Here is a 113,652-nt window from a genome sequence, read left to right as displayed (position 1 = left end):
GCGGGTAGTGCCGTGATCGGCGTTCAGAGGGACCGGGTGTGGGCGGCGCTCCAGGATCCCGCGGTGCTGGTGCGCACCATTCCGGGGTGCGAGCGCCTGGAGGAGACCGGGCCTGACACGTACCGGATGACGATCAACGCGGGCGTCGCGTCCATCAAGGGCGTCTATCAGGGGGAGGTGGCGCTGGCCGATCCGCTGGCGCCCGAGAGCTTCACGCTCAAGGCACGGGGGCAGGGGGCGCCCGGGACGGTGGACGCCACCGTCCTGGTACGGCTGAGCGAGGTCGAGGACGGGACCCGGGTGGACTACGACGCCGACGCGGTGATCGGCGGGATGATCGGCGGGGTCGGGCAGCGCATGCTCGGCTCGGTGGCCAAGCGGACGGCGGGGGAGTTCTTCTCGGCCGTCGACGACCACCTCCGCACCGGGACCGCCACCGCACCGGGTCCGGTGCCCACCCCACTCGCCCCGCCGCCCTTCGCTCCCGGTGCGGCTACGGCTCCCGGCGCGATGGCGGCCGAGCGCTTCGCCGCGAAGGCAGGCGCCGGTGCGGCGGGCGCCGTCTACGAGCGGCCCCCGAAGCGGCACACGCAGACGCGTCCGTGGGTGATGCTGGCGTCGTTCGGGATGGGGGCGGGCATCGCGCTCACGGGTGTCGCGGTGGGCTGGTTGCTCGGACGCGCCTCCCGACGCCAGAGCCCCTGACCCGGGGTGGATGTCGCCTTTGTGTGAATCGTTCCAGGCGTGAGTTTGGGCCCGCTGGGGCGCATGTCAGGTGCCGGTGCTGGACTCTCGCGGAAAAGGATCTACAGGCGTAGCGTGGCTGTATGCGGCAGGCACACGCGGAAGACGCACGGACCGAAGCCAGGCGAGTCGTTCGCAACCTGCTGGGCGACGAGCGCCCCACAGCCGAGACCCTGATCGCGGACGTGCGCCCGGTGCTCGGGGAGGAGCGGACCGCTCGGACCCTCGAGCTGGCGCTGGGCGGCCAGCTCACCCGGCGGTCGGCCGAGCTGGCCGCCATCGCCGCGCTGCTCGTCGGCACCCGCGAGCTGGGTGAGGAGTGGTGGAGCAGGCCCAGGGGCGGCAAGCTGCCGGCTCCGGACGAGGTGGTGCGCACGGCGGTCGCGATCGAGCCGTGGACCGATCTGACCGCGCTCGAGATGCTGGCCGCCTGGATCTCCGACGACGCCGCAGACCAGTTGTGGGGCCGGCCGGTCGCCGAGGTCGACCTCAACTCGTGGCAGGCCGAGGACAGGTTCGAGCTGCCGCCGGGAGTGAAACCGGGGCAGCGGCTGGTCGTCCACTTCGACGCCGGCGGACGGCTCGACGCGGTCGTCACCCGGCGGCCCGACGACGAGCTCGGGTCGAACCTCGACTTCCACTCCCTGCGTTACTCCCGGCCGGCCGAGGCCCAGTGGAGCTGGGGCGTGGCGGCCGGGCTCGGGCCGCACCGGTTGCCCGGTGAGGACCCCGACCCGTACGCCCGCGAGGTCCCTTCCGCCGCCGTGGGGGTCCTGCGTGCCTGGGCGTTGCGGCACGGCGCCACCCGCGAGCAGCTCGGCGAGCGGTGGGAGACGGTCGGCGACGTGGTGGCCGCCATCGAGCACGTGGACTGGATGTGGCGCAGCGGCGAGTGGTTCGGGTGGTGGCGCGGCGCGTCGGCGCTGGTGGACGACTCGGCGTACCTTCCTTACCGGCTGGAGGAGCTGGCCGCCGGATAGGAATCATCGGCGGTGCCCGGCGGTTGCCCATATGCGTGAAGGTTGAAATTTTCTCCGACGTCGTATGCCCCTGGTGCTATATCGGGCACGCCAGGTTCGCCAAGGCCGCCGAACGGTTCCGCGCCAAGGGCGGCACGATCGACGTGACGATGCGCCCGTACCAGCTCAACCCCGACGCCCCCGTGGAGGGTGAGCCGCTGATCCCCGCGCTGGAGCGGAAGTTCGGGCCGAACGCGCGCCAGATGGTCCAGCGGGTCACCGACGCCGCCTCCGGCGAGGGCCTCGCGATGGACTACGACCACGCGGTGAACGCCAACACGTTCGAGGCGCACCGCCTGATCGAGGTCGCCACGCGGCAGGGGCGCGGCAAGGAGATGACCGAGCGGCTGTTCCGCGCGTACTTCAGCGAGGGGCTGAACGTGGCAGACGCCGACGTCCTGGCCAAGCTGGCCGCCGAGGTCGGTGTCGAGGCCGGTGTCGATGATGGGGGCGAGGGCGCCGAGCAGGTGCGCGAGCAGCTCGGCAGGGCGCGGGCGCTCGGGATCAGCGGGGTGCCGCTGTTCCTGTTCGAGGGCAAGTACGCGGTGTCGGGGGCTCAGCCGGAGGAGGCGTTCGCGGCGGCGATCGACGAGGTGGCGGAGCTTACCGGCCAGACGCCGATCACCCAGCTGGCCGCCCCGGCCGACGGGTGCGACGACGACGGATACTGTGCCGTGTGAGAATCGTGACGTGTCGCGACGTCGGACTCTCGGTTACCTGCTCAAGCACGCCAACCTGCGCCTGGCGGAGCTGACGGGCCCGGCGCTGGAGCCGTACGAGATCGATGGGCGCGAGTTCGCGGTGCTGTCGGTGCTCCGCACGCCGGAGCCGCTCTCCCAGCTGGAGGCCGCCCAGCGGCTGGGCATCGACAGGACGACGATGGTCGCCCTGCTGGACGGGCTGGAGCGGAAGAAGCTCGTCGGGCGCCGGCCGCATCCCGGCGACCGGCGCAAGAACATGGTGGAGCTGACCGGGCAGGGCCGGGAGGCGCTCGAGGGGGCCACGCGCGCCGTGGCGGCGGCCGAGGAGGCGTTCCTCGCCGCTCTGCCGGGCGACGACGCGCGCCTACTCAGGGACCTTCTGGACCGCCTCGTCTGAGGCTCGGGGATGTCCTAGATCGCCTTGTCCGAGCCCTCGCCGAGCCGGCCGGAGCGGTGGTGGCGGCGGCAGAGCACCTGGTAGCGCACGCGCGAGGCGTCGGTGTCGCCGATCACGACCTGCTCGCCCGTACGGGCCATCATCCCGCCCACCACCCTGGCGTTCAGCTGCCCGGGACGCCCGCACCAGCACAGGACCTCGACCTGCAACCGGCACACCTCGTCCGCCAGCTCGAACAGCCGCTGCGCCGCCGGGAACATCACCGACCTGAAGTCCGAGGCAAGCCCGAACGCGTAGACGTCCACGCCGTGCTCGTCCACCAGGTCCGCGAGCTGCTCGATCTGCTGGACGGTGTAGAAGCAGGCCTCGTCGCAGATGAGATAATCGATGCGATCGTGGGAGGTGACCAGCCGCACGAGGTCGACCGAGTCCTCCACCTCGATCGCGTCGAGGCCGAGCCCGATCCGGCTGGTGACCTTGGGGCCGCCCGAGCGGTCGTGCTTGGTCAGCACCAGGCCGCGCCTGCCCTGACGTCCGTGGTTGTAGTTCATCTGGAGCGCCAGCGTGGACTTTCCGCAGTCCATGGGGCCGAAGTAGAACTTGAGTACGGCATCCCTGGCGCCAGAGGGCACGGCAGACAAGGCAGACAGTTCGGTCACGGGGGGCCAGCTTAGCGGCTTGGCTTGTTCCATGACCTCGTGGGACATTTCTCCTCTGGAGTTAGCAGGAGGAACTGTGGTCACCGGCCAACCGAGGAGCCATGCGTAGCGTCCGTATCGGAGTGGACACCGGAGGAACATTCACCGACGTGGTGGCGGTGGACGAGGCGACCGGTGAGATCCTCACGACCAAGACCCCTTCGACGCCCGCCAACCCGGCGGACGGGTTCGTGGCGGGCATCGCGAAGCTGGGCGAGCTCGACTTCGGCTCGATCGTCCACGGCACCACCGTGGCCACCAACCAGTTGCTCGAAGACCGGATCTCCAATCTCGGGTTCATCACGACCGAGGGCTTCGAGTTCGTCCTGGAGATCGCCAGGCAGAGCGTGCCCGACGGCTACGGCAACTCGTACTTCTGGGTCAAGCCGCCAAGAATCGTCCCCGCGCACCTGGTCAAGACCGTCGGCGGGCGGCTCGACCACCGGGGCGAGGAGGTGTGGCCGTTCTCGGAGGAGCAGGCCGTCGAGGCGGCCCGCTGGTTCAAGGCCAAGGGCATCACCGCGATCGGGGTCTGCTTCCTGCACTCCTACGCCAACCCCGAGCACGAGCGCCGCATGCGTGAGGTGCTCTGGCGCGAGCACCCGGAGGCGGTGATCTCGCTGTCGAGCGACGTGCTGCGCGAATACCGCGAGTACGAGCGCTCGGTCACCACCCTCGTGGACGCCGCCGTCAAGCCCGCCATGCGCGGCTACATCGCGAACCTGTCCAACCGCCTCGGCAAGCCGTTCTCGGTCATGAAGTCCAACGGCGGCATCCTGTCCGCCCGCGAGGTCGTCAACCAGCCGATCAGCACCGTCCTGTCGGGCCCCGCGGCAGGGGCGCTCGGCGCGGCGCTCATCGCCTCCACGGCGGGGCACGAGTCGGTGATCACGCTGGACGGCGGCGGCACCTCGACCGATGTGGCCGTGGTGATCGACGGCGAGCCCTCCATCACCACCGAGGGCTCCGTCGGCCGCTACCCGTGCAAGATCCCGATGATCGACATCATCACCGTCGGCGCGGGCGGCGGCTCGATCGCGTGGATCTCGCCCGAGGGCACGCTCAAGGTCGGCCCCAGGTCCGCGGGCGCCGACCCCGGGCCCATCTGCTACGGCCGGGGCGGCACGGAGGTGACGGTCACGGACGCGCACGTGTTCCTCGGCCGGATCCCGCCCCACCTGCTCGGCGGCGAGATCCCGCTGGACGCCGACGCCGCCCGCGGCGGGATCGAGGCCCTGGCGGACAAGCTCGGCCTCACTCCCGAGCGCACGGCGACCGGCATCCTGGAGATCAGCGCGTTCAACCAGAGCAACGCGATCAGGCAGCTCACCGTCAAGCGCGGGCTCGACGTGCGGGACTTCCCCCTGGTGACCTTCGGCGGCTCCGGGCCGCTGCTGGCGTGCCGGCTGATCGACATCCTCGGCCTGCCGGCCGTCGTCATCCCGCGCGACCCCGGCAACGTCTCGGCGTTCGGGCTGCTCACGGTTGACGTCAAGAACGACTACGTCCGTACGTACGTCACCCGCGAGTTGTCACTCGGCAAGGCGGTCGAGATCTTCCACGACCTGGAGCATCAGGCGGGGCAGGCCCTCGACCGCGAGGGCTTCGACGACCCGGTCTACCTGCGCAGCGCCGACCTGAGGTACTACGGCCAGGCCTACGAGGTCAGCGTGCCCGCCCCGGCGGGCGAGATCGACGACGACTGGCAGGCCGAGGTGATCGACCGCTTCCACGCCTCCCACGAGAAGCTGTACGGGTACGCGTACCGGGATGATCCCCGTCACGACGTCGAATGGGTGAACCTGCGCGTCTCCGGCATCGGCCCCATCACCCGGCCGGCCATCCGCCGTCTGGAGAAGGCCGGCGAGGGCGCCACTTCGGTACGTCCCGTGCATTTCGACGAGACCCGCGACACCCCCATCCACCAGCGCTCCGCGCTCGGCCCCGGAGCTGTGGTCAAGGGCCCCGCCGTGATCGAGGAGTACGGCTCGACGATCCCCATCCACCCAGGCTTCACCGCGAGAGTGGACGAGTACGGAAATGTGGAGGTAAGGCGTGACTGATCCGATCCTGGTGGAGATCGTCGAGGGCACGCTGGCGTCCGTCGAGAAGGAGGTCGAGACGGCCATCGCCCGCACGGCCCGCTCGCCGATGATCCGCGACGCGCACGACTTCCGCGCGGGCATCCACGACGTACGGCTGCGCAAGCTGACCGGCCGCTCCTACAGCGCGCTCGTCCAGCCGGTCGTGCGCGACTTCCCCGTCGAGACGATGAAGCCCGGCGACGTCTACTTCCACAACGACGTCTACCTCTCCGAGGGCGGCATCGGCCACCTGCCCGACCTGTGCGTGACCGTGCCCGTCTTCCACGAGGGCTCCGTCGTCGCCTTCGTGCAGGCGTTCGGCCACCACGACGACATCGGCGGGTCCGTGCCCGGCTCCATGCCCTCGCACGCCAGGTCGGTCTTCGAAGAGGGCCTGATGGTGCCGCCGATCAAGCTGTGGGACCAGGGCGTGCCGAACGAGGCGGCGCTGCGCATCATGACGCGTAACTCCCGCATGCCCGACTCGCTCGCGGGCGACCTCGACGCCGAGTGCTCGGCCTGCCTGATGGGGGCGCGGCGGCTGGGCGAGCTGTTCGAGCGGTACGGCAAGCAGGCCGTCGAGGAGTGCTTCGACGCGATCATCACCAAGACCACCGAGACGTTCCGCAGGGAACTGCTGGCCAAGATCCCCGAAGGCACGTACGTGTGGGAGGACTATGCCGAGCACGACGGTGTGGACGAGCCCCGCCTGCACACCCAGCGCATCACGCTCACCGTCGACCACGCGGTCGACGCGCCGCTCACGATCGACTTCACCGGCACGTCGCCGCAGGCCAAGGGGCCGATCAACCACGCGGGCGACTACGCCGACGGCGTCTTCCTGAAGAAGTGGCTGGCGCCGGTGCTGCGCAACCTGGCCGACACACCGGAGCGGATGGCGGAGCTGGACGTCAACGAGGGTGTCGTGCCGCTCATCAAGATGATCTTCCCGGAGAAGGGCACCCTGCTCACCCCGGTCTTCCCCGCTCCCACGAACGCCCGCACGTTCGTCATCCTGCGTCTGCTCGGCGTGCTCGCCGGCGTGCTGGCCAAGGCGACGGGCGGGCGCATGCCGGCCGACCAGGAGACCATCCGCTACACCGGCGTGTACGGCACGGACGCGGAAGGGCAGCCGTACCTGATGCGCGAGGTCCTGGGCGGCGGCTCCGGCGGGCGCTGGTACGCCGACGGCGAGGACACCATCCACGTGGTGCCCGACTCGCGCAACATACCGGTGGAGTTCGCCGAGGCGCGCTGGCCGTTCCGGGTGGAGCGGCTGGCGCTGGCCTGCGACTCCGGCGGTCCCGGGATGTTCAGGGGAGGGCTGGGCTACGACAAGCACATCAGGATGCTCAGGGACGCCTCGTACATGTCCATCGCCGACCGCTCGATCCTGTCCTGCTGGGGCGTGAACGGCGGTCTCGCCGGGCGGCCGCTCCGGGTGGAGATCGCGGGCAAGGAGATGGAGGGGCTGGTCGACGACCACCCGGTGCAGGCCGGCGAGCTGATCCGCATCCGTACGACCGGGGGCGGAGGCTGGGGCTCCCCGTACGATCGGGACCCCCGGGCGGTGGCGGCCGACGTGCGGGACGGGAAGGTGTCGATCGCGGGCGCGCTGGGGGACTACGGCGTGGTCCTGGACGGCGACCGCATCGACGAGCAGGCCACCGCCGAGCTCCGCGCCCGCCTGCGCCCACCGGCGGACCGCTTCTTCGACCGGGGACCGGGGTACGCGAAGCTCTCGGGCGGACGGGCGTTCGCCGAGGTGGACGAGCTGTAGAGGAGCCCAAATCGTGCGCATTGTCCTGGCTGGGCTGGCCACCAGCCATCCGTACACCGACGCCCGTACCCTGACCCGCCACGCCGAGCTGGTGGTGTGGGAGCCGGATCCCGAGCGGTTGCGGCGCTTCACCGACGAACACCCCGGCGCGAAGGTGGCGGACAGCCTCGGCGAGGCGCTGGCCACCGGGCCTGACGGCGTGGTGCTGACCGTGCCCAATCCGCAGGTGCCCGACGCCCTGGCGCGGGTGCTGGAGACAGGCGCGGCCTGCTTCATGAACAAGCCGGCCGCCGCCAGCAGGGCCCAGCTCGACGCGCTCGACCGGCTGGCGATCCACGAGCGGGTGCTGTCGAGCTCGGTGCTGAGGTTCGCTCCCGCGTTCGCGGGGACCCGGGTCGATGCCGGCGAGGTGCTGGCCGTGCGGGCCACCGTACGGCATGACGTGGGGCTGTGGGCGGACGGCTACAACGCCTGGCAGGACACGCCGGGCCAGGGCGGCGGGACCATGGTGACCATGGGTATCCACGGCGTGGAGCTGCTGGTCGCCCTGCTGGGGCCGGACGTGCGGCTGGTGGGAGCCGCCGGGGCCAAGCGGCACTACCAGGGCCTGCGCTCCGAGGACACCGGCGTGATGGCGCTGCGGTGGGGGAGCGGTGTCACGGGGACGGTCGAGATCCTCGGTGTCTCGGAAGGCGAGTCCTACACCGTCACCGTGCACAGGCCCGACGGCTCCGACGCGATCGTGATCGAGAGCGGCGACGATCCGGTCAAGGGGCTGGGGTACGAGGGGACCATCGACGCGTTCCTCTCCATGGTGCGCGGCGCGCCGAGCCCGGTGCCGTGGGAGCAGACGAGGGCCATCCTCGAGGTGCTGGTGGCCGCCCGCGAGGCCACCTGACCCAGTTGTCCTGTCCGTACCCGTTGACAGCCGAAGTCCGCCCCAGTTACGGTCTGGACCGTAAATAACGGACGGAGGAGATACCCGCGTGCGCACGACAGCGGAACTCGAGGAGCGGCTGGCACGGCCCAGCGCCGGGCTCGTGGACGATTTGGGCGGCCTCGACGGCGATATCCTGATCCTGGGCGCCGGCGGCAAACTGGGGCCGAGCCTGGTGCGGCTGGCGCTCAACGCCACCAACGGGAGCCGGCGGATCATCGCCGTCTCGCGCTTCTCCGAGCCGGGGCTCGCCGAGGCGCTCAGTAAGGACGGCGCGACGGTGGTGTCCGCCGACGTGGCCGACGAGCGGGCGCTGCGGGACCTGCCCGACGCGCCGAACGTCGTCTTCCTGGTCGGCGCCAAGTTCGGCACACAGGGGCGTGAGCACGCCACCTGGTTCACCAACGCGTACCTGCCCGGGCGGGTCGCCGACCGGTTCAAGGACAGCAGGATCGCCGCCCTGTCCACCGGGAACGTCTACCCGCTCGTCCCCGTCGCCGGCGGCGGCAGCACGGAGGACTCGCCGTCGGGGCCCGTGGGCGACTACGCCATGAGCTGCCTGGGCCGCGAGCGGGTGCTGACGCACTTCTCGGAGACGTACGGCACGCCGTTGTCGCTGATCCGCCTCAACTACGCGGTGGAGCTGCGCTACGGCGTGCTCGTCGACCTGGCGCAGAAGGTGCTCGCGGAAGAGCCCGTCGACCTGGCGACGGGGCAGGTGAACGTGGTCTGGCAGGGCTACGCCAACGAGGTGACGCTCCGGTCGCTGGCGCTGGCCTCCACGCCCCCATACGTCCTGAACGTGACCGGCCCCGAGGTGCTCTCGGTGCGCCAGCTCGCGCAGGCCCTCGGCGCGGCGCTGGGCAAGGAGCCGGTGTTCACCGGCGAGGAGGCGCCGACCGCGCTGCTGTCGAACGCGGGGCGCTGCCACCGCCTGTTCGGCTACCCGGAGCTCACCCCCGCCGAGCTCATCGAGCACACGGCGCGCTGGGTGGCGGACGGGGGGCCGCTGCTCGGCAAGCCCACCAAGTTCGAACGGCGCGACGGCCGCTTCTGACCGGTTTCCGGGGCGCGCGGCGTGAACCGCGCGCCATACCAATGACCAAAGGGGGACCTCACGTGCTGAGCACGGCTCCAGAGGCGCAGACGTCCGTGCGCGACCTGTTCAGGCGCGGCCTGGTGATCCCGGCGCACCCGCTCGCGCTCACCGAGGACAGGAAGCTGGACGAGCGCCGCCAGCGGGCGCTGACCCGCTACTACGTCGAGGCGGGCGCGGGTGGGCTCGCGGTGGGCGTCCACACGACGCAGTTCGCCATCCACGGCACCGGCCTGCTGCCGCCCGTGCTCGAGCTGGCCGCGAGCACCGCCGGGGAGTTCGACCGCGAGGTGGTGCTGGTGGCCGGGGCGACCGGGCCCACGTCCCAGGCGGTGGCGGAGGCGGAGCTGGCCAGGTCGCTCGGCTACCACATGGTGCTGCTCAGCCCGTACCGGGAGCTCGACGAGAACGGGCTCATCGAGCGGGCCAGGGCGGTGGGCGAGGTGCTGCCGGTGATCGGCTTCTACCTGCAGCCGGCGGTAGGCGGACGCCCCTTATCCCGAAATTTCTGGACACGTCTGGCTGCCGTGGAGTCCGTGGTGGGCGTCAAGGTCGCCCCCTTCGACCGGTACCGCACCCTGGACGTCCTGCACGGCGTCGTACGCGCGGGGCGGGCCGGGGAGGTGGCGCTCTACACGGGGAACGACGATCACATCCTGGCCGACCTCATCACCACGCACCGGGTGGTGGTGGACGGGCGCGAGGTGGACGTCGAGTTCGTCGGCGGGCTGCTCGGTCAGTGGGCGGTGTGGGTGCGGCGGGCCGTGGAACTGCTGGAGGAGGCCAAGCTCGCCCGGGGCGGTGACGACTCGGCGGTACGGCGGCTGCTCACGCTGGACGGCCACCTGACGGACGCCAACGCCGCCATCTTCGACTCGGCCAACGGGTTCCACGGGTGCATTCCCGGGATCCACGAGGTGCTGCGCCGCCAGGGGCTGCTGGCGGGGCGCTGGTGTCTGGACCCCGGCGAGGAGCTGTCTCCGGGGCAGCTCGACGAGATCGACCGGATCTGGGGCGCGTATCCGTGGCTCCGGGACGACGACTTCGTCTCGGCGGGGCTCGACCGCTGGCTCTCCTGACCCCATGCCCGCCTGCCCCATGCCCACCTGCGCCGCGCCCACCTGCCCGGCGCCCGGCTGGCCCGTGCCCGCAGGCCGGGGCGCTCTCTCCACGCTGCCCGCGGTTCGCGTGCCCGCCCGACTCGTGCACGTCGTTTGCGCGCAGTGCTTGCCTGTTGGACGGTCGCCTGCGGGATGCCCGCGCGGCCGATTGGGCGGTGTGCGCCCGGCCCCTGGACGTGGGTGCGCGTTGCGCCGGTGGCCCCCGTCCTGGCGCTCGCCGCACCGGCGCTGGGTGGCGGTGCGGGAGGTGCGGGTGTGCGTGTCCTTCGGGTGCGACTGCGTGCGCGGGTCCTTGGCGCGGCGGTGGGAGAGATGCGTGCATGGTGGCGGGGCGGCAGCCCACGTGTGGGCTCCGTGCTCGCGGTGGGCGCCGCAGGAGCGCGTCCCAAGAGCGCCGAGGACGTGCTCGCGGTGGGCGTCGCAGGAGCGCCGAGGACGTGCTCGCGGTGGGCGTCGCAGGAGGCCGTCTCGTGTGGGCGGGTGATCGCGCGGTGGGGCGTGCTGTGGGCGTGGCCGATCTCGTGGTGGGGCGTGCTGTGGCCGATCTCGCGGTGAGGCGTGCCGTGCGCGTGGGCGATGCCGCGGTGAGGCGTGCCGTGCGCGTGGGCGGTGTTGTGGTGAGGCGTGCCGTGCGCGTGGGCGGTGTTGTGGTGAGGCGTGCCGTGCGCGTGGGCGGTGTTGTGGTGTGGGGTGCCGTGTGGCGGGGCCCCGGCTCGTGGGGTGGTGGGCTTGCGGGGCGGGCCGGGGCCGGGTGGTCGCGGTCAGAGGGTGAGGCGGTAGAGGGTCAGGGGGCGGCCGCTGGAGCCGCTGGTGAGGTTGCCCGTGCGTTCGGCCAGGCCCGCCAGCTCCAGCCGGTGGAGCATGCGGCGGGCCGTGCGCTGCTGGACGCCCAGGCGGTCGGCGATCTCGCGGGTCGTCAGCGGATCTTCCCCGGCCGCCGCCCGCGCCTCCAGGAGCTTCGCCAGCGTGGACACCGACAGGCCGACGCGGCGGGCGATGACCGAGAGGTTCTGCGTGCCGGCCGGGGCCGAGGTGACCGACTCCAGGACGATGTCCGTGTCCGCGCGCAGCGACAGGACCGCGGCGACCTCGCCGATCCGGCGGGCCCTGCCCAGGGCTCGGCGGGCCAGGCTCTCGGCCTCGGCCGCGCTGCGACCCAGGCCGAAACCGACGCGTACCAGCTCGTTCTGGGCGGCGAGCCGCGCCAGCATGGGCAGCCCCGTGAAGCCGCCCGTGGCGTCGTGCAGCGGGCCGCGGGTCGTCACCAGCAGATGCGTGCCGCCGCGGAAGCCGGCCAGCGTGCCGCCGAGCGCCGTGGCCTCGCGCAGCAGCCCCTCCTCGTTGGCCACCTCGATCAGCCCGAGTGCGATCTGGGCGTCCTCCTGCGCCTGCCCCTCGGCGGTCAGCATGAGCTGGCGCAGCGCCACCCGTACCGAATGGACGGAAGGGACCAGGCGCAGGACGTGCAGCTCGTCGCGGAGGGCTTCGTGCACGGAGCTCAGGCAGGTGATCACCGCGTGCGCGGGGCCCTTCCGGTGGAAGGCGACGGCCTTCTTGGAGGTCATCTCCGGCCGGTACGGGAGCGTGCGCAGCTCGGAGGTCGGCAGCCCGGCCTCGGCGAACGTGGCGTTGACGTCGGCGGCCGAGAGCGTGTCGATCGACAGCCGGGTGACGTCCTGGCCCTGACGCTGGAGGCGTACCAGGGCGGTGAGCAGCGTCGCGCCCGAGTAGTCCACGAACGCCGCCGGACGGGTGAGCGCCTCGGCGTCGCGGGAGAGCATGTAGGGCACTATGCCGGTGAACAGCCATCCCTCGACGGCGGCGGCGTGTGCCTCGACGATCGCGGGCGCCTGCGACTCGTGGTCGTAGTCGAGGCGCAGCGTGCTGACGCCGGGCTGCTCCTCGCAGACGGCCGCGACGTCGTCGACCAGGTCGTGCGGTCCGACGACCCCGATGACGATTCCCACCCACGCCTCCCTCTCGCTATTTTCGGTCAAGACCGCAACTATAACTTGTGAGGTGCCCGGTGAAATTCCCGTCCATGGCAGAGGCGGACGGCCGTACGCTCGGCGACGAGGAGGTGGCCGCCGTCGAGCGGGTGATCCGCTCCGGCATGCTCAACTCCGTCTGGGGGACCGAGGCGCGGGCGCTGGAGCACGAGATCGCCCGCGTGTACGGCACCCGCCACGCGATCGCCTGCAGCTCCGGCACCGCGGCCCTCCATCTGTCGGTCGTGGCGGCCGCGCCCGACCCGGGGGACGAGATCATCACGACACCGATCACGGACTTCGGGACCGTGGCCCCCATCTTGGCGCAGAACGCCGTCCCTGTCTTCGCGGACGTGGATCCGTCGGACGGGAATCTCGATCCTGACGCCGTGGCCGGGCTCATCGGCCCCCGTACGAAGGCGATCATGGCGGTCCACCTGTTCGGCGCGCCCGCCAGGATCGATGAGCTGCGCGCGCTCGCCGACGAGCACGGCCTGACGCTGATCGAGGACTGCGCCCAGGCCTGGCTGGCGGAGCTGCCGGACGGCCGGCTCGCGGGTACGGCGGGCCAGGTGGGCTGCCTCAGCCTGCAGCAGTGGAAGCACATCACCTGCGGCGACGGCGGGGTGGCGATCACCGACGACGACGAGCTGGCCAGACGTATGCGGCTCTTCTCGGACAAGGGCTGGGACCGCGCGGCCGGCCGGTCGCACGCCGCCTTCGGGCTCAACTACCGCATGACCGAGCTCCAGGCCGCCGTGGCCCGTGCCCAGCTCGCCAAGCTCCCCGGCGTGGTCGCCGCCCGCCGCGGCACCGCCGTACGGCTGATGGACGCCCTGAAAGGCCTCCCAGGGGTACGGCTGCCGCGCCCGGAGGGCCACGCCTGGTGGCTCTTCCCGATCGTCTGCCCGGACGGCGACGCGCCCGAGCTGGCCGCGCACCTGGCGGCGGCCGGGATCCCCGCGCGGGCCGGATACCTGGCCGAGCCGCTGAACAGGGCGCCCGTGTGGGACACGGCCATCTACGGGACCTCCCGCTACCCGCTCGACGGCTATCGGCCGAACCCCTGCCCGCAGGCCGAGCGTATGGTGGACCGCACCCTGATGGTCATCGACTGGAACGAGAACTACACCTCCGAGCACGTCGAGCTGATCGCCCACGAAATGGCGAAATTTCGGGCTCAGCCGTAGTTACGTTCATGTATCAGGCATTGACCTCCCCAGATGCGGTCACTAGGTTTCGGTCAGGACCGGTATTAGTCGAAAGGAAGCCGCACATGAAGAAGGCAGCGGCAGTCGGCGTCGTGGCCGCCCTGAGTCTCGCGGCCGCCGGGTGCGGATCCAGCAGCGGCTCGGACAAGAGCGCCGTGACCCTGTGGATGTATCCCGTCATCGGAGACCAGGCCAAGGGCCAGGCGTTCTGGGGCAAGGTGGAGAAGGACTTCGAGGCCGCCAACCCCACGATCGACGTCAAGATCGACCAGCAGCCCTGGGAGGGCCGCCAGGAGAAGGTCACCACCGCACTGGTCTCGAAGAAGGGCTTCGACCTGGTGGTCCTCGGTCCCGACCAGATCCCCCAGTACGCCCAGCAGGGCACGATCGAGGCGGTGGACGACGTCGTCGCCCCGGCCAAGGCCTCCTACCTGCCGAACTCCCTGACCGCACTCACGGTCAACGGCAAGCTGTACGGCGTACCCATCTACCAGACGATCACCGCGCCCATCTACAACAAGAAGCTGTTCGCCGACGCGGGCGTCACGAAGGTGCCGGAGACACTGGCGGAGCTGAAGGAGGCCGCGCCCAAGCTGGCCGCCAAGAAGGTCGCCGTGCTCGACTACCCCGGCAAGCCCGACGTCAGCCTGAACCAGAGCTTCTACCCGATCCTGTGGGCCAACGGCGGCTCGGTCTTCGCCCCCGACGGCAAGACGGTCGCGTTCAACGGCCAGGAGGGCGTGGACAGCCTGCAGTTCCTGCTCGACCTCAAGGCCGCGGGCGGCCTGCCGGAGAACACCGCGAGCAAGACCAACGACATCGAGGGCGGCCCGCTGGCCGCCGGCAAGACCGCCATGTACCACGCGGCCACCGCGGGCATGGCCGACCAGCTCGCCGCCGCCATCGGCCCCGACAACGTCGGCATCGGCCTGCCGCTCGAGGGCAAGAAGCGGGTCGCGTTCGGCATCCCCGGAGCCCTGGTGCTGGCCAAGCACGCCGAGAACAAGGACGCCGCCAAGAAGCTCGCCACCTACCTGGCCTCGCCCGAGGTGACCGCCGGGCTGGCGAAGGAGTCGGGCTTCTTCCCCGCCCGCACGGACGTGACCGTGCCGGACCAGTCGGCGTCGTCCAAGGAGTTCGCCAAGTCCCTGCAGTACGCCTTCCCCGGCGACAGCCACCCCAAGGCCCGCCAGGTCATGGGCGTGCTCGGCCCGCACCTCCAGGCCGCGCTGCTCGGCAAGGAGGACGCCAAGACCGCGCTCGACGCCGCCGCCAAGGAGGCCAACCAGCTGCTCAGCAGCGGCGGCTGAGCCCCGTACGCCCACCAGAAAGGAAACACCTGGTGCGTCAACGCCTGCGTGACCCGGTCACCGGCCTGCTGTTCGTGCTGCCCGTGCTCGTGCTCTTCCTGATCTTCCGGATCTTCCCGTCGCTGGGCGCGGCGGGCATGAGCCTGACGAACTGGAACATCGGCGGCGAGTGGGACTTCATCGGCGCCGACAACTACGCCCGGCTGCTCGACGACGTGAACTTCTGGCTGAGCCTGCGGGTCACGCTCGTGTACGTGGTGATCTACGTGCCGCTCACGCTGCTCGTGGCGCTCGGCACGGCGTTGCTGCTCAACCAGGTGGTCTTCTTGCGCGGGCTGTTCCGCGGCATGCTCTTCCTGCCGTACGTGACCAGCTTCGTGCTGGCGGGCATCATCTGGCGCTGGATCTACGAGTTCGACGGGCTGATCAACGGCCTGCTGGCCAAGGCGGACCTCGGCCCGGTGGCGTTCCTGGAGCAGTCGGCCCTGGTCCTGCCCGCGCTGGCCGTGGTGTCGGTGTGGAAGGGGTTCGGCTACTCGATGCTGATCCTGCTGGCCGGGCTGAAGTCGATCCCGTCCTCGTACCTGGAGGCGGCCAGGGTGGACGGGGCGAGCGCCTGGCAGCGCTTCCGCCGGATCACCCTGCCGCTGCTCAGGCCCACGATCTTCTTCGTCGTGGTGATCGAGACGATCAGCGCGTTCCAGACCTTCGACACCGTGTACGTGATGACCGGCGGCGGCCCGGTCAGGGCCACCTACACCCTCATCTACGGCATCTACGACCACGGCTTCAGGTCGTTCGACTTCGGCTACGCCGCCACGTGGGGCATGGTGCTGTTCGTCATCGTGCTGGCCGTGTCGCTGGTCCAGCGCCGCTTCCTGGATCGGGGGAACACGTGACGATCACCGCCTCCCGGCCGGTCGCCCAGGTGGCGGCGGCCCGCGCGGCCCGCCGCCGGTGGTGGCGGAGCAGGTGGCCGCTCGCGGCCCTGCTCGCGCTGCTGTCGGTGCTGACCGTCAGCCCGTTCGTGGCGATGTTCGTGGTGGCGCTGTCGCCGGCGGGCCGGCCGACCGTGCCGACCCAGTGGCCGGACTCGCTCACGTTCGACAACATCGCGCGGGTGCTGTCGGCGTCGGGGTTCGCCACGTGGACGGTCAACTCCCTGGTGTACGCCCTGGTCTCCGTGGTGATCATCCTGCTCACCTCGTCCATGGCCGGGTACGCGTTCGCCAAGAAGCGCTTCCCCGGCCGCGAGGCCATGTTCTGGACGTTTCTCGCCACCATGATGGTGCCGTTCCAGGCGACGCTGATCCCGACGTTCGTGCTGGTCAACAGCCTGGACGGGGTGGACACGTTCTGGGGGCTCATCGTGCCGACGCTGGCCAACTCGCAGGCCGTCTTCCTGATGCGGCAGTTCATCCTCGGGCTGCCTGACGAGCTGTTCGACGCGGCCAAGGTGGACGGGGCCTCCGAATGGAGGGTCTACTGGACGATCGTGGTGCCGCTGACCAGGCCGATCCTGGCGACGCTCGGCGTGTTCGTGTTCCTGTGGCACTGGAACGACTTCCTGTGGCCGCTGGTCGTGGGGCAGAGCGACGCCACCCGTACGCTCACCGTGGGGCTGACCACGCTGCGGACCGAGGAGCTGCAACTGTCGGTGCTCATGGCCTCCGCGGCCGTGTCGGTGGTGCCGTGCCTGCTGGTGTTCTTCCTGCTGCAGAGGTACCTGGTCAACAGCATCGCGATGACCGGCCTGAAATAAGGTCTTGCGGGTGGACATTGCTGCACGAAACCTTCGAGACCGGCTCCGGGGCGCGCTGATCGCCGCCGCGGCCACCCCCATGACGGCGTCCGGCGAGGTGGACCTCGACGTGGTCTCCCGCTACCTCGCCGGCCTGGTGGCCGACGGCGCCACCGGCCTGGCGGTGCTCGCCCACACGGGCCGCGGCCCGTACCTCGCCCCGGACGTCCGCGCCGCCGTCATCGAACGCGCGGTGGCCCTGGGCGTGCCGGTGCTGGCCGGGGTGGGCGGAGGACCGTCCGATACGGCGGAGCAGGCGAGCGTCGCGGCCGAGCTGGGGGCGGACGGCGTGCTCGTGTTCCCGTCGGAGGGCGACCGGGTGGCGCTGCACGAGGAGGTGTGGCAGGCGGCCCGCCTGCCGATGATCGCCTTCGACCTCTACACCCGCCCGTGCCCTGCCGGCACGATGCGCGAGCTCCTGCGGCACCCTGGTGTGGCGGGGCTCAAGACGGCCCTGCTGTCGGATGCGATGGGCTGTCAGCTCGCCATCGCGCTCACCAGAGAGGCGGGCAGGCTGGCGATCACGGGGGAGGACCGCATGTTCGGCCCGTCCCTGCTGTGGGGCGCCGAGGCGGCCCTGGTCGGCATCGCGGCGGCGAGCGTCGGCGTGACCGCCGCCGTCCTGGAGGCGTTCAGGGGCAAGGACCTGCGCGTGTTCGAGGATGCGTCCGGGCGGCTGGACCGGCTGGCGCTGGCCACGTTCACCGAGCCCATGGAGGGCTACGTGCAGCGCATGCTCTGGCTGGCCGCCGCCGAGGGCCGCGTACCCGAGTCGCACGCCCACGACCCCTACGGCCCGCCCCTGCCGGAGCAGGAGCGGGCCGGGGTCGTCACTGCTTCCCGGTGAAGCTCGCGTAGTAGTTGGCGGCCATGTCCTCGTCGCCGTGGCCCTGCGCCGCGGCGCGGCGCAGGCGCTCGCCCGTCGCCGCCACCACGTCGAGCCGGACACCGGCCGACTCGCCCGTCTGGGTGATCAGCCTGGTGTCCTTCTCGGCGTTGCTGACGGTGAAGCTGGGCTCGAAGTCGCCCTCCAGGATGGCCTTGGACTTGGCCTGGAAGTACGCGTTGTCCATCGGGCCGCCGGTCACGACCTGGCGCACCAGGTCGGGGTCCAGCCCCAGCCCCTTGGCCAGCGCCAGGGCCTCGGCCACGGCGGCGGTCATCGAGATGCCGTAGCTGACCGTGGCCATCTTGAGCTTGGTCGCGGCGCCGCTCGCGCCGTCGTCGCCGAGCCAGAGCGTGCGCTGCCCGAGCACGTCGAAGAGCGGATCGAGCTTCTGCCTGGCGGCCTGCGGGCCGGCGGCCAGGATGATCAGCTTGCCCTGCTCGGCCGGCTGCCTGGTGCCCTGGACGGGAGCGTCCACGAAGGTCAGGCCGTGCTCGGCGGCCAGCGCGGCCAGCGGCTCGATCGCCGCCACGCCGACCGTGCTCATCTGCGCCCACACCTGCCCCTCCCGCAGGCCCGGAGCGGCGGCGGTGATCACGGCGCGTACGGCGTCGGCATCGAGCAGCATCGTGATAACCACGTCGGCGCCCTCGACTGCCTCTTCGGGCGAACCCACGACGGTCGCGCCGTCGGCCGCCAAGGGCTCGGCCTTCTCCTTCGTACGGTTCCAGACCCTGACATTGATGCCGGATTTGGCCAGGTTGCGGGCCATGGGCGCGCCCATGAGCCCGGTCCCCAGCACTGCGACTTTAGCCATGAACACCAGCCTACGGGCGCGTCATCGGCCCGCGATGGCCACCCGGACGAGGTCTCGGCCGCGCACCGCGTACAGGGCCCGGCGGGAGGGGTCGAGCGCCAGCTTGGGTTCGCCGCCGAACCACTGCCCGGCCAGCCCTTCCACGATGGGCTTCGCCGTGAACGCGACCAGGTCGATCTTGTAGATCGTGTCGCCGTCCGTGCAGTACGCCACCCGGCCGGTGACGAACAGCTCGCCGCCCTTCGTCCCGGCCTTGACCGTCCTGGTGACCTTCCTGCGCCGCAGGTCGAACTCGAACACCTCGCCCGTGCTCGCCATGCCGTACAGGGTGCTCGTCCTGCCGAAGGAGAGCGAGGAGATCTGGCGGGCGCCGGGTACCGGCTCCATCTCCCAGAGCGGCTTCCGCGTGACGAGGTCGAAGGCGGCCAGGCGGGCGGTCGTCGTGACCGGCGGCAGGCCGAGGCCCTCCTGGATCAGGGTGCCCAGGTAGGCGACGCCGCGCCGGGCGGCGACCGAATAGACGGTCTGGCGCTCCACCACCGGCCGGTAGGTCTCGAACGTGCCGGTGCGGGGCGAGTAGAGGGAGAGCGCGCCGTTCATGTGGCCGGGCTCCGGCTGGGTGGGCATGACGATCAGGCCCGTCGCGGCGTCGTAGGCGAGGTCGCGCGGACGGTCCTGCTGGTTGCCCGTGCGGGCGATCAGCTTGGCCTCTGTCTCGCCGGGGTGGTGCGCGTACAGGGCCGCCTGGGTGTAGACGCCCAGGTACGTGGTGTCCCCGACGGTGAGCAGCGTCTTCGGCTCGCCCGCGATGCCCAGCCGGGTCACCTTGCCGGTCGCGACGTCGTGGATGTCGGCGCCGCCCTTGCCGCCGACGTAGACGCGCCGGCCGTCGGAGTGCACGGACATCGGCTCCTCGGGCGCCGACTTGAAGCCGCGCTGCACGAGGTTGACGTAGTCGAGGGAGCCGGTCGCCGGATCGTAGACGAAGACCGCGCTGTCCTGGATGCCGTAGATCCGGCCCTCGTGGGCCAGCAGACGGCAGGTGGCCGCCTCGAAGTACGGGACGCCGAGCACCTCCAGTTGCTCCGTGGCCAGGCTGTAGCGGTAGAACGTGCCGGAGGGGCGGCCCGCGAAGTAGACGTAACCCTCGTGGATCAGGACCGAGACGATGTACTTCTCGCCGGCGGCGGTGGCCTTGACGACCTTGTAGTTCTGCGGCGCGGCCTTCTCCAGGACGAGCAGCTCGGCCAGCGAGTTCATGCCGCCGGCCAGGTGGGTGTCCGACATCGCCATGCTGGAGACCCAGTCGCGGTCGGCCACGGCGGACGGCAGCAGCTCGCGCTTCTCGCCGGTCGCGCGGTCGATCGCGATCAGGTGGGCGTGGGTGCCGATCCCGGCGTAGACGTAGGTGTCGTCGGCCTGGATGCTGCGGACGTACGCCTCGCCCGGCGCGGGCTGGCCCAGGTCGCGGCTCGTGCCCGTGGCCGGGTCGTACTCCCAGACGCGGCCCGGCTCCGACGTGCCCATGTAGACCTTGCCGTCGGGGGAGGAGGCCATGGTCCAGATGTAGTGGTCGGGGTACTCGGCGACCTTGGTGACCTGGTTCGCGACGGTGTCGATCTTGTACAGGTCGGATCTCGCGTGGGTGCCGACGTAGACGTCGGTGCCGACCTTGCACATCGCCCAGATGCCCACGCCCGTCGGGATGTCGAAATGGGTCGTGACCGAATCCTTCGCGAGGTCGTACGCGCCGACCACGTTGGGCGACAGGCCGCGCGAGCCCGCGTAGAGCACGCCGCCGACGAACTCGCCGTTGCCGAGCGGGCTGGCCACGCTCGCCGGGCCCATGCCGGTGAGGGTGCCCTCCGGTTGCTCGCGGGTGGCGGCGCGGGCGGGTGTGGCCGTGAGGGTGGCGGCCGCCGTGGTCGCGGCGGCCGCCTGAAGGAAACGACGGCGGGGGATCATGCGCGGCTCCCTTGATGAGTTTCGCCGCACGCTATAACGGACCTGGCCGTAATGTCTAGATTTGGAAGAGGACGGCGGCGTTGCGCCAGGCGATCCGCTCGGCGGTCTCGCCGGTGAGCCGCGCCGCCGCGACCGCTCCGAACGCCGACGACGGGTCGATCAGCGTCGCGTCGGTGCCGAACAGCAGCTGCGCCGGGTCAACGGCCGCCACCACCTCCGCGATGCGGCCGGCGGGGGCGTGCGACCAGCAGGGCTCCAGGTAGAGGCGGTCGCAGGCGTTCGCGGCCTCGATGGCGTACCGGAATCCGTCGGCGCCCATGTGCCCGGCGATCACCCGCAGGCCCGGGATGTCCAGGCAGACCTCCGCCAGGGCGAGCACCGACGTGCCCCAGGTGTGCACGAGCGCGGGCCGGCCGGTCGCGGCCACCAGCGTGAGCGCGTCGCGGAGCTGCGAAGAGGCGACGGGCGAGCCCGTGTAGTCGGTGTGGATCTTGACGCCGACGAACCGGCCGCCCGGCAGGTACGCCGCCAGATCCTCCTCCGCCTCGCGCAGGCGGCGCGGGTTGACCGTGACGTAGCCGAGCAGGCGGTCCTGCGTCTCCAGGTACGCGGAGAGGGCGCGGTTGCCGGCGGGGGCGTCGTAGATGACCGCCTCGGTGGCCGAGACGATCGCCCGGTCGATGCCGTAGCGGTCCATGGTGGCGAGGTTGGCCTCGGCCACGTCCATGGTGAAGAACCACGGGCCCCAGTGGGCGTGCACGTCGATGATCATGACTGCGGCCTCCTCAGGAGCCTTTTCGCGTTGCCGCCGGCCACGGCGGCGATCTCCTCCGGCTTCAGCCCGCTGGTGGCCAGGCGGAGGAGGGGAACGAGCGGCTCGTAGTGGGGGGTGCGCGAGCCGTACAGGAGGCGGTCGGCGCAGAGTTCGGCGGCGGCGAGTTCCAGCGCGTCGGGGGAGTTGAGCAGGCGGGTGGAGGTGTGGAAGCCGGGCTCGTCCGCGGCCGCCACCAGGAAGTCGCCCAGGTGGTAGAAGTGCGTGTCGAGGAAGACCACGCAGGCCCCGAGCCCGGCGAAGGGCTGCCAGAACCTGCGCACGTCGCCTCCGGTGAGCACCACCAGGCCGAGCCGCGCCGCCTGCCGGGCGACGTGCCTGACGGACGGGAACCCCGCCTCGACGCCCTGCTCATCCGGGAACAACCGGACGGCCCGGACGCCCTCGGAGGCCAGCCGGTCCAGCTCACGCGCCGCGCCGATCGGGTCGCGCAGGTCCACCGCCCCGACGGGGACGACCTCCGGGGACGCCTGCGCGAGCAGCTCGTCGTTGCCCGAGCGCACGTCGAACAGCGCGGCCCGCAGGCTCGCCACCGCCGCCGCCCTGATCCGGTGCTCGCCCAGCAGTCCGCGCACCGAGGCGGGCGTCCCGGGTGGGCCGTCGCGGTCCGGGTACGCCCCGAACAGCACGTCCACGTCGAGCGCCACCTCCAGCTCGCCGACCAGCCGCCACGCGTCGAACGGCATACCGGTCCCATCCTCAATTGCCATGCCGCACATCATGCCATTGACGAACCGTGCTTATAAAGTTACGGTCTGGCCCATAATTGCTCAGCAATGAACGCGAGGTGCGCCCATGCTCCGGTCCATCCTGGTCATCCTGTCGGCGCTCTTACCCGCGCTCCTCACCGGCCCGGTCGCCCGGGCGGCGTCCTGCGACGCCCCGGCGGTGGAGCGGTTCGGCCCGGCGTCGGTCACCGGCGCCATCGTGGGCGCGGCCGTGCAGGACGGGCACGCCTACGTGGTCACCCGCGGCCTGAAGCCGCCGGTGCTCGCCGACATCGACCTCGCCACCCGGAAGGTCGTCAGGAGCGTCACCCTGCCCGACGGCCCGGCCACCGGTGAGCCGGAGGGCGCGTGGGCCACGGCCGTGTCCGGCGGCAAGATCTACGTCGGTACGTATCCGGTGCCCGACCTCTACCGCTTCGACCCGGCCACGGGCACGGTGGAGCGTCTGGCATCGTTCGGGAAGAACGGCGGCTTCGTCTGGAGTCTCGCCGCCGCGCCCGACGGCACGCTCTATGTGGGCACCTACCCGGACGGCCGGGTCCGGGAGTACGTGCCGGCCACGGGCGCGGTGCGCGACTTCGGCGTGCTGGCCCAGGGCGAGCGGTACGTGCGGGCGGTGGCCGCCGACGACACCTACGTGTACGCGGGACTGCTCGACAAGGGCAAGCTCGTCCGGATCACCCGGGCGGACGGCACGGTGAAGGAACTGGCGAGCGCCCCGACCGGCGTCGGCGCCGTGGCCGTGCACGGCGACCGGGTGCTGGCCGCCGCCGGTGACGTGCTGATCGACGTGCGCGCCGACGGCACGGACGAGCGCCGCGCGACCCTCGAGGGCGGCACGATCGACATGCTGACCGTGGCCGCCGACGACACCGTCTACGCCACCTCCCGGCCCGACGGCGCCGTCCACCGCTACCGCACGGGCGACACCGCCTTGACGAAGGTCGCCGACCCGCCCTCGCCGGGCGACGAGACCAGGCGGCTGCAGCTGCTCGACGACAACACCCTGCTCGGCTTCGCGGGCAGTGGCGGCATGTGGTGGCTCGACCTGCGCACGGGGCAGTCGTCCTTCGTCGATCTGATCGACGCCGGCCTGCCCAGCGGCCCGGAGCGGCCGCAGAGCATGCTCGTCGTGCCGAACCGCGCCGTCTACATCGGCGGCCACTTCTCGATGGAGGTACGCGACCTGCGCACAGGCGACAGGCGCAGGTTCCGGATGCCCGGCGAGCCGAAGGACCTCGTGCGGCGCGGCGACAAGATCTACGCCGCCATCTACCCGAGCGGGCAGATCGTCTCCGTCGACCTGCGTACCGACCAGGTGCGCAGCGTCGGCTACCTGGGACACGGCCAGCAGCGCCCCTGGGACATCGAGTACGACCCCACCACCGACAAGCTCGTGGTCGCCAGCGCCCCGCTCGGCGCGAATCTGAACGGCGCCCTGTCCGTGGTCGACCCCGGCACCGGCCGCATCGACGTCTACGAGGGCGTCATCCCTGACGAGAGCCTCATGAGCCTCTCGCTCGACCCCCGTGGCGGCGTCGTCTACCTGGGTGGCGACGTGCTCGGCGGAGGCGGGACCCCGCCGGTCAAGACGTCGGCGTCGGTCGCCGCCTTCGACCTCCGCACCCGCAAGGTGCTCTGGCAGGTGGACCCGATCCCGGGACACCGCACGTTCCAGGACATCAAGGCGCACGACGGGCTGCTGTACGGCGTCTACAAGCGCGACTCGGGCACCTGGATCGCCATGGACCTGGCCACCAAGCAGGTGGTGCGGCAGGGCAAGCTCTCCGGGTACGGCGAGCTGACCGTGCACCGGGGCAGGGTGTTCGCGTCCACGTTCTTCGGCGGCGGGAACGCGTACGAGCTGGGCACCGAGGCGAAGCTCCTGGCCACCGGGCTCGGCGACGAGTGGTACACGAACCCGCAACTGCACTTCGAGCCCGGCTCCTGGCGGGCGTGGGCGCTCGTGGGCAGGGACCTGGCCAGGATCACGCTCGATCCGCGCTGCCCGGCCTTGACCGTCAATCAGTGACTCCATTAGGTTTCGGTCTGTGCCGAAATATGTGATCGACGCCTACCGGCTCATCGGTCCCGTGCCGTTCGACGACCTGCCGAGCGACCCACGGGACGAGATGGGCCGGCTGGGCATCGACCGGGCCTGCGTCACCCACACGCTCAGCCTCTACTCCGACCCGCGGGCGGGAAACGAGGCGCTGCTCGCGCTGGACGACCCCCGGCTCATCCCCGTGCCCGTGGTGGTGCCGGGGGCGGGCGGCGAGCCGGCGGGGCCGGACGAGGTGGCGGCGTGGGGCGTACGGATGATCAGGCTCTGCCCCGAGCGCCACCGCTTCGACCTGACGGGACCGACCGCCGTGCGGTGGCTGGCCGAGATCGGCCTGCCCGTGGCGATCGACCTGGACGAGACCTCGCCCGCCCAGCTCCGCCACCTCGCCGAGCGCCTGCCCGGCCTGCCCGTCCTCGTGCTCAACCCCGGCTACCGCCGGCTCCGCGCGCTGGCCGAGCTGATGACCGAGGCGCCGGACGTGCGGGCCGAGATCGGCACCGTCAACACACAGGGAGGCGTCGAGTGGCTGGCGGCGCGGTTCGGGGCGGGGCGGCTGGTGTTCGGCACGGGCGCGCCGGTGTCCGACGACTGCGGCCCGCGTTTCCTGCTCGACCACCTCGACCTGCCCCAGGAGGACGTCGAACGGATCGCCGCCGGGACCCTGGAGGAGCTGCTGTGATCCTCGACGCCCACGGCCACGTCGGGACCTGGCCCGACTTCCTCATCCCGCACCCCACCGCCGAGCACCTCGTGGCCGCGATGGACCGCGTCGGCGTCACCGCGATGGGCATCAGCCACCTGCTCGCCGTCGGCCCGGACGCCGCGCGCGGCAACGAGCTGGCCATGGAGATCGCCGGACGTTTCCCCGGCAGGTTCGGGGTGTGGCAGGTCTACAACCCGCACCACCGCACCCCGCTGGCCCGCGACGGCGTGTGGGGGGTCAAGCTCCACCCCGACGTGCACCAGTGCCGCCTGGACGACCCCCTGTACGAGCCGGTCTGGCAGCTCGGCCTGCCGGTCCTCGCGCACGGCCAGACGGACTCGCCGTGGAGCGACCCCGCCCAGTTCGCCGCCGTCGCCGCCCGGCACCCGCACGTACGGCTGATCATGGGGCACACGGGGCTCTGGGCGTACGGGTTCGGCCGCGCGGCCCGGCTCGTGGCCGAGCATCCGAACGTGTTCCTGGAGACGTGCGGCTCGAAGATGACCGGCCGCTGGATCGCCCGGCTGGCCGCGCTGGCGGGCGCCGAGCGGGTGCTGTTCGGCTCGGACGCGTGCTTCCTCGACCTGCGCACCGGGTACGGCCGCGTCGCCCTGGCCCCGCTCACCGACGCCGACCGCGCCCTCATCCAGGGCGCCAACCTGGCCCGCCTCCTCGGCCTCCCCACGTCGGGCCCACTCACGAAGGGACGACTCTCGTGACGCTCGCCATCCACGGCGGCACCCCCGTCCGCTCGGCCCCCTGGCCCGCCTGGCCGCCGCCCCTCGACCCGGCGCAGCGCGAGCTCGTCACCAAGGTGCTCGAGAGCGGCCTCTGGGGCGCCACGCAGGGCGGTTCCGTGGTCGCGGACCTGACGGCCGCGTTCGCCCGCCGCTCCGGCGTCCGGTACGGCGTCGCCGTCGGCAACGCCACGCTGGGCCTGTTCGCCGCGCTCCGCGGCCTCGGCGTGGGCAGGGGCGACGAAGTGATCGTCCCGGCGTACACGTTCGTGGCGTCGGCCACCGCGGTGCTGCTGGCCGGCGCCACGCCCGTCATCGTGGACGTGGATCCGGCGGACCTGCACCTGTCACCGCGCGCCGTACAGGACGCCCTGACCGGCAGGACGGCGGCGATCATGCCCGTGCACCTGGCCGGCAGCCCGGCCGCCATGGACCCACTGAACGACCTGGCCGCCCGCCACGGCCTCGCGGTCGTCGAGGACACCGCCCAGGCGCACGGCGCCACGTACCGCGACCGCCCCGTCGGCGGCCTGGGCGACGCGGGGGTCTACAGCTTCCAGGCGAGCAAGGCGATGACCGCGGGCGAGGGCGGGCTGATCGTCTGCCGCGACGAGGCCGTGCACAGTCGCATCTGGTCGGCCTGCAACGTCGGCCGCGAGCTCGGCGGTCGCTGGTACGGCCACCCGTCCGTCGGCTGGAACCTGCGCCTCACCGAGATCCAGGCGGCACTCCTGCTTCCCTGGCTGGACCGCCTCGACGGGGAGATCGACCGCAGGAACGCCTTCTGCGCCGTCCTGGAACGCGAGCTGGCCGCCATTCCCGAGGTGAGCGTGGTGCCGCGGCCCGAGGGCACGACACGCGACTCGCGCCACCTCCTCATGATGCGCCTCGACGCCGGCGTGGACCGGGAGTTCGTGCTGGCCGCCATGGCCGCGGAGGGGGTGCCGCTCGACGCCGGCTACCCGCCGCTCGGCACCATGGCGGCCCTCACCGCGGAGGGCGCCCGCGTGGAGCCCTGCCCGGCCGCCGAGGAGGCCGCAAGGACCGTCGTGTGGGTACGCCAGGCGATGCTCATGGACGCACCGGAGGCGGCCGCCGGCGTCGCCGAGGCCCTCGCGAAGGTCCTGTCTAATTAGTTTCTTAGCCGTAATTTGATATTGACGGCAAAACAGACCGCAGCCTAGGTTTCGGTCATGACCTTAATTAAGCGCATGCTGGCGTGCGGCATGGTGGCCGCCCTCGCCGCGTTCGGCGCCGCCGGCCCGGCGGTCGCGGCGCCGAACGTGGAGGATCTCGGCGTCCCCCTGGAGGACGTGCTGCTGATCGGCGGCGTGGTGGCGCCGGGCCCCGGTGGCCGGACCGTGCTGTGGGGCGCCTCCTCGGGCACCCCCGCCCACCTCAACGCCGTCGATCCCGCCACCGGCGCCGAGGTGGCCAGGTACGACCTGCCGGGCGCCGGCGGCTCCTGGGCCCTGGACGCCACCCCGGACGGCGGCGTGTACGCCGGCACGTACGGCGACGGACGCCTCTACCGCTGGACGGACCAGGGCGGTGTCCAGGACCTCGGCAGGCCCCTGCCCTCGGAGGACTTCATCTGGTCCGTGGCCGCGGGCGAGGGCGCCACCGTCTACGGCGGGACCTCCCCGGGCGGCCGCCTGTTCGCCTACGACCCCGCCACCGGCGTGCGCGACTACGGCAGGCTCTCGCCCTCCCACGCCTACGTACGCAGTGTCTCCTACGCCGGCGGGAAGATCTACGCCGGCACCGAGGCACCCGCCGCCGTCTTCGAGATCGACGCCGCCTCGGGCGCGAGCAGGCAGCTCCCCACGCCCGACGGCCTCGACCCTGCCGGCAAGTGGGCTTACGACGTGAACGCCGCGGGCGGCTTCCTCTACGTCCGCTACGGCGGCGCCGGCCCCGGCCCGCTGCACGTCTGGGACATCGCCGCCGGCCGGTGGACCGGCACGATCGACCCCGCGCACGGCCTGGACGTCTCGCCCCCGGACGACGAGGGCGCCGTCTACCTGGTCAAGAGCGGTGAGCTGGTCCGCTACGACCCCCGGACCAAGGCCACCACGCCGACCGGCGTGCCCATCACGGGCCGGGTCGCCAACACGCGCGGCATCGGCTGGGCCGAGCTGGGCCTGCCGGACTATCCGGGGAAGAGCGTCGTCGGCCTGCTCTGGCGCGGGCTGATGTTCCGCTACAACCCTCAGACCGGCGCGAAGTCGTTCGTGCAGACGGCGGTCAGGGGCGAGCCCATCGACGTGACGGCGCTCGCGGAGGGCCCCGACGGCCGCATGTACGCCGGCGGCTTCCTCAACGGCGGCTTCGCCGCCCTGGACCCGAAGACGGGCACGAAAACAGAGTTCCACACGTTCTCGCAGAGCGAGGACATGATCGCCCACGATGGCAAGCTCTACATCGGCGCCTATCCCGAGGCCAGGGTCTACGCCTACGACCCGGCGCTGCCGTGGAACAGCACCGAGTACTCACCCAGCCCCGAACCAGGCCCGGCGGCGAACCCGGCACGGCTGTTCGACTTCGCCGCCGACAAGCAGATCAGGCCGCGGGCGCTGGTGTCGGCGGGCCGATACCTCGCCGCCGGCACCATGCCCGACCTCGGCGAGCTGGGCGGCGTGCTGGCCGTGTGGGACCCGCGGACAGGGACGCTCAAGCACGCCCAGCGCAACGTGGTCCAGGACCAGAGCATCGTCTCGCTCGCCTACCGCGACGGCGTGCTCTACGGCGGCACGTCCATCTACAGCGGCCAGACGGCCACGCAGCCGACCCAGCCGGAGGCCAAGCTGTTCGCGTGGTCGGTGAAGGAGAACCGGCTGCTGTGGCAGATCGTCCCCGCCCCGGGCAAGCCCGCCGTCCCCGCCCTGACGTTCGACGACCGGGGACGGTTGTGGGGGATCGCGGGCGGCGAGGTGTTCGCGGTCAGCACGGCCGCCCGCAAGGTGATCGAGCGCGTCACGCTGTCGGACAGCAAGAGCACGAGCGGGCAGCTCGCCTTCAACCGGCGCGACCAGACCCTGTACGGCGCGCACGCCGGCCAGTACGTCTTCTCGCTCGACCCGCGGACCGGGCGGCACGACGTGCTGAGGCAGGGACCCGTGCAGCAGCTCGCCGTGCACGGGTCCGGGGACGTCTACTTCGCCGAGGGGCCGCGCCTGTTCAGGCTGGCCCGTCAGCAGGCACGGTAGGTGGAGAAGTTCTCGAAGCGTGACAGGTGGAGGTGGCCGTCGGGGCCGAGGACCAGGTTCGAGACCTCCGAGTTCTGTATAGCGGCCTTGACCGTAATCTGCCGAGCTGGTACGTGACAAGATGTCGGAATGGCCCCCGAGCGGATCATCGCGGTACGACACGGACAGAGCCAGGCGAACCTGGCCCACCAGCAGGCCGGCGACCGGCCGCTGTTCTACGAGCCGGGCGACCACGAGGTGACGCTGACCGAGTTGGGCAGGAAGCAGGCGGCGGCGCTCGGGCGGTTACTGGCGGGCATGCCCGCCGCCGAGACGCCCGAGGTCGTGTGGTGCTCGCCCTATCTGCGGGCGCTCGACACGTGGCGGGTGGCCCTGCAGTCGTGGGGCGCCGGCCCGCTCCCGGTCACCGTGGACGAGCGGCTCAGGGACCAGGAGGCGGGCGCGTTCGCGCACTACAACCTGGCCGCGATCAGGGATCGCTTCCCCGATGAGCTGGCGCGGCGGGAGGCCCAGGGCGCGTACGCCTTCAGGCCGCCCGGCGGCGAGTCCCTGGCCGACGTCGTGGTCAGGCTCCGTGAGCTCCTCGCCGACCTACGCGAACACGCGGCAGGGCGGCGGGTGCTGATCGTCGCCCACGACTCGGTGGTGCTGGGCCTGCGCCACGTCATCGCGGGCGGTCCTGACGCGGATCTGGCGGCCGTCCTGGAGTTCGCGCCGGTGCTGAACGGCTCCGTGTCCGTCTGGGACCGTTCCGGGCTCGTCCGGTTCAACGACGTCGCGCATCTCTAGCCGGTGGAGACGATCAGCTCGGCCCGCTCCCGGGTCCGGTCCTCGGCGAACCACTCCTCCTCCGCCGCGAACCACTCCCGCCACCGAAGCTCCAGCTCGGCCCCGTCCCGCTCCATGACCCGCGCGAACCGCACCGGCCGCGGAGCCTCCAGCCACACGGTGAACGCCAGCAAATGGGCGACGGAGGAGCGAGCCGTGCCCACGCCCTCGATGACCAGGACCGGCGCCACCGGCACCGACACCTGCTCGGCGTACTCTCCGCGCACCCAGTCGTACCTGCGGAAACCCCCGGGCAGACCGTCCCGCAGCGGGACGAGCACCTGCGACTCCAGCGCGTGGAACCAACCGCCCGGTCCGCCCTCCCACGGCACGGGGAAGTGGTCGCTGTGGATCACCTGGCAGCCGAGCGCCGCCCCCAGCCGGACCGCGAAGGTCGTCTTGCCCGCGCCCGCCGGCCCGTCCACCGCCACCAGCCGGACGGGGCCGCACGACGGCCGCAGGCTCATGATGCGCTCGGCCAGGTGATTCACCGACCCAGGGTAGATGACCCGGTACGTGCAACTGAGAGAATGTTCTTTCGCCCCGAACGCAAGTAGGAGGTTGATCTTGCTCGGACCCCTCGGCGACATTGTCGTGCTCGACTTGTCCAGGGCCCTTGCCGGGCCGCACGCAGCGCAGATGCTGGGTGACCTGGGCGCTCGGGTGATCAAGGTGGAGCATCCGGACGGGGGCGACGAGTCGCGCGGCTGGGGACCGCCGTTCGTCGGGCCGGATCACGAAATTTCGACCTATTTCCTGGCGGCCAACCGCAACAAGCAGTCCATCGCCGTCGACCTCAAGTCCGCCGAGGGCAAACGGCTCATCGAGCGCCTCGTGCGCCAGAGCGACGTCCTCATCGAGAACTTCCGCACCGGCGTGCTCGACCGCCTGGGCTTCTCCGCCGAGCGCCTCCACGAGCTCAACCCCCGCCTGGTCATCCTGTCGATCACCGGTTTCGGCCACGACGGCCCCGAAGGCGGACGTCCCGGCTACGACCAGATCGCCCAGGGCGAGGCGGGCCTGATGTCGCTGACCGGCCCGTCGCCCGATGAGCCGTACCGCGTGGGCGCGTCCATCGCCGACCTGCTCGCCGGCATCCACGGCGCGTACGGCGTCGTCAGCGCCCTCTACGAGCGCGAGCGCACCGGCGAGGGCCGTGTCGTACGCACCTCGCTGCTGGCCGCGATCACCGGCGTCCACTCCTACCACGGCACCGCCTGGACGGTCGGCGGCAAGGTGCCGGCCGCCGGCGGCAACCACCACGCCTCCATCGCCCCCTACGGCGCCTTCCGCTGCGCCGACGGCATGCTGCAGATCGCCGCGGCCAACGACGGGCAGTGGAAGAAGGTCGCCACGCTGCTCGGCATCGACCCCGGAGAGCCGAAATACGCCACGAACAGGGACAGGTTCGCGCACCGGGACGAGCTGATCGCCGACATGGAGAAGGCACTGGCCGCCCACGACCGCGCCTACTGGCTGGCCAGGCTGGGCGACGAGGGTGTGCCGGCGGGCGCGATCAGGTCGCTCGACGAGGTCTACGCCTGGGAGCAGACCCGCTCGCAGGGCCTGGTCGTCGAGGTGGAGCATCCTGTGCTGGGGAAGATCGAGCTGCCCGGGCCGCCGCTGCGCTTCGACGGGCTGACCGGCTTCGAGCACACCGCGCCGCCCGCGCTCGGACAGGACGGCGACGCGGTGCTCGCCTGGCTGGAGGAGCGCGAACGATGATCCGCATTCCGCGGCACCGGACGGCGTCTTCGTGCGTCAACATTGCAACGCTGGCTGACATCTAGGGAGCGATAGTGAGCCGTCCGGACGCGCGCACACTGATCGAAACGATCCTCGACCGGGGGTCGTGGAAATCGTGGGACGCGCCGCCCGCCGACCCCGCGCAGCCAGGCTCCTCCTACGCCGACGAGCTGGCCGCGGCCCGGGTCAAGTCCGGCTACGACGAGGCCGTCGTCACCGGCGAAGGGCTGCTCGGCGGCCGCAGGGTGGCCATCGCGGTCTGCGAGTTCTCGTTCATGGCGGGCTCGATCGGGGTGGCGGCGGCCGAGCGGTTCACGGCCGCCGTCGAGCGGGCCACCCGAGAGCGGCTGCCGCTGCTGGCCGCGCCCGCGTCGGGCGGCACGCGCATGCAGGAGGGCGCGCTCGCGTTCGTCCAGATGGTGAAGATCACCGCTGCGATCCAGGCGCACCGGGCGGAGGGCCTGCCGTACCTGGTCTACCTGCGGCATCCGACGACGGGCGGGGTGTTCGCGTCGTGGGGGTCGCTCGGGCACGTCACGTTGGCCGAGCCGGGGGCGCTGATCGGGTTCCTGGGGCCGCGGGTGTTCGAGTCGCTGCACGGCTACCCGTTCCCCGAGGGCGTGCAGGTCTCCGAGAACCTGCACCGCAAGGGGCTGCTCGACGCGGTGGTGCCGGCCGAGGAGGCGCGGGAGCTCGCGATCAAGGCGCTCGGCGTGCTCGCCGACGACAGATCAGGCGTCGTGGCCGGCGCCCCTCCGGAGGAGGACCTGCGGCCCGTCGAGGCGTGGGAGGCGATCACCCGCTCGCGCCGCGACGACCGGCCAGGCGTGCGCGCGCTGCTCAAGCTCGCCGCCACCGACGTGACCCCGCTCAGCGGCAGCGGAGAGGGCGAGCACGAGCCGGGGCTGCTGCTCGCGCTGGCCAGGTTCGGCTCGGCGCCGGCGGTGGTGCTCGGCCAGGACCGGCGGGTCCAGCGGGCCAACTCGCCGCTCGGCCCGGCCGGGCTCAGGGTGGCCAGGCGCGGCATGCGGCTGGCGGCCGAGCTGGGCCTGCCGCTGATCACGGTGATCGACACGGCAGGGGCCGACCTGTCCAAGGCGGCCGAAGAGGGCGGGCTGGCCGCCAAGATCGCTCGCTGCCTGGCCGAGCTGGTCATGCTCGACGCGCCGACCGTGTGCCTGCTGCTCGGCGAGGGCGCCGGCGGCGCGGCGCTCGCGTTGCTGCCCGCCGACCGGGTGCTGTGCGCACAGCACGCCTGGCTGTCGCCGCTGCCGCCGGAGGGCGCCTCGGCCATCCTCTACCGCTCGGTCGACTTCGCGCCCGAGATCGCCCAGGCACAGCGCATCCGCGCCACCGATCTGCGGCAGGACGGCATCGTGGACCGGGTCATTCCGGAAATGCCGGACGCCGCGTACGAGCCGCGGCAGTTCTGCGAGCGGGTGGGGCGGGCACTGGAGTACGAAATCGCGAGGCTCCTGGAGCTGAGCCCGGCGGACCGTTTCGCGGCCCGCCAGGCCCGCTTCCGCAACCTCCGCTAGGAACGCGGGGCCGGTGTCACCGTCGCCACGGCGCGCGGTCTGGGGACCTCGTACCGCCACAGCTCCTTGCCACCGGCGTCGTAGCCCGTGAGGGCGCTGGTCTCGAAGTCGCCTCCATGGGGGGTGGGGGCCGCGAACAGCGTCACGCCCTGCCCCCATGAATCCGGGACGGTCTCGGCCGTTGCAGTCGCGCCGCCCTTCATGCGGATCTCCACCTTGGCCGTGCCCGCGGGCGCGTAGCCGTACCAGGCCGTTTTGCCGCTGATCCAGCGGACCGGCAGCTCGGCGTCCAGCAGATCGCTCAGCCGCGCGCCGGGCAGCGGACCAGGCAGAGCCGGCATCGCCTCGCCGTTCTCCCAGAAGGCCGCGCAGGCCGGCACGACGAGAGCGGTGATGCCCGCCGGCAAGGTCTGGGGGGCGATCTCGGATCTCGCGGCCTGCTTGGCGCAGCCCTTGTAGTAATTCGGGACCTGCTTGTCCGGCTTGCCCTTCACCTTCACGATGAAGCCCCCGACCTCGGTGCCGCGCGGGACGCTGACGTGCCAGACCGGATGCGGGGCGCCCGTGCCGCGCAGGAATGAGGCGCGGACCCGCTGCCCGTCGTGGAGCACCGCGTCGATCGACTCCCAGTCCTCAAGGGCCGGGCCGAAGTAGGTGTCGGCGCCGGGGTCCGGCAGGTAGGTGGTCGACTGATGGAAGGGGTAGGCGCCGTGCAGGTACTCGATGAAGCAGCCGGTCATACCCCAGTCGTTCGGTTCGGGGCCGCCGGTGAAGCAGAACTCGTTCCCCTCACTGGACCGCTGGGTGAACCAGATGCGTACCGGCCGGCCGGAGCCCTCGGTGCCCGGGAGGGTCATCACCTCGCCGACGACCTTGTCGGCCTTGTCCGGCGACGTCCTGGCCGGCTCGTCGTACCGCCCGACCTGCTTGCCCGAGGCGTCATAGGCGGTGATGCGGCGGCCCTCGGCCGGGTCGTCGGACGGGCTCGTGGCACCGAACAGCGTGATGCCCAGGTTCCAGGGATCGGGCCTGGTCTCGACGCTCGCCGAGCGCCCGCTGTCGAACGAGACCTCGACCCTGGCGACGTCCTTGCGGGCGAAGCCGACGATCACGTCCCGCTGGGGGCTCATCACCACCGGGCTCGCCGCGAGGGGCACCTGCGAGCTGAGCTCGGCGCCGTGCCGCGACCACGTCAGCTGCGTCCCGTCCTTCGTCCGGTACGGCCGGACGGAGATGCCCTGGGACAGCTCCATGGGCGCGCTCATGGGCTGCCCGGTCGTCGCCGCCAGGCCGTCGCGGGACCACCACCCGAGGTCCTTGCCTTTGACGTCCGAGATCCGGATCTTGGACATGGGCTCCTGGGACGGATACGTCACGGTCCACAGCCGGTACGGCGCGCCGTCCAGGCTCCGCACCGTGCCGGGGAACTCCTGCCCGCCCTTCGTGACCCCGGCCACCGCGCCCACGTCCTGGAGCGCCAGCCCCCAGTCCATCGCGGTCGCCGCACCGTCCCGCAGCGTGCTGCCCACGTACCAGGCATCCGCGTACTTCCACCCGACGGCGTCGACGCAGGCCCCGTACGGCTCGCCGGCGGCCCGCTCGACCACGTAGCAGACCTGGGGATAGCCCAGCTTCGCCTTGGCGAACCAGATCCGCAGCGGCTTGCCCTCGGAGGGGTTGCCGACGGTCACCTGCTCGCCGAGGGGCGTCCGCTCCTTCATGAGCTGCTGGTAGATCCCGGTCGGGTCGGTCGCGGTGTTCCTGCCCAGGCCCCCGTTGACCAGGACGGGAACGAACACGGCCAGCAGCGCCACCGGCAGCGCGGCCAGCAGCCACCGGGCCGGGTGGCGCCGCGGCGCGCGGCTCTGCAGGCGCGTCCAGGCGTGCGGGCTGGCCTCGAAGGTCCGGGCGCGGGCGTCGAACGCGGCCCGCAGGCGCTCTTCCAGGTCGTTCACGCGTCCTCCTCCTTCAGCGCCTTGCCCAGGGTCGCCAGCGCTCTGCTCGCGTGGGTCTTCACCGATCCGGGCGAGACGCCCATGGCCTCGGCGATCTCGCGTTCCGACAGGTCCAGCCAGTAACGCATGACGAGGGCCTCGCGCTGGCGGCGTGGCAGGCGGTCCACGGCGGCCAGCAGCTCGCGGTGCTCCTCGGAGACGATGACCGTGTGCTCGCTGCTGCGGGCCGGTTCAGGGGGGTCGGGGCGGCGCAGCCGTACGAGCCTGAGATGTCGCAGGCGGTTACGGGTGAGGTTGCAGACGGTCGCGCGCAGGTAGGCCAGGGCGGCCCGGTCGTCGCGCAGGCGCCTGGTGTGCAGCCGGGCGAACGCCTCCTGGGCGATGTCCTCGGGGTCGTCCGCGCCGAGCAGCCCGGCCAGGCGTACCAGTGAGTGGTACTGGGCCGCGAACAGGTCGGCGAACGACGGCTGCGCCGTGGTCGCTGTTTCGGTCACGCCATACAAGACACCCGGAGCGGCCGCCGGTTGACTACGGGACCGGAATCCGTTCGACGCGGATCGAGAAGACCTCCTCGCGGGGCACCACGACCTCGTAGGCGCCGTGATCGACCATCCAGTAGCCCAGCGCCTCGGCCTTCATCCCGCTGTGGCCCGTGTAGGCGATGTGCAGCCCGTCGTCGTCCTCGTCCAGCACGATGCAGGGCTCGCCGCCGAACGCCCCCACCGTGCGGATCAGCACCAGCCACTCGACCTGCGGCCTGGCCACCACCCGCCGCCAGTAGCCCGACGCGGGCTCGAAGCCTTCCAGCTCGACCTCGCTGAACAGCACCACCTGGTCGCTGTCGGGGCCCAGGGCGGCGGGCAGCGTGCGATCCCCGAAGCGGGCCACGAAGCCGGACGCGACCGGCATGATTTCTTCGCTCATGCCGCACGCCGCCAGGTCAGTCCGTCGTACTCGGCGAAGGGCCGCTCGCCGTCGGCTGTCACGTGGACGATCTCCGCCCCGGCCGGGATCGGCATCGGAACGGTGTGGAACTGCGGCACCACGTGATCCGACGACGTCGTGAACCCGTTGCCCGCGAACGGAGGCGCGTCGCTCCAGTCGCCACCCATGTGAGGCCCGTACGGCACCGCGTACGTGTCGACGTCGCGGGCGTGCCAGCGCATGAGGTAGAGCTCGGGCACCTCGGCGAACAGCTCAGACCCGTCGAACGACAGGTCGAGCCCGTAATAGAGCGACTCAGGCGTGGTCAGCCTGACGCAGTCCTGCACGCGGTAGACGTAACCTGAGATGACCGTGCGTTTGCCCGACAGGTATGGCACGAGCAGACGCGGCGGGACAACCTTCTGCATCTGCGTTCCGCTCACGGTACTACTTTACGATCTGCTGAACCTCAGAGGACCCGGTGTTCGAGGCACGGCAGGGTGGTTCTGGCCGCGGCCGTCCATTCGTGGTCGACTCGCACGACCTGCACGCCGGGTGCCGTGCCGAGGTCGGCGCGGATCACGCCCAGCGGATCGACCAGCATGCTGCGGCCCACGCCGAAGCCGTCGGACGACTCGGCCGGGTTCGGCGCCTGGCCGACGGCCGCGGTCCACATCGTGTTCTCCAGCGCCCGGGCCCTGACCAGGGTGACCCAGTGATCCTCCTTGAGTGGCCCCGAGCCCCAGGCGGCGATCACCGCGAACAGCTCGGCGCCCTTGTCCACCAGCGCCCTGGCGAGTTCGGGGAAGCGTACGTCGTAGCAGGTGATGAGGCCGACCTTGAGCCCCGCGAGCTCGACCACGGTCGGCTCCGCGCCGGGCGCGACCAGGTCGGACTCCTTCGCGCCGAACGAGTCGAACAGGTGGATCTTCCGGTACGCCGCCTTCACCGCGCCCTGGGCGTCGATGGCCACGGCCGTGTTGTGCACCCGGCCGTCGCCCGGCTCGAAGACCCCGGCGATCACCGACAGCCCGTGCTCCTTGGCGGACTCGGCCAGGGCGGACACGAACGGGCCGTCCAGCGGCTCGGCCAGGTCCGTGATGCGCCGGCCGTAGCGGGTGAGCGTGGCCTCGGGGAAGATCGCCAGGTCGGCCCCCTCGGCCTTGGCGAGCGCCTCCTGGGCCCGTTTGAGGTTCGTGGACGGGTCAGGAGACACGGGGATCTGGCAGAGGGCGATTGTGGTCACGGCCCGACTCTAACCGGTTAGGCACCGGTCGAAACCAGGTCAGGCACCGCCAAATCCACTCAAGGGGCCCGTACCTGAACCTGCTCAGCCACCACCTGCTGAGCAGCACCTGCGCGGCCATGGTCACCGCCGCCAGCGCCACCACCGACCAGCGGGTGGGGTCGGCGTTCAGCAGCGGCGCGGCCAGGACGATCACCGCGGTGCCCGAGACGTAGTTGGTCAGCGCCATCCTGCCCAGCGGCTCCAGCACCGCCGACAACCACGGCCGCAGGACGAGCAGCAACCCCAGCGAGTACGCCGCCGCGCCCGCCAGTGCGGCCACGCTGTAGACGCTCCAGGCGTGCGTGCTCGCCCAGGCGGCCGTCAGAAGCGCGGTGGCCAGCGCCGTGACCGCGAACGAGGGCAGCAGAAGCCATCTCGGCGGTCCCAGCCGATACAGCCCCATGCCCAGCAGGAACAGGCCGGGGATCAGGAACGGCCCGCCGCCCACCATGAGCCCCCAGGCCAGCACCGCCAGCCCCAGCAGCAGCACCGGCAGGCCGCCCGCCAGGAAGGAGGCGGGCAGCAGCACCGCGGCGCCGTAGACGGCGTAGTCGGTCAGCACCTCGCCCTGGTAGAACAGGTGCTGCGCCATCCCGAGGCAGAACAGCCAGAAGAGTCTGCTCAACAGCGCCCAGCGGCTGTTGCCACGCAGGAACAGCACGAAGCTGATGCCGAACAGCAGCGAGAAGATCGGGTAGAACCGGCTCTGGAACAGGGCGTCGATGGTCCAGTCGACCCCGTTGCGGGCTCCTTTGTCGGTGTGCTGCCAGGTGTTGACCAGCATGATCCCGCCCACCGCGAAACCGCGGAGGGCGTCGAGCTCACGGATGCGCGTCAAAGGAACCAGGTGAACCACCATACGAGGAATCCGGCGCCGATGACGGCCGCCGTGCTCTGCGGCCATCGGCGGTCGCGAAGGAGTGCCGCGGCGGTCAGTACGGCCGAGGCGGCGGCGATCCAGGTGTAGACGGCGACCGTGCCGGGCACGCCGACGGCCAGGGCGGTCTCGTTCCTGCCGGCCAGGGCGTAGACGGACTGGCCGACCAGCCCGGCGAACGCCACGCCGGTCAGCCCGCCGAAGGCCGCCAGTGCCCTGCCCTTCAGCGCGCCCGCGACGAGCTGGATCAGGGAGACGAGCGCGAACAGGGCGAAGGGCGCGGCCAGCCACGGGGACTTCGAGATCTGGTACGGGGCTCCGGTCACGTGCAGGTCGCCCGGCCGGATGGCGGTGTCGTCGTCGTCCGGGCAGGGGGAGGCCGTGTTCTTCGCCGGGTCGGTGACGAACTCGAGGATCTTGCGCCGGGCGCAGGCGCTGGTCAGGAAGACGGCGTGGGAGGCCCGGGGGAACTCCTCGAAACGGGCGTTGGGGAGGGCCTCCGCCGCGGGCTTGGTGGTCCTGGTGGGGGTGGTCGGGTCGTACTGGCCGCCCACCACGTACACGGGGGCCTGGGTGGTGGCGTTGACGGGCTTGGCCTTGGGGAGCTGCCAGGCATCACACACCGCCTTGTCCCCATTTACGGTGAAAAGTCGGGATTTGGGAGTGAATGTGTTGAACGGGATCTCGTCCTGGCACTGCACCGCGTGATAAAGCCCGAACTCGTGCGACACCAGCCCCTCGCCCACGGCGTCGGCCAGCGGCTGCAGCAACTCGTCGTGGCCCTTGGCGAGTGCGCCGATCATCGCGGGTGCGACCGCCGCCACGTCCGCCTCGTGCAGCGCCTCGGCCATGATCGTGGCCAGGTCGTCGCCGCTGACACGCGCCGAGAACGCCTTGCCGAGGATCGGGTCGGTCGTGCTCACCTGGGCGGGTTTCGCGTTCAGCCGGGCCGTCGCGGCGTCGAACGCTTCCTTCATGCCGAGCGCGGCCGCCGTGTCCGCCAGGTTCCTGCCGGCGTCGTCGTACCAGTTGACGCTCTCCGGCAGGTACGAGTCCAGCACCACCGACCGCACCCCTTTGGGGTCGGCGGCGGCCACGTCCATCATGACCCTGGTGGAGTAGCTGACGCCGAACAGGTTCCAGGACTCGTACCCGAGTTGCCGGCGTAACGCGACGACGTCGGCCGCGATCTCCTTCGTGTTGTATCCGCGCAGGTCGACGCCCTGCTCCCGGAGTCTTGCCCGGCACCGGCCGGCGGCGGCCGCGATGTCGGCGGGCGGCCGTCTGAGCTGCCCCAGCAGCGCCTCGGCCGTCTCGGGGCAGCCCAGGACCGGCTCGGAGTACTTGCTGCCGCGCTGCTCGACCGTCACCACGTCACGATCGGGGAACATCTGGCTCAGAAATCCGGTGAGCTGCATGGACGCCGACGCGGGTCCGCCGCTCATGTACACGACAGGGTCCGGTTTGCGGTCCTTGGCGGTCGAGACGTGGACCGCGTACCCCACCTTGATCTTCCTCTCGGGGGCGTCCCTGCGCTCGGGAACCTCGAGGAAAGCGCAGGTCGTGCCCGCCGGGACGGAAACCGGGCACGGGGGCGTGCCGCCTCCGTCCGGGGTCATGACGGGGGGAGCGGTCAGGGCGAGGGCGAGCACGACCCGGGTGATCACGACAAGAGACTAATAGTGTGGGGTTGTGACCGAACCACTTGTTGCCAGGATGCGCGCCTTCGGCACGACGATTTTCGCGGAGATGAGCGCGCTCGCCGTCGAGACCGGATCGATCAACCTCGGGCAGGGCTTTCCCGACACCGACGGGCCCGCGGCGATGCTCGACCGCGCGGTCCAGGCGATCACGTCGGGCGTGAACCAGTACCCGCCGGGGCCGGGCATGCCGGAACTGCGCCGGGCGGTCTCGGAGCACCGCGCCGCTCACTACGGCCTCTCGTACGATCCGGTGGGCGAGATCCTGATCACGGTGGGGGCCACGGAGGCCATCGCGGCGACCGTGCTCGCCCTGTGCGAGCCGGGGGACGAGGTGATCGCCTTCGAGCCGTACTACGACTCCTACGCGGCGTCGATCGCGCTCGCCCAGGCGCGGCTGGTGGCCGTGACGATGCGCCCGGTGGACGGCCGCTTCACCTTCGACCCGGACGAGCTGCGCGCCGCGGTCACGCCCCGCACTCGCGCCATCCTCGTGAACTCGCCGCACAACCCCACGGGGACCGTGTTCACCCGCGCCGAGCTGGAGGTCATCGCCACGCTCTGCCAGGAGCACGGGCTGATCGCGGTGACGGACGAGGTGTACGAGCACCTGACGTTCGACGGGGTCGAGCACATCCCGCTGGCCACGCTGCCCGGCATGCGCGAGCGCACCGTGATGATCTCCTCCGCGGGCAAGACGTTCTCGGTCACCGGCTGGAAGACCGGCTGGGTGTGCGCCCCTCCCGCCCTGGTAACGGCGGTGCAGACGGTCAAGCAGTTCCTCACGTTCACGGCGAGCGCGCCGTGGCAGCTGGCGGTGGCGTACGGGCTGCGGCACGAGCTGGAGTGGGTGTCCGCCCTTCGCGCGGGACTCCAGGACAAGCGCGACCGCCTCATGGAGGGCCTCGCGGCCGCCGGTTTCTCGGTCTTGAGACCTTCGGGCACGTACTTCGTCCAGACGGACATCCGCCCCCTGGGCTTCTCGGACGGCCTCGAGCTCACCCGCCGCCTCCCGGACCTCGCCGGGGTGGTGGCCATCCCGACCCAGGTCTTTTACGACCACGCCGAACGCGGCCGCCACTTCGTCCGGTTCGCCTTCTGCAAGAAGGACGAGGTCATCGACGAGGCGGTGACCCGGCTCAAGCGCCTGTCCACCTGACCCCCGCACCGGCCGGACGGCTCTACGCCGACGGGCGGAGGCCGTCGAAGACGATGGCGAGGGTCCTGGTACGCAGGCTCTCGTCCCACCCGTTGTGCTGCGCCGCCAAGCACGCGGCACTCAGCAGGGCGAGCAACTCCGCCATCCCCACATCCCCCCGGACCGCCCCCGCCTCCTGGGCCCGCACCAGCAGCGTCTCGATGGATCCCCGGATGTCGGGCGTGCCGGCCTTGGCATCGATCCCCGCGACCGCCAAGGCATCCACCAGCACCTTCTTGACGGTCGAGTCCTCCACGATCGTGGTGAAGTACTCGAAAAAGGCCGCCCCGGGATCAGATGCGGACGCCAGCTCGTCGGCCAGCGCGGCCAGCCGCCGCATCCGGTCGACGACGATGGCCTGGTAGAGGTCCTCCTTGGCGGGGAACTGGCGGTAGATCGTACCGACGCCCACCCCGGCCAGTGCGGCGATCTCGCGCATCGAGGCGGACAGCCCGTCCCTGGCCAGCACCACCTCGGCGGCCTCCAGCACCCGGGCGCGGTTGCGTTGCGCGTCGGCACGCATCAATGAGAGCCCCTTCGTTGACAACCGGAACGAGTGTTCCGTATGGTCGGAAAGGCATCCGGAACACTCATTCCGATTCTAGGGGACTCCCGTTGGACCATCTGAACCTGGGCCACTCCGGCCTGCGCGTCTCCAGGGCATGCCTGGGCACCATGAACTTCGGCACCGAGTACGGCCTGGCCGCCAGCGACGAGGCCGAGGCGGGCCGGATCATCGAGGCCTTCCTCGAAGCGGGCGGCAACTTCATCGACACCGCCGACCTGTACCACCGGGGTGAGACCGAGGAGATCGTCGGCCGCGCTCTGAAGGGCAGGCGCGAGCGGGTCGTACTGGCCACCAAGGGCGCCATGCCGGTGGGCACGGAGGGGCGCGGCCTGTCGCGGCGCCACCTCACGAGGGCCCTCGACGCCAGCCTGCGCCGCCTCGGCACCGACTACATCGACCTCTACCAGTGCCATCAGTGGGACCCGGCGACGCCGATCGAGGAGACGATGGCCACGCTGGACGGGTTCGTCAAGGCGGGCAAGGTCCGCTACCTCGGCTGCTCCAACTTCACCGCGACCCAGCTCGTCGAGTCGCAGTGGGCCGCCGCCCGCGTCGGTGGCACCCCGTTCGTGAGCCTGCAGCCGCAGTACTCGCTGATCCAGCGGGTGATCGAGGCGGAGATCCTGCCGGCGTGCGAGCGGCACGGCATCGGCACCGTCGTGTACGGGACGCTCGGCGGCGGCGTCCTGACCGGCCGCTACAAGCACGGCGAGGCCCCCGACCCGGACAGCCGTATGGGCAGGCTGCTCGGCCACTCCCTGCCCGGCGCGAACCGCTGGGCCCGCTCGCTGCTCAACGACCGCAACCTGGACATCGCCGAAGAGCTGGTCAAGGTGGCGGCCGGGCTCGGAGCCGCACCGGCCGAGGTGGCCCTGGCCTGGGCGGCACGGCGCCCCGGGGTGACCTCGGTGCTGATCGGCCCGCGATCGGTGCAGCAGCTGCGGGAGAACCTGGCGGCGTTCGACCTGGACCTCTCCGGGGAAGCGGTGGCCAGGCTCGACGAGATCTCTCACGTCGACCTCGGCCCGATGGACGGCTCGTTCTTCCACCTCGTCCCACGCTGACATCCGCATACGTACGGGTGCTGCCCGACAAATCGTGGTATCCCTGGCTGAGTGAAGCGCCGGCATGTCGCGATGGTTCTCGTGCTCGGGCTCGCCGCGGCATGCCAGGTCCCAGCGCGGGACCACGGGCGCCCGACGCTGCTCCAGCCGCCCGCCGTACCGACGACCACGCAGGCCGCCCCCACACCCACGACGGGCGGCAGCCCCGTCATCCCGCCCGCGGCGCCCGGCGGCTGGCGTTACACCTACGTCGGCGAGGAGCTCGGCGGCGAGCTGTGGGACGTGGTCGCCACCGGCCCCGGTGACGCGTGGGCGGTCGGCGCGCGGGACGGCCAGGCGTTCCTGCTCGGCTACGACGGCCGCACGTGGCGGCCGGCCCAGCTGCCCGACGGCCTCGGCGACATCGACGTGATCGGGGACCTCCGCCTCGGGGCGTCGGGCCCCGGCGACCTGTGGCTGTTCCGCCCGGACGACCAGGGCACGCGCGTGTTCCGCCGGGACGGCACCGGCTGGCGCCGGCTGCCGCCGTACCAGTGGCAGGTGATCGACGCGCAGGTGTTCTCACCCACCGACGTCTGGGTCCTCGCCGACGAGCGCAGGGCGGGCCACTGGGACGGTACGCGCTGGCGAACCGTCACGCTCCCCGCCCAGGCGAGCGCCCTCGCCGCCACCGCGCCGGACGACATGTGGGCGGTCGGCCACCGCAACTTGGGCACGACGCCGGGGCCGCTCACCCAGCCGGCCGCCATGCACTGGAACGGCCGCGGCTGGCGCCTGGTCCCCACCCCCGCCTACCGTTTCGCCGATCCCGCGCCGCCCGAGGAGGACGCCTTCCTCAGCGACGTCGTGGCCCTGTCGGCGAAGGAGGCGTGGGCGGTGGGGGAGCACACGTTCAACCACGGAGAGGGCGGCCCCGACCCCGCCGACCCACCGCCGATCGTGTTGCGCTGGAACGGCTCCGCCTGGACCCGGCACCCGGTGCCCACCCCCTCGATCTGCTGCCCGAAGCTCGCCCCGGACGGCTCCGGCGGCGTCCTGCTCAGCTCGGACGGCGCGGGCCTCGGCAACACCTGGCGCCTCGCCCCCGGCGGCACCGCGACCCGCCTGCCGCGGATGAAGGTGGAATCGAAGGCGTCACGCAAGCAGTACGGCGCCATCGAGGCCATGGCCCACATCCCCGGCACCCGCACGGTCCTCGGGGTGGGCAGGCTGAGCGCGCGCAGCTGGTCCCGGGTCGCCATCGCCGAATTCAATGCCAACGGAGAGTAATGAAGGTTAAACTGGCGGTGGTGGTATCGCGGTGATACCGCCTCCGACCTACGATGGGGGGTATGGCTATGACCCTTCGCTTGACCGACGAGCAGACCGAGGCCCTCCGTAAGCGCGCCGAGTTCGAGGGGCGCAGCATGCAGCAGGTGGCTCTGCACGCGATCGATTATTACCTTGAGCACGTTTCCGACGACGAAGTCACCGACGCGCTCGCTGAGAAGGGCGCCCAGCGCTTCGCCGACCTGTTGCGGAGGCTAGGCGAGTGACCCGTTATGTCACCCTCGAGCAGGGCCTGCGCATCGCGCGTGCCGCTGTGGGCGGCCCCGTCCAGGTGCGCGATCTCGGGCTTCTCGAGGCGGCGCTCCTGCGGCCGCAGACGTCCCTGTTCGGCCACGACGCTTATCGTGACCTGTTCGTGAAAGCCGCGGCGCTACTGCATTCGATCGTCACCAATCACCCTCTCGTGGACGGCAACAAACGGGCGGGCTGGCTGACGACGTATGTCTTTCTCGCGAAGAACGGGATCGAGCTCGATCCGGACGATGACGAGGCCTACGACTTCGTCATCGCCATCGCGGCCGGCAAGCTCACCGAGGTGAACGAGATCGCGGACGTCCTGCGTACCTTCACGACATCATCCTGACCGGCGACCGCGCCTCAGCTCCGGGTGCTCTCGTTGCTCGGCTCGTCCAGCGGCGTCAACGTGTCCGTGGCGGCCGCGTGCTCCATCCCCGTCGCCTGCAGCAGGTCGACGACCACCGAACGCAGTTGCGCGATGATCACGTGTGCCGAGAAGCCGAGCCCGTCGGGCCGCTCGCGGGCCGCGACGGCCAGCAGCGCCTGGCGTGCCAGCGTCGGTTCGCGGCCCGCCCCGAGCTCCAGCTGCAGCAGCAGCGCCGCCTCCGAGACCTCGCGCAGCGCCTCCGCCAGGGCGGGGGGCGGCGGGCTGGCCTCTCCGAGCGCGGCCAGGGTGCGCCTGGCCAGCACCCGCGCGTTCCGCAGGGCCAGGTCCACCGGCACGGCCGCGGTCTCGTAACGCGCCAGGCTGGCCTTGCGGTGCCAGTGCAGCGGCGAGATCAGCGTGATCTCCTTGGCGGTCTCCAGCGCGTGCCCGTACTCCTCCACCGCCTCCTGCGTGGTGCGCGCCTCCTCCAACGCCTCGGCCGCGAGGTCCACGTCCCGCTTCTCGATCGCCTCGGCGGCCCGCTCCAGCACCGTGGACAGCGCGTCGAGCACCCCGGACAGGTGCTTGGCCGCGATCGTGAACGGGCTGGCGGGCAGTAAGGCGGCCGCCATGATCCCGATGATGCCCCCGGTGAGCGCGTCAGCCATCCGGTCCAGGCCCCCGGCCCCGTCGCCCGGCACGAGGGCGGCCACCAGCACGGCCGACGACCCCGCCTGCGCGACGAACAGCGCCCCGCTGTTCAGCAGCACCGCCACGGTCATCGCCAGCGCCACCACGAGCGCGATCTGCCAAGCGCCCGAGCCGATCCAGGACACCAGCAGGTCGCCGATGCCCACCCCGAGGCTCACGCCGATCACCAGCTCGGCGACCCTGCGCAGCCGCTGGCCGAGCCCGACGCCCACGCAGATCAGCACGGAGATCGGGGCGAAGAAGGGGCGTGGGTGGCCGAGCAGCTCGATGGCGATGAGCCAGGCTATTGCGGCACCGACCGCGCACTGCGCGATGGACGGTGCCGTGAGGCCGAACGTGCCCAGTCGTTCCTTCACATGATCGCTGAGCCTGGTTCGCACCTTTCCACCATGGCGGATCTTTATGACATTGAGGTCACGTTTGCCCTATCTAAGTCCTTTTCGTCGGAGGTTGTGCGTTTTTGTGGCGGCGGGGGAGAGGTGCTCGCCTTCTCGGTCTGCTCCTTTTGGTCACGCGGCGTGTGCCCGTCGGCGGCGCTCTCTTCGGCGAAGGACGTGTCCGGCCCGTCGGCGTGGACGTCCAGCGACGGCAGGGCCGCCAGCGCTTCCGCCCGCTCGGTGCCGGTCGCCAGGAGCAGGTCCACGATGATGGACCGCAGCTGGGCGATCATCACGTCCGCCGAGAAGCCCCACCGCTCGCGCCCCTGCTGGGAGGCCACAGCCAGGAGCGCCTCGGTGACCTTTTCCGGCGAGCGTTCGGCGGCAAGCTCGTCTCGCAGCATGAGCGTCGCGTCTGCCAGGTCGCGCAGCGCGCCGGGCAGCCAGGGCGGGAGCGGGCTGGAGCCGTCGAGAGCCACGATGGCCCGTCTGGCCAGCACCCTGGCGTTTCTGAGCGCGTGATCGAGCGGCACGGCCGCTTTCTCGTATCCCTCCAGGCTGGGGCGGCGGTGGCGGTGCAGCGGCGAGATGGTGGCGATCTCCCTGCTCGTCTGCAGCGCCTGCAGGAACTCCTCCACCTTCGTCTGGCTGCCCCGCGCCTCCTCCAGCGCGTCGGCGGCCAGGCGCGTGTCGCGCTTCTCGATGGCCTCGGCGATCTGCCGCAGCGCGTCGGCCAGCGCGCCGAACATCCCCTTCGCGTGCCGCCTCGCGAGCGCGGACGGGCTGGCGGGCAGCAGGGCCACCGCCGCGAGCCCGACGAGGCCGCCGACCAGGGCGTCGACCATCCTGGCGAACCCGCCGGCGCCGCTCGGCGGCAGGAGGGTCGCGACGAGCACGGCCGACGAGCCCGCCTGGAGGACGATCATCGAGCCGCTGTCCAGCAGCACCGCCGCGGCCATCGCCATCGCCACCACGAGCGCGATCTGCCACGCTCCCGAGCCGATCCGGGACACCAGCAGGTCACCGACGCCGACGCCGACGCTGACCCCCGCGACCAGCTCCACCACCCGCCGCAGCCGCTGGCCCAGCCCTACGCCGATGCAGACCACGACGGCGATGGGCGCGAAGAAAGGGCGGCTGTGGCCGAGCAGGTCCTTGGCCACGAGCCAGGCGATCGCGGCGCCGACGGCGCACTGGCCGATGGAGGGGGCCATCAGCCTCAGCCTGCTCAGGCGCTGGTGCACGTGCATGTCAAACACGCATCTACCCTGACCTGGAGACGTGACACCGGGGTTACGACCCGATGAGATCGGGCGGCTCAGCCGTTCAGGAAGGCGTCCACGGCCTCCAGGAACGGGCCGCGGGCGTTCACGTGGATGAGGTGGCCGGCCTCGATCGTGACCAGCCGCGCCCCCGGGATCCGCGCGGCCACCGCTTCCGTGCCGACGTGGCTCAGCTTCCCGCCCGACAACACCAGCGTCGGCGCTGTGATCTTCCCGAGCCCTACCATCCAGGCGGGATCGGGGTCGATCAGCTGGCGCTCGATCTGGTGCATCATGCGCCAGTCGAAGCCGGTGGAGTCGTCCTCCACGATCGGCGGGCGGTTCTTGAAGGGGTGCGGGGGCGGCGCGTCCTCGAGCACCAGCCGCTCGACGCGTTCCGGATGGTTCATGGCCACCTGGTACGCCACTACGCCGCCCAGCGAGTGCCCGATCAGCGTGGCCCGCTCGATGCCGAGGTGGTCGAGCAGCGCGACGACGTCCTCGGCCATCTCCGTCACCGCGTACGAGCCTGGGTAGTCGCTCGCCCCGTGCCCGCGCAGGTCGAGGGCGAGCACGCGGTAGCGGGCCGCGAAGTGCTGGGTGATGCCGTTCCAGTCGTTGTGGTTGGCGGTCCGGCCGTGGATCAGCAGGAGCGGGGGAGAGGCGGGGTCACCCTCCTCCCGATAGACGAGCTTGATCCCATTGACGTGTGCTTCGCGAATCACGTCCGCACCCTATCGCCGCTGGGGTCTGCCCAGGCGCTGGTCGTGCTGACGTGGGTAAGTGGGGTGAGCACCTGCCGGCCTTGACGCGTCGTTCAAGTGTTCTACTCGGCGGGTCAAGTCGCCGGCCTCGCACTGGATGCCCGCGCTGGGCGCAGGTCCTGACCCGGGTGCTCGCCGAGGCCCGGGTGGGCCCGCGGCCCCGACCGCTCCCGGACGCGCCGCAGACGCTGTATGTCCAGCGCCGGCTCCACGTGCTTCCCCGCTACCGGACGCGGACACCGCGCGAGGTCGACGTCGAGGTCACGCGCTGGCCAACCGGATCCACCAGGTGGGCGCGCCCTGATGTATGGCCAGGGCGCCGGTGCCGTCGTACATTCTGGAGAGCGACTCGTGGCGGGATCAGGGCGGTGATCTTTGGAACGGGGAGGTCAGGAAGGCCCGGGGGAACCCGTGGTGGTGGTGGGAGCCGGGCTGACGGGGCTGGCCGCCGCGATGCGGTTGGAGCGCGAACGCGTCGTGGTGGTGGAGCGGGACGAGGCGGTCGGCGGGAAGGCACGGAGCCGCGGACGTGACGGCTTCACTTTCGACGTGACAGGGCACTGGTTGCACCTGCGCGAGGAACCGCTCAAGGAGCTGGTTCTCGGGTTGCTGGGCGAGGACAACCTGGCCCGCCTCGAGCGCAGGGCCACGGTATGGCTCGACGGCAGGATGATCACGTACCCGTTCCAGGCGAATATCCATGGGCTGCCATGGCCGAGCCGGCTGCGTTGCCTGGCCGATTTCGCGGTGGCGCACATGCGAAGGCGGCGGGGAGCGCCGGCGGAGATGAGTTTCGAGGACTTCGTCGTCGAACGCTTCGGGCGGGGCATGGCGCGGCATTTCTTCGTGCCGTACTACTCCAAGAAGTTCCGCGGAATCGCGCTGGACGAGCTGCGTACGGAATGGCTGAAGGACTACTTCCCGATGCCGAGCGCCGCGAAGGTGCTCGGCGGGGCGCTCGGGATCCGGAATGATCGATTCGGATACAACGCCCGCTTCCTTTATCCCGCTGAGGGCGGCATCGGCGTCCTGCCGGAGGCGATGCTGGCGGCCTGCAGAGGCCGTGACGGTTTCGACATCCAGATGTCGGCCTCGCTGGAGGAGGTCGATCTCGCCGGGCGGCGGGTCCGGCTCAGCGGGTCGGCGCAATGGCTGAGCTGGCGGGCGCTCGTCTCCACGATCCCGCTATCCGACCTGCTCGACCGGATTCCCGGGCTGCCCGGGCACATCAGGGACGCCCGCCGCACCCTGCGATCCACTGCGATGCGCTACGCGAACATTGCCCTGCGGGCGCCGTCCCCGATGCGGGAACACTGGGTCTACACCCCGGAGCCGGACATCCCCTTCTATCGGATGGGCGTGTACACGAACGCCGCACCAAGGATGGCGCCACCGGGTGGCGCCGGCCTATGGGTGGAGATCGCCGACCAGATGGGCCCGGTGCCGGACTCGGACATCGTCGACGCGCTGCTGAAGATCGGCGCGATCGGGTCGGCCGCCGATGTGCTGTTCATGGAGCACCACAAAGTGGATCATGCCTACATCGTGTTCGACGACGCCAGGGAGAAGGCCATCGACACGATCCTTCCGTGGCTCGCGGAAGCGGGAGTCCACTCGTGCGGCCGGTACGGGAGGTGGACCTACGGCTCGATGGGAGACGCCATCCTCGACGGGTTCTCCGTCGCAGCACTGGTAGCCGGAGCAGCAGAGAACACCTGACGGAGGAACCGATGTTCTTCGACATTCCCGAGCACGAACTGGCCTCCTACCGGCCGACGCTGCCAGTGCCGGAGGACTTGGCGGACTTCTGGCAAAAGACCCTCGCGGAGACCGCCCAGTTTCCGCTCGCCGTGACGGCGGTACCGGTGACGGACACCCCGCTGCGGACGGTGTCGGTGTATGACGTGACGTTCGCCGGCTTCGGCGGTCATCCGATCAAGGCGTGGTACCTGGTCCCACGCGAGCCGGTGCCCGGCGCTGCGACGATCATCGAGTTCATCGGCTACGGGGGCGGTCGCGGCCTGCCGCACGAGCTGTTGTTCTGGTCCGCCTCGGGCCATCCACACCTGATCATGGACACCCGCGGCCAGGGTAGCTCCTGGCGGGTCGGCGACACCGGCGATCCGGGCTCACCCGGTAGGCCCCACGTGCCGGGCTTTCTCACCGATGGCGTGACGGCGCGAGAGGACTATTACTATCGCAGGCTCTACACCGATGCGGTCCGCGCCGTGGACGCCGCCGCCGAACTCCCCCACAGTGACCCCGCCAAGCTGGTCACCACAGGCACCAGCCAGGGCGGCGCGCTGTCCCTCGTCACGGCGTCCTTGCACCCCGGGGTCGCAGCGACCATGCCGAACGTCCCCTTCCTGTGCGATATCCGGAACTCCGCCCGCGCCGCGGTAACGGGTCCCTACCCCGAGCTCGTCAAGTGGTGCCGCACCCACCGAGGCCTGGCCGACCAGGCGTTCGCCACACTCGGCTACTTCGACGTGGTGAACCTGGTTCGCGCGGCCCGCTGCCCTGCTCATTTCGGCGTCGCCCTCCTAGACGAGACCTGCCCGCCGCTGGGGGTCTACGGATGTTTCAACGTCTATGGCGGCCGGAAGGAGATCACCGTGTACGCCTGGAACGGCCACGAGGGCGGAGAAGCCCACCATCTGGCCGACCAGCACCGGTGGTTGTCCCAGGAGGCGGGAATTGGCTGAGTTCGAAGAGGAGGAGGTCGTCGCGGAGCGCGAGGTGTTCCGTGGCCGCCGACTCACCGTCGTCGAGCGGGACATCAGGATCGCCGCCGGCCGCGTCGTCACCTGGGAGATCATCAAGAAGGACGACAGCGTCGCGATCGTCGCCCTCGACATCGAGCACAGGGTGCATCTGGTGGAGGAGTATTTCGGAGCGACCGGCGAACGTGCGCTCTGCCTGCCCAAGGGGAGGATCGACGCGGGAGAGACCGCGGCCGAGGCCGCGGGCCGGGAACTGCGTGAGGAGCTCGGGCTCCGCGGCGATCTCGGACATCTCTGCACCCTCAGTGTCAGCCCCGGCTACCTGTCCCAGCGGACCGAGGTGTTCCTGGCGAAGGGGCTGTCGCCCGATCCGCTCGAGGGCGATGAGGAGCACAGCATCAAGCCGGTGACCCTTCACCTGGACGACGCCGTGCGCATGTGTCTCAACGGCGAGATCCACGAAGCGCGGACCGTCGCGGCGTTGCTCTTGGTCGCCCGCTCCCATCCGACGCCATGACCGGCGGCTTACGGGCGGTCGTCCTCCCTGACAAGTTCCGAGGATCGCTGACCGGGGAAGAAGTGGCGTCCGCGGTCTCACGGGCCATGTGCCGGCTGGATCCTTCCCTGGACGTCCTCGCGATGCCGCTGACCGACGGAGGACAGGGGACGCTGAGGATCCTGGCGGAACATCGGGGCGCGGTGCTCCACCGCGCGGAGGTCACCGGCCCTTATGGCGATCCGGTGCAGGCAGGATGGGCGACGCTGCCCGATGGAACCGCGGTCATCGAGGCCGCCGATGTGTGCGGCTGGTCGCGAGCCGGAACGCGGCTCCGTCCGCTGCTGTCCACCACCCGAGGGGTGGGCGAGCTCATCGGCATCGCCCGTCATCTGGGCCATGAGCGGATCATCGTCACGATCGGCGACACCGTCACCGTGGACGGAGGGCTAGGGGCGATCGAGGCACTGTCCTGGTCACCCGTTCGGGTGGATGTCCGCGTCGCAGGCGACGTGGACATCCTGTTCACCGACGCGGTCCGGCACTTCGCCCGGCAGAAGGGCGCGACCGATGAGGAGATCCCTCGGCTCAGTGCTCAGCTGGGACGGCTGCGGGAACGTTACCGTGACGTCACTGGCCGGGACGCCGACGCGGTGCGGTGCGGTGGTTCCGGCGGCGGACTGGCCGGGGCACTGGCCGTGTTCGGGGCACGTTGCGCGCCCGGATTCACGGTGATGAGCGAACTGTTAGGACTGGCCGATCCGCTCTCCCACGCGGACATCGTCGTCACGGGCGAAGGCCGCTTCGACCGGACGAGCCTGCTCGGCAAGGGGACCTACCGGCTGCTGACCGGCCGCGGCGAGAAGGTCCGAGGCGGACTGATCGCCGGTTCCGTGGACCGGCACGCGGCCGGCGCGCTCCGTCCCGGCACTGTTGTCATCCCCTTCACCGACTACCGGCCGAGGACCGCCGAGGCGATCCGTGACGCCGGTTCGATCCTCGACGAGGCCGCCGCTGACCTGGCCATGGCCCTTCTCGACGGCCCTCCGGCCCGAACCCCATGAGCATTCCCCAGCTCCTGGTCGGTCCAGGCAAGGCGGCCGTTCTCAGGTCGGTCCTCGCCCGGTATCGCACCCGCAGGCCGCTCGTGGTCGCGACGGATCGCGCGCTCCGGTCGATCGACGCCGAGCGTGCCCTGGCAGGCCACGACTGGCAGGCGTTCTCGGACTTCACCTCGAATCCGCGGCTCGACCAGGTCATCGAGGGTTGCCGGACGAGGGAGATCCGGCAACCCGATCTGATTCTGGGGGTCGGCGGCGGCAGTGCGATGGACGTCGCCAAGGTCGTCCGGTTGTTGCCGGCGGATCCGGCGGCAGCGCTCGCCGGCCTGCTTGGGGACGACGTCCATTTCGTGGCGGAGAACCTGCCGCTGCTCCTTGTCTCCACCACAGCGGGCAGTGGCAGCGAGGTGACCAGCTTCGCCACGATTTATGATGCAGACCGCAAGTACTCTCTGGATCATCCGAGGGTTGCCGCCGAGACAGCGATCGTGGATCCGTACCTGATGGCGTCGTGCCCGCACGACGTAACGACCAGCGGCCTCTTTGACGCGGTGAGCCATGCCGTGGAGTCGTACTGGAGCCGGCGGGCCACCGACGTGTCCCGAGCCCTGGCCCGTGAGGCCCTGACGCTGTTGGCGCCGCTGCTCGGCGAATCCCTGGAAGACCCGTCTACGGAACTTCGCGAACGCCTCGTCGCCGGGGCCGTGGCCGCCGGCCGGGCCATCGGGATCACCCGGACGACCGCCGCCCACGCCTTCGCTTACGCGCTGACCATCCGCTACGGAATCCCGCATGGAGTGGCTTGTATGCTCAACCTGCGCTGGCTTCTTGACTACAACCGGGAGAGGTCGGACGGCCCGTCACGCGCCGTCATCGACGAGACGGTCCGCCTGCTGGGCCCGGCAGAGTGGCGGATGACGGGTGTGATCGCCGGCCATCTGCACCGGCACGGGTGGTCCGCCGAGCTCAGCGGCTACGGGGTCGGCCCGGCGGACCTGGCCGATCTGGTCGCGGCCGGGATGAGTGTGCGCGGCCGCGCCGGGAACAACCCGGTGGACCTTGACCGGGACTCGGTCCGCCAGGCTCTGGCGGCCGTCCTATGAGCGGCGACGCACCAGTGGACGAGGAGGGATTCCGTCTCCGTGGCGCGGCGCTGCTCCGGAGCGCGGCCAACGATCTCAAGCGTGACGACGCGGCGGCGGCCGACGATCTCGGGGTGTCCGTGGCGGATTTCGCCGCCTACGCCGAGGGCCGGCGAGCCGTCCCCGCGGAGCTGGTCCGCCGGGCGGCCGCCGTCTGGCCGGTCAACGAGGGCGATCTCCTGCCCTGGCGCGACGACTGTCCGGACGGCGTGGCCATCCACCGCCTGGCGGACTCCATCGCTTCGTCGAGGGTGCTGACGCGCGGGGGGATCGACTACTACGAGTACCGCGACACGGCCATGTCGCGGGTGGCGGCGTTCCGGCCCGAGTGGATCAAAATGCTCTCGGTGGTCGACAACGATGATCCCGCTCACCCGGGAGTCAGATGGAACAAGGGCCATCTTCTCTACCAGTTCACCTATTTCGTCGGGCCGGTGAACTACTACGTCCGTGAGCCCGAGGGCGACCGGGTCCTGCGCATGAACACCGGTGATTCGGTGTGGGGCCTTCCGTACTCCCCGCACACTTTCACCTCGCGCAGCGCCGATGAAGAGGCGTACATCCTGGCGCTCACCTATGGCGGGGAACTGGTGGGCGATCCTCAGCGTGAGCTCGCCGCGCTCGGCGCCCCGACGGCCGCGCACTTCGCGCGCCCGCCTGGCGGTCTCGCTTTTCCGGCCATTCTTCGGGACTTCCTCAACGCCCTCGCGCTTCCCGCCGACCGGCTCGCGGTGCTCTCGGGACTCCCGGAGCAACACGTCGCCGGCCTGCTCGCCGGGGCCGTCCCGCCCACGCCCGAGGAGATCGAGCGGCTGGCGTCGGCTCTGCGGGTCTCTCCCCGCGATCTGATGCCGATCGACGCGGACGTCGTCGGCTCGATCCGGTACTGCCCCGCCGACGCGGCCAGGGAGTGGCACTATCCGTCATCACCGCAGGCCGCCTATCGGATCAGGGAGCTCGCGGGGAGCAGTCTCCACCCGCATACCCGGGCATTGGAGATCATTCCGCTGGCCGATGCCGGCTCGTCGTCTTTTTCTTCTTCTCTACGGACGTACCAGCATCAGTACGTCTACAACGTGAGCTCCGCCGCCGCCGACCTGACCTGGCGGTTCCAGGGGCGGTCACATCGCGACCGGCTGGGTCCCGGAGATTCGGCCTACCTCAAACCCTTCGTGGAGGTCGCGTTCGCGTCGGGGCGGCCCGGCGAATGCCGGCTACTGAGCCTGCGCATCGGCGGCCGGGTCACACCCGAGACCCGGACCGCACTGGGGACGATCTATCCGGGGAGCCTGACCCGCTACCTTCGTGAAAACGGCCGGTGGTACTGAACCGGCCGCGCCGTCGACCTCTGTGAGTTCCCGGCCGAGGGCCTCGAACCGTTCCTGCCGTTCGGCCATCTGCTGGACCCCCTGCAGGTCGAACACCTCCTTCAGGGAGGCGATGGTCGATTCGACGTTCTCGCTGGTGCCGTCCCGCATGATCCTGGCGAAGGTCTGTCGCATGGCCATGATCGAGCTGCGCAGGGCATGGTTGGCGTAAATGACCATGCTGAAGCCGCGTCTGGCCAACTCGGCGGTCGTGACGTGGTGGTAGGTGGTCGGCACCACGATGACGGGAAGCTCACCGCGATACCTCTCCCGAAAGGCGAAGACCTCGTCCGGGTCCTGCTGCTTCGAGTGGATCAGGAGCGCGTCGGCGCCCGCACGCTCATACACCCGGGCCCGGTAGAGGGCTTCGTCCAGGCCTCGGCCCGAGATCAGCGCCTCGATCCTGGCCACGACGACCAGTTCACTGCTCCGGCGGCACTCCACCGCGGCCCGGATCTTGGCGGCGAAATCCGCGGGCGCGGCGAGTTCGTGGGCTCCGTCCAGGAAACTGTTCAGTTTGGGAAACAGTTTGTCCTCGATGCAGACGCCCGCCACGCCGCGGGCCTCGTAGCCGCGAACCATATGCGCGACATTGCTGGCGTTGCCGAATCCTGAGTCGCAGTCCGCGAGCACCGGTATCGACACCGCGCCGGCCATCGCAGCGGCGACCTCAAGGCATTCTGACATGGTCAGGATATTGGCGTCCGGGACACCTGCCGTCGCGGAGATCTCCAATCCGCTCGACCAGACGAGATCGAAACCGGCTTCTTCCACGAGCCGGGCGCTCAGCGCATTGTGCCCGCCGACGGCGCGAAGGAGCTTACCGCTGCGTAGCGCGGTGCGTAGGCTCACGGTCAAAAGACACTCCGATCTCCGACCTGAATCTTGCCACGATCTCCTGCGGAGAGTGGGTGACCCGGGGCCCTGGCTTGTGGGTTCGCGGCAGGCACCGGAAATGGACAAGGGCCGGGGTGTCGTGTAACTCCAGGTTGTGGAAGCGCTCTTCGGAATCGACCGTATGTGAACTCGCGTAACCGCATCCGACGGCTGTCGCCGACATGTCGTGCGGTCGAACCGTCCGCTGGCCGCCCGTGCTTTCGTGCAGCGAATTGTCCAGGACGACGTGCACAATGTCCGGTGCGAGCTCACCTATCATGGGGAGACAGCCGAGATTCATCGCCAACGAGCCGTCTCCGTCCAGGATCACGACCTTACGTTCGGGCCTGGCCAGGGCCACACCCAGTGCCAGCGGCGCGGCCATCCCCATCGAGCCCACCATGTAGAAGTTCGCCGGCCGATCCGAGAGACCGAACAGGTCGCGTGTGATGAAACCGCATGTGGAGACGTAGAGCGCCGCCGGGAACCGGCCGATGACGAGTTCCATCGCTTTGCGGATCTCGAGCACGGCTAGACTTCGTCCCGCACGATGAGCACCGACGTGTGTTCGTCCAGGTACCCCAGCCATCTGTCGACTGACTGCTCGATCTCCGAACCATCAAGAATGGTCCAGGGCAGACCGAGGACATCCAGTAAGGTGATGAGCTCCCTGCCGATCACCTCGTGTTCGACCGCGTCGTTCTCATCGAATCCGCGCCAGCTGACGACAAGTGGTAAGTGCACTCCGTAGATGAGATTGAACGACGTCAGGACATTCAACCCGTAGCCCAGCCCTGAATTCTGCATGAGCACCACGGACCTGCGTCCCGCAATCGTCAATCCCGACGCCACGCCGAGCGCGGTGTCCTCGCGCGGTGCTGGAAAGTAACGAACCCGCCCGTCGAGCGCGGAGCTCTCCAGGACCTCGAATATTCCTTTCAACATCGAGCAGGGAACGCCGCTGAATTCGGTATATCCGCGATCGGCGAGTGTACGAACCAGTCTCGCTGCCACCATGCGGCACCTCGTTTTCGACGATGCGGGCGGAGATGCCCATCGGCTTCCTCCATATGATCACCCGCGCCGTCGAGCGCATCAAGCGCACGGAGCCGCGGCGCGCTGGCCGCGGGCGGTGGCCCGCTCGCGCACCTGGGGTCAGGGATCTCGGGATCCCGGGTGTCATCCCATGCCTGGGCAGCCGCGCAGGACAGTTGATCGGGATGGCCTGGAACAGGTTCATCCGCACGAACCGAGTCCCTTCGCAATCTGCCCGCCCGGCCCAGGCCTTTCGCCTGGCGGGTCGTCGCCGGTTCCTGCCTTGTTCCATACGGTCTATTTCCTGTGCGGACTGAAGGCTGGAGTATCCACGGAGGTTCACCATGACCGGCGGGATTATGGGCATACATTGCCCATGAGCCACGCCGACCGGCTCGGCTAGCGTCGCCAGCGGGGCGGGTAGACGAGAAGGGGCTTCGGCATGCCGGAACCGATTGAAGTGCGCAAGGTGCCGATCGAGAGCGTCACCGACGCCTCCGGCCTTTCACGGCTCATCCGCGACGGGGTGATCGAGGCACGCCGGGTGGTCGCGATCATCGGCAAGACCGAGGGCAACGGCGGCGTGAACGACTACACGCGCATCCTCGCCGACCGGGCCTTCCGCGAGGTGCTGGCACTGTACGGGCATCCGTCGCCGGGAAGCGTGCCCTTGGTGTGGTCGGGCGGCACCGACGGCGTGCTCAGCCCGCACGCCACCGTCTTCGCCACCACGGCCGACGCGCCCCCCTCCGAGGAGCCGCGGCTGTCGGTGGGCGTGGCGATGAGCGACGTGATCCTGCCCGAGGACATCGGCAGGCCCGCCATGGTGGAGAAGGTCGCGGCAGGCGTACGCGAGGCCATGAAGATCGCGGGCATCGACGACCCGCGCGACGTCCACTACGTACAGACCAAGACCCCGCTGCTCACCCTGGCCACCATCACCGACGCCAAGAACCGCGGCCAGGACACCGCCATCGAGGAGACCGGCCCCTCCATGGACCTGTCCAACTCCACCACCGCCCTCGGCATCGCCGTCGCGCTCGGCGAGATCGACATGCCGAGCGCCGACCAGATCCACAAGGACCTGTCGCTGTACTCGTCCGTGGCCTCGTGCTCGTCGGGGGTCGAGCTGGACCGGGCGCAGATCGTGCTGGTGGGGAACGTACGCGGCATCGGCGGTCGCTACCGCATCGGCCACGGCGTCATGAAGGACGCCCTCGACGCCGACGGCATCTGGGAGGCCATCAGGGACTCGGGGCTGTCGCTGCCGGAGCGCCCGCACCCCTCGGACCTCGGTGGCCGGCTGGTGAACGTGTTCATGAAGTGCGAGGCCGACCCGTCGGGACGGGTGCGGGGACGGCGCAACATCATGCTGGACGACTCCGACGTGCACTGGCACCGCCAGATCAAGGCCGCGGTCGGCGGGGTGGCGGCCTCGGTCACGGGCGACCCGGCGGTCTTCGTCTCGGTGGCCGCCGTCCACCAGGGCCCTTCGGGCGGCGGCCCGGTGGCGGCCATCTCCGACGTGGGATAGCCGGGGCGATGGCCTCAGGGCCCGGGAGGGCGGTGAGCTCGGACCAGTCCCCGGTCCACCGCGCCACCCTGGCCTCGTACACGTGGCGGGGTGCCTGTCCGCTGCCCGCCGAAGGGAAGGCGTGCGATCCGCATCGCAACTGCCTCCCAGCCAGGCGGGGTACGACCATGTCGCCGAAAGGGGAGAGGCGAGCTTGTACTAGCTATGTAGAGTACGAGATATGAAGAGAAGCCTTCGGATGACCATGCCGACCCAGGCCGTCCTCCGAGCCCTGCTCCACGATCCCGGGCGCGACCGCTATGGGCTCGAGGTGTGCGAGCTTGCGGAGCTGCCGAGCGGCACGGTCTACCCGATCCTGGCCAGACTGGAGCAGATCGGCTGGGTGAAGAGCCGGTGGGAGGATCCGGAGACCCACGTGGCGGAGGGACGTCCGCGCCGCCGCTACTACCGGATCACCGCGGACGGCGCGGAGCAGGCGCGTGACGCGGTCGCGCGGGCGTACCGGTCGCGCAGGCAGCAGACGCCCGGCTGGCTGAACCGCCCGGACCCGGCCGGGGGCGGGTTATGAACGGCTCGCTCCAGCCGCTGCTGGAGGTCGTCGGCGACAGCCTGAACGGCGAGCGGCTGCGGATGGTCGAGCGTGCCTACCGGACGGCCGCCCGCTGGCATCGCGGCCAGCGGCGGCGCAGCGGCGAGCCCTACATCACCCACCCGGTCGCCGTCGCCACGATCCTGGCCGAGATGGGCATGGATCACGAGATGCTGTGCGCGGCCCTGCTGCACGATGTGCTGGAGGGCACCGAATGCCCGGAGTCGGAGCTGACGGGCGAGTTCGGCGAGCCGATCGTGGGCTTGGTGCGCGACATGGCCGCGTTGCGGGATCCCCTCCAGGTGCCCTCGGTCTGGGCGAGCGAGACGGGCGAGCGTGTGCTGATGCTCAAACTGGCGGACCGGCTCCACAACCTGCGGACGCTGCGCTGGCTGCCCGAGGACAGGCGCCGGCGGACAGCGCGCCAAACGCTGGAGATCTTCATGCCGGTCGCCGGACGGCTCGGCCTGAACCGCATCGAACAAGAGCTGGAACGACTGTCCATCGCCAATCTCCCGAGCCAGGCAGGCATCCAGGCCTCCTTCGGCGTCATCACCGCGGGCGCACTGCTGCTCCCAGGCGAATCGCGTGCCCGCTGGTTGGAGGAGTGGCTGGGAGAGCTGCATACCCTCCAGGGGAGGTGGCCGAGGATCCGGTTCACCGTACGGCTGGTCAGCGGGATGCCGCGGCTGGCGATGACGTTGCGGCAGTGGGGCAGCAGGGGCGGCCCCGCCCATCGGCCAGGCGCGGGCGCTGTGGAGAGCTGCGTGCGGTGGGTGCTGGCATCGGACGTGCGGACCTGGAGCCTGCTCATGCCGCTGGTCGCCTGGCTGGTGCTCGATACGGCGGAGGAGCGGCTCGGTGACGCGGTGACCATCCTGATCACCGTGCCTCCGGTCCTCGCCGCCGGGGTGCGGGCGCTGCGGGCCAGGCTCGGAGACAGGGACAGGCGCGGGTAGTCTCGGGGGCTGTGCCGAGCATCCCACGACCTCTCGATCCCCGCGACGACGGCAGCGCCGCGCCCGCCGTGGCGGCCGCGCTCGCCTCCTACCAGGCGGGCACGGCCGACGCCTCCGACGTGCTGAACGCGCTCAGCGGGGCCAGGCTGCTGGTGCCCGTGGTGGCGCTGCTGACCGAGAGCGAGGTCGGCGCGCACGGGCTGCGGCAGGAGAAGGAGAGCGAGATGGCGCTGCCCAAGCTCGTCGGCGCGGACGGCAGGCAGGCGGTGCTCGCCTTCACCGGCGCGGACGCGCTGGCCAGGTGGCGGCCCGACGCCCGGCCGATCCAGGCCACGGCGCTGCAGGTGTGCCAGGCGGCCGTGCAGGAGAAGGCGGCGGCGGTCGTGGTGGACGTGGCGGGGCCGGTGCAGTTCGTGATCGAGGGATCGGTGCTGGAGGCGCTCGCGGCCGTCGAGTCGGGGACCGCCGATCGGCTCGCCGGCGTCACCGTGGCCCGGGTGGAGCCCGCCCGCCGCCGCTGGTTCTCCAAGAAGGCCCGCTGACATCCTCAATGCGGCGCCGCTCGCGGGAGGGGCGCATTAGGGTCGGGCCGTGGTCGCACTCATGGCGCTCGCCGGGCTGATCTGCGGACGCTACGCCAGGGCGCTGGCCGACTCCTACGACGAGGGTCCGGCGCGCCTCCCCGGGGGGTTTCCGGCCGTGGAGCTGGTGACGGCCGCCGTGGCCGCGCTCGTGGCCTGGCGCCTCGGCCTCCCGTACGTGCCGTTCGCCCTGATCGGCACTGCCTTGGCGGTCGTCGACTGGCGTACCAGCCTGCTGCCCGACGCGATCACGCTCCCGGCGTACCCGATCATGGCTCTGGCCCTGGCACCCACCGGAGAGCTGCCCAGGGCGCTGGCCGGCGGGGCGGCGCTGACGCTGGTGTACGCGGTCCTCTGGTTCGTCAGGCCGGAGGCGATGGGACTGGGCGACGTCAAGCTGGCCGGGCTCATCGGGATGGCCGCCGGAGCGCTGGGCTGGCAGGCCTGGGTCGTCGCGGCCTTCTGCGGGCAGCTGCTCGGCGCCCTCTACGGCGTGGCGATCCTCGTGACCAGGCGCGGGAACAGGCACACCCAGTTCCCTTTCGGGCCGTTCATGCTGCTCGGCGCTTTCACCACACTCTGTCTCGGCTGGTGAACGCGGGACATCTCACTAGGCAGCACATGGAAGACTTGTACGCATGTTGCGCTGGTTGACCGCCGGAGAGTCCCACGGCCCCGAACTCGTCGCCATCCTCGAAGGCCTCCCGGCCGGGGCGGAGGTGACCACGGCCGCCATCGACGAGGCCCTGCGCCGCCGCAGGCTCGGTTATGGGCGTGGCGCCCGGATGAAGTTCGAGCAGGACCAGGTCACGATCGTGGGCGGCGTCCGCCACGGCCGCACGATGGGCAGCCCCGTCGCGATCCGCATCGGCAACACCGAATGGCCCAAGTGGGAGAAGGTCATGGCGGCCGACCCGATCGACCCGGCCGAGCTCGAGGGACTCGCGCGCAACGCGCCCAGATCCCGCCCGCGCCCGGGCCACGCCGACCTGGCGGGCATGCAGAAGTACGGGTTCGACGACGCCAGGCAGGTGCTCGACCGGGCCAGCGCCCGCGAGACGGCCGCCCGCGTCGCGCTAGGCGAGGTCGCCAGGCGCTTCCTCAAGCAGGCGCTGGGCGTCGACATCGTCAGCCACGTCACCGAGATCGGCGGCGCGAAGAGCCCCGCCGGCACCCTGCCGGGGCCCGGCGACCTGGCCAGGATCGACGAGGACCCGGTGCGGTGCTCCGACCCCGAGGGCAGCGCCGCGATGATCGCCGTGATCGACAAGGCCCACAAGGACGGCGACACGCTCGGCGGCGTCGTCGAGGTCCTCGCGTACGGCCTGCCGCCCGGCCTGGGCAGCTACACCCACTGGGACCGCAGGCTCGACTCCCGGCTCGCCGCGGCGCTCATGGGCATCCAGGCGATCAAGGGCGTCGCGGTCGGCGACGGCTTCGAGACCGCGCGCAGGCCGGGTTCCCAGGCCCACGACGAGATCGAATACACCACGGAAGACGGCGTGCGACGCATCACCAACCGCGCCGGCGGCGTCGAAGGTGGCATGACGAACGGCGAGATCCTGCGCGTCAGCGCCGCCATGAAGCCGATCTCCACCGTGCCCAGGGCGCTGGCCACCATCGACGTCAAGACCGGCGAGGCGGCCAAGGCCCACCACGAGCGCTCCGACGTGTGCGCCGTGCCTGCCGCCGGTGTCGTGGCCGAGGCGATGGTCGCGCTGGTGCTGGCCGACGCGGCGCTCGAGAAGTTCGGCGGCGACTCCGTCGAGGAAGTCGCCCGCAACCTGTCCGGCTACCTGTCTTCGATGGTGATCAAATGAGTCTCGCTGTCCTGATCGGCCCTCCTGGGTCCGGTAAGACCACGCTCGGGGAGTTGCTCGCCGAGCGGCTCGGCGTCGGGTTCCGCGACACCGACGCCGACGTGGAGGCCGTGGCGGGCAAGCCCGTCTCCGACATCTTCGTCGAGGACGGCGAGGCCCGCTTCCGCGAGCTGGAGCACGAGGCCGTGCGCCGGGCCCTGGCCGAGCACGACGGGATCCTGTCGCTGGGCGGCGGCGCCGTTCTCAACGAGGAGACCCAGGCTCTGCTGGAGGGCCACCACGTCGTCTACCTGCAGGTGGGGCTGTCGGACGCCGTTCAGCGGGTGGGCCTCGCCTCCGCCAGGCCGCTGCTCGTGCTCAACCCGCGCAGCCAGCTGAAGAAGCTGATGGAGGAGCGGCGGCCGGTCTACGAGCGGCTCGCGGTGGCGACCGTGGTGACCGACAAGCGAGAGCCCGAGGAGCTCGCCGACGAGATCATCCAGGGGCTGCCCTCATGAGGCGGCGACCGACCGGACACGGCCGCGTCGCGCTCCCGCGGCCGACGGAGGAGGGCGCATGAGCGTGACCAGGATCGCCGTACGCGGAGACAGCCCGTACGACGTGGTGGTCGGCACCGGCGTGCTGGCCGAGCTGACCACGCTGCTCAAGCCCGGCGTGCGCACCGTCGCCGTCATCCACCCCGAGTCCCTGCCCGAGATCTCCGGCCCGGTCGGAGAGGCGCTGCGCGAGGCCGGCTACGAGGTGGTCGAGCTGCCCGTGCCCGATGGCGAGCAGGCCAAGACCGTCGAGGTGGCCGCCGGGCTCTGGTCGGCGCTCGGCCGCCACGGCCTGACCCGCTCCGATGCCGTGGTGGGCGTGGGCGGGGGCGCGACGACTGACCTGGCCGGGTTCGTGGCGGCCACGTGGCTGCGCGGCGTGCAGGTCGTGCTCGTGCCGACGACGCTGCTGGCCATGGTCGACGCGGCGGTCGGCGGCAAGAACGGCATCGACACGCCCGAGGGCAAAAACCTCGTGGGCACGTTCCTGCCGCCCGCCGGAGTGCTGTGCGAGCTCTCCACGCTGGCCTCCATGCCGAAGAGGGACTACGTGGCCGGCCTGGCCGAGGTCATCAAGGGCGGCTTCATCGCCGACCCGGAGATCCTCAGGCTCGTCGAGGCCGACCCGGAGGCCGCCACCAGGCCCGACGGCCCACACACCCGCGAGCTGATCGAGCGCAAGATCCAGGTCAAGGCCGACGTCGTGGGCGCCGACCTGCGCGAGGCGGGCCTGCGCGAGATCCTCAACTACGGCCACACCCTCGCCCACGCCATCGAACGCGAGGAGCACTACGCCATCCGCCACGGCGAGGCCGTCGCCATCGGCATGGTCTACGCCGCCGAGCTCTCCAGGCTCTCCGGCCGCGCCGACCTCGTCGAGCGCACCCGGTCCATCCTCACGAGCGTCGGCCTGCCCATCACGTACCGGGCCGACGCCTGGCAGTCCCTGCGCGACCACATGAGGCTGGACAAGAAGAACCGCGGCGCCAAGCAGCGGTTCGTCGTGCTCGACGGCCTGGCCAAGCCGGGCCGGCTCGAAGACCCCGCAGAAGAGCTGCTCGAAGCCGCCTACAAGGAGATCTCCGCATGATCCTGGTGCTCAACGGGCCCAACCTGCGCCGGCTCGGCACCCGCGAGCCCGACGTCTACGGGGCGGAGACGTTCGACGACCTGGCCGCGCTCTGCCGCGACACCGGCAGGAAGCTCGGCGAGCACGTCGAGGTGCGCCAGACCGACGACGAGGCCGAGCTGATCAGCTGGATCCACGAGGCCGCCGACGGCCGCATCCCGGTCGTGCTCAACCCGGCCGCGTTCACCCACTACTCCTACGCCCTGCGCGACGCCATCGCCCAGCGCACGGCCCCGCTCGTCGAGGTGCACATCAGCAACCCCGCCGCGAGGGAAGAGTTTCGCCATAACTCCGTCGTCGCCGGGGTGGCGACGGGCACGATCGCAGGCTTCGGACTACAGTCATACGTCCTTGCGCTGCACGCTATCGCGGAGTTGAACACCACCTCATGAGGCACTACAAGTCCTTCGTCGCCGTCGGCGACAGTTTCACGGAGGGACTGAACGACCCCGGCCAGAACGGTCACTACCGTGGCTGGGCGGACCGGGTGGCCGAACGGCTCGCCGCCGACGAACCCGGCTTCCGCTACGCCAACCTGGCCGTGCGCGGCAAGCTCCTCGACCAGATCGTCACCGAGCAGGTGCCGCTGGCCGTCGACATGGCACCCGACCTGGTCAGCCTCTGCGCCGGGGGCAACGACCTGCTCAGACCGGGCAGCGACCCCGACGTGATGGCGAAGCAGCTCGCCCGCGCCGTCCGCGACCTGCGGGCCGGGGGCGCCGACGTGCTGCTGTTCACGGGGGTGGACCCGCGCGACACGCCGCTGATGCGCCGGCTGCGCGGCCGCTTCGCCGTGTTCTACCTGCACGTGCGCTCCATCGCCGACCTGTACGGGTGCCGGCTGGTGGACCAGTGGTCGATGCAGGGGCTGCGCGACTGGCGGGCGTGGAGCGCGGACCGGCTGCACATGAACGAGGACGGGCATCGGCTGGTGGCGGCGCGGGTGCTGGACGTGCTGGGAGTGCCGTTCGAGGACTGGCGCAAGGACTGGCCGGCGCAGACCGCCGATCCCCGGGCTCGGCGGCGCGAGGACGCCCAATGGATCCGCGAGCACCTGGTCCCCTGGATGTCCCGCCGCCTCCGCGGCACCTCCTCCGGCGACGGCCTTTCCCCCAAGCGCCCCGACCTCACTCCGTTTCTGCCGCACTTCGACTGACGGCTCTCCATGCGTTACGGCTGCGCACGGGCCATCCGCCGCCCTTCGGCTGATGGTCCTCCCATACGTTACGGCTGCGCACGGGAAAACCACCCGCCGCACTTCGGCTGACGGCCCTCCAGGAAACGGCCTCTGACAGAGATGATGTAGGTGAGCACCTCCCGCCAGGGTCTGACCCAGCCTCTGACTGACTTCGAGTCTTCAACGGGATCTGTCGGCTTGGGGCGGGAGGTGCTCGCCGGCACTCACTGGACGTGGCGTTGTGACCTCATAGGAGCCTGGCCAGAGGCCCCTTCTCTGTCTTGTCCGCGTTGCCCGGCTGGTGCGTGCCGCCCTGCCCACCGGTCAAGAGCACAGGACGACGATGCCCTCCATTACACCCCAGGCCGTGACGAGTAGCGAAGTCGCCGGCGGCGTCGACACCCATCAAGACACCCACACCGCAGCCGTGATCGACATGGTCGGCCGGGTCCTGGGCAGCGAGCAGTTCCCCACCGGCACCGCCGGATACGCCGCGCTGCTGACCTGGCTGCAATCGTTCGGCACCGTGAAAATCATCGGAGTCGAGGGAACCGGCGCCTACGGTGCCGGACTGACCCGTTACCTGCGTGAGCAGGGGATGGAGCTGGCCGAAGTCGACCGGCCCGATCGCAAGACCCGCCGTTTCCAGGGCAAGTCCGACCCGATCGACGCGATCCAGGCGGCCAAGGCGGCGCTCGCCGCAGACCACACCGGCACCCCCAAACAGCGCGACGGCCGCGTAGAAGCCCTGCGCTGCCTGCGCATCGCCCGCCGCTCGGCCGTCGACCAGCGCGCCGACGCACAGCGCCAGATGAAGGCCCTGATCGTCACCGCCCCCGACGACCTGCGCGCCCAGCTCCGCGCCCTGCCCGTCAAGAAACTCATCACGACCTGCGCCGCCCTACGCCCCGACCACGCCCACGCCCACGACCCGGCCACCGCGACGACGATCGCGCTGCGTTCCCTGGCCCGCCGCCACCAGCAGCTCACCGCCGAGATCAACGACCTCGACGAACTCCTGCACCCCCTCGTGGCCGCCATCAACCCCGCCCTACTCGCCGTCCACGGCCTCGGACCCGACACCGCCGGCCAACTCCTGGTCACCGCCGGGGAAAACCACGACCGGCTCGGCTCCGAAGCCGCCTTCGCCATGCTCTGCGGGGTCGCCCCAATCCCCGCATCATCCGGCAAAACCCACCGGCACCGCCTCAACCGCGGCGGCGACCGCCAAGCCAACGCAGCCCTCTGGCGCATCGCCCTCGTCCGCCTGCGCTGGGACCCCCGCACCCGCGACTACATGGAACGACGCACCCAAGACGGCCTGTCCAAGAAAGAGATCATCCGCTGCCTCAAACGCTACATCGCCCGCGAGCTCTACCAGATCATCACCAAAAACGATCATGATCCCACCGCTTGACATCAATAGGAGCATCCCTTCACCGGCTGAGCGCCGTTACGGAGCGCACACTTGACCGGCTGGGTGGTGCGCCCCCCTGCTCGCCGCACGCGTTGCGCCGAGCTCCGCCGCACGGCTTCTCGCCGCACCGGCGCCCAAGAACGCCCTCACCCGTGACGCGCCCCCTCGCAGCGCGCACGCCCCGTGACCGCCCGCCCGCAGCGCGCACGCCCCGTGACGCGCGCGCTCGCAGCGCGCACGCCCCGCGACGTGCCCGTGCCCGCTGCGCTGACCGCAGCGCAAACTCCCGTGTCACAACGACGGGCGGCCAGGGTGGTCAGTCAGTCGATTCCGTTGCCAGGCGCTTCAAGGCGGCCCTGGGGATCGCCGGATCCGTGGTGCGCCAGAACGGGGGGAGGGAGCCCAGGAGGAAGCCGCTGTAGCGGGCCGTGGCGAGGCGGGGGTCCAGGACCGCGATCACGCCCTTGTCGTTCTGCGCCCGCAGCAGCCGGCCCGTGCCCTGGGCCAGCAGCAGGGCGGCGTGGTTGGCGGCGACCGCCATGAAGCCGTTGCCGCCCTTGGCCGCCACGTGGCGCTGTCTGGCCGACGTCAGCGGGTCGTCGGGGCGGGGGAACGGCACCCGGTCGATGATGACCAGACGCAGCGAGGGCCCGGGCACGTCCACGCCCTGCCACAGCGACAGGGTGCCGAACAGGCATGTCGGCTCGTCCTCGGCGAACTGCTTGACCAGCAGCATCGTCGAGTCGTCCCCCTGGCACAGGAGCGGCACGTCCAGGCGCTCGCGAAGCGCCTCCGTGGCCGCCTTGGCCGCTCGCATCGATGAGAACAGCCCCAGGGTGCGCCCCCCGGCCGCCTCGATCAGCTCGACGATCTCGTCCAGGTACTGCTGCGGCAGCCCGTCACGCCCGGGCTGCGGCAGGTGCTTGGCGACGTACAGGATGCCCGCGCGCGGGTGGTCGAACGGGGAGCCCACGTCGATGCCCTGCCAGCCCTTGCCCTCGCCCAGCCCCCACTGCGCGGCGAGCCCGTCGAACGTGCCGCCGAGCGCGAGCGTGGCGGAGGTGAGGATCACCGTGCGCTCCCCGAACAGCTTGTCGCGCAGCATCCCGCTCACCGACAGGGGCGCGACGCGCAGCATGGGCGGGCGGCGGTCGGTGCCGGCGTCGAGCCAGACCACCTCGGCGCGGTCGGTCTCCGAGGCGTGGCCGTACGCCTCGAGCATGCGCACGGCCGTGTCGTGCACCTCGTCCAGCGCCGAGAACGCGGCCTTGCGCTGCCCCGCCTTGTCGGGGTCGTCCTTGTCGGCGCCGCGCGGCCCCAGCGCCGTGATGCACCGCCAGGCGGTGTCGCGCACCAGCGCCAGCGTCAGGCCGAGCACCTGCGGCAGCTCGTCGATGCGCCCGGGCGGCGCGGCGGCCAGCAGTGCCTTGAGGTCCTCGCCCGCCTCCTGGAGCTGGTCGGCGATCGTCTGCTCGATCAGCCGGCCCACCCGGCGCACGGCCAGCGACACGGTCAGCTCCGACAGCTCGCCGGTCACCACCGACGTCACCCGGTCGACCAGCTCGTGGGCCTCGTCCACGACCACGACCTCGTGCTCCGGCAGCACCGGCAGGTCGCCCATGGCGTCGATGGCCATCAGCGCGTGGTTGGTCACCACGACGTCCACCTCGCCCGCCCGGGCACGGGCCAGCTCGGCGAAGCACTCGGCGCCGCTCGGGCAGCGCTGGGCGCCCAGGCACTCCTGCGCGCTCACCGAGAACTGCCGCCACGCCTGTTCGCTCACCCCCGGCACCAGCTCGTCGCGGTCGCCGGTCTCGGTCTCGTCGGCCCACTCCTGGATGCGCTGCACCATGCGGCCGGTCGCGCTCACCTCGCGCGGGTCGAAGAGCTGGTCCTGCTCGTCCTCCTCGGGCCAGCCCGCCGTCGCCTTGTAGCGGCACAGGTAGTTGCGACGGCCCTTCAGGATCGCGAACGTCGGCTCGTGCGGCAGCTCCTTGCCCAGCGCCTCGGCCAGCCGGGGCAGGTCGCGGTCGACGAGCTGGCGCTGCAGCGCGATCGTGGCCGTGGAGACCACGACGGGCGAGTCGCTGTCCATCGCGTGGCGGATCGACGGCACGAGGTACGCCAGCGACTTCCCGGTGCCCGTGCCGGCCTGGACCGCCAGATGCTCCTCGTCGTCGATGGCCCGCTGCACGGCCTGGACCATGGTGATCTGGCCCTGCCGTTCGCTCCCTCCGAGAGCGTTTACCGCGACCTTGAGCAGTTCGTCCACTGACGGGAGATGGGAGTCCGGCACGGCAGTAAACGCTACCCGCATTCCGGGGTCGCCGTGCCGAACGCGGTGTGATCGGCCAGACGCATCCCGGCGTTCCCCGGACGCTCGCGGCGGCTCCCATGGCACACTGGGCGACCGGGAATCCAGCCGGGCGAAGAAGGTCTTCACTCGGTGTGACCAAAGGGGTTCCCGGTGTAGGTGGGAAGTCCGGTTTCCAGAGGGTTTTCCGGGGTTGAGTGGACGGATAAAGGCTGGTTAAAGCAGTATGTCTGCCATGTCGGAAGTTGTCCCGTTGCCGTCGTTCGGCGAAGTGTTCTTCGATGCACGAGGTCAGGAGCGGTGCCTCCGTGTCACGTGGCATGAGGGCACGCTGGTCCTCAGCCTCTGGCGCGGCGAGATGTGCACAGCGAGCTTCCGCATGCCGATGGAGGACGTCGGCCGCCTGCTCGACACGCTCGACGAGGGCTATGCCGAGGCCACGGGTGAGCAGCCCGCCGTGCCCGCGCACGATCCGGGCACCGAGGTCATCCCGGGCACCGGTCAGTACCATCGGCCGCCTCAGCACGCTCAGCAACCGCCGCAGCACCAGCCCGACGACCGGCCCACGGCCGCTCTGTCGCCCAACGACGTCCTCGTGGCCAGGGGCGCCCCTGCCGCCCACCAGGACAAGCTGGTGGCCTCGTACGGCGAGACCACGGCGCCGCGGGACAGCAGCATGCCCCCGGCCTACGGCGAACCTCCCAGGGAGGCGGCTCCGGCCTACGGCGAGCCTGCCAGGGAGACCCCCGCCTATGGCGACCCGGCCTACGGCGAGCGCAGCCCGTTCACGGGGCCGCAATACGTGGACACGACCGCCCCTCAGCAGCGATACACCGGCGACCCCTTCAGCGGCCCCCAGTACACCGTCGAGTCGCCCCAGTACTCCGGCCACGCTCAGCCCGAGCCCTTCACCGGCCCCCAGTACTCCGACGTCGCGCCCGTCTACCAGATGCCCGGCGACCAGCGCGGCCAGTCGCCGCTGAGCACCGACCCGCTCGGCTTCCCCTCCCAGGCGGCCGCGCCCCACCAGCAGTCCCCGCACCGCGCCGACCAGTTCCCGAGCGACCCGTACCCCTCGGACCCCTACGCCAGGCGGCCTGAGGCGTACCAGCAGCCCCAGCAGCCCCAGCAGAGCCAGGGCGCCGCTGGGCTGGGCACGCCTATGCACGGCATCCCGGGCGCGGGCAGGCGCCGGTCCGCGCCCCAGCCCGTTCACGACGAGTACGCTTCCTACCAGCAGAGCCAGCCGAACCCCGTGGACCCGCTGCTGGCCCTGGGGCGGCAGGAGCCCCCGCAGCCGGAGCAGTTGTCCCGTCCCTACGTCGGGGATCCCATGTTCTCCACAGGCGAGCGCCTGCGCCCGGAGCAGCAGCCGGACTACCACGAGCGGAGCGACCGCCGGGAGTGGTGAGGCGCTCCTGAGAGCCGGCAGGTACGCTCCTGGCGAGGCGATCGGGCCGAGGCGGAAGGAGTGCCGGTGAATCCGACCTTGGGCCTGCAACTGCTGCTGGTGGCCGGTGGCGCGATCGGCGTCGCGGCCGTCGCGCGGCACAGGGGCTGGCCGGCCCCGCTGCTGCTGGTCGCGGCGGGACTGCTGGTCTCGCCGCTGGTGCCGGCGGTGCCGCTGCAGCCGGAGCTGGTGCTGTACGTGTTCCTGCCCCCGCTGCTCTACTCCGCCGCGCTCGACAGCTCCTACCTGAGCCTGCGTGAGGTCAAGCGGGCCGTGGCCCTGCTGTCGATCGGGCTCGTGCTGTTCACCACGGTCGTCGTCGGGCTGGTCGTCCACCTGCTGCTGCCCGCCCTGCCGCTCGCGCTGGCGTTCGCGCTGGGCGCCATCATCGCGCCGCCCGACGCCGTCGCCGCCGTCGCGGTCGGCCGCCGGCTGGGCCTGCCGCGCAGGACGCTGACGATCCTGGTGGGGGAGAGCCTGTTCAACGACGCCACGGCGCTGACGGCGTACCGGGTGGCGCTCGGGGCCGCCGTCGGCGGGGCCGTGGACCTGTGGCACAGCCTCGGCCAGTTCCTGTACTCCGCGGCGGTCGGCGTGGCGATCGGGCTGGTGCTGGCGTTCGCGCTGGCCTGGCTGTTCCGGCACACGCGCGACTCGCTGGTCGAGAACACGCTGATGCTGCTGATCCCGTTCGCCGCCTATCTGGCGGCGGAGACGGTGCACGCCTCCGGCGTGATCGCCGTGGTGATCGTGGGCCTCTACCTGGGCAACCGCATGCACCTGCAGGGGTTCGGGACGCGGCTGGTGTCGGACGCGGTGTGGAAGGTCACCGACTTCTTCCTCGAGACGATCGTGTTCGCCCTGATCGGGCTGCAGCTCTCGACCGTGGTCCAGGGCATCTCCGGCTACAGCCCGTGGGCCGTCGCGGGTTACGCCGCCGCCGTGCTGGGGGTGACGATCGCCAGCAGGTTCGTGTGGGTGTTCGCGGTGTCGTACCTGACCAAATTGCTGGGCAGGGGCCACGCGCGGCCGACCGTGCAGCAGACGGTGATACTCGGCTGGGCAGGCATGCGGGGCGTGGTGTCGCTGGCGGCGGCGTTCGCCATCTATCCGGCGGTCCCCGCGCGGGACCGCGCGATGCTGCTCTTCCTGACGTTCACGACCGTGATCGGCACCCTGCTCATCCAAGGCACCACGTTCCCCGCGCTGATCAAGCGGCTGGGCGTGTCGAGCGAGCGGGAGCAGTACGAGGACCGCCTGGCCGAGGCGGCGGCCCAGCAGGCCGCGCTGGAGGCGGGCCTGGCGGAGCTCGACCGGCTGGTGCGAGAGCACGGCGAGCCCGACGAGATCCAGAAGCAGGTCATCGACCAGCTCAGGGAGAAGTCGTGGCGCCGCTCACTGACCGCCTGGGAGCGCCTGGGCGGCGGCAGCGGGCCGGGCGGCGCGGAGACCCCCAGCACGCTCTATCGCCGCCTGCGCCGCGACATGCTCCAGGCCGAGCGGCAGGTCTTCGTACGTCTGCGCGACGAGCGCCGCCTCGACGACGAGGTGCTGCGCGAGGTGATGGCCGAGCTCGACTTCGAAGAGGCGATACTGGAGCGCTAGCCCATCTGGCTGTCGACGAAGCACCACCGCCAGTCCTCGCCGCGTTCGAACGACTGGATCACCGGATGGCTCGTGTCGTGGAAGTGCTTGGTGGCGTGCTTGCCCGGCGAGGAGTCGCAGCAGCCGATGTGGCCGCACTCCAGGCAGCGCCGCAGGTGCACCCAGCGGCCGCCGACCGCCAGGCACTCCTCGCAGCCCTCAGGCGTCTTCGCCACCGGGTCGTCCGCCTTGGAAAGATGCTCACAAGTTGCCATACAAGAAATCCTATGACTATTGCCGCGAGCCGCATCCGGGGACCGGTTGTGCCGGAGATTCGGTTGCCCGCGTGCCGGAATTTGCCCGCGCCACCGTCGTGTGGGACGGCAAGGCAGGCGACGGGCACGGCGGCCCCACTGTCTTGATCCCGCGCCACTCCTAGCCGGGCCGGTGGCGTCGGACGTGCGGCGGACAGGGCTCAACCACCCAGCCGGTCAAGTGTGCGCTCCGTAACGGCGCTCAGCCGGTGAAGGGTCAGAGGCCGGTTCCTGGAGGGCCATCAGCCGAAGTGCGGTGGGTGGCCTGCCCGTGCGCAGCCGTAACGTATGGGGAGTCGTCAGCCGAAGTGCGGCGGGCCGTGCGCGGCCGTAACCCAGGGAGAGCTCAGAGTTTGCCGAGGGCGCGGGCGAGGATGGTGGCGGTGCGGGCGAGCGCTGTGTCGTCAACCGCCTCGCCAGGGGCCCGGTTGGTGTAGATCACCATGATGATGGGGGCGGCGTCCTTGGCGGGCCAGACGACCGCGATGTCGTTCGCGCCGCCGAACGCCGAGTTCGTGCCGGTCTTGTCCCCGACCGTCCAGGTCTTGGGCAGCCCGGCGCGGATGCGGGTGCCGCCCGTCTTGGTCGCGAGCAGCCAGGTGTTGAGCTGCTGCCGGTCCTTGGCGTCGAGCGCGTTCCCGGTCGTGACCGCGCGCAGGTCGCGGGCGATGGAGGCGGGAGTGGTGGTGTCGCGCTTGTCCTTGGCCGTCCAGTCGTTCAGCTCGGTCTCCCAGCGGTCCAGGCGGGAGATCGGGTCCTTCAGCGTCCTGAAGTACCGGGTCAGGCCGGCCGGTCCGCCGAGCTGCTTGAGCACCATGTTGCCCGCGGTGTTGTCGCTCAGGGTGATGGCCGCCTCGCACAGCCGGCTGACGGTCAGACCGTCCTTCACGTGCTGCTCGGTGGTGGGGGAGTTCGGTTTGACCTCGTCGGCCGTCCAGTGCACGACCTTGTCCATCAGCCCCGGGTCGGAGGTGCGGGCCTTGTGCAGCGCGGCCGCGCAGGCCATCGCCTTGAACGTGGACAGCAGCGGGAAACGTTCGCCCGACCGGTAGGCGACCGTCTTCCCGGTGGCGGTGTCGATCGCGTACGCGCCGATGCGGCCCTTGAAGGACGCCTCCAGCGCGCGCAGCTCCTTGCGGGCCTGTGCCTCGCCCGAGACCACCTGCACCGAGGTCGCGGCGGACGCCGTGCTCGCCGGGACGGCGCCGCCCGCCAGGAGGGAGATCGTCAACGTGGTCATTGCCGTGAAGCGGCGGTTTCGCATGCTTGGTCCTTGCTGTCGTCCGTCAATGGGCAAGGAGCAAAGCAGATGTGATCACTGCATGTCTAATAGCGATATCGCGAAGGGGTCGATATCGGCTCAGTCATGAGACCAGGTCAGAGCCAGTATGCCGGCCGTGATGAGCCCGGCGGCGTGCAGGCACAACGCGGGCACGACGCCGACCGCCCCGCCGAGCACCCCGGCCAGCACCATGCCGGCCAGCGCCGTGGCCGCCTGGGCGCTGCCCAGGATGCCGAACACGCTTCCCCGGTGGTCGTCGGCCGTGACGCTCTGGGCCAGCGTGGTGAACCCCGCCATCGCGGCCGCCGCGGGCACCCCGGCCAGGCCGATCAGCACGAGCGCCGGCCACAGTGCGGGCACCGCCAGCGGGTACGTGAACAGCGCCAGATCCATCACCCCGAAGACGACCGTCGCACAGCCCAGCAGCACCCGCGGCGCGGCGCGGCCCGGATGGAGGGCGACCACGAGCCCGCCTGCGATCCCGCCCACCGCCTGCACGGACAGGAACAGCCCGTACGCGTCGCCGTCGCCCCCGAGCACGTCAGAGACGAAGGGCGCCGCGAGCGTGGCGAAGATCCCCTCGCCCAGCCCTGTGATCACCATGTACGCCACCAGCAGGCGAATGCCCGCCTCGCGCGCGGCCAGGCGCAGCCCGGCGACCCACTGCCCGCTCATCGTGGCCGCTTTCGCGGGGCGCCCTGGCGTCCGGAGCGTGGCCTGCAGGATCGCGGAGATCAGGAAGCTGCCCACGTCGATCAGGACGACCGCGGCCGGCCCTCCGGCGCTGACGGCGATCCCGCCCAGCATCGCACCCAGCAGGCGGGCGACCTGGCCGGTCTGACTGTGCAGGGCATTGGCCCGTACGAGGTGGGACTCCGCCACGATCTGCGGCACGAGCGCCCGCTGCGCGGGTGTGAGCACCGTGCTCAGGACGCCGGTCCACAGGGCGACGGCGTACACGATCCACACCTGGGCCGGCTCCCGTACGGCGAGCAGCGGCAGCAGCCCGAGCGCGAGCAGCACGTCGGTGGCGACCAGCAGCCGGCGGCGGTCCCACCGGTCGGCCAGCATCCCGGCCACGGACCCGAGCACGACGTCGGGCAGCCGCGAGACCAGCAGCATGATCGCGGTGGACAGCGTCGAGCCGGTCAGCCGGTAGACGTAGAAGGCCAGGCCGGTGCCGACCACCCAGTCGCCGGTCTGCGAGATCAGCCCGGCGAGGAGCAACCGCCGGTAATCCCGGTTGCCGCCCACCAGCGCCCAGACCCCTTCGGCGGGCCGGGTCTCAGTCACCGGAGCCGGTGGGAGGCAGGGGGACCACGACCTGGGTCAGCAGCACCGGGCGGGCGTCCCCGGGACGCGCCGACGGGTCGTCGACGCGCGCCATCAGCGGCCCGAGCAGCTCGGCGATGGCGGCGCTCACCGCCGTCACCTCGTCCGGCGTGGCGTAGAGGTACGTGTTGCCCACGCCGCCGATCCGCCGCCACGCCCCGGGCTCGTCCTGCCGGTGCTGCTGCCATTCGACCAGCCGCGACAGGGCCCGCTCGGCGATGACCTGCTCCAGCAGGCTCCGGGCGGCCGCCTGCTCCGCCGTCGCGCCGTCGTCCCAGTCCTGGACGGTCTCGGTCACCTTCCACGGCCGCTCGCGCTCGTCCCTGGCCTCCGCCTGCTCCACGAAGCCGTACTTGGCCAGCTGCCGCAGGTGGTACGAGGCCAGCGCCTGGCTGATGCCGACCTCCCGCCCGGCGTCGGCGGCGGTCATGGCGCCCGCCCTCAGCAGCAGCTCGTGCAGCGCCAGCCGCACCGGATGCGCGAACGCCCGCATCGCCGCCGCGTCGTCGAGCAGCCGTCGCCGTGAAGACTCCAAAGACATGCTTGGAATCTTGGTCCGCGCGCCCGGCAGGTGTCAAGGAATCCTTTGGAATGCGTTGGGTAGGGTCGAAGCATGCGACTCCTCAAGAGCCGGTTCGTCCCTCTGGCAGCCTTCGCCGTGTGTGTCTTCGCCGCGGGATGTGGCGAGGTCAACAACACCATCGACAAGGCCCAGGCGTGCATCGAAGCCCCGAAGATCGTCACGGAGCTGGGCGCCCAGGTCACCAAGCTCACCGATGACCCCAAGGCCATGGACAAGGCCCTCGACGACGCCGCGGCCAAGCTCAACGACGTCGCCGACAAAGCCGCCAACACCACGATCAAGCAGGCCTCCGATGACCTGGCCAAGACGCTGAGCGGCATCAGCGTCAAGAACGTCAACGACGCCGTGGACGCGGCCCAGAAGGTCGCCACCGAGAGCGCGGCCTACGTGGAGAAGGTGACCAAGGCCTGCACTGGCTGAATCCCGGCTTCTCTAGGGGTAATAGGGACGAACTACCGTTTTTCCTATGGAACCCGACCCGCGTTTTACCTTGGCCAACGAACGCACCTTCCTCACCTGGCTGAGCACGGCGCTGGCGCTCAGCGCGGGCGGGGTGGCCATGGCGGCCGTGCCGCCGCACGTGTTCGTGCCGTGGATCCGTACCGCGCTGGCCATCGTGCTCGTGACGCTCTCCGCGCTGGCGGCGGGCATGGCCTACCCGCGCTGGCGTCACATCCAGCGCGCCCTGCGCCAGCAGGCGCCGCTGCCGCCGCCCGCGCTCGCGGCCGTCTTCGGGTACGGGGTGGCGGCGGTGGCGGTGATCGCCCTGATCCTGATCATCCTGGCGGCCTGAGCGGCGTCGAGATGGCACCGGAGAAGGAGATCTGGGACAGCGGGCTGCAGAGCGAGCGCACCCGCCTGGCCTGGGTGCGTACGGCCGTGGCGCTGTGCACCGGCGGCCTCGGCGCGGCCGGGCTGTCGCTGAGGCAGGGCCTGCCCCTGCCCGCCGTCGCGGCCTTCGCGCTGGCCGCGCTCTGCGGCAGCGTGCTGCTCATCAGGACGGGGGTACGGTGGCGCCGCGTGCAGGAGGCCCTGCACGGCGGCAGGCCCCTGGAACCCGGGATCGACGTGTTCTTCGCCTGGCTCGGCACGTTGAGCGTGGTGGCGGGCGCTTTGACCTTTGTGTTCGTGGTTCGGTGACCCAGGTTGCGAGATCCGGAGGAGGAGGCACACACTCAAAGGTGAGGGGGTGACCTCGTTGGAAGAAGAACGAAGGAACGTGCCTTTCGAGTGCCGCGGTTGCTGGCACGTCTGGGAAGAGGAATACGTCGTCAGGCACGCCGTTGATGGTCACGGAAACGAATGTCGGATCTGGCTGCGCGGCGGGCTGCCCGTGCTACCGCCGTCGCCGGGCGCCGTCATCTGCCCCCGTTGCGGGAGCCAGCAGGCCACGACGTTCCCGGAGGGCTATCTCTCACGCCATCCGGAGCTGATCCCGCCGGCCAGCCCCCCGAAACCCGACGAGTCGAAGCTGCGCAGCCCGGTCAAGTATCCGCTGTTTTACGAACGTATAACCTGACACTTGGTGAGCATTCCATAACGCCAAGTGTCACAAAGCGCGTCTTGCGGAGGTGGCGGACCCGGCGGACACTCAGGGGCGAACGGCGATCCGGAAGCCGGGGGTGGTCCTGATGCCAGACGGGTTCGAGGCCCGCGAGAAGTGGCCCTTCGAATGCCTTCGTTGCCTGTACGTCTGGGAAGAGGATTTCGTCGTCAGACACCTCACCGACGTCCACGGCAACGAGGTCGAGATCTGGCTCAGCTCGGGAGTGTCTGTGCAGCCGCCCTGGTCGGGCACGTGCTGCCCGCACTGCGGCGCTTACCACGTAACCTCCTTCCCCTCGGGGTATTTAGCACGGCATCCCGAGTTGGTGCCCGATCCCGCGCCGGAGCCCGCGCCGGTCTTCGCGCCGGCCGCAGGGCAGCCGGGCAGGATGTCCGCGCCGCGGACGCACCTGCCCGGCAGGCTTTTAGTCGCACTCGGGGTGCCGCTGGCGATGTTCGTCGGCTACGAGCTGTACGCGAACACCGTGGCCGTGGCACACCACCACTAGGGCTAGCTGAGGCTCTCCAGCCACGCCTGGTGCAGCCCGGCGAACCGGCCAGAGGCGGCGATCAGCCGGTCCGGCGGCCCGTCCTCGACGATCTCGCCCCGATCCATCACCAGCACCCGGTCGGCGATCTCCACCGTCGAGAGCCGGTGCGCGATGATCAGCGCCGTCCGGTCGGCCAGGATCGTCCGCAGCGCGCGCTGCACCAGCCGCTCACTCGGCACGTCGAGGCTGGAGGTGGCCTCGTCCAGGATCAGCACGGCCGGATCGGCGAGGAACGCCCTGGCGAAGGCGACGAGCTGGCGCTGCCCGGCCGACATGCGGCCGCCGCGCTTGCCCACCTCGGTCTCGTAGCCGTCCGGCAGGCCCGAGATGAAGTCGTGCGCGCCGATCGCCTTGGCCGCCTCGCGTACCTCCCGGTCACTGGCGTCGGGCCGGCCGAACCTGATGTTGTCGGCGACCGTACCGCTGAACAGGAAGTTCTCCTGCGTCACCATGACCACGGCCTGGCGTAGTGTCGGCTCGTCCAGCGTGCGAAGATCGACGCCGTCGAGCAGCACGCGGCCGTCGGTGGGGTCGTAGAAGCGGGAGATCAGCTTGGCCAGCGTCGTCTTGCCCGCGCCCGTCGCCCCGACCAGCGCCACGCTCTGCCCGCCCGGGATCGTGAGGTCGAGACGGGGCAGGATCGGCATCTCCTCGACGTAGGCGAACCTGACGCCCTCGAAGCGCACCTTGCCCCGCGCCCTGCCCTGCGGCAGCGCCGCGGGCTTGCGCGGCTCCGGCACGGAGGGCTCCTCCTCCAGCACGCCCGACAGCTTCTCCAGTGCCGCGCCCGCGGACTGGAGCGTGTTGTAGAACTGGCTGATCTCCTGCATCGGCTCGTAGAACTGCCGCAGGTACAGCAGGAACGCGGCCAGCACGCCGACCGTGACCTCCTGGTTGAAGGCCAGGTAACCGCCGTAGATCAGCACGCCGCCGACCGTCATGTTGCCGATCAGCTTGATCCCGGGCATGAAGACCGCGATGAGCTGCATGCTGCGGGCGTTGGCGTCGCGGTAGTCGTCGTTGAGCTGTTCGAAGATCTCCTGGTTACGCGGCTCCCTGCGGAAGGCCTGCACCGCGCGGATGCCGGTCATCGACTCCACGAAGTGCACGATCACCAGGGCCACCGTCTCCCGGGTGCGCCGGTACACGATCGCCGACTGCCGTCTGAACCACTTGGTGAACAGCAGCAGCAGCGGCAGCGGGATCAATGCCACCAGGCCGAGGTGGACGTCCAGCACCAGCAGCAGCGCCGCCGTGCCGAACATCGTCAGCACCGCCGTCACCAGCCCGTCGAACCCCGACTGGAGCAGCTCGGCGATGGCCTCGATGTCGGAGGTGAGCCGGGAGATGACCCGGCCGGAGGTGTACTTCTCGTGGAAGCTCAGCGACAGCCGCTGGAAGTGGTCGAACACCCTCCTGCGCAACTCCAGCAGGATGCTCTGGCCGATCCTCCCCGACAGCCGCAGGAACGCCTGCCTGGTCAGCGCCTGCGTCACCGCGGCGGCCAGGATGACCCCGACCACGGTCAGCAGCGTGGCAGGACCGCTGCCGCGCAGCATCGGCGGGATGCCCGCGTCGATGCCCACCTTGACCAGGTAGGGGATCGCGAGTCCCGCCAGGTTGGAGACGATGATGATCGCCGTCAGCAGCGCGATCTGCTTCCGGTACGGCGTGAGCAGGTCGCCCAGCAACCTCCGGGAACGGTCCCGCAGTAGGACGGAGACCTTCTCCGGCAGCTCGTCCTGATCCTCGGAGGCGACGCCGCGCCAGGTCGTCGTCGTGGTGGCGGTCAACGCAGCGCTCCTTCCGTGGGGTCGAAGTCGGCGTCCTGAGCCAGCAGCTCCCGGTATTCGGGCACCTCGGTCAGCAGTTCGTTGTGGTGACCGACGTGCGTGATGGTGCCGTCGCGCAGCAGCGCCACCTTGTCGGCGAGCAGCACGGTGGAGGCCCGATGGGCCACCACGATGCCGGTGGCGTCGCGCAGCACGTGGCGCAGCGCCTCCTCCACCAGTGCCTCGGTCTCCACGTCGAGCGCGGACAAGGTGTCGTCGAGCACGAGGATCCGCGGCTTGCTCAGCACGGCCCTGGCCAGGGCGAGCCGCTGCCGCTGGCCGCCGGAGAGTGACAGGCCCTGCTCGCCGATGCGGGTGTCGAGGCCCCACGGCAGGTCGTACACGAACATCGCCTGCGCGGTCTGGATGGCCGAGGCCAGCTCCTCCTCGGTGGCGTCGAGCCGGCCGAGAGTGAGGTTCTCCCGCACGCTCATCGAGAACAGCGTGGGCTCCTCGAACGCGGTGGCCACCACCGAGCGCAGGGCGGGCAGGGTCAGGTCGCGCACGTCATGACCGTCGATCGTGACGCGCCCCTCGGTGGGGTCGATCAGCCGGGGCACCAGCGCGGTCATCGTGGTCTTGCCCGAGCCGGTCGCGCCCACGATGGCGACCGTCTCACCGGGGCGTACGTCCAGCCAGACATCGCGCAGCACCGGCTGGTCGGAGCCGGGGAAGTGGAACCCGACGCCCTCGAAGCGCAGGTGGCCGCGCGGCCTGTCGATGGACTCGGCGCCGCCCTCGATGGACGGCACGGTGTCCATGACCTCCATGACCCGGTCGGCGGAGGTCACGGCCTCCTGGGCCATGGCCAGGATGTAGCCGAGACTCGCGATGGGCCAGACCAGCTGCAGCATCAGCGTCGTGAACGCGACCAGCCCGCCCAGCGTGAGCTCCCCGGACCCGACGGCCAGCGCGCCGAGCAGGAGCACCAGGGCGAGCGTGATGTTGGGGATCACCTCGAGGAAGGCGAAGAACTTCGCCGACAGGCGCACCTTGTCCATGGAGGTGCCGTAGACCTTGAGCGCGGCGTCGTCGTAGGTGTCGTAGACGTGGTGGCGGCGGCCGAACGCCTTGATCGTCCGGATGCCGATGGCCGACTCCTCGACGAGCGTGGCGAGGTCGCCCTGCTCGTCCTGGACCTGGCGGGAGATCTTGATGTAGCGCTTCTCGAAGCGGAGGGAGACCCACACGATCGGCACGGCGGAGGCCGCGACGAGCAGGCCCAGCGGCCAGTACTTGTTCAGCAGCAGCACGGTCACCGTGATCAGCTGGAGCACGTTCATGACCAGGAAGAGCATGCCGAAGCCGAGGAAACGGCGGATGGTGGACAGGTCGGTCGTGGCCCGCGACAGCAACTGGCCGGACTGCCAGTCGCCGTGGAATCCCATCGGCAGGCGCTGCAGGTGCTTGTAGAGGTCGTCTCGGATGCGGGTCTCGAGCCCCAGCACGGGCGTGATCTGCGTCCAGCGCCTGAAGAAGATCAGGAACGCTTCGACGGCACCCACGCCGAGTGCCAGGAGCCCCAGCGGGAGTAACGCTCCGTGATCGCCATGGAGGATGGGGCCATCGATGACCTTCTCACTGATGAGGGGCATGGAGATGCCGGCTGCGATGCCGACGACCGCTGTCAGCCAGATGAGGATCAGCCTGACGGCGTACGGGCGGAGGTAGGACTTCATCCGCCACAGGGAGTTGGAGGAGAGCAGGGGACGGCGAGGTATGTGCGTATCGGGAGGCATCCCTTCTAGGCTAATACGTGGGATCAACCGATTTTCAGTAGCCTCCGCGAGAGGTTTCCTGTCCGTGACATGCGGAAACAGTGAGAAATCATGAATTTTCGGAGGACCGTTACCTTTATCGTGATGTGCGCGGGAATCTTCTTCGTCCTGCTCGACGTCACGATCGTGAACGTGGCCCTGCCCTCCATCGGGCGCGGCACTGGCGCACCGCATCTAGCCGACCTGCAGTGGGTGGTCGACGCCTACCAGCTCACCCTCGCCGGCCTGCTGCTGGCCGGGGGCACGCTCGGCGACCGGTACGGGCATAAGCGCATCGTCACCGCCGGTTTCATCGTCTTCGGCCTGGCCTCGGCGGCCTGCGCGCTCTCGCCCGGAATCGGGCCGCTCGTGGCGGCCCGCGTGGCGCAGGGCATGGGCGCCGCCCTCCTCCTGCCGGGCACGCTGGCCGTGATCACCCGCCTTTACGCTGATCGCGAACAGCAGGCCCGGGCCATCGGGGCGTGGGCCGCGATCGGCAGTCTGGCGCTGCCCGCCGGGCCGGTGCTCGGCGGCCTTCTGGTCGAACTGCTCGGCTGGCCGTGGGTCTTCTGGATCAACGTGCCGGTCATCGCCGTGGTGGTCGCTGTGATCCTGCGCATGGTGGAGGAGGCCGAGCCCGCGCCACGCCGGCTCGACGTGCCCGGCGTGGTGCTCGGTACGGCGATGCTCGCGCTGGTCACGTTCACCGTCATCGAGGCGGGCCGGGCCGGGCCCGGCTCCTGGGCGGTGATCGTGGCGGCTGCCGCGGCGCTGATCGCGGGCGTGGCGTTCGTCCTGGTCGAGCATCACCGCGAGGATCCCGTGCTGCCCCTGCCCCTCCTTCGCAGGAGGCCCATCGCGGTCAGCACGGTCGTGGCCGCGACCATGAACTTCGGCATCAACGGCGTCATGCTCCTGTTCACCCTCTACCTGCAGACCATTCGCGACCGCACCCCGATCCAGGCGGGACTGTCGCTGCTGCCCCTCTTCCTCCCGCTGGTCCTGCTGCCCGCCCTGGCGGGCAAGGTGGCCGGCAGACGCGGGCCGGCCCCGGTCATGCTCGCGGGCCTGACCCTGCTGGTGGCGGGCTTCGTACTGCTGCTGCCGCTCCGCACAAATTCCGGATATATCCCGCTACTGGTGGCCATGGTGGTGATCGGCGTGGGGGCGGCCCTGCTCACCCCCAGCGTGGTGGCCCTGGCCATGGGCGCCGCGCCCGACGGCAGGGAAGGGCTGACCAGCGCGCTCAACAACACCGCCAGGCAGGCGGGCGGCGCGGTCGGCGTCGCCGCGCTCGGCGCCATCGCGGGCGATCCGTCGCGGGCCCCGGCGTTCGTGGCGGGGATCCACCACGCGGCGGTCGTGGCGGCGGTGGCCTACTGTTGCGCGGCCGTGCTCACCTTCGCCGGCTCTAGGATGGGGTCCTCGTGATCGCGGAATCGGAAATGCCGCACCTGCGGCGCTGTGTCGAACTGGCCACCCGGGCGCTGGAGGTGGGCGACGAGCCGTTCGGCTCGGTGCTGGTCTCGGGCGACGGCGTCGTCCTGGCCGAGGACCACAACCGAGTGGCCTCCGGTGACAACACCCAGCACCCGGAGTTCGCCCTGGCCCGCTGGTCGGCGGCGCACCTGACGCCCGCCGAGCGGGCGGCCGCCACCGTCTACACCTCCGGCGAGCACTGCCCGATGTGCGCCGCCGCGCACGCCTGGGTGGGGCTGGGCCGCATCGTGTACGTGTCGTCGTCGGAGCAGCTCGCCTCGTGGCTGTCGGAGCTCGGCGTCCCGCAGCCGCCCGTACGCACGCTCCCGATCCACGAGGTCGCCCCCGGCGTGGTGGTCGAGGGCCCGGTGCCGGAGCTGGCCGAGGAGGTCCGCGAGCTGCACCGGCGGCGCGTCCGCAACTGACGGTGTACACCGTTTTACCTGCGGTTTGTACGGTCCGTGACACAGTATGACCATGGTGTTCGGCCGCTCCATCAGGGCCCGGATGACCATCGCGACGGTGGTGGTGTTCGGCGCCATCGTCTTCGCCGGGGTTCTGGCGATCTTGCTGACGTATCCTGTGAAGGCGCGGTCCGACCTGGTGGATCAGGCCGGCGACGCCAGCCGCCACCTCGCCATGGTCATCGGCAGGCAGCGGTTCACCGGCCCGATCCCGCCCAGGAATGGCGTGTTCATCATGCAGGTCGTGGACCGCGGCGGGCACGTCGTGGCCGCCAACACGACACTCGCCGGCCGGCCGCCCATCACCCGGGCCCGGCCAACCGGCGTCGACTCGCAGGTCCAGGACCGGGTGTGCCTGCCCGGCGGGTGCATGGTCGTGGTGGGAACGAGCAACCCCGCCAGCGTGTACGGGCCCGCCGTCGCCTACGCGGCCCTGCGCGAGCCGTTCCTGCTGAGATCGCCGTTCCTGCCCCTGCTCCTGTCCGGCTCGGCGGCGGTGCTGGTGGCGCTGATGGGATGGGGCGCCTGGTACGGGGTCGGCCGGGTTCTGGCCCCCGTGGAGCGGATCCGGTCGGGGCTGGAACGCATCAGTGCCCAGGACCTGAGCCGGCGCATCGACGTGCCCGGCACGCGGGACGAGGTCGCCGAGCTGGCCGCCACGGTCAACGACACCCTGGCACGGCTGGAGGACGCCGCGGAACGGAACCGGCGCTTCGTCTCCGACGCCTCCCACGAGCTGCGCTCGCCGATCACCGGGCTCATGGTGCGGCTGGAGGAAGGCCTCGCGAACCTGGACGAGGCGAACTGGCGGGCGGCGCTCAAGGACGTCCAGCGGCTGTCGGACATCGTGCACGACCTGCTGCTGATGGCCCGGCTGGACGCCGGGTCGGAGGCGGCGAAGGAGCGGATCGACCTGGGGCGGCTGGTCGAGGAGGAGATCGCGCGGCGGCCCTGCCGGCTGCCTCTGGCCGTGGACGCGGAGCCGGGGCTCTTCGTCCGGGGGAACCGGTTGCGGCTCGCCCGGGTGCTGACGAACCTGCTGTCCAACGCCGACCACTACGGGGACTCCCGGGTGTGGGTTTCCGCGCGGGGCCAGGCGGACCAGGTCGTGGTGGAGGTGCTGGACGACGGGCCGGGCATTCCCGTGGAGATGCGGGAGCGGGTGTTCGAGCGGTTCACCAGGCTCGACCAGGCCCGGGCACGGGACAGTGGGGGCACCGGGCTGGGGCTCCCGATCGCCCGCGACATCGCCAGAGCCCACGGCGGGACGCTGGAAGTGGGGGACGGGGGGCCGCACACCCGGATGGTCCTGCGGCTGCCTCGCGATTAGGGCTCGCGGCGCCCGCCGGTGATCGCCGCCCGGCCACCGGCGGGCCGCCGGGATTCAGGACCCGCCGAGCTCGATGGTCTCCGCCACTTCGGCGTGCCGCTCGGCCTCCTCCTGCGCGAACCGCTCCTCGTCGAGCTTGTCGGCGATCTCCTCGTCCTGTCGCATCAGTGCCTCCAGAGACTGGCCGGCCATCTCCAGCACGCCCATCTCCGCGTACGCCTGCTGCAACCGCGGGCTCCACAGCCCGATGTCCTTGACGCACGGCACGATCCGGCTGAACAGCAGCGACCTGAACAGCTTCAGGTAGTCCGACTGGTCCGTGGCCTCCATGGCCTCCTCGACCTCGGACTTCGACAGGCCCAGGTTCTCCCACGTCTCGCGGCCGCGCAGCCGGTCGCGCATGAGGTAGCAGCCCTCGATGACGAAGTCCTCGCGCTCGCGCAGCTCGGTCTCCGACAGGTTCCGGTAGTAGTCGCGCAGCGCCATCCGGCCGAAGGCCACGTGCCTGGCCTCGTCCTGCATCACGTACGCGAGGATCTGCTTGGGCAGCGGCTTGGTCGTGATGTCGCGCATCACCCCGAACGCCGCCAGCGCCAGCCCTTCGATCAACACCTGCATGCCGAGATAGGGCATGTCCCAGCGCGAGTCGCTCAGCGTGCTGTCCAGCAGGGCCTTGAGGTGCTCGTTGATCGGGTACGCCAGGCCCACCTTCTCCTGGAGGAAGCGCGCGTACGTCTCGGCGTGGCGGGCCTCGTCCATCGTCTGCGTGGCCGCGTAGAACTTCGAGTCGAGATCCGGGACCGACTCCACGATCTTGGCCGAGCAGATCATCGCGCCCTGCTCGCCGTGCAGGAACTGGGAGAACTGCCACGCCGCGCCGTGCAGGCGTACGTCGTTACGGGTCTTCTCGCTCATCCGCTCCCAGAGCGGGGTGCCGTAGATGGCGATGGTCTGGTCGGGGATGCCGAGGACGTTGTACGGATCGACCTCGAGGTCCCAGTCAATGCGCTTGGTCGAGTCCCACTGCTTGTCCTTGCCCTTCTGGTACAACGACAACATTCGATCCCTGCCGTCGTCGTACTCCCAGGTGAACCGGCTCGCGCCGGACATTTCGACGTCCCAGGTGGAGAGCTCTGTGGGGATGGTGTAGAGATCGTGCGTCGACATCGGACCTCCGAGGGGGGCTTACGTACACCGTACGTCCACGTTGCGAGACTTGCACGTACGCCGTACGTGAGTCAATAGAATGAGCTATGCCCACGGAGCCACTGTCGCGGGGCCGCATCGTCGCGGCGGCCATCGACCTCATCGAGCGCGAGGGCGCCGACGCGGTCTCCATGCGGCGCATAGCGGCCGAGCTCGGCGTCGGCGTGATGTCCCTCTACAACCACGTGCCCAACAAGGACGCCCTGCTCAACGGGGTGGCCGAGGCGGTGCTGAGCGAGATCGAGTTCACCGACGCCCCCGACGCCCACTGGACCGATCGGGTGCGCATGCAGGCGCGGGCGTTCCGGCAGATCGCGCACGACCACCCTCGCTCGACCATGCTCGTGGTCAGTCGCCAGCTCCACTCCACGGCCGGGCTGCTGCCGGTCGAGCGGGCGCTGGCGACGCTGCGCAGCGCCGGGTTCGACGGGGCGGACGCGGTGCGGATGTTGCGGATCTTCATCGCGTACGTCGTGGGCTCGCTGCTGCGGGAGGTCGGGGTGACGCCCACGTTCGCGCCACTCCACAACCGCATGGTCAAGGCCGAGAGTGTCGATCCGGCGCTGTTCCCCGAGGTCAGCTCGCTGGCGCCGCTGCTGGACCAGTGCGACCACGAGGCGGAGTTCGAGTTCGGGCTGGAGCTGCTGATCCAGGCGATCGCGGTGCACGCGGGGCGCCGCGAGGGCACGCGCTAGCCGTTCTGTCCTGACAGGTTGATGACGCGGCCGGCCCGGGACTCCAGGTAGCGTTGCTCGGCGATGCTGGCGGTGGACTTCGCGGCGCGCCGGTAGTGCTCGTACGCCCCGGCGGTGTCGCCGGTCTTCTCCAGCAGATGCGCCCGTACGGACAGCAGCCGGTGATGCCCGGCCATCCGCTCATCGCTGTCCAGCGTGGCCAGCAGGGCCAGCCCGGCCTGCGGGCCCTCGGTCTCGGCGAGCGCGATCGCCCGGTTGAGGGTGACCATCGGGTTGGGCGCGATCCGTTCCAGGATCAGGTAGAGCGCGTGCACCTGCGGCCAGTTGGTCTCCTTGGCCGTGGCCGCGTCGGCGTGCGTGGCGGCGATGGCGGCCTGCAGTTGGTAGGGCCCCAGCGCCGGGCCGGCCAGCGACGTCTTGACCAGCTCTGTGCCCTCGTCGATCAGCGCGTGGTCCCACTTCTCACGGTCCTGCTCGTCCAGCGGCACCAGGTCGCCGGCCGCCGTCGTCCGTGCCTCCCGGCGGGCGTGGGTCAGCAGCATCAGCGCGAGCAGCCCGGCCACCTCGCCGTCCTCGGGCAGCTGCGCGTGCACCATCCTGGCCAGCCGGATCGCCTCGTGCGCGAGGTCGGCGCGGTGCAACTCGCTGCCCGAGGAGGCGGTGTAGCCCTCGTTGAAGATCAGGTAGAGCACGTGCAGGACGACCCGCAGCCGCTCCTCTCGCTCCGCGCCGCCCGGCAGGCTGAACGAGCTGCCGGCGGCCTTGATGCGCTGCTTGGCCCGGCTGATCCTGGCCGCCATCGTGGCCTCCGGCACCAGGAACGCGCGGGCGATCTCGGCAGTGGTCAGGCCGCCGACCGCGCGCAGCGTCAGGGCGGTCTGGGAGGCCGCGGTCAGCGTCGGATGGCAGCACAGGAACAGCAGGACGAGCGTGTCGTCGGTGTCCGGTACGTCCTCAGGCACGACCTCGGTGGCCGTGGCCGACTCCCGCTCGCGGCGCGCATGGTCGCTGCGCATCTGGTCGATGAGCCGTCGGGACGCGACAGTCACCAGCCAGCCGCGCGGGTTGTCCGGCACTCCCTCGGCCGGCCACTGCACGGTGGCGGCGAGGACGGCCTCCTGTACGGCGTCCTCGCACCCTTCGAACTGTCCGTGCCGGCGTACCAACGTGCCGAGGACCTGCGGCGTGAGCTCACGCAGCAGGTCCTCGATGACTGATGCTGTCATGCCTCCAATTGTCCGTCAGCGAACATCACCTGCCGCACCTCGACCCCCAGCCCCTCGATCGCGGTGTCCGGGATCTGCGCTGCGAGCTCGATCGCCCGCTCCTTGTCCTCGCAGTCGATCAGGTAGAAGCCGCCCAGATACTCCTTCGCCTCCAGGAAAGGGCCGTCGGTCACCACCGGCTGGCCGTTGCGTACGGACACCACGGCGGCCTGTGACGGGTCGACCAGCGCCTGCGTGGTGATCAGCTCGCCGGACTCCTTCAGCGTCTCGATGAACTTGGCGTGGCCGTCGCCGATCGCCGCCTTCTCCTCGTCGGTCAGCGCGTCCAGCACGGCCGGGTTGACGTGCAGGCTGATCAGGAACTTCATCTCGTGCTCCTCGTGGTTCGCGAGCCCCGGCGGGGCCCTTCCACCGGTTGGTCGGAGCCGCCGCCGTCGTCTTGACATCCCCCGCCCGAACGTTCGCACGAGTCTTTTCGCCCGTGGCAGACGCTTGAGATTTCCGTCCGAACCGATGTCAAGAAGTTCCCGACGGCTCCGACCAACCGGCGAAACGTCGAGAGAACAGGAAGTTTCGGATATGCGAGTCAACCGGGCATGGCTGGGACTGGGCGTCCTCATGCTGCCGACTTTGCTCGTCGCGATGGACATGACGGCGCTGCTCCTCGCGCTCCCACGGCTGAGCGCCGACCTGGGGGCCACCAACGTCCAGCAGCTGTGGATCAGTGACGGCTACGGATTCATGGTGGCCGGCCTGGTCATCACAATGGGCACGCTCGGCGATCGAATCGGCCGCCGCCGGCTGCTGATGATCGGCGGAGCGGCGTTCGCGGTGCTGTCGGTCGTGGCCGCCTTCGCGGTCAGCCCGCTGATGCTGATCGTCGCGCGTGCGCTGCTGGGCGTCGCCGGCGCGACCCTGGCACCGTCCACACTCGCCTTGATCACCAACATGTTCCGCGACGAACGGCAGCGCGGGCAGGCCATCGCGATCTGGGCGACCTGCCAGTTCACCGGCGGCGCGCTCGGGCCCGTACTCGCCGGATCCCTGCTCCAGCACTTCTGGTGGGGATCGGTGTTCCTGGTCGCCGTGCCGGCGATGGCGTTGCTGCTGCTCGCCGGACCGTTCCTGCTGCCGGAGTTCCGCAGCGACCAGGCCGGCCGGCTGGACCTGGCCAGCGTCGGGCTGTCGCTCGTGGCGGTGCTGTCGATGGTCTACGGCATCAAGCAGCTGACCGTCGAGAGCATGCCGGTCGTGCCGGCGGTGGCCCTCGTCGTCGGCGCAGCCATCGGATCGCTGTTCGTACGCCGGCAACTGCGGCTGCGGACGCCGCTGCTGGACCTGCGGCTGTTCCGCAACCGCCCGTTCACGGCCGTACTCATCGGGCTGGTCTTCGCAGGCATCGCCATGGCCGGTACGGGCCTGCTGGTGACCCAGTACCTGCAGAGCGTGCTGGGCTTCTCACCGGTCGCGTCGGCGGTGCTGTTCGCACCAATGGGCCTGGGCGTGGCGGTCGGCACCATGGCCGCGCCGGCGCTGGCCCGGCGGATGAAGCAGACGACCGCGATCGCCGGCGGGCTGGCGGGGTCGGCGCTGGGCAGCCTGCTGCTGGTCGGCGTCGACGGTGCGGGCGCCCTGCCGCTGGTGATGATCGGCATCGCCGTACTGGCGCTGGGCACCGGCCCGCTGTTCGCGCTGGGCACCGGGCTGGTCGTCGGGTCCGTGCCGCCGGAGCGCGCCGGCTCGGCGGCGTCGATGTCGGAGACCGGTAACTACTTCGGCGGTTCGCTCGGCTTCGCGCTGCTCGGCGTGGTGGCCGCGGTGGTCTACCGCAGCCGGATGGACGGCACGTCCGACTCGCTCGCCGGCGCGGTCGCCGCCAGCCGGCACCTGCCCGCCGGCCAGGGCGCGGAACTGCTGCACACCGCGCGGGAGGCGTTCACCGCCAGTCTGCACGTCACCGCCGTCGTCGCCGCGGTCATCTTCGCCGGGCTGGCCGTACTGGTCCTGACCATGCGGCCGGCAACCCGAACCATCCCGGCCGCGCTCCCCGACTACGAGGCGACTCGCTCATAGAGCCCTGACGGGCCGCCCATCAGTACACGAACGGGAGAAGCCGGGCGGTGCGGCGCTGGTAGGCGGTGTACTCGTCGCCGAAGGCGTCGATCAGCAGCCGCTCCTCCGAGCGGATCCGCCAGCCGTACGCGGCGAGCATCAGTGCGGCGACGACCAGGAGGGCGATCCAGTTGCCGCTGCCCACGCAGTAGCCCGTCCAGACCAGCAGGCTCCCGGCGTACCCGGGGTGGCGGATCAGCCGGTACGGCCCGGCGGTGACCACCTGCTGGTCGCCGGTCACGTGCAGGGTGCGGGTGTAGTACGTGCCGAGCGTGGTCATGCCCCAGGCGCGCAGCCCGAGTCCGGCGGCCATCATCGCGACGCCTATCCAGCGCGCGCCGACGGGCAGACGTCCCACTCCCGCCAGACCCAGAACGATGATCAGCACGATGGCCAGGGTGTACGCGGCGACCAGCAGCAGGGTGCTGCCCCGATCGGTGTCGCCGCCGCTCGAACTCGCGGCGTCGGTGTCGGTACGGCGGCGGAGCACGATCTCATATCCCAGCCAGAGGAGGAGGCCGGCGATGGCGAGCCAGTTGGTGATCGGCACAGCGCCATCCTCGCCTGGGGCTCCGGGTCGTCGTCAACCCCTCGACCATGACGAATCCGTGGCGGGCGTGCTGCTCAACCGGTCGGCGTCAGGGATGTCCGGGGGAGTAGGGAGGGCAACCGGCGGGCGTGGGCCCCGGTTGCCCTCCGTTTGTTGCGCTCAGTACCAGTTGTGTGATCTCCAATGTCCCCAGGCGCCACAAGGCCTGCCGTACCTCCCCTTGATGTAGGCGAGTCCCCACCGGATCTGCGTCTCCGGGTTGGACTTCCAGTCGCTGCCGGCGCCTCGCATCTTGCCCCCGGGCAGCGCCTGCGGGATGCCGTACGCACCGGATGAGCGGTTGAATGCCCGGTGGTTCCAGTTGCTCTCCCTGGTCCACAGGTTGTCCAGGCAGCGGAACTCCTGAAGGTTCCACGATCGCTGGACCACCTGGCCCAGAGCGATCCTCTTGTTCGTGTCCGGCATGGCCGCCGGGATCCGGGGCTTCGCCGATGTCGTCCACGTCTTGGTCCTGACCGCGGGCGGGCGCTCGGCCTCGGCTGCCGGGGTGTCGACCGCGTTGATCGCGGTGAACGTGGTGACGAAGATGATTGTGCCGCTGAGGGCGCGTTTGCTGTCCAATTCGATCCTAGCCATAGGGTCGCGTGCGGACAGGCCCATTCATATGGCGCCCATGCCGGTCCGCGTCCGTGGCTCGGACGCGGAGGGTCCGCGCGGCCCTCCGGGAATCCTTGTACCGCCCGATCGCGCTGGACGGCCCGGAGGGCACCGCGACGTGTCCTCTAGCACGATTCCTATTACGTGCGGTCACCGTGGGTCATACATCTCGACACGCGGTGGAGAGGTGTTTGCATGATCGTTGCGCACAAAAAGCCCTCTCGCTGCCCCGCCCTTGCCCGCCCCGCCCGACGCCTGGGGCTCGCTTGCCGAAAGGCGCGACAAAGTATGGGGTTTGCCCGAGGGCGCAGGGCGGGTACCGGCCCCACCCGGCTCGGCTACCTGCTGGTGACCGACCACAGCCACCGGCGGGCCGCATGTTACGGCCGCTTCTGTAAGGTCGATGCATGAGCCTCAGTGACATCCAGCTCCGCACCCTCGACGACACCCCCACCACCCTCGGGGAACTGGCGCCCGGCAAGGCCGTGCTCGTCGTCAACGTGGCCTCGCGATGCGGCCTCACCCCGCAGTACGGCGCGCTGGTCCAGCTTCAGGAGCAGTACGGCCCGCGCGGCTTCACGGTGATCGGCATGCCGTGCAACCAGTTCGCCGGGCAGGAGCCGGGCACGGCGGAGGAGATCCAGGAGTTCTGCTCGGCCACGTACGGAGTGGACTTCCCGCTGCTGGAGAAGGCCGACGTCAACGGCCCGGACCGGCACCCGCTCTACACCGAGCTGACGCAGACCCCCGACGAGCAGGGCGAGACGGGCGACGTCCAGTGGAACTTCGAGAAGTTCCTCGTGGACCGGGAGGGCAAGGCCGTGGCGCGCTTCCGCCCCCGCACGGCCCCGGACGACCCGTCGATCACCTCGGCCATCGAGAAGCTGCTCTGAGGGTTTCCACGTAGTTTCGAGCCGCCCGGTGCCTCTCCGCCGGGCGGCGACTCGCGAGACCTTCCGCCACCAACAGGCGATCTACGAAGATGGCCGGATGACTTCTGAGACGAGGGTCGCGCTCGTAACCGGGGTGAGCAGGCGGATCGGCATCGGGTACGCCATCGCGCAGGAGCTGCTCGCGACCGGCGCCGAAGTGCTGGTGCAGTCGTGGACCCCGCACGACTCCGAGCAGCCGTGGGGCAGCGATCCCGCGGGCATGGAAGGCGTGCTGGAGTCGCTGGGCGGCGTCGGCGAGCACCTGCACCACGTCGAGGCCGACTTCGCCGATCCGGCGGCGCCCGCGTGGGTGATGGAGCAGGCGGTCGCCAGGTTCGGGCACGTGGACGTGCTGGTCGCCAACCACGCGCGCAGCTGCAAGCAGTCGCTGGAGGAGGTGACGGCCGCCGAGCTGGACCTGTCGTGGGCGGTGAACGCCCGGGCCGGCGTGCTGCTGACGCAGGCGTTCGCGGCCCAGCACGACGACCGGCGCCCGGGCGGCAGGGTGATCCTGTTCACCTCCGGTCAGCATCTGGCCCCGATGCCGGGCGAGCTGCCGTACGCGATCAGCAAGGGCGCGATCCAGCAGATGACGGCCACCCTGGCTGACGCGCTCGTGGACCGGGGCATCACGGTCAACACCGTCAACCCGGGACCGGTCGACACCGGCTGGGCCGACCCCGAGGTCACCCGGCACGTCGGCCGGGCCCTGCCGGCGGGGCGCTGGGGGCGGCCGGAGGAGGTGGCCCGGCTGGTCCGCTGGCTGGCCTCGGACGAGGCGGCCTGGATCACCGGGCAGGTGATCAACTCCGAGGGAGGGTTCCGCCGCTGGGTTCCGTAATCGTGTGATTTCTCTGCGTGATGGGTACCGATCCAGGCATTGGCCTGACATCCCGCAGGGGGCGCGCGATGATGATCAATCCGTACGCAGGATCGCCGTTCAGCTACGTCGCCGAGCCGGCCACGGGGCCGTACTCGATCGTGGAGTTGATGCCCGGCGTCCGGAACCTGCTGGAGTACGTGCGGTTGGCGGCGGGCGAGCGTGTGCTGCTGCTCATGGAGCACACCGTCGACCCGGTCGTCGTGCAGGCCATCGCGGCCGCGGCGGCGCTCAGGGACGCCGACGTCCGGATCCTGTCGGTGCCGCCGTTCAGCCCCGGGGGCTGGGACAGGGAGGCGTCGCTCCAGATCGAGGCCGCCGCGTTCCATGAGGCCGACGTCGTGATCAGTGGCACCTGGTGGGGTGAGGTGCACACGGCGCCGTTCTTCTTCGACCAGATCAAGTCGCGTTCCACCCGGTTCCTGTCCCTGCACATGACCGCCACGGCCGGGGCGCTGATCACCGGAGGGCGGCTGCCCGCCGAGGTCTTCTACGCGCTGCTGCGCCGCGCGCTGCGGCAGCTGTCGGGTGCCCAGGCGATCCGGGTCACGACCGGGAGCGGGACCGACGTGACGTTCTCGGGGCCGGCGTTCGACCCGGATCCCGGCGCGATGCGGCCCGGCGACTGGCGGCCCTTCCCGTACGGCGGCGCCAACTTCTGGCCGGACGACACCGAGGGCGTCATCATGATCGAGGACTGCACGGTCACCGGCGTGCCCGAGGAGCCCCTGCGCGTCACCCTCGAGGGCAACCTCGTCCGCAAGATCGAAGGGGGAGCGGCGGCCGAGCAGCTACGGCGGTACGCCCCCGAGGGCTACTACATGCGGCACGCCCTGATCGGGCTGAACCCGAAGGTGCGGGTGTCCGGGGGGACCCAGTTCGAGCGGGAGAAGCACGCGGGGGCCTTCTACTGCGGCCTGGACGGCCTGACCGGCGGGCTGCCGGTCAAGACGGGCCCGGGGTTCGCGCACTGCGACTGCCAGATCGATCGGCCGACCATGCTGGTGGACGGGGAGCTCTTCATCGAGAAGGGGCGGCTGCTGATGCTCGACGACCCGGAGATCAGGGAGGTGGCGGCGCGGTTCGGCCCGCCGGACGTGGTCCTCGACGACAACCCGATCATGATCCTGCCGCGCCGCTACACCGGAACCCGGGCGACGGCCCCATGATCTACCGGTGGGGGCCGCAGCTGCCCCTGATGATGAGCTCCGTCGGCAGGACCACGCTCCGCGGCTTCCTGGTCCCCGCCCGCAGCACGAGCTCCGCCGCCCGGTAACCCATGTCCCTCCCCGGCTGCGCGATCACCGTCAGAGGCGGGGCACACAGCTCGGCCCAGGGGACGTCGTCGTACATCACCAGCGACACGTCCCTTGGCACCCTCAGGTCCAGCTCCCTGGCAGCCAGCACCGCCGCCTCCCCCAGCACGTTGCCCCCGGCGACCACGGCCGACAGGTCGGGGCGGCTCTGGAAGAGGCCCGAGGCGGCGGCGTAGGCGGAGTCGCGGCTGCCGGTGCCGAACACGACCAGCTCCTCGTCCACGGGCGCCCCCACCGCCTCCCTGAACGCGGCCACCCGGCGGTCGTGGCCGGGCCCGCCGAGGAACGCGATGCGCTTGTGGCCCAGGCCGCGCAGGTAGCGTACGGCCGTGCGGATGCCGGCCCGGTCGTCCGCCACCACGGCGGGCACGTCCAGCGCGCGTGTCTGCGGGGCGTGGGGGAGGCCATCGAGGGCCATGAGGTCGGCGACGGCCGCCGCCCTGACGTCCTCGTGGGACGACTGGACCGGGAGGCGGTCGGCGAAGACCACCGTCATGCCCGCGCGGATCGCGGGGGCCCAGGTTTCCGCGTCTCCTGACGGCACGGCTATCAGGCGGTCCACGCTCTGCTCCAGGAGCATGCCGATCAGGTCGGCCTCCTGCTCCGGGTCGCCGCCCGTGGAGCCGAGCACGACGGGCTCGCCGGCCGACCGGGCGCAGGCGAGCACGCCCTCCGACAGCTGGCCGTAGAAGGTGTCGGTCAGGTCGGGGACGAGCAGGCCCATGCCGCCCGTGCGGCGTTGACGCAGGTTACGGCCCAGGGCGCTGGGACGGTAGTCGAGCTGGGCGGCGACGGCCAGGACGCGCTCTCTGGTCGCCGGGCTGGCCGAGCCGCCCGACAGCACCCGGGACACGGTCGCGACGCCCACACCCGCCGCCTCGGCCACGTCCTTTATGGTCGCGCGCTTGTCCATGGAAACGATTCCATCATGGTTTCCGGAAAACCGGAAGACTCACCAATCGACAACGGCTGGTCACACGGTAACCCTTGACACCGATGTCCGTTTCGGGTGAGATGCTTGAAAACGTATCCACGTGAGTGGGTCACGGTAACAACGTCCGGGCCTCCCCGCCCTGGAGCGCGAAGGAATGTCATGGCATCCATCGTTCTGACGAACGTCGACAAGGTCTACGCCGGTGGCGTAAAGGCCGTGAACGGGCTCAACCTTGAGATCAAGGATGGCGAGTTCATGGTACTCGTCGGGCCTTCCGGTTGCGGTAAGTCGACCGCTCTCCGGATGATCGCGGGCCTCGAGGACATCAGCGGTGGCGAGATCGCCATCGGCGACAAGGTGGTCAACCACCTGCCGCCCAAGGACCGCGACATCGCGATGGTCTTCCAGAACTACGCGCTCTACCCGCACATGACGGTCGAGGAGAACCTCGCCTTCGGCCTCAAGCTCCGCAAGATGCCCAAGCCGGAGATCCAGAAGCGGGTCAACGAGGCCGCCAAGATGCTCGGCCTGGAGACGTACCTCAAGCGCAAGCCGGCCGCCCTCTCCGGTGGTCAGCGCCAGCGTGTCGCCATGGGCCGCGCCATCGTGCGTGAGCCGCAGGCCTTCCTCATGGACGAGCCGCTGTCCAACCTCGACGCCAAGCTCCGCGTCTCCATGCGCGCCTCGCTCAACACCCTGCACGAGCGCCTCGGCGTCACCACCGTGTACGTCACCCACGACCAGGTCGAGGCCATGACCCTCGGCGACCGCGTCTGCGTGCTGCGCGACGGTCTGCTGCAGCAGGTCGACACCCCGCAGAACCTGTTCGACAAGCCGGTCAACCTGTTCGTGGCCGGGTTCATGGGCTCGCCCTCGATGAACTTCGTCACCGCCGAGCTCGTCCGCGACGGCGGCGCCGCCGTCACCTTCGCCGACGTCAAGCTGCCGATCCCCGACTCGACCTTCACCGACAAGCCCGGCCTCGACCAGTACGTCGGCAAGAAGATCATCCTCGGCATCCGCCCGTCGGACTTCGAGGACGCCACCTCCGCCGGCAACCACGCCAACGGCTGGGCCACGCTGCCGGTCAAGGCGGAGGTCACCGAGGAGCTGGGCTCCGAGATCAACGTGCTGTTCCTGATCGACGCCCCGCCGGTCGAGCACGCCGACACCACGGCCGCTCAGGACAACGACGACGACGAGGCGGCGCTGCCGCTGGTGGGCGACAAGTCCCTGTGGACCGCCCGCGTCAACGCCCGCAGCCACGTCCGTCCCGGCCAGGGCATCGACCTGGTCGTCGACACGCACAACCTGCACTTCTTCGACCCGACCAGCGGCCTGGCGATCGGCCACGAGGCCAACCGCTAGACGTCACCGTCTCCTGGTTCCCGGCCGTGAGCCCAGCTCACGGCCGCCAGGGCCCCCACCGCGACCCCCTCCCGCGGCGGGGGCCCGTTCTTCTGTGTGCCTCCTTCGGCCGCCCGCCCTGCGCAGCTCAGCGGCCGATGCTCGCAGACACGCGAGATTGCAGGCTGCGCGGCACGAACTTGCCGATCGCGACGATGGCCTTGTAGCGCAGGTCGGGCACCGACACCCGTTTGCCCAGCGCCAGGTCGCGCATCGCCTCCCGGACCACGTCGTCGGCCTTCAGCCACAGGAACCCGGGGATCCCCGAGGTGTCCATCGAGGCCCGCTGGTGGAACTCGGTCCGCACGAAGCCGGGGCAGAGCGCCATGATCCTGATGCGCGGGTTCCCCAGCTCGTTGGCGGCGGACTCGCTGAAGTTCACCACCCACGCCTTGGACGCGCTGTAGGTGCCCCGCGTGAAGAACGCCGCCACGGACGCCACGTTGATGATCCCGCCCCGGTCGCGCTCCCTCATACCGGGCAGCGCGGCCAGCGTCAGCCTGAGCACGGCCTCACAGTGCACCTTGAGCATGCGCGCCTCGTCCTCGACAGGCACCTCGGGGAAGCGGTCCGCGTGCCCGAACCCGGCGTTGTTCACCAGCAGGTCGACGCCGTCGCCGACCCTGGACTCGACCCTGGCCAGCCCCTCTTCGGTGGCGAGGTCGGCGGGCAGCACCTCGGCGGCGACCCCGTACCTGAGCTTGAGCTGGTCGGCGCTCTCGGCGAGCCGGTGCTCGTCGCGGGACACCAGGACGAGCGAGAAGCCGTCGGCGGCCAGGCGCCGGGCGAAGGCGGCGCCGATGCCGGCGGTGGCGCCGGTGATCAATGCGGTAGGCATGCCTGAACCCTAACGCCGTGCGAGGATGGGCGTCGTGCGACCCGTCGCGGCCATGCTCCTCGTCCTCGCGGCCCTCACCGCCTGCGCCGGCGAGCGGCCCCCGCCCGGCCGGCCCGCCACGTACAGCCCGGAGGCGAGCGTCACCGTGACGGGGGAGCCGGCGGAGACGAAGCCGCCGGGGCGCGGCGAGCTGCGGTTCGAGGAGATCGCCAGGCTGGAGCAGCCGGTGGCGTTCGCCGTGCGCAAGGGCGACGACCGCCTGTACGTCGCCGAGCAGACCGGCAGGCTGCGCACCTCCGGCGGCGACACGGTGATCGACCTGTCCCGAGAGGTGAGCGGCGGCAACGAGCAGGGCCTGCTCGGTGTGGCCTTCCACCCCTCAGGCCGCTGGGTCTACCTCGACTGGACCGACGCGCAGGGCGACACCCACGTCACCGAGTGGGCCTTCGACGGCGCGCGGGCCACGGGCAGGCGCGACGTGCTGACCCAGGACCAGCCGTACGCCAACCACAATGGCGGTCAGCTCGCGTTCGGCCCCGACGGCCACCTCTACATCGCCCTCGGTGACGGCGGCAGCGCCGGCGACCCGCACGGCAACGGTCAGAGCCTGAAGACCTGGCTCGGCAAGATCCTGCGCATCGACCCGCGCGGCGGCCGGCCGTACAAGGTGCCCGAGGACAATCCGTTCACCGGCAAGGAGGGCGCGAAGCCGGAAATATGGGCTTACGGGCTACGCAACCCCTGGCGGTTCAGCTTCGACCGCGACACCGGCGATCTGTGGATCGGCGACGTCGGGCAGAACGCGTGGGAGGAGGTCGACCACCAGCCGGCGGGATCGCGGGGCGGCGAGAACTACGGCTGGAACGCCCGTGAGGGCAAGGCCCGCCACCGGGGCGCGAAGAGCCGCGAGATGGTCGATCCGGCGATCGTCTACTCGCTGGACGAGGGCGGCAACTGCTCGGTCATCGCCGGATACGTCTACCGCGGCAAGAAGATCCCGTGGCTGCGGGGCCGGTTCCTCTACGGCGACTTCTGCGCCGGATGGATCAAGGCCGCGCCCGCGGACCGGCTGCCGGACGCGACCGAGGTCGGAAAGGTGGAGCAGCTCTCGTCGTTCGGGGAGGGCCCCGACGGCGAGCTGTACGCGCTCAGCCTGCAGGGCCGTCTCTATCGGATCGAGCCTGGTTGACCCGCTCGATCAGCCCTTCGACCTGGTCGTTCAGCTTGCTGCCCCGGGCCCAGCCCGCGTAGTGCGTGAGGAAGACGACCACCTCGCGCAGCTCGGTCTCGGTGAGTTCGCCGGAACGCAGCGCGGCGTCGAGCTGGACGTCCGTCTGCTCGTGCAATCCCTGGCCGACGAGCAGCCCGAGAAGGATCAGGAGACGTTCCCTCACCGACAGGGCCGGCCTCGACCACACGTCGGCGAACTGCCGCTCCGCAATCATGCCGAAGGAATCGACGGTCTCCATCGCGGGCTCTGTCATCGTGGCTCCCGGGGCGGTCGGAAGGGATCCTCATATCTTTCGCTACTTCCTGAGTTGAACCAATGGGGGTTGCATGAACGTTGTAAGCGCACGACCCGCCCCTCGTAGAGCGCGAGGGTGACGCCCCCTGTGCGCAGCCGTTAATTGATCTGTAACAAGTAAAGCCAATGCTCGGCCAAGATTTGGTCAAGATTTTTAGTCGTACGTCGGGCTCATTCCGCCTGAAAGCGGGCACAACAACTGCGTTGGTCCGTAAAGCGGAGGTAAGCCCTGGTGAAAAAAGCACGGGGTTTGATCGCGGTCACGGTCGCGATCCTGATGCTGTCCGCGTGCGCAGGACAGCCCGATTTCCACTACGTACGTGACAGGGCCGGCACCACCTACTTCAAGGTGCCATCCTCGTTCACGCAGCTCAACGCCGATCCGATCGAGCTGTATCTGTCCGGCGACCACCCGAACTCGGCGGCGGCGCTGGTCCGGGCCCAGCGGGTCTGGTCGACGGCCTTCGACCAGTCCGCGGAACCGTCGGTCAACCACCTGCTCGGCTCGACGGAACCGTTCGTCTACGCCACCGTGCACCAGCTCACGGAAGAGCAGCGGGACGCGATCTCGCTGAACAGGCTGCGCGACTTCGTGCTGCCGGTGACGGATCAGGTGCGCGAGCTCTACGCGCAGCAGGCCTTGGCGGCGGGACAGCCGCCGATGTTCCAGAACTTCGAGCTCCTCAACGACGAGGTCCTGGCCCTGGACAACGGCGCCAGGGGAGTCCGGGTCCGCTTCAACTACCAGATCGGCAACGACGTCCAGACGTTCGACCACACCGCCATCCTCGACGAGAAGGGCGCCACGGTCTCCGTCATGCTCATCGGCTGCCAGTCCGTCTGCTTCAGCAAGCGCGCCGCCGAGTTCGACAAGATCGAGAGCACCTTCAAGCTGCTCAGGCTGCCTGGATGAGGGAGCACCATTGACCACGACCATTCACCATGAAGGGCTGCGTGCCCCCGGCAGCGGGCCCTCCGACCCCGAAGCCGTGACCAGAAAGAAAATGCAGCTCTGGGATCGGAGCAAATTCCTCATCGTCCTGGTGCTGGCCTACTGCATCCTCACGTGGAAGGTGATGGCCGACTTCCAGGGCGTCGTCACCCTCGCCGAGGCCGCGCAGGCCATCGCGCGGGCGTATCAGTGGATCTTCTGGCTGCTCGGCGTGGAGGTCGTGCGGCAACTGCACTTCTTCGTGAGCGAGCACTGGTCGGCCTACCACCGCTTCTGGAGCCAGCGGGTCTTCGGCGGCTTCGAGCGCTGGACGCACCGCCGCTTCGACGACTGGACGAGGTACCGCCTCTCGCGGGCGCTGAAGATCGCCTTCTTCGTCGTGCTGACGGCGCTGGTGCTGGGCGCGGTGCTGGACGTCAGCCCGTTCGTGGCGGTGATGCAGGCGCCCGCGCTGCTCTGGCAGGCGATGCCGTTCCTGATCCAGATCGTCTTCCTGTTCTTCGTGGTCATCATCCAGTTCGTGGGGCTGTTCTGGTTCCTGTCCAGGGGCGGCGTGGAGACGTACTTCCCCGACGACATCAAGACCCGCTTCCACGACGTGTGGGGGCAGGACCACGTGGTCGAGCGCGTCCGCGAGAACATCGTCTTCCTGGAGCGGCCCGACGAGATCGAGCGGCGCGGCGGGTACGTCCCCAGCGGCCTGCTGCTGTGGGGGCCGCCGGGCACCGGCAAGACCCTCATGGCCGAGGCCGTGGCCGGGGAGACGGGCAAGCCGTACGTGTTCGTGGATCCGGGCGCGTTCACGAACATGTTCATGGGCATCGGCATCCTGAAGGTCAAGGCGCTGTTCAGGAAGCTGCGCAAGCTGGCGCTCAGGTACGGCGGCGTGATCGTCTTCTTCGACGAGGCCGACTCCCTCGGCAAGCGCGGCCGGCTCGCGCAGCAGGGCCCGCCCGGGCAGGGCGGCTTCTCCGGGTTGTCGGGCTTCAACGGCTGCCACGGGCTCAACTACCTGTCCGAGGAGACCCGGCAGGTGCTGGCCTTCCGCGGGGCTCGCGACGCCGGTGAGGAGCCGGGCCGGCGCAACCGCTTCGTCATGGGCGGCGGCATGATGAACAGCGGCGACCCCGGCACGCTCCAGGCCCTGCTCACCGAGCTGTCCGGGCTCAAGAAACCGCGCGGGTTCTTCAACCGGCTCGTACGGCGGCTGCTCGGCATGCGGCCCAAGCCGCCGCCCAAGTACCGCATCCTCGTGATGATGGCCACGAACCGGCCCGACGCTCTCGATGAGGCGCTGCTGCGGCCCGGCCGCATCGACCGCATCTACAAGGTCGGCTACCCGTCCAAGGCGGGCCGGGTGCGCACGTACCAGGGCTATTTCGACAAGGTGTGGCACGAGCTGACCCCAGACCAGATCGACAAGCTCGCCACGATCACCCCGTACGCCACCGGCGCCACGATCAAGGACCTGGTCAACGAGTCCCTGATCACCGCCATCAGGGACGGCCGCGAGATCATCACCTGGTCGGACGTGCTGCGGGCCAAGCGGCTCAAGCAGCTCGGCCCGCCCGAGGACGTCGAGTACATCGAGCGCGAGCGGCACGCCGTGGCCGTTCACGAGGCATGTCACGCCGTCGTGGCGTACGTGACGCGCTTCCACCTCGAGATCGACATCGCCACCATCGAGAAGGGCGCCGACTACCTGGGCATGGTCGCCTCGATCAAGCCCGAGGACCAGTTCACCAGGTGGAAGTCCGAGCACGAGGCCGACATCATGGTCTCCCTGGCCTCGCTGGCCGGCGAGCGGATGTTCTTCGGCGAGGACAACTCCTCCGGCGTCTCCGGCGACCTGTACTCGGCCACGTACCTGACCGCCATGATGGAGTCGTACTGGGGGATGGGCTCCGGCGTCACCTCGCTGCCCGCGCTCCAGGAGCTGGAGATCATGGGCGGTAAGGCGATGCGCAAGTCCCGCCCCGGCGGCTCCATCGGCATCACCGAGAGGGAGCCGGCCAGGCGCGACCCCGACCTGACCCCCGACGTGCTGGGGGAGCGGATCGAGTTCAACCTGGTGCGGCTGCTGGACAAGACCGAGCAGCTGCTGCAGGAGCACCGCAGGGAGGTGCTCTGCGTGGCACACGCGCTGGAGACGCACAAGACGCTCAACGGCGACGACGTGGTGGCGATCATCCGCGGGGAGCCCGGTCCGCTCATCGACGGCACGATCTACGCCTCCGACGAGCTCTACCAGGAGCTTGAGGAGTACCACCACGACGCGGCCAGGGCGCACAAGGAGCACAGCCACATCGAGCGGGACCTCCCCGGGCCGGCGGAGGAGCCGATCGAGCTGCAGCCGGTCTCCTACGGCGGTCCCGGCGTGAACGCCGTCCAGCTGACGACGACGCCGCCTCCGGTGATCCGGTCGTCGCCCGTCGTTCCCGTGGCGGCCGCCACCCCTGCCGTCCACGACGGGCACGCCGAGCCGGCCGACCGGCCCGAGTTCGTGCCGTGGGCGGCGGCGTCTCCGCCCCCGAAGGTACCCGTCATGGTGGGGACGCCCACCACGTCTCCCGCCCCGCCTCCCGTGAGGCCCCGGGGCGCGGGCCGGGTCTGGCTGGTCGTCGCGAGCCTGCTGGGGCTGGTGGCGCTGTCCATCATCGCGGCGCTCGCGGTGACGGGCACGGTCGCGGGCGGCGGCGGCATGAGCTCGGCGGCCTCGGCCGTGGCCTCGCCCGGGCTGCTGCTCCTGCTGTTCGTCGTGGTCGTCGCGGTGATCGTGGGTGCCGGGCTCGCGCTGGTCGCGATCAAGGGCGTACGCGCCGCGCAGACCAAGGCCGAGCGCGAACGCGACCAGGCCCACGCCCGTGCCCAGCTCCTGGCCGCGGCGATGGACCCCGACACGGCCATGCGGCTGCTCGGCTACGACGGCAACGGAACGGAGGGACGTACCTGACAGAACGGCCCTGACAGAATGGTGTGGTGTCAGTGTCACAGCACCACGTCATCGTCGTCGGCGGCGGGATAGCCGGTGCGAGCACCGCGTTCGCGCTGGCCCGCCGCGGCGCGGCCGTCACGGTCGTCGACTCGGGGCTCGCCGGGCAGGCCACGGCCGCCAGCGCGGGCATCATCGCGCCGTGGGCCTCCACCATCGAAGGACCCTTCTACGACCTGTACGCGGCGGGCGCGGCCTACTACCCGCGCGTCATCGAGCTGCTGGCCGAGGCCGGCGTCCACCGTACCGACCACCGCCGCACCGGCGCTCTGCTGGTCAGCGCGGATCCGGACCGGCTCGCCGAGGCCCAGGCCCGCGTCGAGGCGCGCGCCCGCACGGCCGGAGGGATAATGGGGGACGTCCAGCGCGTCGATGACGTACGTGCGTTGATCCCCGTGCTGGCCCCCGACCTGGAGGGTGTGTTCGTCTCGGGCGGCGCCCGGGTGGACGGGCGCACCATGCGCGACGCGCTGCTCCAGGGCGCGATCCACCACGGCGCGGTCATCGTGCACGGCCGGGCCCGCCTGCTTCCCGACCTGCGCGTCCAGGTGGACGCCGACGTGCTGGCGGGCGACGACGTCGTGGTGGCGTCCGGCGCCTGGGCCAACGAGCTCCTCACGCCCCTCGGCACCCGCGTGCCGGTCGAGCCGCAGCGCGGCCAGATCACGCATCTCCGGCTCGAGGGGGTGGACACCGGCGGCTGGCCGTCGGTGAACCCGCTGTCGCACCACTACATGGTGGGGTTCGACGACTCGCGGGTGGCGGTCGGGGCGACCCGTGAGACGGGCAGCGGCTTCGACTCCCGCGTCACTGCCAAGGGGCAGTGGCAGGTCCTGTCGGACGCGCTGAGGATCGCTCCGGGGCTGGGCGACGCGACGCTCATCGAGACCCGGGTGGGGCTGCGGCCGCTCCCGGAGGGGGAGCTGCCGATCGTCGGGACGCTGCCGGGCGTGTCCGGGCTGCACGTGGTGACGGGGTTCGGGGCGGCGGGGCTGACGGTGGCGCCGCTCACCGGCGACGCGCTGGCCGTGCTGATCCTCGAGGGGAAGACGCCGGAGGAGATCGCCCCCTTCGCGCCGTAACCACGCCACACCCGCCTCGTCCGAGAGCCGCGAACCGAACGGCCCGAGCATTCTGCTCACCGTGGTAGGCCACGGGACGGTGCACCAGCGTTAACACAGACCTGGCCTACTTAACACGGCGTTCACATATGGGCAAAAATCGGGAAACGGCTGTCCGTAAGACTCGGCGTGGCTGTGTAACACCCCGAGAAAAGGACCGCCGTGAGCTACAAGGCTGAGTACATCTGGATCGACGGCACCGAGCCGACCGCTCTGCTGCGCTCGAAGACGAAGATCCTCGCCGACGGGGCCGAGCCGCCGGTCTGGGGCTTCGACGGCTCCAGCACCAACCAGGCCGAGGGTCACTCGTCGGACCGCGTGCTCCGTCCGGTGTTCGTCTGCCCCGACCCGATCCGCGGCGGTGACAACGTCCTCGTCCTCTCCGAGGTCGAGGAGATCAACGGCGACGCGCACGCCAGCAACACCCGCGCCCTGCTCCGCCCGATCGCCGAGCAGTACGCCGACCAGGAGTCCTGGTTCGGCATCGAGCAGGAGTACACGTTCTTCAAGGGCAGCCGCCCGCTCGGCTTCCCCGAGGGCGGCTTCCCCGCCCCGCAGGGCCCGTACTACTGCGGCGTCGGCGCCGACGCCATCTTCGGCCGCGACATCGTCGAGCTCCACCTCGACCGCTGCCTCGCCGCCGGTCTGGCGATCTCCGGCATCAACGCCGAGGTCATGCCCGGCCAGTGGGAGTTCCAGGTTGGCCCGGCCGGCCCGCTCGAGGTCGCCGACCACCTGTGGGTGGCCCGCTGGCTGCTCTACCGCACGGCCGAGGAGTTCGGCGTGGAGGCCACCCTCGACGCCAAGCCCGCCCGCGGCGACTGGAACGGCGCCGGCGCGCACACCAACTTCTCGACCAAGGCCATGCGCGAGGGCTACGACGCCATCATCACCGCCTGCGAGGCGCTCGGTGAGGGCGACAAGCCGATGGAGCACATCACGCAGTACGGCGCGGGCGTCGAGAGCCGCCTGACCGGCGCCCACGAGACCGCCCCGTGGAACAAGTACAGCTACGGTGTGTCCAACCGCGGCGCGTCCGTGCGTATCCCGTGGCAGGTCGAGGTGGAGAAGAAGGGCTACATCGAGGACCGCCGCCCGAACGCCAACGTCGACCCGTACGTGGTCACCCGCCTGCTGGTGAGCACCTGCTGCGCGGCTCTGGAGAAGGCCGGCCAGGTCTGACCCTCGCTCTGAGAAACGAACGGGCCCCTCGTCGCCGAGGGGCCCGTTCTTGCATCGAGACGAGATGATTATGGCAGGCGGAAGTCCAGATCCGGCGCGATTTCGGCGACATCCATCTGGGCTTTCTGCAGACGGCCCGAATGATCCCAGTTCATCGCCTGCCAGCGGGTGAACTGGTCGAGCACCCACATGCCAGACTGGCGGCTGCCGTTGCCGGACTTGCCGTTGCCGCCGAACGGCAGGTGGGCCTCGGCGCCCGAGGTGGAGTTGTTGACGCTGACCATGCCCGCCGAGATGCCCTCGCGGAAGCGGAAGGCGTGCTGCGGGTCGGTGGTGTAGATGGAGCTCGACAGGCCGTAGCCGGGCAGGTTGGCCAGCTCGATGGCCTCGTCGAGGGTGCCGAACGTGGTCACGCCGACGATCGGGCCGAACGTCTCCTCCAGGAACAGGCGGTCGGTGGGCTGGACGCCGTCCACGACGACCGGGTGGTAGTAGAGGCCCTGCTCGCCGTCGAAGTCTCGGTGCGGGTTGTCCTTAGTGATTTTCCCGATATTTCCTGACACGACCTTGTGGTGGGGCTGGATCCAGGTCAGGAACTCCTCGTACCGGTCGGCGAACTTCTGGTCGAGCAGCGGACCCGCCAGCACGTCCTCTTCGGGGTGGCCGATCCTCGACTCGCGCACGGCCCGCGCGAACCGCTCGACGAACTCGTCGTGCACGCTCTCGTGCACGATCACCGTGCCCAGGCTCGTGCAGCGCTGGCCGGCCGTGCCGAAGCCGGAGAACAGCGCGCCCTCGACGGCCAGGTCGAGGTCGGCGTCCGGCATGATCACCATCGGGTTCTTGCCGCCCAGCTCCAGACAGGCCGACTGCAGGTGCCGCCCGGTCAGCTCGCCGATCTTCCTGCCCACCTCGCTGGAGCCGGTGAACCCGACCTTCTGCACGCTGCCCTCGTCGAGGGCCTGGTCCAGGCCCTTGAACGTCTCGGCGCCGTCGGCGAAGACGATGTTCAGCACGCCGTCGGGCAGCCCGGCGGCCACGAAGAGCTGGAACATGGCGTGCGCCGAGGCGGCGGCGTACTCGGCGGGCTTCCAGACGACGGCGTTGCCGCAGAGCAGCGCCGGGACGAGGTACCACGAGGGGACGGCGACAGGGAAGTTGCCCGCGGTGACGACCGCCGCCACGCCGACGGGGTTCCGGAACGTGAACAGGTTCTTGTCCGGCATCTCCGACGGGACCGTCTGCCCGTACAACCTGCGGCCCTCGCCGAGGAAGAAGTCGCACGTGTCCACGATCTCCCGCACCTCGCCCAGGGCCTCGGCGTACGGCTTGCCGATCTCCTCGGTCACCAGGTGGGCCAGTCGTTCGGCGTTGGCCTCGACCAGCCGCCCGATGGAGGCGATCACCCGTCCGCGCACGGGGGCGGGCACCTTGGCCCACTCGCGCTGGGCCTCCTTGGCCGTGCGGCAGGCGGCGGCGAACGTGCCGGCGTCGGCCAGGCCGACGTGGGCCACCACCTCGCTGATGCGCGCGGGGTTGGCCGACTCGTACGTGGCGACGGCCTCCGCCTCTTTGCCACCCACTATGGAAACGATTTGACGGCTCACCGGTGCCCTCCTCATAGTTCCTTCGCTCAGACAATCATCTCGCCGGAAAAATCCCAAGGCGTCAGCCGCTCTCCAGAGCGAGTTCGCGCAGCTCCGGCCCGAACCTTGGATGCGCCAGCGCGGCGGCGAACTGGGCCTTGAGGTAGTTGAGCGGCGAACCCGTGTCGTACCAGGTGCCGTCGATGACCTGGCCGTAGACCGGGTGGTTCGCGGCGTGCCTGTGCAGCGCGTCGGTGAGGTAGATCTCGCCCTGCGGGTTCTGGTGCCACCTGCGCGTCTGCTCCTGGAGCTCCTCGACGACGCCCGGGGTGACGACGTACCCGCCGATGGCGGCGTAGCGCGAGGGCGCCTGCTCGGGGGACGGCTTCTCCACCAGCCCGGAGATCAGCAGGCGGCCGCCGCCGACGTCCTCCTTGACGATCGGCACGCCGTACCGCGACGCGTCCTCGACCGCCATCGGCATCAGGGCCAGCACGGGCGCCCGGGTAGCCTCGTACGCGGCCTTGAGCTGCTTGGCCCTGGGCACCTCGGCCACGAACACGTCGTCGGCCCACAGCACCATGAACGGCTCGTCGCCGATGACGCGGGCGGCGTTGAGGATCGGGGTGCCGTTGCCGTACGGGCCGTTCTGGTACAGGTACGTGATGTGGGCCAGCGACGACAGCTCCGCGACCGCGTCGGCCAGGCCGTCCTTGCCGGCGGCGCGGAGCTGGAGCTCGAGGTCGGCGTCGGGGGCGAAGTGCCGCTGGATGAGGTCCTTGCGGGGCGAGGTGACGATGGTGATCTCGTCGATGCCGGAATCCACGAGCTCGCGGATGGTGTGCTCGATGACGGGCTTGTCGCCGATCGGCAGCATCTCCTTGGGCAGCGCCCTGGTCAGCGGCAGCAGCCGCGTGCCCAGACCGGCCACCGGGATGACGGCTTTGTGGACCATGCGTCTCTCCTTGATCGAGCGGCTTGATCGTGCGAGGAGAGAGCCGACGTTACCTCAGCCGTTTTCCGGCGACCGGTCAGGGGCTTCGGCGGGAGTGGTCAGCGGGGCACGAAGCCGCGGTAGACGACGCGCCGCCGCCGGAGCACCGGCCACTGGCGGTCCCTGATGCCGCTCAGCACAGCGGCGGCCACCGCGCCGGTGAGAAGGCTGCCGACGATGACGCTCATGACGAGCATGAAGGCGATTTCCATGATGGATCCCTTCGCCAGAAGTTCGAATCTGAACTTGCCGGCGTGAACAGCATCCCCCCGCGCCCTATTCCGATGAGTTCGCGACGTCGCCGACCGGCCCTATGCCGTGAAGTCGGCGTAGTCGAAGCCCGGTGACACGATGCAGCTCACCAGCACCGGCTCGCCGGAGGCCGGGCGGGCCGACTGCCACACGCCGCCGGGCACGACCGCCTGGGGGACCTGGCCGTCCTCCACGTGCGGTCCCAGCGTGATCGTGGTGTCGCCGATCGTCAGGCTCAGCGGGCCGCCTCGGTGCCACAGCCAGACCTCGTCCGACCTGACCATGTGGGGCACGGACTCCTCGCCCGGCTGCAGCAGGAAGTAGATGCCGGTGGCGGTGGCCCGTGGCCCCGGGTACCCGTCCGGCTGGAAGGTCACGGCCGTCTTCCACGTCTCCCTGAACCAGCCGCCTTCGGGGTGGGGGAGCAGGTCGAGGGCCTCGGCGACGGGCGGGCGCTCGACGAACGCCACAGGGGCGCCCTTGACGTCCCTGCGCAGGAAGCGGTTGCCGTCCAGGACGAGTTGCCCGTCGAGCGGGCTGGTGAGGGCCGCTGCCTCGTCGGGCACTTCGATGGACGGGCCGTCGGGGTAGGTGCAGAGCTCCACTTGGCACAGTTTATGCCAATAAATCAGGGCAAGGTGGGTGACACGTGCCCGGTCGCTGGGCATCTCGCGGACCTGACACGAAATGTCGGTCGAGGTGGCTAGTCTGCGGCAGGTGGTCGAACGGTGGAGCCGTGATCAGGTGCTCGCCCTTGCCCCCGACGCGTCCTCTCAGAAGGCGGCTCAAGGGGTGGCGGCGCCCGGGAAATGGTCGTTGCGCGGCACGACAGGCACGATCTTGTACGGCGAGTGCAAGGGCAGCGGGGCGAGGCCCTACCTGGCCTGCGTCGATTTGACCGAGCCCGCGTACCGGTGCAGTTGCCCGAGCCGGAAGTTCCCGTGCAAGCACGCCCTCGGGCTTCTCCTCATGTGGTCCGCTGACGGGCTTCCTGTCGAGGAGGGCGCGCCGCAGTGGGTGACCGAGTGGGTGGAGGGGCGCGCTGAGCGGGCCGCCAAGGCGGCGGCCAAGATCGAGGCTGCCCGCGCCAAGAAGGCCGCGGAGGGGACGGATGCGGATGAGTCCGGCCGGGTCGCCTCGGACAGCGGGGCTTCCGGGGGCGGGCGGTCGCGGGCCGGTGGGGAGGCCGCGTCCGAGGGGCGTCCTGAGTCCGTACGGCACGGTCGCGTCGCCGCCGGGCTGAGCGAGCTGGAGCGGTGGCTCGATGACCAGGTGCGGCAGGGGCTGGCGGGGGTCGCCGAGCACGAATGGGAAGGGCTGGCCAAGCGGCTCATCGACGCTCAGGCGCCCGGTGTGGCGGGGATCGTGTCCAGGCTGGCCTGGGTTCGGGCGGACGACGACTGGCCGGGGCGGCTGCTGGAGGAGTACGCACTGATCCACCTGCTCGCCGTCGCCTACCGGCGGCGGGCGGAGCTGCCCGCGGCGCTGGCCGAGACCGTGCTGAGCCGGGTCGGGTTTCCCGTCACCCGGGAAGAGGTGCTGGCCGGGCCCGGGGTGCGCGATCAGTGGGACGTGCTGGGGAGGCGGGACGAAGTGCAGGACCGGCTGACCTCCCGGCGGGTGTGGCTGCGGGGGCGCCACACCCGCAGGCCGGCGCTGGTGCTCTCGTTCGCCCCGCAGGGGCAGCCGCTCGACGCCTCTCTGGTCACCGGGACGACGATCGATGCCGAGCTCGCCTTCTATCCGGGTGCCGCCCCCTTGAGGGCGCTCGTCGCCGGACGTCACGACGTGGACCGGGACGATCTGACCGGGGGGAGACCCCCCGGGGTGTCGCCGGACGAGGCGCTCGACGAGGTGGCCCGGGCACTGGCCGAGGACCCGTGGACCGAGTCGTGGCCGCTCGTGCTGGCCGGGGTGGTGCCCGGGCGCACCTCACTCGGCGGCCTCCCGCTGCGTCCCGCGGCGCGAGATCCGTGGCGGCTGATCGCGGTTTCCGGGGGTCGTCCGCTCACCGTGGCCGCCGAATGGACGCCACTGGGCTTGCGGCCCCTGACCACCTGGGACGACGAAGGAACGGCGGTGATCCTGTGACCGGCTGGGAGGAGCTGACGTCGACGGCGCTCGTGGGCACCGATCGCAGGCCGTACCAGGGGGATCTGCTCGAAGCCGCGGCCGTGGAAGTGGCGCGGCGCAGAGCCGGGCACACGGTCGGCGAGGCCGAGCGGCAGGAGCCCGCGCCCCACGAGGAGCGGGCGGCCGTGGGCAGGCGGGCGGCCGAGCGGCTGGCGCGGATCATGGGTGGCGAGCACGAGAGGCTGCTCCCCGAATGGCTGGCCGCGGCCGCCGGCGCGGGCAGGAGGGTGCCGCCGTACGTGCTGCCGGAGCTCCTGGAGCGAGGGCGGCGGGACCGGTCGATCCGGGTTCATCTCGGGGTCCTGGCCGGGCAGCGGGGGCGATGGCTGGCCGGGCTCAACCCCGCCTGGGACTACCTCCTCGAAGAGCCGACCGGGGAGACGTGGGAGCTGGGCGGCGCCGCGGACCGGCGGGCGCACCTGCGCGCCCTCAGGGGGGCTGATCCCGCCCAGGCCAGGCAGTTGCTCGAGAGCACGTGGGAGCGGGAGACGCCCGACGATCGGGCCGAGTTCGTGGAGTTGCTGGCCGACGGGCTGAGCATGGCCGACGAGCCGTTCCTGGAGAGCGCGCTCGACGACCGCCGCAGAGAGGTGCGCCAGGCCGCCGCCAACCTCCTCACCCGTCTCCCCGAGTCGCGCATGTCCCAGCGCATGGCCGGACGGGCGCGCGCCTGCGTGGCCATCGAGGGAAACGTCATCGCCGTCGAAGCCCCCAAGGACTGCGACAAGGCGATGGAGCGCGACGGCATCCGCCCCAAGCCGCCCAGAGGCATCGGAGAGCGGGCCTGGTGGCTGCAGCAGGTCCTCGCCCGTGCTCCGCTGGCGATCTGGGGCCGCCCGCCCGCGCGGCTGCTCGAGATGAGGATCCGTGACTGGGACGCCGAGGTGAAGGCCGCCTGGGTGCGTGCCGCGATACTGCAGAAGGACCCTGAGTGGGCGCGGGCGATGTTCGGGTGGGACCCGATCGCGGATCTTCTGGATTCCCTGCCGCCCGACGAACAGCAGGAACTCGCCGCCGATTTCGTGAAAAAGCATGACTTGGACAGCCAGTTGATCATGGTGCTGGGCGGAGTGTCCTCCTACTGGCGCGAGGGCCTGGCCACGGCGGTCCTCCGCAAGATCGTGAAGGTGGCCACCACGCAGCCCTGGAACCTCGGGGAACTGGTCAAACTCGCGGGCGAGCGCATCGACCCGGACCTGTTCCCCCTGGTCCTGAGCTACTCGCCCATGGAGTCCATCCAGCAGGTGGCCGCCCTGCTGCGTTTCCGTGCCGACATGTACAAGGAGCTTCGCCCATGACCGTTCTGCGTCCGCACGCGGAAGACCAGTACGCCGAGGAGCTTGCCGTCCTGGCCAAGGACGACGACCGGCCCAGGCCGCCCGGCTGGAAGCTGTCGCCGTGGGCCGTGACCACGTACATCCTGGGTGACGGCGACCGCATCACCCCCAAATACGTGGGCGCCCGCCGCATCGTCGAGGTCGCCGTCGCCACGCTGGCCACCGACCGCGCGCTGCTGCTGCTCGGCGTGCCCGGCACGGCGAAGACGTGGCTGTCCGAGCACCTGGCCGCCGCCATCAGCGGCGACTCCACGCTGCTCGTGCAGGGCACCGCCGGCACCGCCGAGGAGGCCATCCGGTACGGCTGGAACTACGCCAGGCTGCTGGCCGAGGGCCCCTCGATCGAGGCGCTGACCCCGTCGCCCGTGATGCGCGCCATGGCCGAGGGCCGGGTCGCCCGGGTCGAGGAGCTCACCCGCATGCCGTCCGACGTACAGGACGCCCTGATCACCGTGCTGTCCGAGAAGACGCTGCCGATCCCCGAGCTCAACCGCGAGGTCCAGGCCGAGCGCGGCTTCAACGTCATCGCCACGGCCAACGACCGCGACCGGGGCGTCAACGAGCTGTCCAGCGCGCTGCGCCGCCGCTTCAACACGGTCGTGCTGCCGGTCCCGGCCACGGCCGAGGAGGAGGTGGAGATCGTCTCGCGCCGCGTCACCGAGCTGGGGCACGCGCTGCAGCTGCCCGAGACCACGACGGGGCCGGCGGAGATCCGGCGGGTGGTGACGGTCTTCCGCGAGCTGCGCACGGGCATCACCGAGGACGGGCGTACCAAGGTCAAGTCGCCCAGCGGCACCATGTCCACGGCCGAGGCCATCTCGGTGCTCACCAACGGCATCGCCCTCGCGGCCCACTTCGGCGACGGGGTGCTTCGCCCCTCCGACGTGGCCGCCGGGATCGTGGGGGCGGTGGTGCAGGAGCCGGTGTCGGATCGGGTGGTGTGGCGCGAATACCTGGAGACGGTGGTTCGCGAGCGTCCCGACTGGCGCGACTTCTACCGCGCCTGCCGCGAGGTCTCATGAGCACCGCCCCGACACCTGGCGTCTCGGCCGCCGATGCCCCGGCGAGTGTGCTGGTCGTGGGCGGTGCCGGCGTTTCCGTGCTGGGGGTGCGGCATCACGGACCGGGGTCGGCCCGGGCCGTGCGGCGGGAGCTCGAACGCCTGCGGCCCGACGCCATCCTCGTAGAAGGGCCACCCGAGGCCGACGCGCTCGTGGCGCTCGCTCCCGAGCTGGAGCCGCCCGTCGCGCTGCTCGCCCACGTGCCCGGAGCGCCGTCGCGGGCCGCGTTCTGGCCGTTCGCCGCCTTCTCGCCCGAGTGGCAGGCCATCCTGTACGGCACCTCCACCGGCGTCCCGGTGACCTTCTGCGACCTCCCCGCGGCCCATTCGCTGGCAGCGGAGGACGAGGAGCGCGAGGACCGCGAAGACGGCATGCGGGCGGACCCCATCGGGAGTCTCGCCGCGGCGGCCGGATACGACGATCCCGAGCGCTGGTGGGAGGACGTCGTCGAACACCGAGGGGACACTCTGTTCAGCCCACCCCACCAGACCCCCTGGTTCGGAGTGATCGCCGAGGCCATGGCCGCCGTACGCGAGGGCTACGAGCCGGGCGGGCGGGAGGCCAGGCGCGAGGCGTACATGCGCAGGACACTCCGCGCGGCCGTCAAGCAGGGCTACGGCCGGATCGCGGTGATCTGCGGCGCCTGGCACGTCCCGGCGCTGACGGGCAGGCTCCCGACCGCCGCGCAGGACAACGCGATCCTGCGCGGACTCCCCAAGGTCAAGGCCGAGCTGACGTGGGTGCCGTGGACGTACGGACGGCTGGCATCGTGGAGCGGCTACGGCGCGGGGATCACCTCGCCCGGCTGGTACCACCACCTGTTCGGCGCGCCCGACCGGCCCGTGGAGCGGTGGCTCGCCGAGGCCGCCGCGGTGCTGCGCGACGAGGGGCTGGCCGTGTCGTCCGCCCACGTCATCGAGTCCGTACGCCTCGCGCACGGCCTGGCCGCGCTGCGCGGCAGGCCGCTGGCCGGGCTCGGCGAGGTCACCGAGGCGGCCAGGGCCGTGCTGTGCGAGGGCGACGACCTGGCCGTCGAGCTGATCCAGCGGCGCATGGTCGTCGGTGACAGGCTCGGCCACGTCTCCGACGGCACGCCGATGGTGCCGCTTCAGCGGGACCTGCGCGACCAGCAGCGACGGCTCAGGCTCAAGCCCGAGGCGCTCGACCGCGAGATCGACCTCGACCTGCGCAAGCCGCTCGACCTCGACCGCAGCCACCTGCTGCACCGGCTCAGGCTGCTCGGCGTCGGCTGGGGGACACCGGGCGAGTCGCGGGGGAAGGGCACCTTCAGGGAGACCTGGACGCTGCAGTGGCGGCCGGAGCACGACCTGGCGCTCATCGAGCAGGCCGCCCTGGGCACCACGGTGGCCGGGGCGGCGGCGCAGCGGGCCAGGGACCTGGCCGCGACGGACAAGGCGGCTCTGGCGGACCTGACGTCGCTGGTCGAGCAGTGCCTGCTGGCCGACCTGCCGGAGGCGCTGCCCGAGGTGCTGGCCGCGCTGTCGGCCAAGGCGGCGCTCGACACCGACGTGACGCACCTGATGGCGGCGCTGCCCGCGATGGTACGCGCCCACCGGTACGGCGACGTGCGCGGCACCTCGGCCGAAGGGCTCGCGGTGATCGTACGCTCGATGCTGGACCGCATCCGCGTCGGCCTGCCGGTCGCGGTGACGGGGCTGGACGACGACGCGGCGGCCGATCTGCTCAAACACGTCGACGCGGTGCACGCGGCCGTGGCCCTCCTGAGCGACGTCAGAGACAGCGACGGCGACACGTCGCCGCGCGGCCGGTGGCTGGCGACCCTGCGCGGCGTCAGCGACCGGCAGGACCTGCACGGCCTCATCGAAGGGCGGCTCACCAGGATCCTGCTGGACTCAGGTGAGCTCGACGACGCGGGCGACCGCATGGCCAGGGCCATGTCCAGGGGGCAGGTCCCGGCCAGG

The 113,652-nt window shown here is 70.7% G+C and carries 110 protein-coding genes (2 of these 110 running past the window's edge); 70 read left to right on the top strand and 40 right to left on the bottom strand.

The window, feature by feature from the left end:
• The 4 genes from ACQPWU_RS40945 to ACQPWU_RS40930 all read left to right on the top strand — a co-directional run.
• Positions 1-705: the 3' portion of an SRPBCC family protein gene (locus ACQPWU_RS40945; RefSeq protein ID WP_433431055.1), read on the top strand. 9 nt of this gene lie to the left of the window's left edge; 705 of the gene's 714 nt are visible here — the last part of the coding sequence; its start codon lies beyond the left edge, outside the window; the stop codon is at positions 703-705.
• Between the two features lie 122 nt (positions 706-827).
• Positions 828-1,724 carry a hypothetical protein gene (locus ACQPWU_RS40940; RefSeq protein ID WP_433431054.1) on the top strand — a complete coding sequence of 299 codons (897 nt, stop codon included), beginning with the start codon at positions 828-830 and terminating at the stop codon, positions 1,722-1,724.
• A gap of 35 nt (positions 1,725-1,759) precedes the next feature.
• Positions 1,760-2,443, top strand: coding sequence for a DsbA family oxidoreductase (locus ACQPWU_RS40935; protein ID WP_433431053.1), 684 nt, complete (start codon positions 1,760-1,762; stop codon positions 2,441-2,443).
• A 10-nt stretch (positions 2,444-2,453) separates the two neighbouring features.
• Positions 2,454-2,861, top strand: a complete 408-nt coding sequence (locus ACQPWU_RS40930; RefSeq protein ID WP_433431052.1) for a MarR family winged helix-turn-helix transcriptional regulator — start codon at positions 2,454-2,456, stop codon at positions 2,859-2,861.
• Between the two features lie 14 nt (positions 2,862-2,875).
• Here the strand turns inward: ACQPWU_RS40930 and ACQPWU_RS40925 are convergent, their stop codons facing one another.
• Entirely contained in the window at positions 2,876-3,520 is a 645-nt protein-coding gene (locus tag ACQPWU_RS40925; RefSeq protein WP_433431051.1) for a thymidine kinase, read from the bottom strand.
• Positions 3,521-3,621: 101 nt separating this feature from the next.
• Between ACQPWU_RS40925 and ACQPWU_RS40920 the strand changes: the two genes are divergently transcribed.
• The 6 genes from ACQPWU_RS40920 to ACQPWU_RS40895 all read left to right on the top strand — a co-directional run bounded on the left by ACQPWU_RS40920 (position 3,622) and on the right by ACQPWU_RS40895 (position 11,132).
• The gene (locus tag ACQPWU_RS40920) at positions 3,622-5,622 is read left to right on the top strand and encodes a hydantoinase/oxoprolinase family protein (RefSeq protein ID WP_433431050.1); all 2,001 of its coding nucleotides are present in this window, start codon (positions 3,622-3,624) and stop codon (positions 5,620-5,622) included.
• Positions 5,615-7,423, top strand: coding sequence for a hydantoinase B/oxoprolinase family protein (locus tag ACQPWU_RS40915; RefSeq protein ID WP_433431049.1), 1,809 nt, complete (start codon positions 5,615-5,617; stop codon positions 7,421-7,423). Before ACQPWU_RS40920 ends, ACQPWU_RS40915 begins: the two co-directional genes overlap by 8 nt.
• A 13-nt stretch (positions 7,424-7,436) precedes the next feature.
• Positions 7,437-8,321 carry a Gfo/Idh/MocA family protein gene (locus ACQPWU_RS40910; RefSeq protein WP_433431048.1) on the top strand — a complete coding sequence of 295 codons (885 nt, stop codon included), beginning with the start codon at positions 7,437-7,439 and terminating at the stop codon, positions 8,319-8,321.
• An 88-nt stretch (positions 8,322-8,409) separates the two neighbouring features.
• The gene (locus ACQPWU_RS40905) at positions 8,410-9,417 is read left to right on the top strand and encodes an NAD-dependent epimerase/dehydratase family protein (RefSeq protein ID WP_433431047.1); all 1,008 of its coding nucleotides are present in this window, start codon (positions 8,410-8,412) and stop codon (positions 9,415-9,417) included.
• A 62-nt stretch (positions 9,418-9,479) separates the two neighbouring features.
• Positions 9,480-10,535 (top strand): dihydrodipicolinate synthase family protein, encoded by a 1,056-nt coding sequence (locus ACQPWU_RS40900; RefSeq protein WP_433431046.1) that lies wholly within the window; start codon positions 9,480-9,482, stop codon positions 10,533-10,535.
• A 297-nt stretch (positions 10,536-10,832) separates the two neighbouring features.
• Positions 10,833-11,132, top strand: a complete 300-nt coding sequence (locus tag ACQPWU_RS40895; RefSeq protein ID WP_433431045.1) for a hypothetical protein — start codon at positions 10,833-10,835, stop codon at positions 11,130-11,132.
• A 206-nt stretch (positions 11,133-11,338) separates the two neighbouring features.
• Here the strand turns inward: ACQPWU_RS40895 and ACQPWU_RS40890 are convergent, their stop codons facing one another.
• A complete protein-coding gene (locus ACQPWU_RS40890; RefSeq protein WP_433431044.1) occupies positions 11,339-12,574 on the bottom strand; it encodes a hypothetical protein in 1,236 nt (411 codons plus the stop codon).
• Between the two features lie 44 nt (positions 12,575-12,618).
• On the opposite strand from ACQPWU_RS40890, the gene ACQPWU_RS40885 reads away from it, so the two are divergent.
• From ACQPWU_RS40885 to ACQPWU_RS40865, 5 genes are all read left to right on the top strand, one after another.
• On the top strand, positions 12,619-13,755 hold the full coding sequence (locus tag ACQPWU_RS40885; protein ID WP_433431043.1) for a DegT/DnrJ/EryC1/StrS family aminotransferase: 1,137 nt from the start codon (positions 12,619-12,621) through the stop codon (positions 13,753-13,755).
• An 86-nt stretch (positions 13,756-13,841) separates the two neighbouring features.
• Positions 13,842-15,086 (top strand): ABC transporter substrate-binding protein, encoded by a 1,245-nt coding sequence (locus ACQPWU_RS40880; RefSeq protein WP_433431042.1) that lies wholly within the window; start codon positions 13,842-13,844, stop codon positions 15,084-15,086.
• 32 nt (positions 15,087-15,118) lie between these two features.
• Positions 15,119-15,985, top strand: coding sequence for a carbohydrate ABC transporter permease (locus tag ACQPWU_RS40875; RefSeq protein ID WP_433431041.1), 867 nt, complete (start codon positions 15,119-15,121; stop codon positions 15,983-15,985).
• Entirely contained in the window at positions 15,982-16,848 is an 867-nt protein-coding gene (locus ACQPWU_RS40870) for a carbohydrate ABC transporter permease (RefSeq protein ID WP_433431040.1), read from the top strand. The genes ACQPWU_RS40875 and ACQPWU_RS40870 overlap by 4 nt, the downstream gene beginning before the upstream one ends.
• Before the next feature lie 10 nt (positions 16,849-16,858).
• The gene (locus ACQPWU_RS40865) at positions 16,859-17,734 is read left to right on the top strand and encodes a dihydrodipicolinate synthase family protein (protein ID WP_433431039.1); all 876 of its coding nucleotides are present in this window, start codon (positions 16,859-16,861) and stop codon (positions 17,732-17,734) included.
• Here the strand turns inward: ACQPWU_RS40865 and ACQPWU_RS40860 are convergent.
• From ACQPWU_RS40860 to ACQPWU_RS40845, 4 genes are read right to left on the bottom strand one after another with little or no spacing between them, the layout of a single operon-like run.
• Complete coding sequence (locus tag ACQPWU_RS40860; protein WP_433431038.1) at positions 17,718-18,590, bottom strand: NAD(P)-dependent oxidoreductase; 873 nt, start codon at positions 18,588-18,590, stop codon at positions 17,718-17,720. The two genes, ACQPWU_RS40865 and ACQPWU_RS40860, sit on opposite strands and share 17 nt — an antisense overlap.
• A 21-nt stretch (positions 18,591-18,611) precedes the next feature.
• Complete coding sequence (locus ACQPWU_RS40855) at positions 18,612-20,555, bottom strand: PQQ-binding-like beta-propeller repeat protein (RefSeq protein WP_433431037.1); 1,944 nt, start codon at positions 20,553-20,555, stop codon at positions 18,612-18,614.
• Positions 20,556-20,610: 55 nt separating this feature from the next.
• Complete coding sequence (locus ACQPWU_RS40850) at positions 20,611-21,327, bottom strand: amidohydrolase family protein (protein WP_433431036.1); 717 nt, start codon at positions 21,325-21,327, stop codon at positions 20,611-20,613.
• Positions 21,324-22,097 carry an amidohydrolase family protein gene (locus tag ACQPWU_RS40845; RefSeq protein ID WP_433431035.1) on the bottom strand — a complete coding sequence of 258 codons (774 nt, stop codon included), beginning with the start codon at positions 22,095-22,097 and terminating at the stop codon, positions 21,324-21,326. Before ACQPWU_RS40845 ends, ACQPWU_RS40850 begins: the two co-directional genes overlap by 4 nt.
• An 85-nt stretch (positions 22,098-22,182) precedes the next feature.
• Here ACQPWU_RS40845 and ACQPWU_RS40840 point away from each other — a divergent pair, with 85 nt between their 5' ends.
• The 6 genes from ACQPWU_RS40840 to ACQPWU_RS40815 all read left to right on the top strand — a co-directional run bounded on the left by ACQPWU_RS40840 (position 22,183) and on the right by ACQPWU_RS40815 (position 29,618).
• Complete coding sequence (locus ACQPWU_RS40840) at positions 22,183-24,147, top strand: PQQ-binding-like beta-propeller repeat protein (protein WP_433431034.1); 1,965 nt, start codon at positions 22,183-22,185, stop codon at positions 24,145-24,147.
• A 19-nt stretch (positions 24,148-24,166) separates the two neighbouring features.
• Positions 24,167-24,859, top strand: coding sequence for an amidohydrolase family protein (locus ACQPWU_RS40835; RefSeq protein WP_433431033.1), 693 nt, complete (start codon positions 24,167-24,169; stop codon positions 24,857-24,859).
• Positions 24,856-25,602: an amidohydrolase family protein gene (locus tag ACQPWU_RS40830; RefSeq protein ID WP_433431032.1), complete on the top strand. Its 747-nt coding sequence runs from the start codon at positions 24,856-24,858 to the stop codon at positions 25,600-25,602. Before ACQPWU_RS40835 ends, ACQPWU_RS40830 begins: the two co-directional genes overlap by 4 nt.
• On the top strand, positions 25,599-26,756 hold the full coding sequence (locus ACQPWU_RS40825) for a DegT/DnrJ/EryC1/StrS family aminotransferase (protein ID WP_433431031.1): 1,158 nt from the start codon (positions 25,599-25,601) through the stop codon (positions 26,754-26,756). The genes ACQPWU_RS40830 and ACQPWU_RS40825 overlap by 4 nt, the downstream gene beginning before the upstream one ends.
• A gap of 57 nt (positions 26,757-26,813) precedes the next feature.
• On the top strand, positions 26,814-28,829 hold the full coding sequence (locus ACQPWU_RS40820; protein WP_433431030.1) for a hypothetical protein: 2,016 nt from the start codon (positions 26,814-26,816) through the stop codon (positions 28,827-28,829).
• Positions 28,830-28,958: 129 nt separating this feature from the next.
• Entirely contained in the window at positions 28,959-29,618 is a 660-nt protein-coding gene (locus ACQPWU_RS40815) for a histidine phosphatase family protein (RefSeq protein ID WP_433431029.1), read from the top strand.
• Here the strand turns inward: ACQPWU_RS40815 and ACQPWU_RS40810 are convergent.
• Entirely contained in the window at positions 29,615-30,148 is a 534-nt protein-coding gene (locus ACQPWU_RS40810; protein WP_433431028.1) for a uridine kinase family protein, read from the bottom strand. The two genes, ACQPWU_RS40815 and ACQPWU_RS40810, sit on opposite strands and share 4 nt — an antisense overlap.
• Before the next feature lie 76 nt (positions 30,149-30,224).
• On the opposite strand from ACQPWU_RS40810, the gene ACQPWU_RS40805 reads away from it, so the two are divergent.
• Together ACQPWU_RS40805 and ACQPWU_RS40800 are read left to right on the top strand one after the other, a co-directional pair.
• The gene (locus tag ACQPWU_RS40805) at positions 30,225-31,382 is read left to right on the top strand and encodes a CaiB/BaiF CoA transferase family protein (RefSeq protein ID WP_433431027.1); all 1,158 of its coding nucleotides are present in this window, start codon (positions 30,225-30,227) and stop codon (positions 31,380-31,382) included.
• Between the two features lie 74 nt (positions 31,383-31,456).
• Positions 31,457-32,941 carry a carboxyl transferase domain-containing protein gene (locus ACQPWU_RS40800; protein WP_433431026.1) on the top strand — a complete coding sequence of 495 codons (1,485 nt, stop codon included), beginning with the start codon at positions 31,457-31,459 and terminating at the stop codon, positions 32,939-32,941.
• On the opposite strand, the gene ACQPWU_RS40795 is transcribed toward ACQPWU_RS40800, so the two are convergent.
• The 7 genes from ACQPWU_RS40795 to ACQPWU_RS40765 are packed head-to-tail and all read right to left on the bottom strand — an operon-like array spanning position 32,938 to position 39,652.
• Complete coding sequence (locus ACQPWU_RS40795) at positions 32,938-34,896, bottom strand: hypothetical protein (protein WP_433431025.1); 1,959 nt, start codon at positions 34,894-34,896, stop codon at positions 32,938-32,940. The genes ACQPWU_RS40800 and ACQPWU_RS40795 overlap by 4 nt on opposite strands.
• Complete coding sequence (locus ACQPWU_RS40790) at positions 34,893-35,390, bottom strand: sigma-70 family RNA polymerase sigma factor (RefSeq protein WP_433431024.1); 498 nt, start codon at positions 35,388-35,390, stop codon at positions 34,893-34,895. Before ACQPWU_RS40790 ends, ACQPWU_RS40795 begins: the two co-directional genes overlap by 4 nt.
• Before the next feature lie 34 nt (positions 35,391-35,424).
• Entirely contained in the window at positions 35,425-35,820 is a 396-nt protein-coding gene (locus tag ACQPWU_RS40785) for a hypothetical protein (protein WP_433431023.1), read from the bottom strand.
• Positions 35,817-36,263, bottom strand: a complete 447-nt coding sequence (locus tag ACQPWU_RS40780) for a hypothetical protein (protein WP_433431022.1) — start codon at positions 36,261-36,263, stop codon at positions 35,817-35,819. The genes ACQPWU_RS40785 and ACQPWU_RS40780 overlap by 4 nt, the downstream gene beginning before the upstream one ends.
• 26 nt (positions 36,264-36,289) lie before the next feature.
• Complete coding sequence (locus ACQPWU_RS40775) at positions 36,290-37,066, bottom strand: carbon-nitrogen hydrolase family protein (RefSeq protein ID WP_433431021.1); 777 nt, start codon at positions 37,064-37,066, stop codon at positions 36,290-36,292.
• On the bottom strand, positions 37,026-37,946 hold the full coding sequence (locus ACQPWU_RS40770) for a DUF418 domain-containing protein (RefSeq protein ID WP_433431020.1): 921 nt from the start codon (positions 37,944-37,946) through the stop codon (positions 37,026-37,028). Before ACQPWU_RS40770 ends, ACQPWU_RS40775 begins: the two co-directional genes overlap by 41 nt.
• Positions 37,943-39,652, bottom strand: coding sequence for an alpha/beta fold hydrolase (locus tag ACQPWU_RS40765; protein ID WP_433431019.1), 1,710 nt, complete (start codon positions 39,650-39,652; stop codon positions 37,943-37,945). Before ACQPWU_RS40765 ends, ACQPWU_RS40770 begins: the two co-directional genes overlap by 4 nt.
• Positions 39,653-39,677: 25 nt before the next feature.
• Here ACQPWU_RS40765 and ACQPWU_RS40760 point away from each other — a divergent pair, with 25 nt between their 5' ends.
• On the top strand, positions 39,678-40,844 hold the full coding sequence (locus ACQPWU_RS40760; protein ID WP_433431018.1) for a pyridoxal phosphate-dependent aminotransferase: 1,167 nt from the start codon (positions 39,678-39,680) through the stop codon (positions 40,842-40,844).
• A 22-nt stretch (positions 40,845-40,866) separates the two neighbouring features.
• Here ACQPWU_RS40760 and ACQPWU_RS40755 read toward each other — a convergent pair whose 3' ends face one another.
• The gene (locus tag ACQPWU_RS40755; protein WP_433431017.1) at positions 40,867-41,406 is read right to left on the bottom strand and encodes a TetR/AcrR family transcriptional regulator; all 540 of its coding nucleotides are present in this window, start codon (positions 41,404-41,406) and stop codon (positions 40,867-40,869) included.
• A 92-nt stretch (positions 41,407-41,498) separates the two neighbouring features.
• On the opposite strand from ACQPWU_RS40755, the gene ACQPWU_RS40750 reads away from it, so the two are divergent.
• The 4 genes from ACQPWU_RS40750 (at position 41,499) to ACQPWU_RS40735 (ending at position 44,427) form a co-directional block, all read left to right on the top strand.
• The gene (locus ACQPWU_RS40750) at positions 41,499-42,515 is read left to right on the top strand and encodes an aldo/keto reductase (protein ID WP_433431016.1); all 1,017 of its coding nucleotides are present in this window, start codon (positions 41,499-41,501) and stop codon (positions 42,513-42,515) included.
• A gap of 51 nt (positions 42,516-42,566) precedes the next feature.
• Positions 42,567-43,784: a hypothetical protein gene (locus tag ACQPWU_RS40745; RefSeq protein ID WP_433431015.1), complete on the top strand. Its 1,218-nt coding sequence runs from the start codon at positions 42,567-42,569 to the stop codon at positions 43,782-43,784.
• A gap of 80 nt (positions 43,785-43,864) precedes the next feature.
• Positions 43,865-44,050, top strand: a complete 186-nt coding sequence (locus ACQPWU_RS40740) for a CopG family transcriptional regulator (RefSeq protein ID WP_433431014.1) — start codon at positions 43,865-43,867, stop codon at positions 44,048-44,050.
• Positions 44,047-44,427 (top strand): type II toxin-antitoxin system death-on-curing family toxin, encoded by a 381-nt coding sequence (locus tag ACQPWU_RS40735; RefSeq protein ID WP_433431013.1) that lies wholly within the window; start codon positions 44,047-44,049, stop codon positions 44,425-44,427. The genes ACQPWU_RS40740 and ACQPWU_RS40735 overlap by 4 nt, the downstream gene beginning before the upstream one ends.
• 14 nt (positions 44,428-44,441) lie before the next feature.
• On the opposite strand, the gene ACQPWU_RS40730 is transcribed toward ACQPWU_RS40735, so the two are convergent.
• From ACQPWU_RS40730 to ACQPWU_RS40720, 3 genes are all read right to left on the bottom strand, one after another.
• Positions 44,442-45,539, bottom strand: coding sequence for an FUSC family protein (locus tag ACQPWU_RS40730; protein WP_433431012.1), 1,098 nt, complete (start codon positions 45,537-45,539; stop codon positions 44,442-44,444).
• A gap of 20 nt (positions 45,540-45,559) precedes the next feature.
• Positions 45,560-46,750 (bottom strand): FUSC family protein, encoded by a 1,191-nt coding sequence (locus ACQPWU_RS40725; RefSeq protein ID WP_433431011.1) that lies wholly within the window; start codon positions 46,748-46,750, stop codon positions 45,560-45,562.
• Between the two features lie 104 nt (positions 46,751-46,854).
• Positions 46,855-47,523 carry an alpha/beta fold hydrolase gene (locus ACQPWU_RS40720; protein WP_433431010.1) on the bottom strand — a complete coding sequence of 223 codons (669 nt, stop codon included), beginning with the start codon at positions 47,521-47,523 and terminating at the stop codon, positions 46,855-46,857.
• A gap of 450 nt (positions 47,524-47,973) precedes the next feature.
• Here ACQPWU_RS40720 and ACQPWU_RS40715 point away from each other — a divergent pair, with 450 nt between their 5' ends.
• The 6 genes from ACQPWU_RS40715 to ACQPWU_RS40690 are packed head-to-tail and all read left to right on the top strand — an operon-like array spanning position 47,974 to position 54,312.
• Positions 47,974-49,281 carry a protoporphyrinogen/coproporphyrinogen oxidase gene (locus ACQPWU_RS40715; RefSeq protein WP_433431009.1) on the top strand — a complete coding sequence of 436 codons (1,308 nt, stop codon included), beginning with the start codon at positions 47,974-47,976 and terminating at the stop codon, positions 49,279-49,281.
• 11 nt (positions 49,282-49,292) lie between these two features.
• The gene (locus tag ACQPWU_RS40710) at positions 49,293-50,267 is read left to right on the top strand and encodes an acetylxylan esterase (RefSeq protein WP_433431008.1); all 975 of its coding nucleotides are present in this window, start codon (positions 49,293-49,295) and stop codon (positions 50,265-50,267) included.
• Positions 50,260-50,802 carry an NUDIX domain-containing protein gene (locus ACQPWU_RS40705; RefSeq protein WP_433431007.1) on the top strand — a complete coding sequence of 181 codons (543 nt, stop codon included), beginning with the start codon at positions 50,260-50,262 and terminating at the stop codon, positions 50,800-50,802. The genes ACQPWU_RS40710 and ACQPWU_RS40705 overlap by 8 nt, the downstream gene beginning before the upstream one ends.
• Complete coding sequence (locus tag ACQPWU_RS40700) at positions 50,799-51,845, top strand: glycerate kinase (protein WP_433431006.1); 1,047 nt, start codon at positions 50,799-50,801, stop codon at positions 51,843-51,845. The genes ACQPWU_RS40705 and ACQPWU_RS40700 overlap by 4 nt, the downstream gene beginning before the upstream one ends.
• Entirely contained in the window at positions 51,842-52,945 is a 1,104-nt protein-coding gene (locus ACQPWU_RS40695; protein WP_433431005.1) for a phosphonoacetaldehyde reductase, read from the top strand. The genes ACQPWU_RS40700 and ACQPWU_RS40695 overlap by 4 nt, the downstream gene beginning before the upstream one ends.
• Entirely contained in the window at positions 52,942-54,312 is a 1,371-nt protein-coding gene (locus ACQPWU_RS40690; RefSeq protein ID WP_433431004.1) for an XRE family transcriptional regulator, read from the top strand. Before ACQPWU_RS40695 ends, ACQPWU_RS40690 begins: the two co-directional genes overlap by 4 nt.
• On the opposite strand, the gene ACQPWU_RS40685 is transcribed toward ACQPWU_RS40690, so the two are convergent.
• From ACQPWU_RS40685 to ACQPWU_RS40675, 3 genes are read right to left on the bottom strand one after another with little or no spacing between them, the layout of a single operon-like run.
• Entirely contained in the window at positions 54,199-55,203 is a 1,005-nt protein-coding gene (locus tag ACQPWU_RS40685) for an isocitrate lyase/phosphoenolpyruvate mutase family protein (RefSeq protein ID WP_433431003.1), read from the bottom strand. The genes ACQPWU_RS40690 and ACQPWU_RS40685 overlap by 114 nt on opposite strands.
• Positions 55,172-55,756, bottom strand: a complete 585-nt coding sequence (locus ACQPWU_RS40680) for a thiamine pyrophosphate-dependent enzyme (RefSeq protein ID WP_433431002.1) — start codon at positions 55,754-55,756, stop codon at positions 55,172-55,174. Before ACQPWU_RS40680 ends, ACQPWU_RS40685 begins: the two co-directional genes overlap by 32 nt.
• Positions 55,757-55,758: 2 nt before the next feature.
• A complete protein-coding gene (locus ACQPWU_RS40675; protein ID WP_433431001.1) occupies positions 55,759-56,244 on the bottom strand; it encodes a thiamine pyrophosphate-binding protein in 486 nt (161 codons plus the stop codon).
• 460 nt (positions 56,245-56,704) lie between these two features.
• On the opposite strand from ACQPWU_RS40675, the gene ACQPWU_RS40670 reads away from it, so the two are divergent.
• The 11 genes from ACQPWU_RS40670 to ACQPWU_RS40620 all read left to right on the top strand — a co-directional run bounded on the left by ACQPWU_RS40670 (position 56,705) and on the right by ACQPWU_RS40620 (position 66,004).
• Positions 56,705-57,796, top strand: a complete 1,092-nt coding sequence (locus tag ACQPWU_RS40670) for a ring-opening amidohydrolase (protein WP_433431000.1) — start codon at positions 56,705-56,707, stop codon at positions 57,794-57,796.
• Between the two features lie 220 nt (positions 57,797-58,016).
• Positions 58,017-58,364 (top strand): PadR family transcriptional regulator, encoded by a 348-nt coding sequence (locus ACQPWU_RS40665; RefSeq protein ID WP_433430999.1) that lies wholly within the window; start codon positions 58,017-58,019, stop codon positions 58,362-58,364.
• A complete protein-coding gene (locus tag ACQPWU_RS40660; RefSeq protein WP_433430998.1) occupies positions 58,361-59,344 on the top strand; it encodes an HD domain-containing protein in 984 nt (327 codons plus the stop codon). The genes ACQPWU_RS40665 and ACQPWU_RS40660 overlap by 4 nt, the downstream gene beginning before the upstream one ends.
• A gap of 11 nt (positions 59,345-59,355) precedes the next feature.
• Positions 59,356-59,886, top strand: a complete 531-nt coding sequence (locus ACQPWU_RS40655; protein ID WP_433430997.1) for an SseB family protein — start codon at positions 59,356-59,358, stop codon at positions 59,884-59,886.
• A gap of 49 nt (positions 59,887-59,935) precedes the next feature.
• Positions 59,936-60,520 carry a prepilin peptidase gene (locus tag ACQPWU_RS40650; RefSeq protein WP_433430996.1) on the top strand — a complete coding sequence of 195 codons (585 nt, stop codon included), beginning with the start codon at positions 59,936-59,938 and terminating at the stop codon, positions 60,518-60,520.
• 43 nt (positions 60,521-60,563) lie between these two features.
• Complete coding sequence (gene aroC / locus ACQPWU_RS40645) at positions 60,564-61,745, top strand: chorismate synthase (RefSeq protein ID WP_433430995.1); 1,182 nt, start codon at positions 60,564-60,566, stop codon at positions 61,743-61,745.
• Positions 61,742-62,242, top strand: a complete 501-nt coding sequence (locus tag ACQPWU_RS40640) for a shikimate kinase (protein ID WP_433430994.1) — start codon at positions 61,742-61,744, stop codon at positions 62,240-62,242. Before aroC ends, ACQPWU_RS40640 begins: the two co-directional genes overlap by 4 nt.
• Before the next feature lie 58 nt (positions 62,243-62,300).
• Entirely contained in the window at positions 62,301-63,371 is a 1,071-nt protein-coding gene (aroB, locus tag ACQPWU_RS40635) for a 3-dehydroquinate synthase (protein ID WP_433430993.1), read from the top strand.
• On the top strand, positions 63,368-63,802 hold the full coding sequence (gene aroQ, locus ACQPWU_RS40630) for a type II 3-dehydroquinate dehydratase (RefSeq protein WP_360704184.1): 435 nt from the start codon (positions 63,368-63,370) through the stop codon (positions 63,800-63,802). The genes aroB and aroQ overlap by 4 nt, the downstream gene beginning before the upstream one ends.
• The gene (locus tag ACQPWU_RS40625) at positions 63,799-64,566 is read left to right on the top strand and encodes an SGNH/GDSL hydrolase family protein (protein ID WP_433430992.1); all 768 of its coding nucleotides are present in this window, start codon (positions 63,799-63,801) and stop codon (positions 64,564-64,566) included. Before aroQ ends, ACQPWU_RS40625 begins: the two co-directional genes overlap by 4 nt.
• A gap of 373 nt (positions 64,567-64,939) precedes the next feature.
• Positions 64,940-66,004, top strand: a complete 1,065-nt coding sequence (locus ACQPWU_RS40620) for an IS110 family transposase (RefSeq protein ID WP_433445178.1) — start codon at positions 64,940-64,942, stop codon at positions 66,002-66,004.
• A gap of 316 nt (positions 66,005-66,320) precedes the next feature.
• On the opposite strand, the gene ACQPWU_RS40615 is transcribed toward ACQPWU_RS40620, so the two are convergent.
• Positions 66,321-68,321, bottom strand: coding sequence for an ATP-dependent DNA helicase (locus ACQPWU_RS40615; RefSeq protein WP_433430991.1), 2,001 nt, complete (start codon positions 68,319-68,321; stop codon positions 66,321-66,323).
• A gap of 232 nt (positions 68,322-68,553) precedes the next feature.
• On the opposite strand from ACQPWU_RS40615, the gene ACQPWU_RS40610 reads away from it, so the two are divergent.
• Together ACQPWU_RS40610 and ACQPWU_RS40605 are read left to right on the top strand one after the other, a co-directional pair.
• Positions 68,554-69,729, top strand: coding sequence for a hypothetical protein (locus tag ACQPWU_RS40610; RefSeq protein WP_433430990.1), 1,176 nt, complete (start codon positions 68,554-68,556; stop codon positions 69,727-69,729).
• A gap of 66 nt (positions 69,730-69,795) precedes the next feature.
• Positions 69,796-71,373, top strand: coding sequence for a Na+/H+ antiporter (locus tag ACQPWU_RS40605; protein WP_433430989.1), 1,578 nt, complete (start codon positions 69,796-69,798; stop codon positions 71,371-71,373).
• Here the strand turns inward: ACQPWU_RS40605 and ACQPWU_RS40600 are convergent.
• The 4 genes from ACQPWU_RS40600 to ACQPWU_RS40585 all read right to left on the bottom strand — a co-directional run bounded on the left by ACQPWU_RS40600 (position 71,370) and on the right by ACQPWU_RS40585 (position 74,821).
• On the bottom strand, positions 71,370-71,627 hold the full coding sequence (locus ACQPWU_RS40600; RefSeq protein WP_433430988.1) for a UBP-type zinc finger domain-containing protein: 258 nt from the start codon (positions 71,625-71,627) through the stop codon (positions 71,370-71,372). The genes ACQPWU_RS40605 and ACQPWU_RS40600 overlap by 4 nt on opposite strands.
• A gap of 385 nt (positions 71,628-72,012) precedes the next feature.
• Positions 72,013-72,930 carry a class A beta-lactamase gene (gene bla, locus ACQPWU_RS40595; protein ID WP_433430987.1) on the bottom strand — a complete coding sequence of 306 codons (918 nt, stop codon included), beginning with the start codon at positions 72,928-72,930 and terminating at the stop codon, positions 72,013-72,015.
• 96 nt (positions 72,931-73,026) lie between these two features.
• Complete coding sequence (locus ACQPWU_RS40590; protein ID WP_433430986.1) at positions 73,027-74,241, bottom strand: MFS transporter; 1,215 nt, start codon at positions 74,239-74,241, stop codon at positions 73,027-73,029.
• Entirely contained in the window at positions 74,234-74,821 is a 588-nt protein-coding gene (locus ACQPWU_RS40585) for an ArsR/SmtB family transcription factor (protein ID WP_433430985.1), read from the bottom strand. Before ACQPWU_RS40585 ends, ACQPWU_RS40590 begins: the two co-directional genes overlap by 8 nt.
• A gap of 72 nt (positions 74,822-74,893) precedes the next feature.
• Here ACQPWU_RS40585 and ACQPWU_RS40580 point away from each other — a divergent pair, with 72 nt between their 5' ends.
• The 5 genes from ACQPWU_RS40580 (at position 74,894) to ACQPWU_RS40560 (ending at position 76,917) form a co-directional block, all read left to right on the top strand.
• The gene (locus ACQPWU_RS40580) at positions 74,894-75,283 is read left to right on the top strand and encodes a hypothetical protein (protein ID WP_433430984.1); all 390 of its coding nucleotides are present in this window, start codon (positions 74,894-74,896) and stop codon (positions 75,281-75,283) included.
• A 46-nt stretch (positions 75,284-75,329) separates the two neighbouring features.
• On the top strand, positions 75,330-75,656 hold the full coding sequence (locus ACQPWU_RS40575; protein ID WP_360713685.1) for a YidH family protein: 327 nt from the start codon (positions 75,330-75,332) through the stop codon (positions 75,654-75,656).
• Between the two features lie 11 nt (positions 75,657-75,667).
• Positions 75,668-76,003: a DUF202 domain-containing protein gene (locus ACQPWU_RS40570; RefSeq protein ID WP_433430983.1), complete on the top strand. Its 336-nt coding sequence runs from the start codon at positions 75,668-75,670 to the stop codon at positions 76,001-76,003.
• A gap of 49 nt (positions 76,004-76,052) precedes the next feature.
• The gene (locus tag ACQPWU_RS40565) at positions 76,053-76,382 is read left to right on the top strand and encodes a hypothetical protein (protein WP_433430982.1); all 330 of its coding nucleotides are present in this window, start codon (positions 76,053-76,055) and stop codon (positions 76,380-76,382) included.
• Between the two features lie 112 nt (positions 76,383-76,494).
• Positions 76,495-76,917, top strand: coding sequence for a hypothetical protein (locus tag ACQPWU_RS40560; RefSeq protein ID WP_433430981.1), 423 nt, complete (start codon positions 76,495-76,497; stop codon positions 76,915-76,917).
• Between the two features lie 2 nt (positions 76,918-76,919).
• Here ACQPWU_RS40560 and ACQPWU_RS40555 read toward each other — a convergent pair whose 3' ends face one another.
• Positions 76,920-78,752, bottom strand: coding sequence for an ABC transporter ATP-binding protein (locus tag ACQPWU_RS40555; RefSeq protein ID WP_433430980.1), 1,833 nt, complete (start codon positions 78,750-78,752; stop codon positions 76,920-76,922).
• The gene (locus tag ACQPWU_RS40550) at positions 78,749-80,530 is read right to left on the bottom strand and encodes an ABC transporter ATP-binding protein (RefSeq protein WP_433430979.1); all 1,782 of its coding nucleotides are present in this window, start codon (positions 80,528-80,530) and stop codon (positions 78,749-78,751) included. The genes ACQPWU_RS40555 and ACQPWU_RS40550 overlap by 4 nt, the downstream gene beginning before the upstream one ends.
• Positions 80,531-80,653: 123 nt before the next feature.
• Between ACQPWU_RS40550 and ACQPWU_RS40545 the strand changes: the two genes are divergently transcribed.
• From ACQPWU_RS40545 to ACQPWU_RS40535, 3 genes are read left to right on the top strand one after another with little or no spacing between them, the layout of a single operon-like run.
• The gene (locus tag ACQPWU_RS40545) at positions 80,654-81,979 is read left to right on the top strand and encodes an MFS transporter (RefSeq protein WP_433430978.1); all 1,326 of its coding nucleotides are present in this window, start codon (positions 80,654-80,656) and stop codon (positions 81,977-81,979) included.
• Between the two features lie 14 nt (positions 81,980-81,993).
• Complete coding sequence (locus ACQPWU_RS40540; protein ID WP_433445407.1) at positions 81,994-82,452, top strand: nucleoside deaminase; 459 nt, start codon at positions 81,994-81,996, stop codon at positions 82,450-82,452.
• Positions 82,453-82,504: 52 nt separating this feature from the next.
• Positions 82,505-83,821, top strand: a complete 1,317-nt coding sequence (locus tag ACQPWU_RS40535; protein ID WP_433430977.1) for a sensor histidine kinase — start codon at positions 82,505-82,507, stop codon at positions 83,819-83,821.
• Positions 83,822-83,875: 54 nt separating this feature from the next.
• Here ACQPWU_RS40535 and ACQPWU_RS40530 read toward each other — a convergent pair whose 3' ends face one another.
• Positions 83,876-84,988 (bottom strand): ferritin-like domain-containing protein, encoded by a 1,113-nt coding sequence (locus ACQPWU_RS40530; protein ID WP_433430976.1) that lies wholly within the window; start codon positions 84,986-84,988, stop codon positions 83,876-83,878.
• Between the two features lie 86 nt (positions 84,989-85,074).
• Here ACQPWU_RS40530 and ACQPWU_RS40525 point away from each other — a divergent pair, with 86 nt between their 5' ends.
• Positions 85,075-85,722 carry a TetR/AcrR family transcriptional regulator gene (locus ACQPWU_RS40525; protein WP_433430975.1) on the top strand — a complete coding sequence of 216 codons (648 nt, stop codon included), beginning with the start codon at positions 85,075-85,077 and terminating at the stop codon, positions 85,720-85,722.
• On the opposite strand, the gene ACQPWU_RS40520 is transcribed toward ACQPWU_RS40525, so the two are convergent.
• Positions 85,719-86,948 (bottom strand): RNA polymerase sigma factor, encoded by a 1,230-nt coding sequence (locus ACQPWU_RS40520; RefSeq protein WP_433430974.1) that lies wholly within the window; start codon positions 86,946-86,948, stop codon positions 85,719-85,721. The two genes, ACQPWU_RS40525 and ACQPWU_RS40520, sit on opposite strands and share 4 nt — an antisense overlap.
• The gene (locus tag ACQPWU_RS40515) at positions 86,945-87,316 is read right to left on the bottom strand and encodes a YciI family protein (protein WP_433430973.1); all 372 of its coding nucleotides are present in this window, start codon (positions 87,314-87,316) and stop codon (positions 86,945-86,947) included. The genes ACQPWU_RS40520 and ACQPWU_RS40515 overlap by 4 nt, the downstream gene beginning before the upstream one ends.
• A 211-nt stretch (positions 87,317-87,527) precedes the next feature.
• On the opposite strand from ACQPWU_RS40515, the gene ACQPWU_RS40510 reads away from it, so the two are divergent.
• Complete coding sequence (locus ACQPWU_RS40510) at positions 87,528-89,021, top strand: MFS transporter (protein ID WP_433430972.1); 1,494 nt, start codon at positions 87,528-87,530, stop codon at positions 89,019-89,021.
• 19 nt (positions 89,022-89,040) lie between these two features.
• Here the strand turns inward: ACQPWU_RS40510 and ACQPWU_RS40505 are convergent, their stop codons facing one another.
• A complete protein-coding gene (locus ACQPWU_RS40505; protein ID WP_433430971.1) occupies positions 89,041-89,610 on the bottom strand; it encodes a methyltransferase family protein in 570 nt (189 codons plus the stop codon).
• A 159-nt stretch (positions 89,611-89,769) separates the two neighbouring features.
• Positions 89,770-90,231, bottom strand: coding sequence for a lytic transglycosylase domain-containing protein (locus ACQPWU_RS40500; protein ID WP_433430970.1), 462 nt, complete (start codon positions 90,229-90,231; stop codon positions 89,770-89,772).
• 443 nt (positions 90,232-90,674) lie between these two features.
• On the opposite strand from ACQPWU_RS40500, the gene ACQPWU_RS40495 reads away from it, so the two are divergent.
• The 3 genes from ACQPWU_RS40495 to ACQPWU_RS40485 all read left to right on the top strand — a co-directional run bounded on the left by ACQPWU_RS40495 (position 90,675) and on the right by ACQPWU_RS40485 (position 93,248).
• Complete coding sequence (locus tag ACQPWU_RS40495) at positions 90,675-91,160, top strand: glutathione peroxidase (protein WP_433430969.1); 486 nt, start codon at positions 90,675-90,677, stop codon at positions 91,158-91,160.
• Between the two features lie 97 nt (positions 91,161-91,257).
• Complete coding sequence (locus ACQPWU_RS40490; protein ID WP_433430968.1) at positions 91,258-92,040, top strand: SDR family oxidoreductase; 783 nt, start codon at positions 91,258-91,260, stop codon at positions 92,038-92,040.
• Between the two features lie 68 nt (positions 92,041-92,108).
• The gene (locus ACQPWU_RS40485; protein WP_433430967.1) at positions 92,109-93,248 is read left to right on the top strand and encodes a hypothetical protein; all 1,140 of its coding nucleotides are present in this window, start codon (positions 92,109-92,111) and stop codon (positions 93,246-93,248) included.
• 1 nt (position 93,249) lies between these two features.
• On the opposite strand, the gene ACQPWU_RS40480 is transcribed toward ACQPWU_RS40485, so the two are convergent.
• Positions 93,250-94,308 carry a LacI family DNA-binding transcriptional regulator gene (locus ACQPWU_RS40480; protein WP_433430966.1) on the bottom strand — a complete coding sequence of 353 codons (1,059 nt, stop codon included), beginning with the start codon at positions 94,306-94,308 and terminating at the stop codon, positions 93,250-93,252.
• 180 nt (positions 94,309-94,488) lie between these two features.
• On the opposite strand from ACQPWU_RS40480, the gene ACQPWU_RS40475 reads away from it, so the two are divergent.
• Complete coding sequence (locus ACQPWU_RS40475) at positions 94,489-95,697, top strand: ABC transporter ATP-binding protein (RefSeq protein WP_433430965.1); 1,209 nt, start codon at positions 94,489-94,491, stop codon at positions 95,695-95,697.
• A gap of 127 nt (positions 95,698-95,824) precedes the next feature.
• Here the strand turns inward: ACQPWU_RS40475 and ACQPWU_RS40470 are convergent, their stop codons facing one another.
• Positions 95,825-96,574, bottom strand: a complete 750-nt coding sequence (locus ACQPWU_RS40470) for an SDR family NAD(P)-dependent oxidoreductase (RefSeq protein WP_433430964.1) — start codon at positions 96,572-96,574, stop codon at positions 95,825-95,827.
• Positions 96,575-96,608: 34 nt separating this feature from the next.
• Between ACQPWU_RS40470 and ACQPWU_RS40465 the strand changes: the two genes are divergently transcribed.
• On the top strand, positions 96,609-97,763 hold the full coding sequence (locus tag ACQPWU_RS40465; RefSeq protein WP_433430963.1) for a PQQ-dependent sugar dehydrogenase: 1,155 nt from the start codon (positions 96,609-96,611) through the stop codon (positions 97,761-97,763).
• Here the strand turns inward: ACQPWU_RS40465 and ACQPWU_RS40460 are convergent.
• Positions 97,723-98,058 carry a carboxymuconolactone decarboxylase family protein gene (locus ACQPWU_RS40460; RefSeq protein ID WP_433430962.1) on the bottom strand — a complete coding sequence of 112 codons (336 nt, stop codon included), beginning with the start codon at positions 98,056-98,058 and terminating at the stop codon, positions 97,723-97,725. The genes ACQPWU_RS40465 and ACQPWU_RS40460 overlap by 41 nt on opposite strands.
• A gap of 273 nt (positions 98,059-98,331) precedes the next feature.
• Between ACQPWU_RS40460 and ACQPWU_RS40455 the strand changes: the two genes are divergently transcribed.
• From ACQPWU_RS40455 to glnII, 4 genes are all read left to right on the top strand, one after another.
• Positions 98,332-99,012 (top strand): hypothetical protein, encoded by a 681-nt coding sequence (locus ACQPWU_RS40455; RefSeq protein ID WP_433430961.1) that lies wholly within the window; start codon positions 98,332-98,334, stop codon positions 99,010-99,012.
• 10 nt (positions 99,013-99,022) lie between these two features.
• Complete coding sequence (locus ACQPWU_RS40450) at positions 99,023-102,004, top strand: AAA family ATPase (RefSeq protein ID WP_433430960.1); 2,982 nt, start codon at positions 99,023-99,025, stop codon at positions 102,002-102,004.
• A gap of 26 nt (positions 102,005-102,030) precedes the next feature.
• Positions 102,031-103,125, top strand: coding sequence for an NAD(P)/FAD-dependent oxidoreductase (locus ACQPWU_RS40445; protein WP_433430959.1), 1,095 nt, complete (start codon positions 102,031-102,033; stop codon positions 103,123-103,125).
• Between the two features lie 201 nt (positions 103,126-103,326).
• Positions 103,327-104,346 carry a glutamine synthetase gene (gene glnII, locus ACQPWU_RS40440; protein WP_433430958.1) on the top strand — a complete coding sequence of 340 codons (1,020 nt, stop codon included), beginning with the start codon at positions 103,327-103,329 and terminating at the stop codon, positions 104,344-104,346.
• Positions 104,347-104,414: 68 nt separating this feature from the next.
• Here the strand turns inward: glnII and ACQPWU_RS40435 are convergent, their stop codons facing one another.
• The 4 genes from ACQPWU_RS40435 to ACQPWU_RS40420 all read right to left on the bottom strand — a co-directional run bounded on the left by ACQPWU_RS40435 (position 104,415) and on the right by ACQPWU_RS40420 (position 107,783).
• A complete protein-coding gene (locus ACQPWU_RS40435) occupies positions 104,415-105,953 on the bottom strand; it encodes an aldehyde dehydrogenase family protein (protein WP_433430957.1) in 1,539 nt (512 codons plus the stop codon).
• 61 nt (positions 105,954-106,014) lie between these two features.
• Positions 106,015-106,887, bottom strand: a complete 873-nt coding sequence (locus ACQPWU_RS40430) for a UTP--glucose-1-phosphate uridylyltransferase (RefSeq protein ID WP_433430956.1) — start codon at positions 106,885-106,887, stop codon at positions 106,015-106,017.
• Positions 106,888-106,985: 98 nt separating this feature from the next.
• Complete coding sequence (locus ACQPWU_RS40425) at positions 106,986-107,138, bottom strand: hypothetical protein (protein WP_360695264.1); 153 nt, start codon at positions 107,136-107,138, stop codon at positions 106,986-106,988.
• A gap of 99 nt (positions 107,139-107,237) precedes the next feature.
• Positions 107,238-107,783 carry a cupin domain-containing protein gene (locus tag ACQPWU_RS40420; protein ID WP_433430955.1) on the bottom strand — a complete coding sequence of 182 codons (546 nt, stop codon included), beginning with the start codon at positions 107,781-107,783 and terminating at the stop codon, positions 107,238-107,240.
• A gap of 112 nt (positions 107,784-107,895) precedes the next feature.
• Between ACQPWU_RS40420 and ACQPWU_RS40415 the strand changes: the two genes are divergently transcribed.
• The 4 genes in view from ACQPWU_RS40415 to ACQPWU_RS40400 are tightly spaced (each overlapping or abutting the next) and all read left to right on the top strand, a layout consistent with a single transcriptional unit that may run on beyond the window.
• Positions 107,896-109,269, top strand: coding sequence for an SWIM zinc finger family protein (locus ACQPWU_RS40415; RefSeq protein WP_433430954.1), 1,374 nt, complete (start codon positions 107,896-107,898; stop codon positions 109,267-109,269).
• Positions 109,266-110,609, top strand: a complete 1,344-nt coding sequence (locus ACQPWU_RS40410) for a DUF5691 domain-containing protein (protein ID WP_433430953.1) — start codon at positions 109,266-109,268, stop codon at positions 110,607-110,609. Before ACQPWU_RS40415 ends, ACQPWU_RS40410 begins: the two co-directional genes overlap by 4 nt.
• Positions 110,606-111,670, top strand: a complete 1,065-nt coding sequence (locus tag ACQPWU_RS40405) for an AAA family ATPase (RefSeq protein WP_433430952.1) — start codon at positions 110,606-110,608, stop codon at positions 111,668-111,670. Before ACQPWU_RS40410 ends, ACQPWU_RS40405 begins: the two co-directional genes overlap by 4 nt.
• A protein-coding gene (locus ACQPWU_RS40400; protein WP_433430951.1) for a DUF5682 family protein crosses the window boundary here: on the top strand, positions 111,667-113,652 show its 5' portion. Its footprint extends 300 nt past the window's final position; only the first 1,986 of its 2,286 coding nucleotides appear in the window; its start codon is at positions 111,667-111,669; its stop codon lies off the right edge, out of view. Before ACQPWU_RS40405 ends, ACQPWU_RS40400 begins: the two co-directional genes overlap by 4 nt.

This window comes from Nonomuraea sp. CA-141351 (genome assembly GCF_050944675.1).
Taxonomy (GTDB): Bacteria; Actinomycetota; Actinomycetes; order Streptosporangiales; family Streptosporangiaceae; genus Nonomuraea.
This window is presented reverse-complemented; position numbering and strand designations above follow the sequence as displayed.

Excerpts from the sequence above, each read along its gene's own strand:
- ACQPWU_RS40940 (WP_433431054.1), top strand. The coding sequence starts at position 828 with ATGCGGCAGGCACACGCGGAAGACGCACGGACCGAAGCCAGGCGAGTC.
- ACQPWU_RS40920 (WP_433431050.1), top strand. The coding sequence starts at position 3,622 with ATGCGTAGCGTCCGTATCGGAGTGGACACCGGAGGAACATTCACCGAC.
- ACQPWU_RS40885 (WP_433431043.1), top strand. The coding sequence starts at position 12,619 with ATGGCAGAGGCGGACGGCCGTACGCTCGGCGACGAGGAGGTGGCCGCC.
- ACQPWU_RS40880 (WP_433431042.1), top strand. The coding sequence starts at position 13,842 with ATGAAGAAGGCAGCGGCAGTCGGCGTCGTGGCCGCCCTGAGTCTCGCG.
- ACQPWU_RS40860 (WP_433431038.1), bottom strand. The coding sequence starts at position 18,590 with ATGGCTAAAGTCGCAGTGCTGGGGACCGGGCTCATGGGCGCGCCCATG.
- ACQPWU_RS40855 (WP_433431037.1), bottom strand. The coding sequence starts at position 20,555 with ATGATCCCCCGCCGTCGTTTCCTTCAGGCGGCCGCCGCGACCACGGCG.
- ACQPWU_RS40850 (WP_433431036.1), bottom strand. The coding sequence starts at position 21,327 with ATGATCATCGACGTGCACGCCCACTGGGGCCCGTGGTTCTTCACCATG.
- ACQPWU_RS40845 (WP_433431035.1), bottom strand. The coding sequence starts at position 22,097 with ATGGCAATTGAGGATGGGACCGGTATGCCGTTCGACGCGTGGCGGCTG.
- ACQPWU_RS40840 (WP_433431034.1), top strand. The coding sequence starts at position 22,183 with ATGCTCCGGTCCATCCTGGTCATCCTGTCGGCGCTCTTACCCGCGCTC.
- ACQPWU_RS40820 (WP_433431030.1), top strand. The coding sequence starts at position 26,814 with ATGACCTTAATTAAGCGCATGCTGGCGTGCGGCATGGTGGCCGCCCTC.
- ACQPWU_RS40815 (WP_433431029.1), top strand. The coding sequence starts at position 28,959 with ATGGCCCCCGAGCGGATCATCGCGGTACGACACGGACAGAGCCAGGCG.
- ACQPWU_RS40785 (WP_433431023.1), bottom strand. The coding sequence starts at position 35,820 with ATGAGCGAAGAAATCATGCCGGTCGCGTCCGGCTTCGTGGCCCGCTTC.
- ACQPWU_RS40755 (WP_433431017.1), bottom strand. The coding sequence starts at position 41,406 with ATGCGTGCCGACGCGCAACGCAACCGCGCCCGGGTGCTGGAGGCCGCC.
- ACQPWU_RS40725 (WP_433431011.1), bottom strand. The coding sequence starts at position 46,750 with ATGGCCCCCTCCATCGGCCAGTGCGCCGTCGGCGCCGCGATCGCCTGG.
- ACQPWU_RS40710 (WP_433431008.1), top strand. The coding sequence starts at position 49,293 with ATGTTCTTCGACATTCCCGAGCACGAACTGGCCTCCTACCGGCCGACG.
- ACQPWU_RS40700 (WP_433431006.1), top strand. The coding sequence starts at position 50,799 with ATGACCGGCGGCTTACGGGCGGTCGTCCTCCCTGACAAGTTCCGAGGA.
- ACQPWU_RS40695 (WP_433431005.1), top strand. The coding sequence starts at position 51,842 with ATGAGCATTCCCCAGCTCCTGGTCGGTCCAGGCAAGGCGGCCGTTCTC.
- ACQPWU_RS40690 (WP_433431004.1), top strand. The coding sequence starts at position 52,942 with ATGAGCGGCGACGCACCAGTGGACGAGGAGGGATTCCGTCTCCGTGGC.
- ACQPWU_RS40675 (WP_433431001.1), bottom strand. The coding sequence starts at position 56,244 with ATGGTGGCAGCGAGACTGGTTCGTACACTCGCCGATCGCGGATATACC.
- ACQPWU_RS40670 (WP_433431000.1), top strand. The coding sequence starts at position 56,705 with ATGCCGGAACCGATTGAAGTGCGCAAGGTGCCGATCGAGAGCGTCACC.
- ACQPWU_RS40665 (WP_433430999.1), top strand. The coding sequence starts at position 58,017 with ATGAAGAGAAGCCTTCGGATGACCATGCCGACCCAGGCCGTCCTCCGA.
- ACQPWU_RS40660 (WP_433430998.1), top strand. The coding sequence starts at position 58,361 with ATGAACGGCTCGCTCCAGCCGCTGCTGGAGGTCGTCGGCGACAGCCTG.
- aroC (WP_433430995.1), top strand. The coding sequence starts at position 60,564 with ATGTTGCGCTGGTTGACCGCCGGAGAGTCCCACGGCCCCGAACTCGTC.
- ACQPWU_RS40640 (WP_433430994.1), top strand. The coding sequence starts at position 61,742 with ATGAGTCTCGCTGTCCTGATCGGCCCTCCTGGGTCCGGTAAGACCACG.
- aroB (WP_433430993.1), top strand. The coding sequence starts at position 62,301 with ATGAGCGTGACCAGGATCGCCGTACGCGGAGACAGCCCGTACGACGTG.
- aroQ (WP_360704184.1), top strand. The coding sequence starts at position 63,368 with ATGATCCTGGTGCTCAACGGGCCCAACCTGCGCCGGCTCGGCACCCGC.
- ACQPWU_RS40625 (WP_433430992.1), top strand. The coding sequence starts at position 63,799 with ATGAGGCACTACAAGTCCTTCGTCGCCGTCGGCGACAGTTTCACGGAG.
- ACQPWU_RS40615 (WP_433430991.1), bottom strand. The coding sequence starts at position 68,321 with ATGCGGGTAGCGTTTACTGCCGTGCCGGACTCCCATCTCCCGTCAGTG.
- ACQPWU_RS40610 (WP_433430990.1), top strand. The coding sequence starts at position 68,554 with ATGTCGGAAGTTGTCCCGTTGCCGTCGTTCGGCGAAGTGTTCTTCGAT.
- ACQPWU_RS40600 (WP_433430988.1), bottom strand. The coding sequence starts at position 71,627 with ATGGCAACTTGTGAGCATCTTTCCAAGGCGGACGACCCGGTGGCGAAG.
- bla (WP_433430987.1), bottom strand. The coding sequence starts at position 72,930 with ATGCGAAACCGCCGCTTCACGGCAATGACCACGTTGACGATCTCCCTC.
- ACQPWU_RS40585 (WP_433430985.1), bottom strand. The coding sequence starts at position 74,821 with ATGTCTTTGGAGTCTTCACGGCGACGGCTGCTCGACGACGCGGCGGCG.
- ACQPWU_RS40580 (WP_433430984.1), top strand. The coding sequence starts at position 74,894 with ATGCGACTCCTCAAGAGCCGGTTCGTCCCTCTGGCAGCCTTCGCCGTG.
- ACQPWU_RS40575 (WP_360713685.1), top strand. The coding sequence starts at position 75,330 with ATGGAACCCGACCCGCGTTTTACCTTGGCCAACGAACGCACCTTCCTC.
- ACQPWU_RS40570 (WP_433430983.1), top strand. The coding sequence starts at position 75,668 with ATGGCACCGGAGAAGGAGATCTGGGACAGCGGGCTGCAGAGCGAGCGC.
- ACQPWU_RS40560 (WP_433430981.1), top strand. The coding sequence starts at position 76,495 with ATGCCAGACGGGTTCGAGGCCCGCGAGAAGTGGCCCTTCGAATGCCTT.
- ACQPWU_RS40550 (WP_433430979.1), bottom strand. The coding sequence starts at position 80,530 with ATGCCTCCCGATACGCACATACCTCGCCGTCCCCTGCTCTCCTCCAAC.
- ACQPWU_RS40545 (WP_433430978.1), top strand. The coding sequence starts at position 80,654 with ATGTGCGCGGGAATCTTCTTCGTCCTGCTCGACGTCACGATCGTGAAC.
- ACQPWU_RS40540 (WP_433445407.1), top strand. The coding sequence starts at position 81,994 with ATGCCGCACCTGCGGCGCTGTGTCGAACTGGCCACCCGGGCGCTGGAG.
- ACQPWU_RS40535 (WP_433430977.1), top strand. The coding sequence starts at position 82,505 with ATGGTGTTCGGCCGCTCCATCAGGGCCCGGATGACCATCGCGACGGTG.
- ACQPWU_RS40530 (WP_433430976.1), bottom strand. The coding sequence starts at position 84,988 with ATGTCGACGCACGATCTCTACACCATCCCCACAGAGCTCTCCACCTGG.
- ACQPWU_RS40525 (WP_433430975.1), top strand. The coding sequence starts at position 85,075 with ATGCCCACGGAGCCACTGTCGCGGGGCCGCATCGTCGCGGCGGCCATC.
- ACQPWU_RS40520 (WP_433430974.1), bottom strand. The coding sequence starts at position 86,948 with ATGACAGCATCAGTCATCGAGGACCTGCTGCGTGAGCTCACGCCGCAG.
- ACQPWU_RS40515 (WP_433430973.1), bottom strand. The coding sequence starts at position 87,316 with ATGAAGTTCCTGATCAGCCTGCACGTCAACCCGGCCGTGCTGGACGCG.
- ACQPWU_RS40510 (WP_433430972.1), top strand. The coding sequence starts at position 87,528 with ATGCGAGTCAACCGGGCATGGCTGGGACTGGGCGTCCTCATGCTGCCG.
- ACQPWU_RS40495 (WP_433430969.1), top strand. The coding sequence starts at position 90,675 with ATGAGCCTCAGTGACATCCAGCTCCGCACCCTCGACGACACCCCCACC.
- ACQPWU_RS40490 (WP_433430968.1), top strand. The coding sequence starts at position 91,258 with ATGACTTCTGAGACGAGGGTCGCGCTCGTAACCGGGGTGAGCAGGCGG.
- ACQPWU_RS40485 (WP_433430967.1), top strand. The coding sequence starts at position 92,109 with ATGATGATCAATCCGTACGCAGGATCGCCGTTCAGCTACGTCGCCGAG.
- ACQPWU_RS40480 (WP_433430966.1), bottom strand. The coding sequence starts at position 94,308 with ATGGACAAGCGCGCGACCATAAAGGACGTGGCCGAGGCGGCGGGTGTG.
- ACQPWU_RS40475 (WP_433430965.1), top strand. The coding sequence starts at position 94,489 with ATGGCATCCATCGTTCTGACGAACGTCGACAAGGTCTACGCCGGTGGC.
- ACQPWU_RS40470 (WP_433430964.1), bottom strand. The coding sequence starts at position 96,574 with ATGCCTACCGCATTGATCACCGGCGCCACCGCCGGCATCGGCGCCGCC.
- ACQPWU_RS40460 (WP_433430962.1), bottom strand. The coding sequence starts at position 98,058 with ATGACAGAGCCCGCGATGGAGACCGTCGATTCCTTCGGCATGATTGCG.
- ACQPWU_RS40430 (WP_433430956.1), bottom strand. The coding sequence starts at position 106,887 with ATGGTCCACAAAGCCGTCATCCCGGTGGCCGGTCTGGGCACGCGGCTG.
- ACQPWU_RS40425 (WP_360695264.1), bottom strand. The coding sequence starts at position 107,138 with ATGGAAATCGCCTTCATGCTCGTCATGAGCGTCATCGTCGGCAGCCTT.
- ACQPWU_RS40405 (WP_433430952.1), top strand. The coding sequence starts at position 110,606 with ATGACCGTTCTGCGTCCGCACGCGGAAGACCAGTACGCCGAGGAGCTT.